Origin of the sequence: Planotetraspora silvatica (assembly GCF_016863315.1) — a bacterium.
In the GTDB taxonomy this organism is placed as follows: Bacteria; Actinomycetota; Actinomycetes; order Streptosporangiales; family Streptosporangiaceae; genus Planotetraspora; species Planotetraspora silvatica.
Genome location: NZ_BOOQ01000007.1, coordinates 1 through 115,343 on the forward strand (window position 1 = coordinate 1; position 115,343 = coordinate 115,343).

The 115,343-nt window shown below is 70.5% G+C and carries 95 protein-coding genes and 1 pseudogene (1 of these 96 running past the window's edge); 42 read left to right on the forward strand and 54 right to left on the reverse strand.

Going from position 1 to position 115,343, the window contains the following annotated elements; genetic code table 11:
• Both Psi02_RS06530 and Psi02_RS06535 read right to left on the reverse strand, forming a co-directional pair.
• On the reverse strand, positions 1–426 hold a 426-nt coding region (locus Psi02_RS06530), incomplete at its 3' end, for a biotin/lipoyl-containing protein (RefSeq protein WP_308442210.1).
• Between the two features lie 11 nt (positions 427–437).
• Positions 438–2,618 (reverse strand): alpha-ketoacid dehydrogenase subunit alpha/beta, encoded by a 2,181-nt coding sequence (locus tag Psi02_RS06535; RefSeq protein ID WP_203972543.1) that lies wholly within the window; start codon positions 2,616–2,618, stop codon positions 438–440.
• Positions 2,619–2,761: 143 nt separating this feature from the next.
• Here Psi02_RS06535 and Psi02_RS06540 point away from each other — a divergent pair, with 143 nt between their 5' ends.
• Genes Psi02_RS06540 through Psi02_RS06555 form a run of 4 tightly spaced genes read left to right on the forward strand, consistent with a single transcriptional unit; the run spans position 2,762 to position 6,636 of the window.
• Positions 2,762–3,289: a VOC family protein gene (locus Psi02_RS06540; RefSeq protein WP_203972544.1), complete on the forward strand. Its 528-nt coding sequence runs from the start codon at positions 2,762–2,764 to the stop codon at positions 3,287–3,289.
• 37 nt (positions 3,290–3,326) lie between these two features.
• Complete coding sequence (locus Psi02_RS06545) at positions 3,327–4,016, forward strand: GntR family transcriptional regulator (protein ID WP_203972545.1); 690 nt, start codon at positions 3,327–3,329, stop codon at positions 4,014–4,016.
• Positions 4,013–4,507 carry a (2Fe-2S)-binding protein gene (locus Psi02_RS06550; protein WP_203972546.1) on the forward strand — a complete coding sequence of 165 codons (495 nt, stop codon included), beginning with the start codon at positions 4,013–4,015 and terminating at the stop codon, positions 4,505–4,507. The genes Psi02_RS06545 and Psi02_RS06550 overlap by 4 nt, the downstream gene beginning before the upstream one ends.
• Positions 4,504–6,636, forward strand: a complete 2,133-nt coding sequence (locus tag Psi02_RS06555; RefSeq protein ID WP_203972547.1) for a xanthine dehydrogenase family protein molybdopterin-binding subunit — start codon at positions 4,504–4,506, stop codon at positions 6,634–6,636. Before Psi02_RS06550 ends, Psi02_RS06555 begins: the two co-directional genes overlap by 4 nt.
• Positions 6,637–6,819: 183 nt before the next feature.
• Here the strand turns inward: Psi02_RS06555 and Psi02_RS06560 are convergent, their stop codons facing one another.
• Positions 6,820–7,788 (reverse strand): LysR family transcriptional regulator, encoded by a 969-nt coding sequence (locus Psi02_RS06560; protein ID WP_203972548.1) that lies wholly within the window; start codon positions 7,786–7,788, stop codon positions 6,820–6,822.
• 122 nt (positions 7,789–7,910) lie between these two features.
• Here Psi02_RS06560 and Psi02_RS06565 point away from each other — a divergent pair, with 122 nt between their 5' ends.
• The gene (locus tag Psi02_RS06565; RefSeq protein ID WP_239094660.1) at positions 7,911–9,158 is read left to right on the forward strand and encodes an MFS transporter; all 1,248 of its coding nucleotides are present in this window, start codon (positions 7,911–7,913) and stop codon (positions 9,156–9,158) included.
• 56 nt (positions 9,159–9,214) lie between these two features.
• Here Psi02_RS06565 and Psi02_RS06570 read toward each other — a convergent pair whose 3' ends face one another.
• Complete coding sequence (locus Psi02_RS06570) at positions 9,215–10,441, reverse strand: MFS transporter (RefSeq protein ID WP_203972549.1); 1,227 nt, start codon at positions 10,439–10,441, stop codon at positions 9,215–9,217.
• Between the two features lie 44 nt (positions 10,442–10,485).
• Positions 10,486–11,049, reverse strand: coding sequence for a winged helix-turn-helix domain-containing protein (locus Psi02_RS06575; protein ID WP_203972550.1), 564 nt, complete (start codon positions 11,047–11,049; stop codon positions 10,486–10,488).
• 100 nt (positions 11,050–11,149) lie between these two features.
• Here Psi02_RS06575 and Psi02_RS06580 point away from each other — a divergent pair, with 100 nt between their 5' ends.
• Both Psi02_RS06580 and Psi02_RS06585 read left to right on the forward strand, forming a co-directional pair.
• Complete coding sequence (locus tag Psi02_RS06580; RefSeq protein ID WP_239094661.1) at positions 11,150–14,224, forward strand: AfsR/SARP family transcriptional regulator; 3,075 nt, start codon at positions 11,150–11,152, stop codon at positions 14,222–14,224.
• 52 nt (positions 14,225–14,276) lie between these two features.
• A complete protein-coding gene (locus Psi02_RS06585; RefSeq protein ID WP_203972551.1) occupies positions 14,277–15,440 on the forward strand; it encodes an FAD-dependent monooxygenase in 1,164 nt (387 codons plus the stop codon).
• 161 nt (positions 15,441–15,601) lie between these two features.
• Here Psi02_RS06585 and Psi02_RS06590 read toward each other — a convergent pair whose 3' ends face one another.
• From Psi02_RS06590 to Psi02_RS06620, 7 genes are all read right to left on the reverse strand, one after another.
• Positions 15,602–16,072 (reverse strand): fibronectin type III domain-containing protein, encoded by a 471-nt coding sequence (locus Psi02_RS06590; RefSeq protein WP_239094662.1) that lies wholly within the window; start codon positions 16,070–16,072, stop codon positions 15,602–15,604.
• A gap of 395 nt (positions 16,073–16,467) precedes the next feature.
• Positions 16,468–17,103, reverse strand: a complete 636-nt coding sequence (locus Psi02_RS06595; RefSeq protein WP_203972552.1) for a hypothetical protein — start codon at positions 17,101–17,103, stop codon at positions 16,468–16,470.
• Positions 17,103–17,654 (reverse strand): RNA polymerase sigma factor, encoded by a 552-nt coding sequence (locus tag Psi02_RS06600; protein ID WP_239094663.1) that lies wholly within the window; start codon positions 17,652–17,654, stop codon positions 17,103–17,105. Before Psi02_RS06600 ends, Psi02_RS06595 begins: the two co-directional genes overlap by 1 nt.
• Positions 17,655–17,920: 266 nt before the next feature.
• On the reverse strand, positions 17,921–19,381 hold the full coding sequence (locus tag Psi02_RS06605; RefSeq protein ID WP_203972553.1) for an NAD-dependent succinate-semialdehyde dehydrogenase: 1,461 nt from the start codon (positions 19,379–19,381) through the stop codon (positions 17,921–17,923).
• Positions 19,382–19,407: 26 nt separating this feature from the next.
• A complete protein-coding gene (locus tag Psi02_RS06610) occupies positions 19,408–20,652 on the reverse strand; it encodes a M24 family metallopeptidase (RefSeq protein WP_203972554.1) in 1,245 nt (414 codons plus the stop codon).
• The gene (locus tag Psi02_RS06615) at positions 20,649–21,614 is read right to left on the reverse strand and encodes an NAD(P)-dependent oxidoreductase (RefSeq protein ID WP_203972555.1); all 966 of its coding nucleotides are present in this window, start codon (positions 21,612–21,614) and stop codon (positions 20,649–20,651) included. The genes Psi02_RS06610 and Psi02_RS06615 overlap by 4 nt, the downstream gene beginning before the upstream one ends.
• A 121-nt stretch (positions 21,615–21,735) precedes the next feature.
• Positions 21,736–22,794 carry an alpha/beta hydrolase family protein gene (locus tag Psi02_RS06620; protein WP_203972556.1) on the reverse strand — a complete coding sequence of 353 codons (1,059 nt, stop codon included), beginning with the start codon at positions 22,792–22,794 and terminating at the stop codon, positions 21,736–21,738.
• A gap of 108 nt (positions 22,795–22,902) precedes the next feature.
• Here Psi02_RS06620 and Psi02_RS06625 point away from each other — a divergent pair, with 108 nt between their 5' ends.
• Positions 22,903–24,480: a phytoene desaturase family protein gene (locus Psi02_RS06625; protein ID WP_203972557.1), complete on the forward strand. Its 1,578-nt coding sequence runs from the start codon at positions 22,903–22,905 to the stop codon at positions 24,478–24,480.
• Positions 24,481–24,513: 33 nt separating this feature from the next.
• Here Psi02_RS06625 and Psi02_RS06630 read toward each other — a convergent pair whose 3' ends face one another.
• From Psi02_RS06630 to Psi02_RS06645, 4 genes are read right to left on the reverse strand one after another with little or no spacing between them, the layout of a single operon-like run.
• Entirely contained in the window at positions 24,514–25,284 is a 771-nt protein-coding gene (locus Psi02_RS06630; RefSeq protein WP_203972558.1) for an ABC transporter ATP-binding protein, read from the reverse strand.
• Between the two features lies 1 nt (position 25,285).
• Complete coding sequence (locus tag Psi02_RS06635; RefSeq protein ID WP_203972559.1) at positions 25,286–27,178, reverse strand: branched-chain amino acid ABC transporter ATP-binding protein/permease; 1,893 nt, start codon at positions 27,176–27,178, stop codon at positions 25,286–25,288.
• Positions 27,175–28,053 carry a branched-chain amino acid ABC transporter permease gene (locus Psi02_RS06640; RefSeq protein ID WP_203972560.1) on the reverse strand — a complete coding sequence of 293 codons (879 nt, stop codon included), beginning with the start codon at positions 28,051–28,053 and terminating at the stop codon, positions 27,175–27,177. Before Psi02_RS06640 ends, Psi02_RS06635 begins: the two co-directional genes overlap by 4 nt.
• Positions 28,054–28,075: 22 nt before the next feature.
• On the reverse strand, positions 28,076–29,278 hold the full coding sequence (locus Psi02_RS06645; protein WP_203972561.1) for an amino acid ABC transporter substrate-binding protein: 1,203 nt from the start codon (positions 29,276–29,278) through the stop codon (positions 28,076–28,078).
• Between the two features lie 276 nt (positions 29,279–29,554).
• Between Psi02_RS06645 and Psi02_RS06650 the strand changes: the two genes are divergently transcribed.
• From Psi02_RS06650 to Psi02_RS06700, 11 genes are all read left to right on the forward strand, one after another.
• Positions 29,555–30,478, forward strand: coding sequence for an ABC transporter substrate-binding protein (locus Psi02_RS06650; RefSeq protein ID WP_203972562.1), 924 nt, complete (start codon positions 29,555–29,557; stop codon positions 30,476–30,478).
• Entirely contained in the window at positions 30,475–31,653 is a 1,179-nt protein-coding gene (locus Psi02_RS06655; RefSeq protein ID WP_203972563.1) for an MFS transporter, read from the forward strand. The genes Psi02_RS06650 and Psi02_RS06655 overlap by 4 nt, the downstream gene beginning before the upstream one ends.
• Complete coding sequence (locus tag Psi02_RS06660) at positions 31,650–32,729, forward strand: LacI family DNA-binding transcriptional regulator (protein ID WP_203972564.1); 1,080 nt, start codon at positions 31,650–31,652, stop codon at positions 32,727–32,729. The genes Psi02_RS06655 and Psi02_RS06660 overlap by 4 nt, the downstream gene beginning before the upstream one ends.
• A 365-nt stretch (positions 32,730–33,094) precedes the next feature.
• Positions 33,095–33,865, forward strand: a complete 771-nt coding sequence (locus Psi02_RS06665) for a GNAT family N-acetyltransferase (RefSeq protein ID WP_203972565.1) — start codon at positions 33,095–33,097, stop codon at positions 33,863–33,865.
• A 422-nt stretch (positions 33,866–34,287) separates the two neighbouring features.
• Entirely contained in the window at positions 34,288–35,175 is an 888-nt protein-coding gene (locus tag Psi02_RS06670) for an NAD-dependent epimerase/dehydratase family protein (protein WP_203972566.1), read from the forward strand.
• Between the two features lie 48 nt (positions 35,176–35,223).
• Positions 35,224–36,996: a substrate-binding domain-containing protein gene (locus tag Psi02_RS06675; RefSeq protein WP_203972567.1), complete on the forward strand. Its 1,773-nt coding sequence runs from the start codon at positions 35,224–35,226 to the stop codon at positions 36,994–36,996.
• Positions 36,997–37,233: 237 nt separating this feature from the next.
• The gene (locus Psi02_RS06680) at positions 37,234–38,250 is read left to right on the forward strand and encodes a glycoside hydrolase family 99 protein (protein ID WP_203972568.1); all 1,017 of its coding nucleotides are present in this window, start codon (positions 37,234–37,236) and stop codon (positions 38,248–38,250) included.
• Between the two features lie 27 nt (positions 38,251–38,277).
• Complete coding sequence (locus Psi02_RS06685; protein WP_203972569.1) at positions 38,278–39,657, forward strand: extracellular solute-binding protein; 1,380 nt, start codon at positions 38,278–38,280, stop codon at positions 39,655–39,657.
• On the forward strand, positions 39,654–40,619 hold the full coding sequence (locus Psi02_RS06690) for a carbohydrate ABC transporter permease (RefSeq protein ID WP_203972570.1): 966 nt from the start codon (positions 39,654–39,656) through the stop codon (positions 40,617–40,619). The genes Psi02_RS06685 and Psi02_RS06690 overlap by 4 nt, the downstream gene beginning before the upstream one ends.
• Positions 40,616–41,437, forward strand: coding sequence for a carbohydrate ABC transporter permease (locus Psi02_RS06695; protein WP_203972571.1), 822 nt, complete (start codon positions 40,616–40,618; stop codon positions 41,435–41,437). The genes Psi02_RS06690 and Psi02_RS06695 overlap by 4 nt, the downstream gene beginning before the upstream one ends.
• Before the next feature lie 61 nt (positions 41,438–41,498).
• Positions 41,499–42,317, forward strand: coding sequence for an SDR family NAD(P)-dependent oxidoreductase (locus tag Psi02_RS06700; RefSeq protein WP_203972572.1), 819 nt, complete (start codon positions 41,499–41,501; stop codon positions 42,315–42,317).
• Here the strand turns inward: Psi02_RS06700 and hpnH are convergent.
• From hpnH to shc, 3 genes are read right to left on the reverse strand one after another with little or no spacing between them, the layout of a single operon-like run.
• Positions 42,283–43,287: an adenosyl-hopene transferase HpnH gene (gene hpnH / locus Psi02_RS06705; protein WP_203972573.1), complete on the reverse strand. Its 1,005-nt coding sequence runs from the start codon at positions 43,285–43,287 to the stop codon at positions 42,283–42,285. The genes Psi02_RS06700 and hpnH overlap by 35 nt on opposite strands.
• A complete protein-coding gene (locus tag Psi02_RS06710) occupies positions 43,287–44,321 on the reverse strand; it encodes a phosphorylase family protein (protein WP_203972574.1) in 1,035 nt (344 codons plus the stop codon). The genes hpnH and Psi02_RS06710 overlap by 1 nt, the downstream gene beginning before the upstream one ends.
• A complete protein-coding gene (shc, locus tag Psi02_RS06715; RefSeq protein ID WP_203972575.1) occupies positions 44,318–46,369 on the reverse strand; it encodes a squalene--hopene cyclase in 2,052 nt (683 codons plus the stop codon). Before shc ends, Psi02_RS06710 begins: the two co-directional genes overlap by 4 nt.
• Before the next feature lie 122 nt (positions 46,370–46,491).
• Between shc and Psi02_RS06720 the strand changes: the two are divergent.
• Positions 46,492–47,682: pseudogene (locus tag Psi02_RS06720) on the forward strand (RNA-guided endonuclease InsQ/TnpB family protein); the annotation flags it as partial.
• Positions 47,683–47,721: 39 nt separating this feature from the next.
• Here the strand turns inward: Psi02_RS06720 and Psi02_RS06725 are convergent.
• The 5 genes from Psi02_RS06725 to Psi02_RS06745 form a co-directional block, all read right to left on the reverse strand.
• Positions 47,722–48,735 (reverse strand): polyprenyl synthetase family protein, encoded by a 1,014-nt coding sequence (locus Psi02_RS06725; RefSeq protein WP_203972577.1) that lies wholly within the window; start codon positions 48,733–48,735, stop codon positions 47,722–47,724.
• Positions 48,732–50,057: a hydroxysqualene dehydroxylase HpnE gene (hpnE, locus tag Psi02_RS06730; RefSeq protein WP_203972578.1), complete on the reverse strand. Its 1,326-nt coding sequence runs from the start codon at positions 50,055–50,057 to the stop codon at positions 48,732–48,734. The genes Psi02_RS06725 and hpnE overlap by 4 nt, the downstream gene beginning before the upstream one ends.
• On the reverse strand, positions 50,054–50,902 hold the full coding sequence (hpnD, locus tag Psi02_RS06735; RefSeq protein ID WP_203972579.1) for a presqualene diphosphate synthase HpnD: 849 nt from the start codon (positions 50,900–50,902) through the stop codon (positions 50,054–50,056). The genes hpnE and hpnD overlap by 4 nt, the downstream gene beginning before the upstream one ends.
• Positions 50,903–50,906: 4 nt before the next feature.
• A complete protein-coding gene (gene hpnC, locus Psi02_RS06740; protein ID WP_239094664.1) occupies positions 50,907–51,752 on the reverse strand; it encodes a squalene synthase HpnC in 846 nt (281 codons plus the stop codon).
• 421 nt (positions 51,753–52,173) lie between these two features.
• On the reverse strand, positions 52,174–52,884 hold the full coding sequence (locus tag Psi02_RS06745; RefSeq protein WP_203972581.1) for a polysaccharide deacetylase family protein: 711 nt from the start codon (positions 52,882–52,884) through the stop codon (positions 52,174–52,176).
• A 32-nt stretch (positions 52,885–52,916) separates the two neighbouring features.
• On the opposite strand from Psi02_RS06745, the gene Psi02_RS06750 reads away from it, so the two are divergent.
• Positions 52,917–53,999, forward strand: a complete 1,083-nt coding sequence (locus Psi02_RS06750) for an MGDG synthase family glycosyltransferase (RefSeq protein ID WP_203972582.1) — start codon at positions 52,917–52,919, stop codon at positions 53,997–53,999.
• Here the strand turns inward: Psi02_RS06750 and Psi02_RS06755 are convergent.
• From Psi02_RS06755 to Psi02_RS06775, 5 genes are all read right to left on the reverse strand, one after another.
• A complete protein-coding gene (locus Psi02_RS06755) occupies positions 53,953–54,843 on the reverse strand; it encodes a DMT family transporter (protein ID WP_203972583.1) in 891 nt (296 codons plus the stop codon). The genes Psi02_RS06750 and Psi02_RS06755 overlap by 47 nt on opposite strands.
• Positions 54,844–55,337: 494 nt before the next feature.
• On the reverse strand, positions 55,338–56,168 hold the full coding sequence (locus Psi02_RS06760) for an ABC transporter permease (protein ID WP_203972584.1): 831 nt from the start codon (positions 56,166–56,168) through the stop codon (positions 55,338–55,340).
• Entirely contained in the window at positions 56,128–56,934 is an 807-nt protein-coding gene (locus Psi02_RS06765; RefSeq protein ID WP_203972585.1) for an ABC transporter ATP-binding protein, read from the reverse strand. The genes Psi02_RS06760 and Psi02_RS06765 overlap by 41 nt, the downstream gene beginning before the upstream one ends.
• Positions 56,931–57,389 (reverse strand): MarR family winged helix-turn-helix transcriptional regulator, encoded by a 459-nt coding sequence (locus tag Psi02_RS06770; protein ID WP_239094665.1) that lies wholly within the window; start codon positions 57,387–57,389, stop codon positions 56,931–56,933. Before Psi02_RS06770 ends, Psi02_RS06765 begins: the two co-directional genes overlap by 4 nt.
• Positions 57,390–57,442: 53 nt before the next feature.
• Positions 57,443–58,408, reverse strand: a complete 966-nt coding sequence (locus Psi02_RS06775; protein WP_203972586.1) for an NAD-dependent epimerase/dehydratase family protein — start codon at positions 58,406–58,408, stop codon at positions 57,443–57,445.
• Positions 58,409–58,756: 348 nt separating this feature from the next.
• On the opposite strand from Psi02_RS06775, the gene Psi02_RS06780 reads away from it, so the two are divergent.
• The 3 genes from Psi02_RS06780 to Psi02_RS06790 all read left to right on the forward strand — a co-directional run bounded on the left by Psi02_RS06780 (position 58,757) and on the right by Psi02_RS06790 (position 62,142).
• Positions 58,757–59,719, forward strand: a complete 963-nt coding sequence (locus Psi02_RS06780) for a glycosyltransferase (protein WP_203972587.1) — start codon at positions 58,757–58,759, stop codon at positions 59,717–59,719.
• A 298-nt stretch (positions 59,720–60,017) separates the two neighbouring features.
• Complete coding sequence (locus Psi02_RS06785) at positions 60,018–61,217, forward strand: sensor histidine kinase (protein ID WP_203972588.1); 1,200 nt, start codon at positions 60,018–60,020, stop codon at positions 61,215–61,217.
• A gap of 121 nt (positions 61,218–61,338) precedes the next feature.
• Positions 61,339–62,142: an SAM-dependent methyltransferase gene (locus Psi02_RS06790; protein ID WP_239094666.1), complete on the forward strand. Its 804-nt coding sequence runs from the start codon at positions 61,339–61,341 to the stop codon at positions 62,140–62,142.
• A gap of 138 nt (positions 62,143–62,280) precedes the next feature.
• On the opposite strand, the gene Psi02_RS06795 is transcribed toward Psi02_RS06790, so the two are convergent.
• Entirely contained in the window at positions 62,281–63,231 is a 951-nt protein-coding gene (locus Psi02_RS06795) for an MBL fold metallo-hydrolase (protein ID WP_239094667.1), read from the reverse strand.
• A gap of 237 nt (positions 63,232–63,468) precedes the next feature.
• On the opposite strand from Psi02_RS06795, the gene pgm reads away from it, so the two are divergent.
• Complete coding sequence (gene pgm / locus Psi02_RS06800; RefSeq protein WP_203972590.1) at positions 63,469–65,106, forward strand: phosphoglucomutase (alpha-D-glucose-1,6-bisphosphate-dependent); 1,638 nt, start codon at positions 63,469–63,471, stop codon at positions 65,104–65,106.
• A 141-nt stretch (positions 65,107–65,247) separates the two neighbouring features.
• On the opposite strand, the gene Psi02_RS06805 is transcribed toward pgm, so the two are convergent.
• Positions 65,248–67,095, reverse strand: coding sequence for an AMP-dependent synthetase/ligase (locus tag Psi02_RS06805; protein ID WP_203972591.1), 1,848 nt, complete (start codon positions 67,093–67,095; stop codon positions 65,248–65,250).
• A 764-nt stretch (positions 67,096–67,859) separates the two neighbouring features.
• On the opposite strand from Psi02_RS06805, the gene Psi02_RS06810 reads away from it, so the two are divergent.
• From Psi02_RS06810 to Psi02_RS06820, 3 genes are read left to right on the forward strand one after another with little or no spacing between them, the layout of a single operon-like run.
• Entirely contained in the window at positions 67,860–68,387 is a 528-nt protein-coding gene (locus Psi02_RS06810) for a PadR family transcriptional regulator (protein ID WP_203972592.1), read from the forward strand.
• Complete coding sequence (locus Psi02_RS06815) at positions 68,384–68,530, forward strand: hypothetical protein (RefSeq protein ID WP_203972593.1); 147 nt, start codon at positions 68,384–68,386, stop codon at positions 68,528–68,530. Before Psi02_RS06810 ends, Psi02_RS06815 begins: the two co-directional genes overlap by 4 nt.
• A 1-nt stretch (position 68,531) precedes the next feature.
• Entirely contained in the window at positions 68,532–70,364 is a 1,833-nt protein-coding gene (locus Psi02_RS06820; protein ID WP_239094668.1) for an FtsX-like permease family protein, read from the forward strand.
• A gap of 84 nt (positions 70,365–70,448) precedes the next feature.
• Here Psi02_RS06820 and Psi02_RS06825 read toward each other — a convergent pair whose 3' ends face one another.
• Positions 70,449–70,835 carry a nuclear transport factor 2 family protein gene (locus tag Psi02_RS06825; RefSeq protein ID WP_203972595.1) on the reverse strand — a complete coding sequence of 129 codons (387 nt, stop codon included), beginning with the start codon at positions 70,833–70,835 and terminating at the stop codon, positions 70,449–70,451.
• Between the two features lie 128 nt (positions 70,836–70,963).
• Between Psi02_RS06825 and Psi02_RS06830 the strand changes: the two genes are divergently transcribed.
• Positions 70,964–71,563, forward strand: a complete 600-nt coding sequence (locus Psi02_RS06830) for a TetR/AcrR family transcriptional regulator (protein WP_203972596.1) — start codon at positions 70,964–70,966, stop codon at positions 71,561–71,563.
• Positions 71,564–71,645: 82 nt separating this feature from the next.
• Here the strand turns inward: Psi02_RS06830 and Psi02_RS06835 are convergent, their stop codons facing one another.
• Entirely contained in the window at positions 71,646–73,058 is a 1,413-nt protein-coding gene (locus Psi02_RS06835; RefSeq protein WP_203972597.1) for a sensor histidine kinase, read from the reverse strand.
• A 685-nt stretch (positions 73,059–73,743) separates the two neighbouring features.
• On the opposite strand from Psi02_RS06835, the gene Psi02_RS06840 reads away from it, so the two are divergent.
• Positions 73,744–74,661: a hypothetical protein gene (locus Psi02_RS06840; protein ID WP_203972598.1), complete on the forward strand. Its 918-nt coding sequence runs from the start codon at positions 73,744–73,746 to the stop codon at positions 74,659–74,661.
• A 50-nt stretch (positions 74,662–74,711) separates the two neighbouring features.
• Positions 74,712–76,148, forward strand: coding sequence for an outer membrane protein assembly factor BamB family protein (locus tag Psi02_RS06845; protein ID WP_203972599.1), 1,437 nt, complete (start codon positions 74,712–74,714; stop codon positions 76,146–76,148).
• Positions 76,149–76,158: 10 nt separating this feature from the next.
• Here Psi02_RS06845 and Psi02_RS06850 read toward each other — a convergent pair whose 3' ends face one another.
• Positions 76,159–77,328: a F420-dependent hydroxymycolic acid dehydrogenase gene (locus tag Psi02_RS06850; RefSeq protein ID WP_203972600.1), complete on the reverse strand. Its 1,170-nt coding sequence runs from the start codon at positions 77,326–77,328 to the stop codon at positions 76,159–76,161.
• Positions 77,329–77,556: 228 nt separating this feature from the next.
• Between Psi02_RS06850 and Psi02_RS06855 the strand changes: the two genes are divergently transcribed.
• Positions 77,557–79,527 (forward strand): S41 family peptidase, encoded by a 1,971-nt coding sequence (locus tag Psi02_RS06855; RefSeq protein ID WP_203972601.1) that lies wholly within the window; start codon positions 77,557–77,559, stop codon positions 79,525–79,527.
• 155 nt (positions 79,528–79,682) lie between these two features.
• Here the strand turns inward: Psi02_RS06855 and Psi02_RS40645 are convergent, their stop codons facing one another.
• The gene (locus Psi02_RS40645) at positions 79,683–80,393 is read right to left on the reverse strand and encodes a phage tail protein (RefSeq protein WP_203972602.1); all 711 of its coding nucleotides are present in this window, start codon (positions 80,391–80,393) and stop codon (positions 79,683–79,685) included.
• A gap of 145 nt (positions 80,394–80,538) precedes the next feature.
• Positions 80,539–81,048 (reverse strand): pyridoxamine 5'-phosphate oxidase family protein, encoded by a 510-nt coding sequence (locus Psi02_RS06865; protein ID WP_239094669.1) that lies wholly within the window; start codon positions 81,046–81,048, stop codon positions 80,539–80,541.
• Between the two features lie 337 nt (positions 81,049–81,385).
• On the opposite strand from Psi02_RS06865, the gene Psi02_RS06870 reads away from it, so the two are divergent.
• Positions 81,386–83,347 (forward strand): LamG-like jellyroll fold domain-containing protein, encoded by a 1,962-nt coding sequence (locus Psi02_RS06870; protein ID WP_203972603.1) that lies wholly within the window; start codon positions 81,386–81,388, stop codon positions 83,345–83,347.
• A 55-nt stretch (positions 83,348–83,402) separates the two neighbouring features.
• Here Psi02_RS06870 and Psi02_RS40650 read toward each other — a convergent pair whose 3' ends face one another.
• From Psi02_RS40650 to egtA, 6 genes are all read right to left on the reverse strand, one after another.
• Positions 83,403–84,449, reverse strand: coding sequence for a serine hydrolase (locus Psi02_RS40650; protein ID WP_203972604.1), 1,047 nt, complete (start codon positions 84,447–84,449; stop codon positions 83,403–83,405).
• Between the two features lie 436 nt (positions 84,450–84,885).
• Positions 84,886–87,216 (reverse strand): peptidoglycan recognition protein family protein, encoded by a 2,331-nt coding sequence (locus tag Psi02_RS06880; protein ID WP_203972605.1) that lies wholly within the window; start codon positions 87,214–87,216, stop codon positions 84,886–84,888.
• A 362-nt stretch (positions 87,217–87,578) separates the two neighbouring features.
• Positions 87,579–88,550 carry an L-histidine N(alpha)-methyltransferase gene (egtD, locus tag Psi02_RS06885; RefSeq protein ID WP_203972606.1) on the reverse strand — a complete coding sequence of 324 codons (972 nt, stop codon included), beginning with the start codon at positions 88,548–88,550 and terminating at the stop codon, positions 87,579–87,581.
• Entirely contained in the window at positions 88,547–89,305 is a 759-nt protein-coding gene (egtC, locus tag Psi02_RS06890) for an ergothioneine biosynthesis protein EgtC (protein ID WP_203972607.1), read from the reverse strand. Before egtC ends, egtD begins: the two co-directional genes overlap by 4 nt.
• Positions 89,305–90,615, reverse strand: coding sequence for an ergothioneine biosynthesis protein EgtB (gene egtB / locus Psi02_RS06895; protein ID WP_203972608.1), 1,311 nt, complete (start codon positions 90,613–90,615; stop codon positions 89,305–89,307). Before egtB ends, egtC begins: the two co-directional genes overlap by 1 nt.
• On the reverse strand, positions 90,612–91,874 hold the full coding sequence (egtA, locus tag Psi02_RS06900; protein WP_239094670.1) for an ergothioneine biosynthesis glutamate--cysteine ligase EgtA: 1,263 nt from the start codon (positions 91,872–91,874) through the stop codon (positions 90,612–90,614). Before egtA ends, egtB begins: the two co-directional genes overlap by 4 nt.
• Positions 91,875–92,016: 142 nt before the next feature.
• On the opposite strand from egtA, the gene Psi02_RS06905 reads away from it, so the two are divergent.
• Positions 92,017–92,703: an RNA polymerase sigma factor gene (locus Psi02_RS06905; RefSeq protein WP_203972609.1), complete on the forward strand. Its 687-nt coding sequence runs from the start codon at positions 92,017–92,019 to the stop codon at positions 92,701–92,703.
• Positions 92,700–92,939, forward strand: a complete 240-nt coding sequence (locus tag Psi02_RS06910; protein WP_203972610.1) for an anti-sigma factor family protein — start codon at positions 92,700–92,702, stop codon at positions 92,937–92,939. The genes Psi02_RS06905 and Psi02_RS06910 overlap by 4 nt, the downstream gene beginning before the upstream one ends.
• An 18-nt stretch (positions 92,940–92,957) precedes the next feature.
• On the opposite strand, the gene Psi02_RS06915 is transcribed toward Psi02_RS06910, so the two are convergent.
• Positions 92,958–94,640, reverse strand: a complete 1,683-nt coding sequence (locus Psi02_RS06915) for an alkaline phosphatase D family protein (protein ID WP_203972611.1) — start codon at positions 94,638–94,640, stop codon at positions 92,958–92,960.
• A gap of 204 nt (positions 94,641–94,844) precedes the next feature.
• On the opposite strand from Psi02_RS06915, the gene Psi02_RS06920 reads away from it, so the two are divergent.
• Positions 94,845–96,272: an FAD-dependent oxidoreductase gene (locus Psi02_RS06920; protein WP_203972612.1), complete on the forward strand. Its 1,428-nt coding sequence runs from the start codon at positions 94,845–94,847 to the stop codon at positions 96,270–96,272.
• A gap of 193 nt (positions 96,273–96,465) precedes the next feature.
• Here Psi02_RS06920 and Psi02_RS06925 read toward each other — a convergent pair whose 3' ends face one another.
• The 3 genes from Psi02_RS06925 to Psi02_RS06935 form a co-directional block, all read right to left on the reverse strand.
• Positions 96,466–96,735: a hypothetical protein gene (locus Psi02_RS06925; RefSeq protein ID WP_203972613.1), complete on the reverse strand. Its 270-nt coding sequence runs from the start codon at positions 96,733–96,735 to the stop codon at positions 96,466–96,468.
• Positions 96,736–96,812: 77 nt separating this feature from the next.
• On the reverse strand, positions 96,813–97,982 hold the full coding sequence (locus Psi02_RS06930; RefSeq protein ID WP_203972614.1) for a M24 family metallopeptidase: 1,170 nt from the start codon (positions 97,980–97,982) through the stop codon (positions 96,813–96,815).
• A gap of 52 nt (positions 97,983–98,034) precedes the next feature.
• On the reverse strand, positions 98,035–98,982 hold the full coding sequence (locus tag Psi02_RS06935; protein ID WP_203972615.1) for a DNA polymerase domain-containing protein: 948 nt from the start codon (positions 98,980–98,982) through the stop codon (positions 98,035–98,037).
• Positions 98,983–99,270: 288 nt separating this feature from the next.
• Between Psi02_RS06935 and Psi02_RS06940 the strand changes: the two genes are divergently transcribed.
• Positions 99,271–99,429, forward strand: a complete 159-nt coding sequence (locus tag Psi02_RS06940) for a hypothetical protein (RefSeq protein WP_203972616.1) — start codon at positions 99,271–99,273, stop codon at positions 99,427–99,429.
• A gap of 22 nt (positions 99,430–99,451) precedes the next feature.
• On the opposite strand, the gene Psi02_RS06945 is transcribed toward Psi02_RS06940, so the two are convergent.
• Entirely contained in the window at positions 99,452–102,388 is a 2,937-nt protein-coding gene (locus Psi02_RS06945) for an AfsR/SARP family transcriptional regulator (protein WP_203972617.1), read from the reverse strand.
• A gap of 254 nt (positions 102,389–102,642) precedes the next feature.
• Here Psi02_RS06945 and Psi02_RS06950 point away from each other — a divergent pair, with 254 nt between their 5' ends.
• The gene (locus Psi02_RS06950) at positions 102,643–103,599 is read left to right on the forward strand and encodes a helix-turn-helix transcriptional regulator (protein ID WP_203972618.1); all 957 of its coding nucleotides are present in this window, start codon (positions 102,643–102,645) and stop codon (positions 103,597–103,599) included.
• A 19-nt stretch (positions 103,600–103,618) separates the two neighbouring features.
• Here the strand turns inward: Psi02_RS06950 and Psi02_RS06955 are convergent, their stop codons facing one another.
• The 6 genes from Psi02_RS06955 to Psi02_RS06975 form a co-directional block, all read right to left on the reverse strand.
• A complete protein-coding gene (locus Psi02_RS06955; RefSeq protein WP_203972619.1) occupies positions 103,619–104,488 on the reverse strand; it encodes an SDR family NAD(P)-dependent oxidoreductase in 870 nt (289 codons plus the stop codon).
• 68 nt (positions 104,489–104,556) lie between these two features.
• Entirely contained in the window at positions 104,557–105,618 is a 1,062-nt protein-coding gene (locus Psi02_RS06960) for a GNAT family N-acetyltransferase (RefSeq protein ID WP_203972620.1), read from the reverse strand.
• A gap of 43 nt (positions 105,619–105,661) precedes the next feature.
• Positions 105,662–105,859, reverse strand: coding sequence for a hypothetical protein (locus Psi02_RS06965; protein WP_203972621.1), 198 nt, complete (start codon positions 105,857–105,859; stop codon positions 105,662–105,664).
• Positions 105,860–105,975: 116 nt separating this feature from the next.
• Positions 105,976–106,713 carry an SDR family NAD(P)-dependent oxidoreductase gene (locus Psi02_RS06970; protein ID WP_203972622.1) on the reverse strand — a complete coding sequence of 246 codons (738 nt, stop codon included), beginning with the start codon at positions 106,711–106,713 and terminating at the stop codon, positions 105,976–105,978.
• 125 nt (positions 106,714–106,838) lie between these two features.
• Positions 106,839–106,967 carry an MFS transporter small subunit gene (locus tag Psi02_RS40655; protein ID WP_275409565.1) on the reverse strand — a complete coding sequence of 43 codons (129 nt, stop codon included), beginning with the start codon at positions 106,965–106,967 and terminating at the stop codon, positions 106,839–106,841.
• Positions 106,967–108,379, reverse strand: a complete 1,413-nt coding sequence (locus Psi02_RS06975) for an L-lactate MFS transporter (RefSeq protein ID WP_203972623.1) — start codon at positions 108,377–108,379, stop codon at positions 106,967–106,969. The genes Psi02_RS40655 and Psi02_RS06975 overlap by 1 nt, the downstream gene beginning before the upstream one ends.
• A gap of 195 nt (positions 108,380–108,574) precedes the next feature.
• Here Psi02_RS06975 and Psi02_RS06980 point away from each other — a divergent pair, with 195 nt between their 5' ends.
• The 4 genes from Psi02_RS06980 (at position 108,575) to Psi02_RS06995 (ending at position 114,683) form a co-directional block, all read left to right on the forward strand.
• The gene (locus Psi02_RS06980; protein ID WP_203972624.1) at positions 108,575–110,866 is read left to right on the forward strand and encodes an FdhF/YdeP family oxidoreductase; all 2,292 of its coding nucleotides are present in this window, start codon (positions 108,575–108,577) and stop codon (positions 110,864–110,866) included.
• 171 nt (positions 110,867–111,037) lie between these two features.
• Positions 111,038–111,907: a sulfotransferase family protein gene (locus Psi02_RS06985; RefSeq protein ID WP_203972625.1), complete on the forward strand. Its 870-nt coding sequence runs from the start codon at positions 111,038–111,040 to the stop codon at positions 111,905–111,907.
• A 19-nt stretch (positions 111,908–111,926) separates the two neighbouring features.
• A complete protein-coding gene (locus Psi02_RS06990) occupies positions 111,927–113,075 on the forward strand; it encodes a glycosyltransferase family 4 protein (RefSeq protein ID WP_203972626.1) in 1,149 nt (382 codons plus the stop codon).
• A gap of 120 nt (positions 113,076–113,195) precedes the next feature.
• On the forward strand, positions 113,196–114,683 hold the full coding sequence (locus tag Psi02_RS06995) for an FAD-dependent oxidoreductase (protein ID WP_203972627.1): 1,488 nt from the start codon (positions 113,196–113,198) through the stop codon (positions 114,681–114,683).
• Positions 114,684–114,716: 33 nt separating this feature from the next.
• Here Psi02_RS06995 and Psi02_RS07000 read toward each other — a convergent pair whose 3' ends face one another.
• A protein-coding gene (locus Psi02_RS07000) for a lysylphosphatidylglycerol synthase transmembrane domain-containing protein (protein ID WP_203972628.1) crosses the window boundary here: on the reverse strand, positions 114,717–115,343 show its 3' portion. The gene runs 354 nt beyond the window's last position; only the last 627 of its 981 coding nucleotides appear in the window; its start codon lies beyond the right edge, outside the window; the stop codon is at positions 114,717–114,719.

Below are 115,343 nucleotides of genomic sequence, written 5' to 3' on the forward strand. Positions count from 1 at the left end.
GGCGGGCAGGGCGGCGGGCACGGTGGTAGCGGGCACGGTGGCGGCGGGCAGGGCGGCGGGCACGGTGGTAGCGGGCACGGTGGCGGCGGGCGCGCTCGCGGCGGGGGAGCCCGATGCGGTGACGTTCGCCGCGGGTGAGGTCACGCCGAGTTCGGCGAGCAGGGCGTCGACGTCGGCCGCCTTCTCGCCGGGTCCGCCGATGACCGCGATGGGCGAGCCGACCTCGACCCCCGCCCCCTCGGGGACCAGGGTCTTCAGGATGACGCCGTCGGCGTCGGCCTCGACGTCCGCCACGGCCTTCTCGGTCTCGACGGTGGCGATCACATCGCCCTTGGCGTACGGAGTGCCCTCCGGGAGCGGCCATCCCTGGAGGACGGCCTCGACCGCGTTGGCGGCCAGTTCTGGCATGCGCAGGAGCTTGGCCATGTCGGGACCCCTCAGTACCGCGTGATCTCGGTGAGCTTGGCGGCCACTTCTTCGGTCCTCGCGATGGCCGCACGCTCGAGGACCTTGCTGATGCTGGGTGACGCCTCGCCGCCGGTCACCCGTTCGACCGGCTGGTCGAGCCAGTCGAAGAAGCGGCGCTGTATCTCGTCGGCGAGCCAGCCGCCGTACGACGTGCCGACCGCTCCCTGCTCCGCGATGAGCACGCGGTTCGTCTTCCGGATGCTCTCGCCGATGGTGCCCCAGTCGATGCTCGCGCGGTCGAGCCAGCGCAGGTCGATCACCTCGGCGTCGACGTCGCCGAGGGACTCGACGGCCTCCAGGACGTAGTTGGTCATCGCGAGATAGGAGATGACCGTGAGCTGCGATCCGGCCCGGCGGACCGCGGCCTTGCCGACGGGGATGCAGTAGTCGAGGTCGTCGACCGGGCCCTCGCCCGACGACGCGTAGAGGTCGACGTGCTCCAGGACGACCACGGGATCCTTGCACCGCAGCGCGCTGTTCATCAGGCCCACGTAGTCGAAGGGGGTCGAGGGGGCGACGATGCGCCAGCCCGCCGCGGTCGCGAAGATCCCGGCGGGGTCCATCGAGTGTTGCGAGCCGTAGCCGGTGCCCATCGCGACCTTGCTGCGGAGCACGAAGGGGACCTCGCCGTCGCCCCCGAACATGTGCCTGGCCTTGCCGATCTGGTTGAAGAGCTGGTCGGCGGCGACCCACATGAAGTCCGCGTACATGAACTCGACCACGGGCTTGTAACGACCGTCGAGCGCGACCCCGCCGCCGAGGCCGGCGAAGGCGTTCTCGCTGATCGGAGTGCCGAGGATCCGATCGGGATAGGCCTGCTTGAGCCCGCGCGTGGCGCCGTTGGTGCCGCCGCCCAGCCGGTGCACGTCCTCGCCCATGACGACGACGGTCTCGTCGGTCTCCATCCGGCGCCCCATCACCCGCGCGACGGCGTCGATGAACTTCTGCTCGGCGACCTCGCCCGTGAACGACTCGCGGTCGGCCATCCTGGCTCCGGCGAACTCGCCGAGGTCGCCGCGGACCCCCACGTCGACGAAGGCCGGGTCGGGCCACTCGTCCGGCCTGATCCGGCGCTGGCCGTCCTTCCCGCCCGGAAGGGGCTCCAGGAGCACGTCGCCGAGGTCGGCCATCAGCGCCTTGGCCCGCTCGGTCACGGCGTCGATCTCGGCGACGCCGAGGATGCCGCGCCGTACCAGGTGGCCGGAGAGCTGCCTGATCGGATCCCGGTCGCGCCAGGCCTTCTCCTCTTCCTTGGTCCGGTAGCCGAACGCGCTGCCGGGGAAGGGGCCGTTCTGGTGGAAGTAGCGGTAGACGTCGGCCTCGATCACCGTCGGGCCCCTGCCGTCCCGCATGTGGGCGAGCGCCTCCCGCATGGCGAGGTGGACCGCGAGTGGATCCATTCCGTCGACCTTCCAGCTGGGGATCCCGAAGCCGGGCCCGCGCGCCGACAGCCGGGGCTCACCGGTGGCCTCCTCGACATTGGTCGAGACGGCGTAGCGGTTGTTCTCGATGAAGAAGCACAGGGGCAGGTGCCACGCGGAGGCCAGGTTGAAGGTCTCGAGAGTGGAGCCGATGTTGGCGGCGCCGTCGCCGAAGTAGGTCACCGCCACCGCGTCGGTGCCCGCCTGCCGGTGCGCCCAGGCGGATCCGGCCGCGAGCGGGACGCCGCCCCCGACGATGGCGTTCGTGCCGATGGCGCCGGCTTCCTTCCACTGCAGGTGCATGGAGCCGCCGCGGCCGTGACTGAAGCCGCGGTCGAGGCCGCAGATCTCGGCGAGGCTCTTGAGCAGCACCGCGCGCACGTCGGCGGAGAACTCCTTGGTGGGGTCGATCCCCTTCGCCTCGACGTGGGCGAGCACCTTGGCGAGGAACTGGTGGTGACCCCGATGGGAGCCGTTGACGGTGTCGGCGCTGGTGAGGGGGAGGATCGAGCCGACGGCGCCGCCCTCCTGGCCGATGCTCGAGTGCGCGGGACCGTGGACCAGGCCCTCCCGGGCGAGGTCGAGGACGTACTCCTCGAAGGTCCTGATCAGCACGAGCTGGCTGAGCATCGACGTGAGCAGAGCCGGTTCGGCCGCGTCCCAGTCGGCTTCTGTGGCGACGATCTCGACCCACGGCGCGGCGGGTTCGAGCCGGTTGTGCTCGGTCATGACTCTCCCATGCAATCGTTCGCAGGGCGTCAAGCGTGACACAAAGTGGATCCAATATCCAGCCATCTGAGGGTTGTGGACGTCGGTTTGCCGGGCGGTCTATGCTAATTTGGATCCAATGTTCCCTCGTGGAGAGTTTCAGGATGAACGTGGGACTTCCGGGGCTGAGCGGCGTGGACCACATCGGTTTCACGGTGCCGGACCTCGAAGAGGCGAGCAGGTTCCTCGTCGATGTGCTCGGGTGCGAGTACATGTACACGCTGGGCCCTTACCGCCATGACGACAGCGACTGGATGGCCGAGCACCTCAACGTCCACCCGCGAGCGGTGATGCGGCAGCTGCACTTCTTCCGGTGCGGCGGGCAGGCGATCTTCGAGGTGTTCGAGTACTCCGCACCGGAGCAGAACGCGACGATGCCGAGGAACAGCGACATCGGCGGCCACCACGTGGCGCTCTACGTCGACGACCTGGATGTCGCCGTCGCGTACCTCAAGGACAAGGGGGTCACCATGCTCGGCGACCCGACGGCCAGCAAGGGGCCGAGCGAGGGCCAGCGCTGGGTGTACTTCCTCAGTCCCTGGGGGATGCAGTTCGAGCTCGTTTCATATCCCGGAGGCAAGGCCTTCGACCACCGGGCGAAGGACACCGCGACCCGGGGCGACTCGGCCTGAGAGGCCCACCGACCAGACGGAACCAAGAGGACGACCCTTGACGACAGAGGCCGAGCAGGCGGCGAACGGCAGCCGGAATCACGCGGCGAGTCACCGCGTGGCCGACTACCTGCGTGCCGCGATCCTCAGCGGGGAGATCGGGCCCGGCGAGCGCATCCGCCAGGAGGACGTGGCCGAGCGGTTCGGCGCCAGCAGGCTGCCGGTGCGGGAGGCGTTGCGGATCCTCGAAGCGGAAGGGCTCACGGAGCACGAGCAGCACAAGGGCGCCAGGGTGCCGTCGCTCTCGATGCGGGACCTGAGCGTCATCTACCAGATCCGCGAGCGGCTCGAACCTCTCGCGCTCACGGAGAGCATCCCGAACCTCACGCAGCACGATCTCCGTGAGCTCGACCGGCTGCAGCAGAGGATCGAGGCCGACACCGGCATCGACGAGTTCCTCGCGCTCGACCGCGAGTTCCATCTGATGACCTACACCGGCTGCCAGGTCGACCAGCTCTCGATGATGGTCGTCCGGCTCTGGAACTCCACCCAGCACTACCGCCGGGCGTTCATGAAGGTGAGCGGATCGGGACGGCGGTGGGTGATCAACGCGGAACACCGGCTGCTGCTCGACGCCATGGAACGGCGAGACTCCGTCGACGCCGAACGGCATCTCGCCGGCCACATCCGGCGCACGCGCACCGAGCTCTCCCGGCACCCCGAGGTTTTCGGCGGAGCGACCTCATGACGCGGGCATTCGAGCTGACCGTCAACGGCAGGCAGGTCCGGATCGAGACGCATCCGAACACGTCGCTGCTCCATGCCCTGCGCAACGAACTGGGGCTCAAGGGCCCCCGCTTCGGCTGCGGGCTCGGCCTGTGCGGCGCGTGCTTCGTGCGGATGGACGGCCAGGTCGTGGCATCCTGCGACACCCCCATGTGGTCGGCGGAGGGCCGGACCGTGGTGACGGTCGAAGGACTGGAGCCCGGAGAAGGCCTCCACCGCGTGCAGCAGGCGCTGCTCGACGAGCAGGCGGCCCAGTGCGGCTTCTGCATCACCGGGATCGCCGTGAACGCGGCGACCCTCCTCGAGACGAACCCCGACGCCGACGAGGAGGCCATCGTGGAGGCGCTCGACCGGAACCTGTGCCGCTGCGGCGTCCAGCGCCGTGTGGTGCGGGCCGTGCTGAAGGCGCGTTCCGGGAGCGCCTGCCACGTGACACCGGAGGACGCCGGATGACCGTCGAGCGTGAGATCGTCAGGACGCCCATCCTCCCGCAGGATCTGGCGGCCAACCCTGTGCTGTCGCGCTGGTTGACCGTCCACCCCGGCGGGACGATCGACGTGCGCGTCGGGAAGGTCGAGCTCGGCCAGGGCATCCTCACCGCGCTTGCTCAGATCGCCGCCGAAGAGCTCGGCGTGAACCTGGAGCAGGTCCGGATGCCGCCGGCGAACACCGTCCGCGGCCCCAACGAGGGCGGGACCTCCGGGAGCATGTCGATCATCCATTCCGGGCCGGCCGTACGGGCCGTGTGCGCGCAGGTGCGGGCGAAGTTCGTGGCCGAGGCGGCTCTGCGCTGGGGCGTCGACCCCGCCCAGGTGACCGTGCGGCAGGGCGTGATCCGGTGTGACGAGCGCACCATGTCGTACGGCGAACTGGCCGGCGTGGTCGACCTCGATGTGCCCGCCGACCCCTGCGGACCGCTCGGCGGCGGCGACCGCCCGGTGCTCGTCGGCATGAGCGCCGCCCGGCTGGACCTGCCCGACAAGATCGCCGGGCGTCCCCGTTACATCCACGACCTCGACCTGCCGGGCCAGCTGTCCGGGCGGGTTCTGCGGCCGCCGTCGCCGGGGGCGAGGCTGCTGCGCGTCGACGAGGGCCGGCTGGCGGATCTGGACGTCCGGCTCGTCAGGGACGGCTCGTTCGTCGGAGTCGTGGGAGCGGACGAGGCCGAGGCGATGCGGGCCGTGAAGGTCCTCCGGGACGCCACGACCTGGGAGGAGTCCGATTCGCTCCCCGATGAGGACGACCTGTCCACGTTCCTGCGATCCGGGCCGCACGAGACCATCGAGGTGCTGATCCCCGAGGGCCCGCCCCCCGGAGGACACACGATTCAGGCGACGTACAGCAGGCCGTTCCTCGCCCACGGGTCGATGGCGCCGAGCTGCGGGATCGCCCGGTGGAACGACGACGGGACCCTGTCCGTCTGGAGCCACAGCCAGGGCATCCATGGTCTCGGCGCCGCGATCGCGCGGGCGCTGGACATCGACGTGGAGCGGATCGAGGTCGAGCACGCGGAGAACGCCGGCTGCTACGGCCACAACGGCGCCGACGACGCGGCCTTCGACGCCGTGCTGCTGGCCCGCGACGTGCCCGGCCGGCCGGTGCAGGTGCAGTGGAGCAGGCAGGACGAGCTCGCGTGGTCGCCGCTGGCGTCCGCCATGTCGGCCGACGTCCGGGCGGTCGTCGCCGATTCGGGGTCGGTCGTGTCCTGGCGGTACGACGTCTGGAGCCAGGGGCACACCAGCAGGCCCGGCTATCTCGGCGTGCCGGGTCTGCTCGCGGGCGCCTACCTCGAACGGCCGTTGCGCTATCCCGCGCCGGCGGACCCTCCGGCGGCGAGCGGCGCGGGCACGGTGCGCAACGGCGTGCCGATCTACGACTTTCCCGACCGGGGCGTCACCGGTCACCGGCTGCTCGAGACGCCCATCCGCACGTCGGCGATGCGCGCCCTCGGCGCGTACATGAACGTGTTCGCGATCGAGTCGTTCATGGACGAGCTCGCCCTGTCCGCCGGGGCCGACCCGCTGGAGTACCGGCTCAGGCACCTCGGCGACGCCCGTGGACGGGCCGTCCTCGAAACCGCCGCCCGGGCGGCCGGCTGGGGGACGCCGGCTGAGGAGGGCGTCGGGCTCGGCATCGGGTTCGCCCGCTACAAGGACAAGGGCGCCTACTGCGCGGTGGTCGCGGAGGTGGAGGCCGAGAGCGACATCCGGCTCCGGCGGCTGACCATCGCCGTCGACGTCGGCATGGTCGTCAATCCGGACGGCGTGCGCAACCAGATCGAAGGCGGAGCCACGCAGGCGGCCAGCTGGACGCTGAAGGAGCGGGTGCGATTCGACCGGCGCAGAATCACCAGCGACGACTGGGAGAGTTACCCGATCCTGCGGTTCAGCGAGGCGCCGGAGGTCTCCGTGGAGATCGTGGAGGCGCCGGGCGTCCCGTCGGTGGGCGCCGGTGAGGCTGCCCAGGGGCCGACCGCGGCGGCCATCGCGAACGCGGTCGCCGCGGCCATCGGCGTGCGCGTCCGCGACCTCCCGCTCACGACCGACGCGGTCGTCGCCGCCATCGAGGCCTCCGGCGACTAGTGTCCTGCGGCTGAAGTCGCCCGCTCACTGCCCAGCCGACACGGTCGAGGACCGCGTCCAGGACTCCAATCCCGCGCGGTCCTCGTCACTGATCAGCGGCTCGATCACGGGTGCGCGGTGAAGACATGGGCGACGGCATACGCCGATCAGCCCACCACCAGATCGCGCCTGAGGTTGTGAGTGTTACCGGCGGTGCGAGGTGATGTCTCCGTCGCCGCGACGCGGGGTCGCCGCCCAGGACGGGAGCCAGGTCGTCTCGGGGAGGCAGGCCAGGCTCCCGAAGTGGTTGATGATCCCCCGTAGTCCTGGGTGCGGAGCCGTTCTGGGCAGGATGAGCGAGATCGGGTAGGCGATCGTCGGGTTCACGATCGGGATGCGGCGCAAGTCGTAGCTCGTCGGCCAGATGTACCGGTCGCGCGCGCCGACGAGCGTGCCCACGTCCGCGGAGTCCGCGAGGGTGTCGAGGAGTACCTCGTTGCCGAAGTTCGGGCCGGCGGCGTCGACGCGGAGGTCGAATTCGGTGGTGAGCTGATCGTAGAACTCGGCCCATTCGCTTCGCGGCGCGATGCCCGGCACCCAGATCCGGTGCCCGCGCAGTTGGGGCGGCGTCAGTGCTCGTGCGGAGGCGAGTGGATGGCGGGGGCCGACGACGAGTTCCAGCGGAGAGTCGAACGCGCGGATCATCCGCAGGTCGCGCGGCAGCGCGGCGGGGTCGGTGATCGTGCGGAACGTGGCGTCGACGTCGCCTGCTTGGACGGCGGCGACCGCCGTGCGCGGGTCGTCGACCCTGAGGGTCACCACGTCGAGCTCGGTTTCGGGATGCGACCGCCAGTAGTCGTGCAGGATCACGGCCTGCGCGGATCGCAGGCCGAGAACGTCGATCCGAAGGGCCCGCGAGCCCGGTCTGATCGCGGTGACGGCGCGATCGACACCCGCGATGATGCTCCGGGCGTGCGGGAGAAACGCCTGGCCGTCGAGCGTGAGCTCGACTCCTCGGGCGGTGCGGGTGAACAGGCGGACGCCGAGTTCGCGTTCGAGGGCGGCGATCCGCTTGGAGACGGCCTGCTGCGTCACGCCGAGCTCGTCCGCCGCCTGTTGCAGCTGTCCGAGCTCGGCGGCGCGGACGAATGATCGCACTGCCTCGGTATCCACTGATCCAGTCTACGGATGCCCAACTGATGGTTGTGGCTCACCGGCAGGTGGTTGTTTGATCGCGCTCCGGGCCGGCTGGTGTGATTCACGGGTCCGGCCATCGGTTGTCGCGAAGGAGTCGCATGCGCGTGCAGTTGGGACGCAGTTTCGGTCGGCTGTGGTCGGCCTACGCGGTGAGCACCTACGGCACGTGGATCGCCTTCGGAGCGTTCCCGCTGATCGCGGTGCGAGTGCTGCACTCGTCGGCATTCGCCGTCTCGCTCCTGGAGGCCGCCGGTCTCGCCGTCGCGGCGGTCGTCGCGGTCCCGCTCGGTCCGTGGATCGAGCACCGGGCCAAGCGCCCGGTGATGATCGGGACGGACCTGATCCGCTTCCTGGCCATGGCGAGCGTTCCGATCGCGTACCTCCTCGGGCTGCTGTCTTACGGACAACTGTTCGTTGTCTCGGTCATCTCGGGAACCGCGAGCATCGCGTTCACCGCCGCCTCGGGCGCGTACCTGAAGCACCTCGTCCGCGGCGATCATCTCCTCATCGCGAACGGGAGATTCGAGGGCACGACCTGGGTGGCCACCGCGGCGGGACCGCCGCTCGGCGGCGCGCTCATCGGGCTGCTCGGCCCGGTCGTCACCGTCGCGGCGGATGCCCTCAGCTACCTGCTCTCCGCGCTCGGGGTCCTCCAGATCCGCGGAGCCGACGTCGCGGTATCCCGCGACCCCGCGACCGGGTTGCGCGCCGCCGACTTCCTGGCCGGTTGGCGCTTCATCTTCCACGACCGGGTGATGCGGCGCCTGTTCCTCAACCAAATGACCGTCAACGGCCTGATCATGGCCACCGGCCCGCTTCTGGCCGTCCTCCTGCTCGGCCAGTACCACTTCCCGGCCTGGCAGTACGGTCTCGCCTTCGGCATCCCGGCACTCGGAGGCTTCGCCGGCGCCCGCCTGTCCGCGCGCTTCGTCGCCCGCTACGGGCGGCACCGCGTCATGATCGTCACCGGCCGGCTGCGCTCGATCTTCCCGCTCGGCCTCGCCTTCACCTCTCCCGGCATTCCCGGCCTTCTCACCGTGATCGTCGTGGAGGGCCTGCTGATCGTCTGCATGGGCGTTTTCAACCCCATCAGCGCGACGGAACGCCTGCGACGCGCTCCCGCCGATCACGCCGCCCAAGTCCTCAGCGCATGGAGCATCAGCAGCAAACTCGCTCAGGCCACCCTCATGGTGATCTGGGGCGTGATCGCGACACTCACCGGCCCGCTTGCCGCGATCACCGTCTCCGGCGTCCTCCTGCTCGGCACCCCCCTCCTGCTGCCCGGGCGGGAACACGTGCCCGACCCGGTGGCGGCACCGGCGTCCGAAGACGTCCGGTCCGCATGACTCGCCGCGACGTCTCGACCGCTCAGCATGATCGGGAACCGCCGGGACGACTCGCTCTACGCCGGGACGCCCGACCCGCGCGGAGGCGGGAAGTCGCGGAGGGGGCGGATCGGGCCGAACAGCAGGACGGCGACTGAGAGGACCTGGGCGGCCGCCATCAGCCACAGGGTCTCGCGGACGCCGATCGTCTCGCCCAGCACGCCGCCGAGCAGCCCGCCGAGGGGGATCGCGCCGTAGTTCAGCGCCGAGGTGCTCGCGGTGACCCGCCCGAACAGTCCGGCCGGGCAGTACTGCTGCCGGAAGGTGCCGGTCAGGACGTTCGAGGCGACGAAGCCCACGCCGGTGCCGAAACCCGCGGCGGTGAACAGGGCCAGGCCGGTGGCGCCACCGCCGATCGGCCCGAGCAGCGTCATCGGCGCGGCGAACATCTCGCAGAGCAGGAATCCCCGCGCCGTCCCGAATCGGGAGGCGACGCGGCCGGCGAGCGTCGCGCCGAACAGCCCGCCCGCCCCGGCCAGCGCCAGCACCACGCCGATCTGCCCCGGCCCGGCGCCGAGATGCCGGGCGAGGTACACGACCTGGATCGACTTGAAGCCCATCAGCGCGATGTTCGACATCGCACTGAACGTGGTGAGTGTGCGCAGGTACGGATCGTGCACCACGAACCGCAGCCCGTCGCGGATCTCCGCGAGCAGTCGCCGGTCGGCGGTGTCGACCCGCCGCGTCTCCCTGGCTCGTACGGCACGCAGGCACAGCACGGCGACCCCGAAGCTGACCACGTCCGCCAGTACGCCGCTGACCGCGCCGAATGCCTGCGCGAGCAGTCCGGCGAGCCCGGGACCGGCGATCTGCGCGGCCGATTCGCTGCCCTGGAGCCGGGTGTTGGCCTCCAGCAGGCGCTCGCCCCCGACCAGGGTCGGCAGGTACGCGCGGTAGGCGAGGGTGAAGAACACCCTGGCGACCCCGCCGACGGTGGCCGCCACGAGGAGATGGGTCATCGTGAGCGCGCCCAGCCAGGCCGCGATCGGCACACTCGCGAACACCGCCATCGAGACGGTGTTGCACACCTGCATCATCGGCCGTTTCCGCGACCGGTCCACCCACGCGCCGGCGGGCAACCCGGCCAGCAGCCAGGGAAGCCAGGCGGCCGCGGTGAGCAGGCCGACGGTGAACGTGCTCGCGTGCAGTGTCACCACCGCGACGAGCGGCAACGCCACACTCGCGACCGAACTGCCGAGCATGCTGGTGGTCTCGCCGGCCCACAGCAGCCGGAAGTCCCGCATCCGCAGCAGTTCACCTCGCAGGGCCGGCGCAGGCGGCGCCGCGGTCACGGCCGGCCCGGGACGGCCCGCACGGTCAGGAAGACGGTCTTGCGCTCCTGCCCGTCGTCGGGGATCTCCCGGTCGGTCAGCGAGGCCAGCAGGGCGAGAATCCGCTCCTCCAGTTCGGCGAGCTCGGCGACCGACAGCCGCGCCCAGTGGTCGGCGGTGAACGCCGCCCGCCGCCACGGCTCGGGGTAGCCGTCGCGTTCGGCGAACCACTGCCGCGCCATGGCGGTCTGCCGGTCCAGGACCAGCGACTCGGCGGCCTCGGCGACGGGATCGTCGGGGAAGTCCGACGGCGACCAGTTGAGACGGCCGGAGACCATGCGCCACCAGCGTTCCCGGCGGTCACGCGCGAGCTCGGGGGCCTCTTCGACGAGTTCACTCGCCGCGAGGACCTTCAGGTGATGGCTGATGTTGCCGACGGCCTGCCCGGTCTTGTCGGCGAGCACCGACGCCGTCGACGGGCCGTCCACCCGCAGGACGTCGAGCAGCCGCCGCCGCAGGGGATGCGACATCGCGGCGAGGACCTTCGAATCGTGGATTTCCCGCGTCGGACGATCAGACATGCGCTCACCCTAATTGCACAATGATTCTTGTGCAATAACTCTTGTGCATATGCGCTCGCCTGATCACCTCAACGCGCCGCGCATGGGTCAGAATCGGTTCGTGCAGTTCGGCATCCTGGGGCCGCTTGAGGTTCGGACGGCCGAGGGGGAATCGATCTCCGTCGGCGGCCCGCGGCCGCGCGCGCTCCTCGCGCTGCTCCTGCTCGACGCCGGTCGGCTCGTCGGCGTGGAGCGACTGGTCGACGGTCAATACGGCGACGATCCGCCGGCCGGAGCCGCCAACGCGATCCAGGCCCACGTGTCACGGCTCCGCCGCAACCTGCCCGCCGATCTGATCGAGTTCCACGGCGCCGGGTATCGGCTCGCGGTCGACCCCGACGACGTGGACGTTCACCGCTTCGAGCGGCTCGCGCGCGAGGGGCGCAGGCTCCTGGCCGCGGGACACCACGAGCGCGCCGCGAGATCGCTCAAGGACGCACTCGGGTTGTGGAGAGGCCCCGCGCTGGCGGACGTGGCCGACGCGCCCTTCGCGCCGTCACAGGTGACCCGCCTGGACGAGGTACGGCTGGCGGCGCGGGAAGACCTCATCGAGGCCGAGCTCGCGCTGCCCGAGGGCACGTCGGCGGCCGAGTTGCGGCAACTGGTGGCGGCCAACCCGCTGCGCGAACGGCTGCGCGGCCAGCTCATGCGGGCGTTGCACGCCGCCGGACAGCAGGCGGCCGCGCTGGCCGTGTTCGACGAGGGGAGGCGGCTGCTCGCGGACGAGCTCGGCGCCGATCCGTCACCCGAGCTCGCGGCGCTGCACGTGGCGATCCTGCGTGGCGACGAGGCGCGTGAGCGGGCCCCCGGCCCCCGCCTGCCCGCACGGCTCACCAGCTTCGTCGGCCGCGCGACGGAGCTGGATCGGATCGACTCGCTGCGAGAATCGCGACTGGTCACCGTGACGGGGCCCGGCGGCGCCGGCAAGACCAGGCTGGCGGTCGAGGCCGCCCGCCGCCGGAGGCTGGACGTCTGTTTCGTGGACCTGTCCCCGCTCGACGACGGCGGCCAGATCCCGCAGGCCGTGCTGAGCGCACTCGGCCTGCGGGAGATGGGATTGCGGTCACTGGACCCCGGTCAGAGCGACATCGCGGACCGGATCACCGCCGCCCTGGCGGATCGAGAACTCCTGCTCGTCCTGGACAACTGCGAACACGTGATCGCACCGGCCGCCGTCCTCGTCCGCCGGTTGCTCGACGCCTGTCCCGGACTGGCCGTCCTGGCGACCAGTCGCGAGCCGCTCGGGATCACCGGTGAGACGCTCGTCCCCCTGTCGCCGCTGGCCGTGCCGCCGCCGGGCACGCCGCTCGACGAGGCGGTCGAATACCCCGCCGTACGGCTGTTCGCGGATCGGGCCGCCGCCGCACGGCCGGGCTTCGCGATGCGGCCCGAAGTCGTCGAGATCTGCACGTCGCTGGAGGGATCGCCGCTGGCCATCGAGCTGGCCGCGGCGAGAGTGCGGTCGTTCACCGTGGAGGAGATCGTCTCACGTCTGAAGGAACACGGTAGGTTCGCGCTGTTGTCGCGCGGCGACCGCACCGCGGCGGTGCGCCACCAGACCCTGCACGCGGTGGTCGAGTGGAGCTGGAGCCTGCTCACCCCGGACGAGCAGAAGATGGCCAGGCGTTTCTCGGTCTTCTCCGGAGGCGCCTCGATCGAGGCGGTCGAACGGGTCTGCGGACCCGCCGACGTGCTGGCCGACCTGGTGGACAAGTCCCTCATCGAGGCGGGCGGCGGACGCTACCGGATGTTCGACACGATCCGCTTGTTCTGCGCCGAACGTCTGTCGGAGGCGGGGGAGGAGGAGCGGCTGCGTGACGCGCACGCCGCCTGCTTCCTCGACCTGGCGCGACGCGCCGACCCGTGGTTACGGCGGGCCGAGCAGCTCGACTGGCTGGCCCGGCTCTCCGCGGAACACGGCAACCTCGAGGCCGCGTTGCGGCATGCCGTACAGGCGGATCCGGAGACGGCCCTGCGGCTGATCGCCGCCCTGTCGTCGTACTGGTGGCTGAGCGGAAGACGCGGCCAGGCGGTCTCGTCGGCGCTCAGCCTGCTCGGGCGGCTCGGCGCCGACGCGCGGGAAACGCCCGCGGGGCTGGAGGAGGAGTACGTCCTGTGCGTGCTGCAGGCCGTACCGGATGTCCAGCCCGCGCAGTGGGCGCGGGCCGAGGAGATCATGCGATCGCTGGACCGGGAGTTGCGGCACCCGTTCGCGGCGGTCATGTGGGGAATGGTCGCGGGGCCGCCGGAGCCCGGCTCGGCCAGGACGCGCCAGTTCGGCTCCGACCCGTGGAGCCGGGCCATGGCGTTGCTGGGGCAGGGCACGATGAACCTGCTCGGCGGCAGGGTGGCCGAAGCCGAGCGGGATCTGGAGGCGAGTCTGGAGAGCTTCGGTTCGCTGGGCGAACGCTGGGGGACCGCGCAGGGGTTCGAGTGGCTGGGGACGATCTCCAGCTGGCGGGGCGACTGGGCGCGGGCCAGACGCCTCTGGGGGCAGGCCCTGGACCTGCACGAGCAGCTCGGCGCGCTGGACGAGATGGTGGACGTGCTCTGTCGCCGGGCGAGCGGGCTGCTGCGCGAGGGCGACTTCCACGCCGCGGACGCCGACCTGCGGCGCGCCGCCGAATTGGAGCGAAGGACGGGCCGATCGCACCGGCGGGCCGTGGTCGCGCTGGGCCGGGGCGACCTGGCCCGCCTCCGAGGCGATCACGCCGAAGCCCGCACCTGTTACATGGAGGCGCTGAACGACGCCCGCCCCGGCACCTACGTCGGCGACGACACCAGGGTGTCGACGCTGTCCGCTCTGGGACGGCTGGCTCAGGCGGAGGGCGACCGCACGGAGGCCAGGCTTCGTCACGGTCAGGCCCGCGCGCTGGCGCGCGGGATGCCGCCGATGGACCTCGCCGATGTCGCCGAAGGCCAGGCGGGGCTGTCCCTCCTCGATGGGCCTGCGGAGCGGGCGGCGTTCCTTCTCGGGGTGGCGGTGGCGCTGCGCGGCGTGGCCGTCACCGGTGACCGCGACGTCGCCGGGATCGCTGCGGGCGCCACGGAGGTCATCGGCGCCGAGGCGTTCGCGGCGGCCTTCGCCAAGGGAGCCGCGCTGGACCTGGACGAGGCGCTGACAGCCCTGTCCTGACCGTCAGCCGGTTGTCCGCGGACTGTCAGCGCTTCGCGCGAGCCTCTGGGACATGAAGAACATCACCATCCTGATCTCTGGCGCCAGCATCGGTGGCCCCGCACTGGCCTTCTGGCTCGACCGCTACGGCTACAAGGTGACCGTGGTCGAGAAGGCCCCCGCACTCCGCCTCGGGGGCCAGGCCGTCGACTTCAAGGGCGAGGTGCACCTCACGGTGCTGGAACGCATGGGCATCCTGGAGGACGTACGGCGCCTGAAGACCGGTGGGACCGACCAGGAGATCGTCGACGCCGAGGGCCGGACACTGGCGGTGATGCCCGGCGAGTTCACGGGCGGTGAGCTGGAGATCCCGCGCGGCGAGCTGTCCCGGCTGCTGTATGAGAGGACGCTCGCCACCGGATGCGAGTACGTCTTCGGTGACTCCATCACCTCGCTCACCGAGACCTCGGACGGCGTGCACGTCACGTTCGAGCGAGGCGCTCCGCGCACCTTCGACCTGGTGGTGGGTGCGGACGGCATCCATTCCAACGTCCGCCGTCTGGCCTTCGGCCCGGAAAGCGACTACGTCCGCTTCCTCGGCTACTACTACGCGCTGGCCGACGTCCGGCAGGACTTCGGGAAGGCCGCGCAGATGTACAACGAGCCCGGCAGGCTGGTCTCCACCGGGGGGCCCGCGGCCGCCGCGTTCTTCGCCTTCGCCTCGCCGCAGTTGGACTACGACCGTTATGACGTCGAAGAGATGAAGCGGATCGTGATCGACGCCTACGCCGGGATGGGCTGGCGGACTCCCGCCATCATCGAGGCGGTGCGCCACACGGACGACCTCTATCTCGACTCGATCAGCCAGGTCCGGATCGACCGCTACGCCAAGGGCCGCGTGGTGCTGCTCGGCGACTCCGCGTACGGCAACACCCTGGGGGGCTTCGGCACCGGGCTGGCCATGGTGGCCGCGTACGTGCTGGCCGGAGAGCTCGCGGCGGCCGACGGAGATCATCGGGTCGCCTTCCGGCGTTACGAGGAGGAGTTCCGCGACTATGCCAAGATCGCCAAGAACGGCAACGCGGGCAGCTTCCTCGCTCCGAGAACGCGCGGCAGGATCCGCATGCGCAACTGGATCTTCAAGGCCGGCCTCCTGTTCAAGATCATGATGAAGATGACCGACAAGTTCGCCACCGACATCACGCTCAAGGACTATTCGTCTCTGGTGCGCCGCTGACCGCCGGGCTCATTCCGGCGTCACGCCGTCCAGAGCCTCCCGTATGGTCGGATATCTGGCCTCACCTTCGGGTCCCGTCCGGGGCCGAGGTTCCTCATCGTCTGACAATTCCGCTTCGATCCAGGGGTATCTCGGGTCCTCGCCGTAGAGGACCCCGTAGATCACGTCATGGTCCGCCGGGTCCGTGGCGCGGCACCGTCGTGGGACACCATGTACACGTACTCGGTGCCCGGCTTGAGCCGGTTCAGCTGCGCGTGGTGGACGTAGACGGTGCGGCCCGACTTGCCGTCGACGTAGGTGAGCGTGGTCGCGTCGGCGTGGGAGCCGAACCCGTGCTCAAGCGTGCCGTACATCACCCGTGGCCTCTTCACGCGCCCATCGGTGATCCACGAGACGACCATCTGGGTGCTGGGGTCGGCACCGAAGGTCAGGTGAAGGCCCTGCACCGGCGACGCGCCGCCGGTGTCGGGGGTTGAGATGAAAGCAGGAGCGTCGAACCCGGTCTCCGCCGCCGCGGGGGTGGCGGAGAGCATTGGAATGGAGGCGGCACCGGCACCGAACGAGCCCAGAAGGCCCAGAGCGCTACGGCGGGAGAGCCCGTTGGGCTTCTCCTCATCGTGGGTAGTGTCCACAATTGCCCTTTCGTTACAGGCGAACCCGTGAACACTCGCGCGCCACGACGACCATGGGATGAACGACACCTTGCTGATCGCGGCGAAACAGTCCAACACCGCACATACTGGTGCAAATTGGTCTACTTGCCTCGTACGGCATGCCGAGGCGGCGGAGGACGGCGGGTCAGGTGTCCGCGGCCGCCTCCCATAGCGCCGACAGCGGGAGTGCGCGCATCCGGTCCCCGAAAGGGAGCGTTTCCTGGCCTGCGTAGAGGACGATGCCGTTCGCGCGCCGAGGCCAGGACTCAGGCGTGGCAGATCTGCCGCCACCCTCATGGCAGATCTGCCGCTGCCTCCGTGGCAGATCTGCCGAATAGATATGCCGAGCCGTCAAGGCCTGGTTCCGGTCCGGATCAGTCCTGCCGGCTGTAGCGCAGATTCATGGTGTCGGTGTGCCCCGACCACCTCAGGGTGAGATGCCAGCAGCCGCTGCCGGGAAGGTCGATGCCCGAAGGGCCGGGGCCACCGAGAACGGTGCGCTCGACTACCGTTCCCGAGCCGTCGAGCCGAGCTTCGATGCGGAGCGGGTCACCGGGGTGGAGAGGAACCCGCGAGACCCAGAGGATCTTGTTGCTGCGATCGGGCAGCGGCGGCGCCGTCAACGGGTAGCCGAAGATGATCGCGGCGATGTCGCCACGATCGCCCAGCACGTACGGCATGCGGGGCTCCGGATCGCTGAAGCCGGTCCGGGCCCACTGCGGGAGCACCCGGCTGGGCACGTCGGCGGCGCAGGCCGCGATGGGTGACGCGGTCACCGGAGCCGGACGGGGAGCCGCCGGCCGGGTCCGGTCGGAGCCGAGGTCGACGGTGATCAGGGCGACGCCTGCCACCACGACCAGGACGGCCGTCGCGGCCGTGAGCGGAGCGAAACGGCTCCACCTGGCCCGGCGCCCGGCGGCCGTCGCCCAGTCCGGCTGCGCAGGGTCCGGCACGCCTGCCGTACGAGCCTGAAACGCGTTCCGAACCCGCTCCTGGAGATCTTCTTTCATCACTGGACACCTTCCAGACGCGCACCGAGCGCGGCGAGGGCACGAGAGATCGTGGACGACACGGTGCTGCGGCTCACCCCGAGGGTGACGGCGATCTCCGGATCCTCGAGATCGAGGTAGAAGCGGAGCACCAAGACCTCCCGCTGCCGTCGCGACAGGTCCCTCATCGCGGTGAAGACCGCGGCGTGCTCCTCCTGGAGCAGGACCACGGCCTCCGCCGAGTTCTCCTGGATCCGGTGCTCGATCCCGGCCGCCGAGGCGAGCCTGCGACGGCGGAGCGCCGAGCGGCACCCGTTGACGACCGAGGTGCGCAGGTACGCCGGTGGGCTGTCCGGCGGTCCTTGGCGCTGCCAGCGGCGATGCAGTCCCATGAAGGCGTCCTGCACCACCTCCTCGGCCAGCCCCTCGTCTCCGGTCAGCAGCACCGCGACCCGTACGAGAGGTCCGGCATGGGCGGAGAACAACAGTGTGAGCTGCTCCGCAAGGACCGGTGGTGGTTCGGCGCTCGCCGGCCGGTCGCCGTACGGCGATGGAAGGTGGTCCGTCGTCACGCCTGAGCCGCCTTCCTGGAAATTCCCGAGTACTACCCAGTAAGACGTCCGAAGGCCCGATCTGCTGAATCGCGCCGAGGAATCGCGCCGAGTTTCTGGACGCGATGCTGAACAAGCACATGCGGTGGCAGCAGTTCCGCGTCCCCACGTGACCGGGCGACTCGGCGGCCCTGTGGCGACCCGCGAACTGCGTGCGCATGCCACGGCCCGGCCGGGTCTCGCCCGGCCGGGCCGTCACTGACGTCATCGGGTACGGCTGAGCCGGGTCACCACTCGACGGCGATGTACTTGGCCTCCACGTAGTCGAGCATGCCCTCGTGGCCGCCCTCCCTGCCGATGCCGCTCTGCTTCACGCCGCCGAACGGCGCCGCCGGGTCGCTGACCAGGCCGCGGTTGAGCCCGACCATGCCGGACTCGATCCGCTCCGTCACCCGCAGCCCCCGGGCCAGGTCGCCGGTGTAGACGTAGGCGACCAGCCCGAACTCGGTGTCGTTGGCCAGCCGGATCGCCTCGTCCTCGTCGTCGAAGGTGACGATCGGGGCCACCGGCCCGAAGATCTCCTCCTTCAGGATCGGCGCGTCCGGGTGCACGTTCACCAGCACGGTCGGGTCGTAGTAGAAGCCGGGCCGGTCGGGCCTGCCGCCGCCGACGACCGCCTTCGCGCCCCCGTCGACGGCGCCCCGGACGAGGCTGTCGACCTTGTCGACGGCGTCCTGGTTGACGAGCGGGCCGACCTGGGTGCCCTCGGCGGTGCCGGGGCCGACGGTGAGGGCGGACATCCGCTCCGCCAGTCGCCGCCCGAACTCTCCGGCGATCGGCGACTCGACGTAGAACCGGTTGGCCGCGGTGCACGCCTCACCGGCGTTGCGCATCTTGGCGATCATCGCGCCCTCGATCGCCGCGTCGAGGTCGGCGTCGGCGAAGACGACGAACGGCGCGTTGCCGCCGAGTTCCATCGACGTGTTGATCACCTGGTCGGCCGCTTCCTTGAGCAGGACGCGCCCCACCTCGGTCGAGCCCGTGAAGGAGAGCTTGCGGACCCGGGGGTCGTGCAGCATGGCCGACACGACGGCACCCGACCTGCGCGCGGGGAGCACGTTGACGACGCCGGCGGGCACGCCCGCCTCCGCCAGGATCCGCGCCATGGCCAGTGCGGTCAGGGGGGTGTCGCTGGCCGGCTTGAGGATCACCGTGCACCCGGCCGCCAAGGCCGGGCCGATCTTCCGCGTGGCCATCGCGGCGGGGAAGTTCCACGGTGTGACGAGCACGCAGATGCCGACCGGCTGGTGCACCACGAGGATGCGGTTCGCCCCCGAGGGCGCCGTGGTGACCGAGCCGATGTCCCTGACGGCCTCCTCGGCGTACCACCGGAAGAACTCCGCGGCGTAGGCGACCTCACCCCGCGCGTCCGGCAGCGCCTTGCCGTTCTCGAGAGAGATCAGCCGGGCGAGGTCCTCGCTCTGCGCCGTCATCAACTCGAAGGCCTTGCGCAGGATCTCGGCGCGGGCACGTGGAGGTGTCGCGGCCCACGCGGCCGCCGCCTTGTCCGCCGCGTCGACCGCGGCGATCGCGTCGTCCACGGTGCCGTCGGCCACCGAGGCGACGACGTCTCCCGTGGCGGGGTCGAGCACGTCGAAACGGCCGCCGTCGCCGGCGGGGACGGCCTCACCCCCGATGTAGAGCTCGGTGAGCAGATCGCCCACGAGTGCCTGGCTGTTGTCTCCCATCGGAAACGCCTTTCGCATGGCAGGATTCAGTACGGGTTGGCGACGACCAGGTCCTGGGCCGGGAACAGGGTGAGGATGCGCCCACCATCGGGTGTGACGACGACCTCCTCCTCGATCCTCGCAGCCGAGAAGCCGTCGCTTGCGGGGCAGTAGGTCTCCAGGGCGAACACCATTCCGACCTGGAGCTCGACCGGCTCCCGCATGCTGTTGAGCCGCGAGATGATCGGCCGCTCGTGCAGACCCAGCCCCAGGCCGTGGCCGAACTGGAGGCCGAAGGCGGCCATCTCGTTCTCGAAGCCGAACTCGGTCGCCGCGGGCCACACGGCGGCCACCTGGTCGGTGCCCACCCCCGGCTTGATCATGCGGATCGACGCGTCCATCCACTCACGCGCCTTGGTGTAGGCGTCCCGCTGGCTCGGAGTCGCGCTGCCGACGCTGAACGTCCGGTAGTAGCAGGTCCGGTAGCCGTTGAAGGAGTGGATGATGTCGAAGAACGCCTGGTCGCCCGGGCGGATCAGCCGGTCGGAGAAGTTGTGCGGGTGCGGGTTGCACCGCTCGCCGCTCACCGCGTTGACCGCCTCGACCTGGTCCGAGCCCATCTCGTAGAGGCGCTTGTTGGCCAGGGCCACGATCTCGTTCTCGCGGATGCCGGGCTTGAGGGCCTCGACGATGTCCTGGTAGACGCCGTCGACCATGGCGGCGGCCTGGGTGAGGAGCATGATCTCGTCCGAGGACTTGATCTGCCGGGCGTCGAGCATCAGTTGCTGTGCGTCGACCACCTTCAGGCCCTGGCGCTGCATCTCGAACAGGAATGCCGGCTCGACGATGTCCACCCCCACGGGGACGTCCGCGAGACCCGCGTCCTCGAGCAGGCCCTTGATCTGGCGGACCGCGTCCACCATCAGCCCCGCCGTCGGCGCGATGGCGCCGCGGAGCCCGAGCATGCCCGCGTGGCAGTTGGCCGGGTCGAGCCACGGGCTGTACAGCCGGTGGTGACGGGCCGCCGACCCGAAGTCCCACAACATGGGCTCGCCGCCCCGCGTGAGCAGCGCGTACCTGGTCATCTTGTCGCCGAGGGCGCCGCCGATCCAGGTCTGGGTGACGTAGCGGATGTTGTAGAAGTCGAAGAGCAGGAAGGCGCCGCACTCGCTGGCATCGAGCGACGCCCTGGCCCGGCTCAGCCGGTAGTCCCTGAGCCGGCCGAAGTCGACCCGCTGCTCGTAGTCGACCCCCATGTGCCCGGGCGCGGGCATCGGAATCGCCGATGTCATGACCGACCGTCCTCACGCGGGGTGCCGAGGCCGTCGTCGACGTGGACGCTCTCGGGCTTGAGTTCGATTCCGGAGGCGGCGGCCTGCAGGTCGAGCAGGATCGAGAAGTCCTCGTCCACCCGGCCGCTGCCGACGCTGGCCTGCACCATCTGCGCGGTGATCGCCGTGACGGGCATCGGCACGTCGAGACTCCGGGCCGCGGCGAGGCCGAGGTCGAAGTCCTTGCGCAACAGGATCGGCGTGAACGTCGGGGTGTAGTCGAGGTTCACAAAGGCGGGGGACTTGTAGCGGGTGAACGCCGAGCCCATGACGCTGTTGTTCAGGAACTCGAGGAAGGCGTGCCGCGAGACGCCGCCCTTCTCGACGAGGACGGTGATCTCGGCCAATGACTGGGTGACCACGCCGAGCATCAGGTTGTGCGCGATCTTCACCAGGCGGGCGAGGTCGCCCTCTCCCACATAGGTGACCGACTTGCCGATGTGCCTCAGCAGATGGGCCACCTTGTCGTAGGTCGCCTCCGGGCCGGACACGACCAGGCTCAGGGTTCCGGACCTGACGACCTTGCCGTTCCCGCTGACCGGGGCGGCGAGGAAGTCGACGCCCCGCTCCGCGCATATCGCGCGCACCGCGGCCGACGCCTCGGTGGAGATCGTGGAGCAGTCGACGACCGCGCCCGGCACCTGGTCGCCGGTGAGCAGGCCGCCCTCGCCGAGGAGCACCTTCTCGAGGTCGGCCGACGTGGAGACCATCGTGAACACGACGTCCCTGTCCCTGAGGTCGGCGACCGCCTCGCACACCGCGGCGCCGTGCTCCTTGAGCGGTTCCGCCTTGGCGAGGGTGCGGTTCCAGGCGGTGAGGTCTACGCCGGCCTTGGCGAGCCGCTCCGCCATCGCGACACCCATGCGGCCGGTGCCGATCCAGCCGACCCGGGGGCCGGAAGCGTCCGTAGTCGAATCAGTCATCTGGTCCGCCTCTGCAATCGTTTGCTGTTCAAAGTAGGAGCCGATCATATCCCTGTCAATATGACGCCGCTCACGGTCGGGGCCGATGGTCAGACGCCGATCGGCCCCCCGTGGACGGCGTTCAGCGAAGCCGGTCGGCCACCCAGTCGGCGGTGTACGGGCGGTGCCACGGGGCGACGTTGGCGCAGCCGTGGTTGCCGTCCTCGAGCATGAGCAGCTCGGTGTCGCTGCCCGAGGCGGCCCTGAGCCGCTCCGCGTGCTGCCAGGGGATGAGGCGGTCCTTGCGCCCGAAGACGATGAGCAGCGGCGCGGTGATGGCCTCCGCCGATCCGTCCAGGTTCAGGGTGGAGGCGATGGCGTGGGCCTCCTCCTGCGACTCGGCGCCCGACCTGACCTGGAACGTCTGCCGGGTGAGCAGCGGGAGCCCGTCCCAGCAGTCCCCGAAGTTGTACGGCCCCGCCAGGGCGACGCAGGCCTTGACCCGGTCGCCGGCCGCGGCGGCGACCCTGGGCGCGTAGTAGCCGCCCAGGCTGACGCCCCACACCGCGATCCGGTTCTCGTCGATGTCCGGCTCGGCGGCCAGGGCGTCCAGGATGGCCTTGCCGGGCAGGGACCAGTCACCCCTGATGGGCAGGTCGTACTCGGCCTCGCCCTGGCCGGGGCCGTCGACGCTGAAGGTGGCGAGCCCGCGCTCGAGGAAGGTCTCCTCGGTCGACCGCAGTTCCTCCTTGGTCGAGTCCAGGCCCGACAACATCAGCACCACGGAGTGCGGCCCGGGACCGGCGGGAAGCCGGAGCACGCCGGCCAGCGTGGTCCCCTCGAAGTCGATCTCGATCCGCCGGCCGGCGGGAGACAGGTGCGGCAGGGCGTCGGTGAGGCAGGCGACCGCGTGGCCGTGCGCCTCCCGCATCTGGTCCAGGTCCTCGACGAAGACGAACTTCGCGAAGTGGTAGTAGACGGCGGCGCGGGTGAGGTGCTGCCCCGCGGACAGGAACCGGTCGCGCGCGAGGGCGTCACGCCCGAGTTCCTCGTGCTCGGCGGCGACCTTCGACCAGGCGGAACACCAGTCGGCCCAGTTTTCGAGCCCCCGGGTGACGCGTTGGAAGTCGGAGACCGTCACACCGTTCGTGGTGAACCGCGGGCCCCAGTTGGCTATGGCTGAGGCGACTCGATCGTCCATGTCGACCTGCTTTCTGGCGTCTTGCAAACGAGTGCAATCTCGCTCATTGTGGGTGAACTGTCAAGGAATCAACCGTTTGATACCTGTGAGGGACCTGGTGAGGCATAGATGGGTGTGACCAACGGAGCAAGGGCCGCCGACCTGCCGGATTCGGTCGATGTGATCGTCGTCGGAGCCGGGCACAACGGCCTGGTGTGCGCCGGATATCTGGCGGCCGCCGGTCTGGAGGTGCTCGTCCTCGAGGCGAGGGACGTCCCCGGCGGCGACACCGTCACCGAGGAGCTGACGCTGCCGGGCTTCGCGCACGACTCGTGCTCGAGCGCGCACGTGCTGATCCAGTCGAACCCGCTGATCAGAGACGACGAGCTCGGTCTGCTCGGCGCGTACGGGCTCGAGTACACGATGACCGACCCCGCGGTCGTGCTGCCCCAGGCAGACGGCGACGCGCTGGTCATGCACCGTGATCTCGGCGCGACCGCCGATGAGATCGCCCGCTGGTCCCGCGCCGACGCGGAGGCCTTCAGGCGGCTGGTGGGGGAGTGGTCGGACGGCCTGGCCGCGGAGCACGCCAGATGGAGCTCTAACCTTCCTCCGGGTGACGGCGACGCGGCCGGGCGGTACCAGGCCCTGCGCCGCCGGTCCGCCTGGGACGTCGTCCACGAGCGGTTCGAGAACCCGGTCGTCCGCTCCTTCATGGTGTGGCTTGCGCTGGCGACCATCCAGGACCCGCGCAGGCCGGGCACCGGCGTCCTGCCGGCCTCCATCACGGCGGGCCGTCTCAATTTCGGCTGGACCACCCCGATCGGCGGGTCGAGCGCGCTTCCCGCCGCGCTGATCCGGCAGATCGAGGCCCATGGCGGCCGGGTCGCCTGCTCGGCACCCGTCTCCTCGATCGACGTCGAAGGCGGCCGGGCCGTCGCGGTCCGCACGGCCGACGGCCGCGAGGTGCGGGCCCGGCAGGCGGTGGTGTCGAGCGCGCACCTGGCCCGCCTCGCCGCCATGGTCTCCGGTGCGGACGTACCCGCCGACCTGGCGCAGGCCAGGGACACCTGGCGGCCGGGACTCAGCGTCTTCGCCGTGCACGCCGCGCTGCGCCACGACATCGCCGTGAACGCGCGGGGAGGTCCGGTCGCGAGCGCCGCGGCGGGGTTCGGCACCGCCGAGGGCATCGCCCGCCAGATGGCGGCCTTCCACGGCGGAGAGCCCGACGCTAGCGACCCCTGGCTGCTCGTGGTCGACCAGACCGTGGTCGATCCCGGCCGTGCGCCCGACGGCGGGGCCACCTTCAAGATCCTCACGATCGCGCCGTACGAACGCGCGGACGGACGCTCGTGGGAGGAGAGCAAGCACGAGCACGCCGAGGCCCTGATCGGCCTGGTCCGCTCGCGGACCACCGGGCTGGAGCCGGAGAACGTCCTCGCGATGCGGGCGGAGTCGCCGGTCGACGTGGCCGCCCACAACATGCACAACCTCGGTGGCTCCTGCCACGGTGGTGAGTTCCTGACGCCGTCCGGAGAGGTGATCCCCGGCTGGCTCTCGTACCGATCTTCCATTCCCCGCCTGTTCCTCACGGGCGCCACGACCCACCCCGGGGGATCGGTCTCCGGCAGGCCCGGGCGCAACGCCGCCCGGACCGTGCTGACCGACCTCGGGATCGATCCTGCGAAGGTGATGGGCCCGATCTGAGACCGACGGCGTCCGACCGGGCCCACCGCCCGGTCAGACGCCGGCCGCCTCCGCCTTCGGCCCTCCGGACGACGGGCCGCCCGGAGAGGACGCGCTCGCGCCGCCGAGGTACAGCGACGCGATCTCCGGGTCGTCCTTGACCGCGGACGCCGTGCCGGTGAGCCGCACCTTGCCGCCCTCCATGACCACGCCATGGGTGGCCAGGCCGAGCCCGAGCCGTACGTTCTGCTCGACCAGCAGGACCGTCGTGCCGGCCTGGTTGAGCTCGTTGATCAGACCGGCCACTCCCGACAGGCTGCGCGGGTCGAGACCCAGTGACGGCTCGTCGAGCAGGATCAGCTTCGGGTCGAGCATGAGGCACCGTGCGATCTCCACCATCCGCCGCTGGCCGCCGCTGAGGTTCCCCGCGTTGTCGCTCGCCCGGGTCGCCACGATGGGGACCCGCTCGAGCACCATGTCGAGCCGCTCCCGCAGGAGCGCGCGGTTCTTGCGGATCAGGTAGCCGCCCATCAGGACGTTCTCCCGCACCGACATGGCCGGGAACAGCGCGTGCGACTGCGGCACCTGGGTGATCCCCTTGCGGAGGATCTCGTCGGGCGACCGGTCGCCGATCGTCTCGCCGTTCATGGAGATCTCGCCGCTGCTCGGCTTGAGCAGCCCGCTGATGACGCGGAGCACGGTCGACTTCCCCGCGCCGTTGGGGCCGACGATGCACGTGATCGTCTGCGGGGCGCACTCCAGGTCGACGCCCTGCAGCACGCTCCCTCCGCCGTAGCCCGCGACGACTCCCTTCAGGGACAGCACGTCACTGCACCGCCTCTCGTGTCGCCGTCTCGGTCCGGTCGCTCTCGCCGGCGCCCTCGTCCGCCGCGCCGTCCTCGGCCGGCCGCCAGTCGTCGCCGAGGTAGGCGTCGAGGACCAGCGGGTCGGTCCGGATCCGCTCGGGCGGCCCCTCCGCGATCGGCGCGCCGTGAGAGAACACGACGACCGGGTCGCACAGGTCGAGGACGAGGGGGATGTTGTGCTCGACGATGAGGAACGTCACGCCGCTCCGGTTCAGCTCGCGGATGACCTCGGTGAGCTGCCCGAGCAGGCTGGGGTTCACGCCGCCGGCCGGCTCGTCGAGCAGGATCAGCTTGGGCTCGAGCATGAGAACCTGCGCGAGCTCGACGAGTTTCTGCTGGCCGTACGACAGCGCGCCCGCGGGCTGGTTCGCGAACCGGCCGAGGCCGACGATGTCGAGCAGTTCCCTGGCCCGCGCCGCCTCGTGACCGCCGACCGCGTCGGAGAACATCGTCCGCCAGCGCGAGTCCGGCAGCGGGGCGACCACGTTCTCCTGGACCGTCATCTCCTTGAACAACCGGGTGACCTGGTAGGTGCGTCCCAGTCCCAGGTGGCCGCGCCGCCAGGGCCGCATCCCGTCGATCCGCCTGCCGTCGAACCAGATCTCGCCCGAGTCCGCGGCCATGCCGCCGCTGATGAGGTTGAACAGTGTCGTCTTGCCCGACCCGTTCGGCCCGATCAGCGCCGTGATCGTTCCCTTGCGTACGGTCAGACCGGCGTTGTCGACCGCCGTCAGGCCGCCGAACCGCTTCGACACGCCGCGCACGTCGAGCAGGATCTCGCCTGGAGCGATCGCGTCCTCGGCGTTCACGGCGGCGAGTTCGGCGCGTACCCGCTCGGTCGTCGTGGCGGGGGCCCGGCTGAGGGCGCCGGTCTGGTCGGTGTACTCCACCTCTTCCGGATGCCGCCTGCGCCACCACGCCTCGATCGTCGGCAGCAGGCCCTTGGGCAGGAACAGCACCACGACCATGAGGGCCAGGCCGAACAGCAGCACACGCGACTGGCTGCCGCCGCCGTACACCGTGGCCGCCTCGCTGACGACCTGGACGATGAAGGCGCCGATGACCGGCCCGTAGAGGGTGCCCCTGCCGCCGGTGAGGGTGGCGAGCACGATGGTCACGCTGCCGAGGATCGCGAACGACCCGACCGGGTTGATGAAGCTGAGGTAGTAGGCGTAGACGCCGCCCGCCATGCCGATGAAGAACGAGCTCGCGGCGTAGGCCACGATCTTGAAGCGCGTGGTGTTGACGCCGATCGAGGCGGCCTTGCCCTCGTCCTCCCGGATCGCCACCAGGCCCGTGCCGAACTTCGTGCGCCTGATCCACGCGCTGAACAGGACCGTCAGCACCAGCAGGATCAGATACACGTAGTAGAACGGGATGTTCTGGAAGTCCCGATCCCAGAAGGGCAGCTCGAGGGTGATCCCGTCCGACCCCTGGGTGATGCTCTTCAGATTCACCGCGAAGATCTGTGCGGCGAGCAGCATCGCGATCGTGATGATGACGAACGCGTGGCCCCGGGTGCGCAGCACCACCGAGCCGATCAGCACCGCGATGATCACCGCGGTGACCCCGCCCAGCGGCGCGACCCACAGCGGGTTCACGCCGAACCGCACGGCGAGCACGCCGACGGTGTAGGAGCCGAGGCCGAGGAACATGCTGTGGCCGAGGGAGATGTATCCGGCGTAGCCGGAGATGATGTTCCAGCTCGACGCCTGGATGGCGAGCAGGAACGCCAGCAGCATGACCCCTTGGGGATAGGGCTGCCACGGGTTGACGACCGGGTAGAGCACGAGCACGACCAGACAGAGCCCGGCGATCAGGTGTGCGCGGGGAAGGGCTCGCAACCTGCTCATACCGTGTCCTCGCGCAGCTTGGCGCCGAACAGCCCCTGCGGGCGGATCAGCAGAACGACCATGATCACGATGTAGAAGACCAGAGTGGACCAGTTCAGCGACCCGTAGGTCGCGGTCAGCGTCTCGGCCAGCCCCAGGATGCCCGCGCCGACGAGGGCGCCCGGCAGGCTGCCCATCCCGCCGAGGACCACGATCCCGAGCAACCGGGAGATCCAGTCGTAGTGGGACGCGGGGAAGAAGGGATACAGCACGGACAGGATGGACCCGCCCACGCCCGTCGTGGCGCTGCCGATCGCGAACGCGAGGGCGGCCGTGCCGGTGGCGCCGACCCCGACGAGCGCGGCGCCCGACGGGTTCTGCGTCGCGGCGCGGATCGCCCGCCCGGTCCAGGTCCTGGTCAGCACGAAATACAGGGCGGCCAGCACGGCCATGGCCGCGAGGAAGCCGAAGACCTGCGCCTTGGGCAGCGAGATGGCCCCCACGCGGAAGGACTCCTCGAAGTACGACGGCGTGGCCGACTTGAACTTGTTGCCCGCGGTGATGTTCAGGACGCCCTCGATGACCAGCGCGAAGCCGAAGGTCAGCAGAACCGACATGGAGGCCGAGGAGCCCCGGATCCGCGACAGCAGGAGGCGGTAGGCCACCCAGCCGAAGCCGAACATGAGCGGAGTCGTGACCACCGACGCGAGGATCGGGTCGATCCCGGTCTCGTGCCACAGCCACCACGTGAGCATCGCCACCAGGATGAGGAAGGCGCCTTGTGCGATGTTGATGATCCGCATGACCCCGAAGATCAGGGTGAGTCCGGACGCCATGAGCGCGTAGACCCCCCCGATCAACAGGCCCAGTGCGATCGCCTGGACTAGATGTGTCATCTGGGGAACTCCTCGGCCGCCGTCACTTCCAGGCGGGCTTGGGGTTGACGACGGTGGTGGATGTCGCGACGTCGGACGGCGCGACGACCTCGACCTTTCCTGACTGCCACTGGGCGAGCAGGAACTGGCCCTTCGGCTCGCCGGTCGCCTCCCACGACAGGGGGCCCAGGATGGTGTCGACGGTGTTGCCGTGCAGCCAGTCGCGGATCTTGTTCTGGTCGATGGAGCCGACCTTCTCCGTCGCGGTCTGCAGGACCTGGGCGGCGGCGAACGCGTCGGCCGCGTCCTCGGCGGGGTCGGCGTTGTAGGCCTTCTTGTACGCGGCGACGAAGTCGGTGTTCAGCGGCGTCGTGGCCTTCTCGTTCCAGCTGACCGTGTAGAAGACGCCCTCGGTGTTGGCGAGGCCGACGCCGTCGCTGTACTGGCCGGCGTTGCTCGGAGCGGAGGTCTGGAAGAGCATCTTCGGCGAGAAGTTGAGCTGCTTGAGGCCGCGGACCAGCCCGACGCCGTCCTCGAACACCGCGCCCTGCGCGACCAGGTCGGGCTTCTTGCTGGCCAGGTTGCTGGCGATGGTCTGGAAGTTCGTCGTGTCCGCCGGGTAGACCTCGCTGTAGACCGTCTGCACGCCGAGGGCCTCGAGCTGCTTCTGCATCGACTCGATCACCGGCTTGGCGAAGGGGTCGTCCTGGCTGGGGTAGGCCGCCGTCTTGGGGCGGTCGGCCTCGGGGAGCGACTTGATCCAGTTCACGAACACGTCGGCCTGGTGGGGGGCGGTCGCGGGCTGGGCGAAGAAGAGGTACTTGAAGTTGCGCTCGAACATGTTGGGGGCGCCGCCGGCCGGCTCGACGAAGACCATGCCGTTCTTCTCGGCCACGGCCGAGGCGGCATAGTTGAGCAGGGAGGAGAACGTGCCCAGCAGCAGGTCGACCTTGTCCTGCGTGATCAGCTTGGTGTAGTCGGCGACGACGGTGTCCTGGTTGCTCGCGTCATCGGTGATCTTCAACTCGACCTGGCGCCCCATGATCCCGCCCTTGGCGTTGACCATGTCGCGCCACACCTCGTAGCCGCGCTTGGCCTCACCGCCGGGCTGGGCGAAGTCTCCGGTCAGGGGGAGGGAGATGCCGACGACGATCGGCTTGCCGGTGTCGCCGCCGGCGGCGGCCGATTCCGACGGCCGCGTTCCGCAGGCCGCGAGCGCCAAGGCCGCCACGACGCTCAGCGCCACCGTCCTCAAACCTCGACCGCGACGGCGGGAAAGGGGGAGGCCGGATTTACCATGGGTCTCTGTGCCGCTGGGGGATGAAGCGGTCATGAGCCCTCCTCTGTGAGCTTTTTGCCGCATAGATTTAACCGCAAACGATTGCGATGGCCAGCAGCATGCGGTTTCATCCTGTCAGTGTCAAGAGGTCGGGCAGGACTCGCCGCGCGGACTGCAAACGAGTGCGGGCTATCATGGGCGGGTCCGTCCAGCTGAATCGAGCCGAACGGGAGCTATCAAATCGTGACACGGCACCTCGTGGTCGGGGCCTTCAGCCCGTCCGTCCTGCTGCGCGTCGGCCGACGCGTCGGCCTGCTCGCCGAGCATGACCTCGACGTGACGGAGAAGCCCGTTCCCTCGTCGCCCGCGCAGTTCCGCGCGCTGATCGACGGCGAGCTCGACGCGGCCCTCACCAGTCCGGACAACGTGGTCGCCTATCGCTTCGACCCGGGCAACCCGCTCGGCGAGACGGCCGACGTCCACATCGTCTCGGCGATCGACCGCGGCCTCGGCCTCGGCGTCTACGCCCGCCCCGGGCTCGACTCCGCGGCGGACCTGAAGGGCGCGACCATCGGCGTCGACGTGCCCGGTTCCGGGTTCGCCCTCGGCCTGTACGCGCTGCTCGAGTCCCTCGGCCTCGACCGAGGCGACTACGAGATCGCGACCCTCGGCTCCACTCCTCGCCGCCTGGAGGCCCTGCTGGCGGGCGGCTGCGACGCGACCATGCTGAACGCGGGCAACGAGTTGCGGGCGGAGGCCGCCGGTTCGGTGCGGCTCGGCCGGCTCGTCGACGTCTGCCGGCCGTACCTGGGCACGGTTCTGAGCGCGGCGGGCGACCGTAAGAGGCCGCTCGTCGAGGCGCTGGCCGCCGCGCTCCTCGCGACCGCCCGCGAGATCGGCGCCGGACGCGCCGACCAGGTGACCGTGGAGGAGGCCGTCGAGGCCCTGCGATTGCCCGAGGACCTGGCCGTGCGGTATCTCGAACGGCTCAAGGACCCCGAAGAAGGCCTGGTCGCCGACGGCGTCGCCGACATCGCGTCGATGGAGACGATCGTCGGGTTGCGGCGCAGGTACGTGCCGGCGCTCGTGGACGGGGCCGACGTGCTGGCCACCGCCCTCGACCCCGCGCGCGGCCTCATCGATCCGCCTTCGGCGACGAGGCGATGACCGCGCTCGCCACCCGGGAACGGTCGCCGCGGCTGCTGCAGTACATCTCGTTCGTCAGCACCCTCGACCGGTTCTCGATGCCCCCGATGCTGATCGCGATGGCCCGCGACCTCGGGGCGCCGCTGTCGGCGGTGGTCAACGCGGCCGGCGTCTACTTCCTGCTGTACGGGCTCATGCAACCGCTGTGGGGGATGGTCTCCGACCGTCTGGGCCTGGTCAGGACCATGCGGATCGCGTTGCTGCTCGCGGCGGTCTGCTCGACGGCTGCCGCCTTCGCCGAGTCGGCGCTCAGCCTCGGCGTGGCCAGGGGACTGGCGGGGGCGTGCTTCAGCGCCGCGGTCCCCGCGAGCCTGATCTACATCGGCGACACGGTTCCCGCCCACCGGCGGCAGCGGGAGGTCACCGGCCTCATGACGGGCGTGGCGCTGGGCACGGCGATCGCCTCGACGGGCGCGGGTGCGCTGGCCCAGTTCGCGAGCTGGCGGATCGCGTTCGTCCTGACCGGGGTCATCTCGCTGCTGCTCGTGTTCGCGCTCGGACGACTTCCGCAACCGGCGCTCGTCCGGGCGCACGCCAGCCTCCTCGCCCCGCTGGTCGCCGTCGCCCGCTCCGGGCCCACGCGGCTCGTGCTGGTGCTGGCTTTCGTCGAGGGAGCCGTCCTGCTCGGTTCGCTGACGTTGCTCCCCCCGGCCGTCGAGGCCGCGGGTGTGAGTGCTTCCGTCGCCGGTGCCGTCACCGCCGTGTACGGTGTTGCCGTACTGGGGTTCGCCCGTGTGGTCGGTGTGTTGTCGCGCCGCACGCACGCGTCCCGGCTCATCGCACTCGGAGCGCTCGCCGCCGCGGCCGCATGCGGGCTGACCGCCCTGTCCCGCTCGCCGGGCATGGCACTGGTCGCCGCGGGTCTACTCGGCCTCGCCTGGGCCTCGATGCACTCGTCGTTGCAGACCTGGGCGACCGAGGTGTTGCCGGAGGCTCGTGCGACGGTCGTGTCGGCCTTCGCCGGGGCGCTGTTCCTCGGCAGTGCCGTCGCCGCGGTGCTCGTCGGGGGCCTCGCGGAGAGCCACAGGTACACGGAGATCTTCGGCCTTGCGGCGGCTCTCGCCGTACCGCTCGGCCTGTTCGCCACGCTGGGACGCAAGCGATGGATCCGACCTGAAGGAGAACCCGGTCGATGAGACCCAACCAGCCTTCGTTAACCCCTGCCGGGGAGGTCAAGCGGGCTCAGCCTCCCACCCTCCGGGACGTCGCCGAGGCGGCGGGGGTGCACGCCGCCACCGCTTCACGTGCCCTGAACCCGAGCACGCGACGGCTCGTCAGCGCGGAGACGGCCAGGCGGGTGATCAAGGCGGCCAAGACCCTCGGCTACCAGCCCAACCCCATCGCGCGGAGCCTGAAGACCGCCAAGTCGAGCACGGTCGGCCTGGTCATCCCCGACCTGACCAACCCGCTGTTCCCGCCGATCGTCCGGGGGATCGAGGACGTCCTCGAGGCCGAGGGCTTCAGCGCCTGGATCGTCAACACCGACAACGATCCGGAGCGTGAGCGCGCGCGCATCGACTCCCTTCGCTCCCGGCAGGTCGAGGGCCTCATCATCGCCACCGCACGGGTCGACCACCCGTTCCTCGAGGCGCTGCACGAGCAGGGCGTCAAGATGGTGCTCGTCAACCGGCGGGTGGAGAACCTCGAGGTCCCGTATGTGACGGCCGACGACGCCACCGGCATCGCGCTCGCCGTACGGCATCTGGCGGATCTCGGGCACAGGCGGATCGCCCATCTGGCCGGCCCGCAGGGGACCTCCACGGGCGTCGTGAGGTCGAGGGCGTTCCGGCACGCCATCCGTGACCACGGACTGGAGGACGATCCGTCCCTCATCGTGGAATGCGCCCGCTGGAACGAGGCCGACGGGGCCACCGCGATGCGCGAACTGCTCGATCGGGACGACCGGTTCACGGCCGTCGTCGCCGGCAACGACCTGATCGCGCTCGGCTGCTACGACGTGTTCGCCGAGCGGGGCATCTCCTGCCCGGACGAGATGAGCGTGGTCGGCTTCAACGACATGCCCTTCATCGACAAGCTGCGCCCGCCGCTGACGACGGTCGGGGTGCCGCACAACGACATCGGCGCCGAGGCCGCACGCATGTTGCTCGACTGCATCGAGGAGCCTGAGCGGCGTCCGAGGTCGCTCCTCCTCCCCGTGACGATGGTCGTCCGGGACTCCACCACCCACCCCCGCCCCCTCCCTTCGCCGTGATCATGCACACCTTCGTGAATGTGGGCTCTGACGTGCCTCCATCGCGGGCGTGATCATGCACACTTTCGGCCGCATCACCTCTGACCTGGGCCCATTTCGCGCGTGATCATGCACGGATTCGTGTGCGGCGGCGCTGACCTGGGCGTGCGCCGTGCGTGATCATGCACGGATTCGCGGGGGAGGCCGCTCGCCTGCGGGTCCTTCTTTCGTGATCATGCATTCGGGGGCCGCCCCTCGCCGCGCGAGGTAACCGTCCCTCCGGTAGCGCTGTCAATGGAATGAAATATGGCGTTTTTCCCGATCTGCTACTTTTGTCCGCCCAGCCGCCTTGTGCATCTGACTACGTGAAAGCGGTGTGGTCTCCCATGGGTGACATCGGTGTGGACGGCCTGGCCGATGGGGCGGCGAAGGCGCTCCTGCTGGCCTTCGAAAAGTTGCTCACGGCAGGCTGGGGGGTGGACAGCCCGCGAGGGGAGCACGGCACCCGTCTGATCACCTCCGGCATTCCGCTGCCCCACCTGAACGGCGTGTTCACCGAGAGCCGCGACCCCGATGTCGACGAGGTCGCCGAGTTCGCCCACCGGATGACGGCGAGTGCCGTCCCGTGGAGCATCCAGGTGCGCGGCGAGCCTGCTCCAGAGCTCGTCGAGGTGGCCGCGCGTTTCGGGCTCACCCACCGCATGCGCCTTCCGCTCATGGCGATGCCGGCGACACCGGTGGCGCTCACTTCGGGGGACCACTCGATCCGGACGGTCGACGGGAAGGATCACGACATCTATCGCGACGCTCTCGCCGCCGGTTTCGAGGCTCCCGTGGACATCATGGCGGCGCTGGCCCAGCCGGAGATCCTGGACATGCCAGGCGCGACCGCCTATCTCGTCGAAGCGGACGGAGAACCGGTCTCAACGGGATTCGGCATCCTCGTGGGGGACCATGTCGGGGTGTTCAACGTCTCGACCCCGCCGCGCCACCGGCGCCGCGGGTACGGCAGGGCCGCCACCGAGGTGGTCATGCGGGACGGGTTCGCCGCCGGCGCGCGTGTGGCGTTCCTTCAGGCCAGCTCCGACGGTCTGCCCCTCTACGAACTGCTCGGCTTCCGCGTCGTCGAGACCTGGACCTACTTCCAGCACGGCTGACTCGCCGGCCGGGCGTACAGGGCGTCAGCGCCTGATTCGGCCGGCCGGACGCGCCGGTCCGCTCGACGGAGCGGCGCCCCCTGCCTTGCCGTACGGTCACACGTGCATGATCGCGCATGCCGTACGGCCAGGTCGGCGTGGGTTTCCGCGAAGGTGTGCATGATCACGCGGGGGGTCCGGCCAGGTCGGAGTGGGTTTCTACGAATCTGTGCATGATCACGAACGGGGTGTGGCCAGGTCAGGGGGGATACACCCGAATCTGTGCATGATCACGAGCAAGAGGGGCGGCTGGCTCGGGCAGGGTGGGGGCGAGCATTGACAGGGCAATCCGTCGGGGTCATTCTGCTCGGGCTGGGCAAATCGTTTTGCGATAGACCAGGCGGAGACGGCCCGGTCTGACGAACAAGCTGAAAGGAGAACGCATGACCGACCAACCGCGTCGCGTTCTGGTGACCGGCGCGGCCGGCAGGCTGGGGCGGGCGGTGCTCGACCTGCTCGCCACGCGCGGCGTGCCCGCGACCGCGCTCGACCTGCGGGACCCGGGAGGGCTCCCCGCCGACCGCGTGGTGGCCGCCGACGCGGGCGATCCCGTGGCCGTGCGCGAGGCGCTCGACGGGGTGGACGCGGTGGTGCACCTGGGGGCGATCCCGGCGCCCAGCCTGGGCACACCGGAGGAGGTCTTCTGCGGGAACACGAGGGCGACGTTCGTCGTGCTCGAGGAGGCGGGCGCCCTGGGCGTGCGCAGGGCGGTCATCGCCAGCAGTTTCTCCGTGCTCGGCCTGCCGTGGGCCTCCACGCTCCTGCATCCGGCGTACGTGCCGATCGACGAGGCGCTTCCCCTCCAGGTGGAGGATCCGTACGGACTGTCGAAGCAGGTGGACGAGGCGACGGCGGCGATGGTGGCCAGGCGCCATGGCATGGCCGTCGTGGCCCTGCGCTTCCCGCTGCTCGGCGGTCCCGGAGACAAGTTCGGCAAGACCGTCGCCCGCTATGCCGAGGATCCGGGCTCGGGCGCCAAGGAGTTGTGGACCTACCTCGACACCCGTGACGCCGCCCTGGCCTGCTGGCTGGGACTGACCCGCCCCTTCGAGGGATACCACGCGGTCTTCGTCGCCGCCCCGACCACATTGGCGGCCCAGCCGACGGAGGAGCTCATCGGCCGGTTCCATCCCCAGTCCGAGCAGCGCGCGCCGATCCCGGGCCGGGCCGTGCCCATCGACCTCAGGGTGGCCGAGCGCCTGCTGGGCTTCGCCGCCCAGCACCCCTATCCCGTCGACACAGCGAAGGATCAGGAGGCCGCAGCCTCCTGAGGACTTTTTCAGTGAGCATAAGGAGTCATCGACTGTAAGATCCCGGACATGTCCCCCGAAGGCCGATCGGTCGCGCGGCGCGAACGGAAGAAGGCACAGACCCGCGAGGCGATCGTCGCGGCGGCCTTCAGGCTGTTCGCCGAGCGTGGATTCGACACGGTGACCGTGGCCGAGATCGCCGACGCGGCGGACGTCTCGGCGAAGACGGTCTTCAACCATTTCGCGGCCAAGGAGCAGTTGTTCTTCGAGGGTGAGCCGCTCCTTCACGGTGAGCCGGGCGCGCTGGTCGGGAGCCGCGCGTCCGGCACCACCGTCGGGCAGGCGATCGAGGGCGTGTTGCCCGGCTCGGCGGACCAGGCGTCCGACGCTCGTGACCAGGCGACATGGGCGCGTGTCTACGCGGGCAGCCCCGCTTTGCGCGCGTACGCCCGGGAGTCGTTCTCCAGGTGGGAGGGCGACCTGGCCGGCGTGATCGAGGCCGAGTTCGGCGCGCGTCCCGGCACGCCTTCGCCCGGGGTCGTGGCGGCGGTCGTGCTCGCCGCGGTCCGCGAGGTCTGGGAGTCGACCCTGGCCGCCATCGCCGGGGGAGCCCCGCCCGACGAGGCGGTCGCGGAGGGGAGGGGGCGCCTCGCCGCCACCTTCGTCACCCTCGCGCCCGTCATGCCCGAACGGGGGTCCCTCGCGCCCGTCATGCCCCTCGTGCCCCCGGAGTCCGCAGAAGGCGACGCGGCCGTCGTACCCCCGGCGTCCTCCCAAAGTGACACGGCCGTCGTGCCCCCGGTGCCCGGCCAGGGTGCGGCCGCCGCCATGCCCCGGGCCCCCCGGGGGGAACGGCCCAGCATCACCCGCGTGGCCGAACTGGCCGGAGTCAGCGCGACCACCGTGTCCCACACGCTGAACGGCCGCAGGCCCGTCGCCGAATCGACCAGGCGGCGTGTGCTCGACGCGATCGAACGGCTCGGCTACCGCCCCAACGTGCTCGCCCGTGGCCTGCGGACCAGCAGGAGCCAGACGATCGGGCTGGTCATCCCCGACATCACCAACCCGTTCTACCCGGCGCTCGCCCGCGGCCTGCAGGACGTCCTGGGCCCGGCGGGTTACGACGAGATCATCAGCAACACCGACGGCGACCGCGACCTGGAGCGGGCGGCGATCGAGCAGATGATCGCCAGGCAGGTCGACGGGCTGGCCTTCGCGGTGTTCCACACGCACGCCGAGGACCTGCTGCCCGCCATAGAGGCGGGCATCCCGGTGGTACGGCTCGGCGGCCGGCTCGTTCAAGAGGGCGTCGACGTGGTGCACAGCGACGACGAGGGCGGGGCCGCCGAGGCCACCCGCTACCTGCTGGCGCGCGGCTACCGCAGGATCGGGTTCGTCTGCGGCCCGCGGGCCGAGGGACCGGCGGCCGAACGTGTGGCGGGCTACCGCGCCGCGCTGGCCGAGGCCGGGGCGCCCGCCGACCCCCGCCTCGTCGTGCACACGCACTTCAGCAGGTCCGGCGGCCAGGAGGGCGCGGCCGTGCTGCTGGACCTGCCGGAGCCCCCCGACGCGGTGTTGTGCGCCAACGACATCATGGCGATCGGCGCCCTCGAGACGGCGGCCCTGCGCGGGCTGCGCGTTCCGGACGACCTGGCCGTGATGGGGTTCGACGACATCGAGGCCGCGGGTCTCATCTCGCCCGGCCTGACCACGATGGCGAACCCGGCACGCGAGATCGGCCAGGCATGCGCCCGCCTGCTCCTCGACCGGTTGTCCGGCCGGGCCGAGGGATATCGCGAAGTGGTCATCCCCGCCCGGTTCGTCCGGCGCCAGTCGGCCTGAGGCGCCGCCGCCCTTTACCGGAAGCGCACGCGCACTCTTGACACTCCCTGTGTTGCGTGTAGATTTCGGGATCAATCTTAACGATTTGCGCGAAGAAACTCGCCTGGTGCCAAGCGCCGGGCCGGTGCCTTCCGCGTCCCGCCGGCACGCGTGATCGACCCCCCAGCCAGTGACGAAAGGACGCCGATGTCAGCCGGTGCAAAACGTCGAAACCCCGTGTTCGTCACGATGCTCGTGATGATCCTCTGCGCTCTGTGGGCGCAACCCGTGCCCGCGGCCGAGGCCGCGAAGCTCTCGACGAACGTCCAGCTCTTCTACTACCCGTGGTACGGCAACCCCGAGGTCGGCGGGGAATGGCGGCACTGGCAGCAGGGCGGCCACACGCCACCGGAGGACATCGGAGCCGACCTGTACCCGAAGCTCGGCGCCTACGACTCCGGCGACGTCAAGGGCGTGGTCGCCAAGCACATGAAGTGGGTCCAGCGCAGCGGCGCGGGCGTCATCGTCTACAGCTGGTGGGGCCGCGGCAGCTACGAGGACCGGATGGCCAGGGGCGTGCTCGACGCCGCGGCCGAGCGCGGCGTCAAGGTGGCCTGGCACATCGAGCCGTACGAGGGCCGCACCGCCGAGTCCGTCGTCGCCGACATCGCCTACCTCAACGCTGCCTACGGCGGCCACCCGGCCTACTTCCGCGCCCCCGACCAGGGAAGGCGCCCCGTCTTCTACATCTTCTGGAGCCTGCAGATCGCCGACTGGACGGCTCTCGACCAGGTCAACCAGGACAACGTCATCCTGGCGCAGACGACGGACACCTCCAAGATCGCGCACTTCTCCGGGATGTACACCTACGACGGCATCGCGGGAGCCACGGCTCCCGGGTGGAAGGAAGCCGGCGCCTACGCCAGGGAGCACGGCCTGATCTGGGCGCCTTCGGTCGCTCCCGGCTACGTCGACGACCGCGCGGTGCCGGGCAACACCACCCCGACGCTCGGCCGGGACGACGGCGCCACCTACGACAAGGAGTGGTCCAACGCCCTCGACCCCGCGATCGGCGGATCGCCCACGTGGGTCTCGGTCACCTCGTTCAACGAGTGGCACGAGGGCAGCTCCATCGAGCCCGCCTCCAGCAAGCCGCCGGCGGGCTTCGGCTACCAGACCTTCGCCGGCGCGTACGGCAAGCGGGGCAAGGCGGCCGAGACGGCCTATCTCGATCGGACGAAGTACTGGGTCAAGGCGTTCGAGAAGCGGCGCTAGCCGTACGCGAGCAGAAGGAGAGACGAGATGGGTTCAGTGCGGAAGCGGGCGCTCGGCGCGGCCGTGGCGCTCGTCGTCGGAGTGGTCGTGGCGGGCTGCGGGGGCGGGGCGGAAGAACAGCAGGGCGGCGAGCAGACGCTGAAGATGTGGACGTTCAAGAAGTCGCACGCCGACGCGCTCAACAAGGTCGCCGCCCAGTTCAAGAGCGAGACCGGCATCACCGTGAGCGTGGAGGCGGTCACCCCGGACGACGTGTTCGTCAGCAAGGTGCAGAGCGCGGCGCAGACCGGCGGCCTGCCCGACGTGCTGGAGGTGCACGCGGGCGGCGAGGACCTCGAGATGGGCGCCTCGGGCCTGCTGCAGGACCTGCAGGGTGACGTCGACGCCACCTGGAAGCAGCGGCTGCTGCCCACCACTCAGGAGAGCGGGGTGATGACGCAGCAGCGGATCGACGACGCGGCGAGCGACTCGCCGTTCAAGAGCACCAAGGCGGGCCAGCGCTTCAGCGTCGGCTTCACCGCGGGCGCGTTCGGCATCGTCTACGCCAACAAGGACAAACTGCAGGCGGCGGGCCTCGACCCGAACACGCCCCCGAAGACCTGGGAGGAGTTCCTCGCCGCGCTGAAGGCCACCACCGGCAAGGACTCCCAGCAGGGCGGCCTGTCCCTCGGGCTGAAGGTGAGCCAGACCGGCTACAACTGGGTCTACCAGCCGCTCGCGCACGCCTATCTGGGCAAGGACCGGTTCCACGCGCTGTTCGCCAAGGGCGCCGCGCAGGGCTTCGCCTCCCCCGACGGGGTCAAGACGCTCGACGTCTTCAGCAGGCTGACGCCGTACTGGATGCCGGGGAGCACCACGCTCGGCATCGACGAGGCGGACATCGCGTTCGCCCAGGGCAAGTCGGCGTTCGACGTCGGCGGCACCTTCACCCTGGCGTTCCTCGCACAGAACGGCTTGACGCCCGACAAGGTGCTCACCTTCCCCATCCCGCCGTCGGCCGACGGGGTGAACAAGGAGATCTCGATGTCCCCGCTTGCCCTGACGGGGCTCGGGGTCACGGCCACTACTAAGAACCGGGCGGCCGCGGTCAAGTGGCTCGACTGGCTCACCTCGCCCAAGGGGGCCGGCGCCGTCGCCAAGGAGTCCCTCGACCTGCCGGCGACCGATCTCGGCGCCGACGCCGAGTCGCTGCTGGGCGCCGACCTCGCCGCGCTGCAGAAGTACTTCACCGGCCCGCCGGAGAGCGCCTACGACGCCGCGGACGTCAGCTTCTTCCCCTCGGACTACGACCAGGTCAAGCCGGGTGACCTGATGGTCAGGCTGTCACCGCTCCAGGAGGTGTCGCCGCAGCAGGCCGGAACCGAGCTCGACAAGATCATGGGCTCCATGTGGAAGGCCACCGAGTGAGCTCGCTCGCCGTGAAGGATCGCCCCGGCCGGCTCCGGAAGGAGCCGTCCGGGGGCAGGTCCCCCCGTCGCTGGCCCGGCTGGCTGACCGGATGGGCCTTCGTGTTCCCCGCGGTCGCGCTGTTCGCGGTCATGGGGGCCTACACGATCGGCAGCGGCCTGGCCCTGAGCTTCGCCAAATGGAACGGTTTCACGCCGACCTGGAACTGGGTCGGGGTGCAGAACTACCTCGACCTGCTCTACGCCGACCCCGTGCTGGCCCCCGAGCTTCGCCGGGCCGGGTGGAACACCCTGCAGGTCATGATCGCCGTGCCGCTGCTCACCGTGGTCATCTCGCTGCCACTCGCCGTCGCGCTCAACTCGGTCAGGCGGCTGCGCGGGGTGCTGCGCTCGGTCTACTTCCTGCCCTATGTCACCACCGGCGTCGCGATCTACTTCGCGTGGCGGTACGTGCTCGAGCCCGACGGCGCGATCAACACGCTCCTGCGCTCCCTCGGCCTCGGGACGCTCTCACAGCCGCAGGGGTTCCTCGGCAACCCGAGCACCGCGTTGCCCACGCTGATCCTCGTCCTGGTCTGGTCGAGCGTCCCGGTCGCGACACTGCTCTACCTGAGCGGTCTCCAGGCCATCGACCCCCACCTGTTCGAGGCCGCGCAGATCGACGGGGCCGCCCCCCGCCACGTCCTGCGCCGGGTGATCTGGCCCCTGCTCCGGCCCATCACCGCCGTCATCGTCCTGCTCGGCGTGCGTGACACGCTGCACGGCTTCCAGATCTTCCTGGTCATGACGAACGGCGGTCCCGGCGGGCACACCGACGCCCTCGCGCTCATGGCGTACCGGCTGTCGTTCTTCAAGGGGCTGGCCCAGACCCTCGGCCTGGCCAGCGCGCTCGGCTGGCTGCTGTTCGCCGGGGCCGTCCTGTTGACCCTGGTGAACGCGCGCATGTTGCGGAGAGTCCAGTGACCGCGCGGCGCGTGGTCAGGGCGGTCGTCTTCGTCGCCCTGTTCGTGTACGCGCTGATCAGCCTGTACCCCTTCCTGTGGATGATCTCGGGCGCCTTCAAGGGCAGGAGCGAGATCCTGGAGGGCGGCTTCCTGCCTCGCGCGTTCACCCTCGACACGCTCACGCAGACCTGGGGACGGCTGCACTTCTTCGACTACTTCCTCAACAGCCTCAAGGTCACCGGGCTGACCGTGCTCGGCGTGCTGGTGGTCTACAGCCTGGCGTCCTACGCGTTCGCGGTGCTCGACTTCCCCGGCCGGCGGATCCTCTTCTGGTTCTTCGTGGCGCTGCTGTTCGTGCCGGGCATCACGATGTTGCTGCCGGTGGTGATCCTGGAGAAGCAACTCGGGGTCCTCGGCACGCACATCGGTCTCGTGCTGCCCTTCGTGAACGGCACCGCCCCGCTGACGGTGCTCCTGCTCACCAACGCCTACGGATCGATCCCGAGGGAGTTGCGGGAGGCGGCCCGCTCCGACGGCGCGAGTGAGGTGCGGATCTTCTGGTCGGTCTACCTGCCGCTGGCCAGGCCCGCCCACGTGACGGTTGCCGTCCTCACGGCGGTGCCGACCTGGAACGAGTACGTCCTGACCCGGGTGTCGATCTCCGATCCTTCGCGCTACACGCTGCCGTTGGGCCTGGAGTCCCTGATCTCCAGTGAGGTCCCCCGGTACAACGAGGTGATGGCCGCCTCACTGATCATCGTGATTCCGGTCATCGTGCTGTTCTTGTTCCTCCAGCGCTACTTCGTCAACGGCCTGGTAGGGGCGATCAAGGGCTGACAGGCCGCGTGACCTGGGTAGACCCTGGACAGGGTCCGCCGAGGAAGCCGGGAGAGCGCACATGAGACTCGCGGGAGCACGCGTGCTCGTCACGGGCGCGTCGTCGGGCATCGGCGCGGCGACCGCGCTGGCGATGGCCGGACGGCACGCGCACCTCGTCCTGGCCGGCCGCGACAGGGGCAGGCTCGCCGCCGTCGCGGCGCGCACGGGCGGTGAGGTCCTCGCCGGCGACCTCCCGGCGGGCGCCGCCCGCCTCGTCGCGGACGCCGGCCCCGTCGACGTGCTGGTGAGCAACGCGGGGGAGGGGTGGTGCGGGCCGTTCACGGAGATGCCGGCAGAGGCGGTCGAGCGCCTCGTGGGCGTCAATCTGGCGGCCCCGATCCACCTGACCCGCCTGCTGCTGCCCGCCATGATCGAGCGGGGCCGCGGGCACCTCGTCTTCGTCGCCTCGATCGCCGGGGCCGTGGGCGTGGGGGAGGAAGCGGTGTACTCCGCGGCGAAGGCCGGGCTCATGGCCTTCGCCGAAGCGCTCAGGTACGAGTTGCGCGGACTGAGGGCGTCCCGCGCCGGCGGACGCGGCGGGGCACCGCGGATCGAGGTGACCGTCGTGGTGCCCGGGGTGGTGGACACGCCGTTCTTCGACCGGCGGGGCGTGCCGTACGGACGCCGCCGCCCCGCGCCGATCCCGCCGGAGCGGGTCGCGCGCGCGGTCGTCGCGGCGGTGGAGCACGGCCGGGCCGAGTGCTACGTCCCCGGCTGGCTCCGCCTGCCCGCCCGGATGCGGGGGGCGTTGCCCGGTCCCTTCCGGGCGCTCGCCGGGCGGACGGCGATGCGGGGACGGCCGGTCAGTCGCCGCGCAGCGCCCGGATCGACTCCTTGAGCGAGCCCAGCGTGGCGAAGACCGCCGTGGGCTCGTAGCCGCAGTGCGCCATGCAGTTGGCGCACCGGGGATCGTGGCCACGGCCGTAGGAATCCCAGTCGGTTTCCTCGACCAGCTCACGATAGGTCTCGGTGTAACCGTCCGACATGAGGTAGCAGGGCCGCTGCCAGCCGAACAGCGAGTAGGACGGGATGGCCCAGGCCGTGCACGGGAAGTCGGTCCTGCCCTCGAGGAAGTCGAGGAACAACGGCGTGTGGTTGAACCGCCACCTGCGGCGGTTGCCGTCGGCGAACGCCTTGTGGAACAGCTCCCTGGTCTCGCGCACGCCGAGGAAGCAGTCCTGGTCGGGAGCCTTCTCGTAGGCGTAGCCCGGAGAGATCATCATCTGGTCGACGTGCAGGTCGTCGTTGAGGTAGTCGAGCACGTCGACGACGGTCCGCGGGCTGTCGGTGTTGAAGAACGTCGTGTTCGTGGTGACGCGGAACCCGCGGCGCTGGCATTCGCGCACGGCCGCGACGGCCTCGTCGAACACGCCCTCCTTGCAGACGGACGCGTCGTGCCGCTCGCGCAGCCCGTCGATGTGCACCGTCCACGCGAAGTACTCCGACGGCGTGAACTGGTCGATCTTCTTGGGGATCAGCAGTGCGTTGGTGCAGAGGTACACGTACTTCTTCCGGTCGACCAACTCCTCCACGAGCTCCCCGATCTGGGGATGCATGAGCGGCTCGCCGCCCGCGATCGACACCATGGGCGCGCCGCATTCTTCGATGGCGGCGACCGCCTGCTCGACGGGCATGCGCTGCTTGAGCACGTCGGCGGGATGCTGGATCTTGCCGCAGCCCGCGCAGGAGAGGTTGCAGGCGAACAGCGGCTCGAGCTCGACCAGCAGCGGGAACCTCCGGCGCCCGCGCAGCTTCTGGCGCAGGATGTAGCCGCTGACGCGCAGGCTCTGACGGATTGGCATGGGCATCAGGGCCAGGCCTCCTTGGGTAGGGCGGTCGCTTCCGCGGTCGCCCGCTGCTTCTCGACCACGAGCGGGCCGAGTCCTTCAAGGGCCGTGAGGACGGCGCTCACGAGCGCGGGCGGGCCTCCTGCCAGCCGGATCGTCCGGGCGCCCGCCAGCCAGCCGAGCGCGACGTCCCCCGGCGCCCCGACGGCGTGCAGGCCACCGGGCTCGTGCGCGTCGGATCGCAGGGGGTGCGGAGGCCTGGCGTCCGGCCTGACCAGGAGCGTCAGGTCGGGCGTGGGACGTGTGCCGGGGTCGCCTTCCATGTCGCCCGTGGGAGCGCCGAGGAGCACCCGGCGCGTGCCGGTCGCGGCGGCCCAGCGCGCCAGGACGGGGCCGAGCCGCGTCAGGACGCGGCGGGCGGCCAGGCCGTGGGCGATGGTCGCGGGGCGGAGCAGGGGCCGGGAGGGGGTGTCGACGACCACCCGCACCACCGCGAACGGCAGCCCGGCGCGAGCGGCGGCGACCGGCCCGCTCTCCATGTCGGCCGCGCGCGCCGGCTCACCTTCCGCGTGATTCGTGTGTGCGCGCTCACCTTCCGCGTGATTTGCGTGGTCCGCGTGCTCTGTCTCCTGTGTGCCGGCCGGCCGGCCCTGCGTGCGTTCGGCGGCCGCCGCCGGCATGCCTTCGCGGGCCGCCCTCCGGCGTGCCCCGCCGGTGACGACACGGCGCGTCGTGACGACAGGCCCGGTCTGTACGGCCAGGCCCGCGCGGGCCAGATCACCGGCGATGAGCGGAGCGGAAGGACAGGGCCAGACCTGTCCGTCGTACCGGACCTCGCTGGCCACGAGCACCTCACCCGGGCTCAGCCCGTCGTCGAGGGCGCCCGCGAAGCCGGTGAGGGCCAGCGGGACGCCGGGCGGCAGCCCCGCTGCGGCGCGCGCCGCGCGCCGGGGTCCCATCCCGAGCCTGATCACCTCGTCGTGGCCGGGAGGGAGGCCGCGGCGGACCGCCCGGGCCTCGATCCCCAGCGCGACGCAGATGAGCGGTCCGGTCATGTGGACGTCACCCGGATCACCCGGAGGCGGTCGCCGTCCTGGTCGCCGTTCCCGTCGCCGTCCCGCTCCTGGTCCCGGTCGCCGTCCCGCTCGCCGTCCTCGCCGTTCCCCCCTGGGTCCCGCTCGTGGTCCTGGGCGCCGTCCCAGCCGTCGTACCGGTCGTCCCGGTCGTCCCGGAGACGCAGGTAGCGCCCGAGCGCGCTGATCGGGAAGACGAGCCGATAGAGGTGGTAGTTGATGTAGAAGTCGCCGGGGAAGCCGGTCCCGGTGAAGAAGTCCTCGTCCCAGGTGCCGTCGGGGCGCTGCTGCTCGACGAGCCAGCGGACGCCCCTCTCCACGGCTCCGTCCGGATCACCGGCCGGCCGGTCGGCGGCCAGCAGCCCGATCAGGGCCCAGGCCGTCTGGGAGGGCGTCGACGTGCCGCGCCCGATCCAGGCGGGGTCGTCGTAGGAGCGCAGGTCCTCACCCCATCCGCCGTCGCCGTTCTGGTGCCGTTCCAGCCAGGCCACGGCCCTCCGCACGCAGGCCGCGTCCCGCCGTACGCCGGCGGCGATGAGGGCGGGCAGCACGGCGCCGGTGCCGTACACATGGTTGGCGCCCCAGCGGCCGAACCACGATCCGTCCGGTTCCTGCGCCTTCAGCAACCACAGGACGGCACGGCGGGCGACGGCCGACCTCGCCTGGCCCTCCGCCGCCAGCGCCTCCACGACATGGGCCGTGACGTCGGCGGTCGGCGGATCGATGACGGCGCCGAAGTCGCAGAAGGGCAGCCTCTTGCACAGCTCCCGGGTGTTGTCAGCGTCGAAGGCGGCGAACCCGCCGTCCCTGGACGCCATGCCCGTCATCCAGCGCATGCCCCTGTCGACGGCCGGGCGCGTGTTCTGATGGGGCACCCGCCTGAGCGCGAGGATGACCTCGGCCGTGTCGTCGATGTCCGGGTAACCGTCGTTGTCGAACTCGAACGCCCAGCCGCCCGGCGCCAGCGACGGCCGCCGCACCGCCCAGTCGCCGGGGCCTTTGACCTCCTCGGCGAGCAGCCAGTCCGCGCCACGCGCCACGGCGGGATGGTCACCGGGCAGTCCCGCGTCGAGCAGGGCGTTCATCGCGAGCGCGGTGTCCCACACCGGAGACTGGCAGGCCTCAAGCCTGCGGCCGGTCTCGTCGCGGATCGTGAACCGGTCGAGCCCCGTGAGGCCCTTCGTCATCACCGGGTGGTCGAGCCGGTAGCCGCACAGGTCGAGCGCCATCAGCGAGTAGACCCAGGGTGGCTGGATGCCGCCCCATGACCCGTCGAGCTCCTGCCTCGCCACGATCCAGTCGGCGGCGCGGCGGATGGCCGCGTGGCGCAGGCCGGGGATCGGCCGCCGCTGGTAGCGGTGGAGGACCCCGTCGAGAGCGGTGAACGCGGCGTCCCAACCGCCACGGGGCCGCCGAGGCGCACGACGGCCGGTGCGCAACTCGGCGAGGTCGACGGGGAGCGGCCGCACCGGGCGACGCGCGCTCACGATCGTCAGCGGCACGATGGTCTGCCTGGCCCAGCACGCCCAGTCGTAGACGTTGAGGGGGAACCACGAGGGCAGGAAGATCATCTCTGGGGGCAGGACCGGCAGGTCGTCCCATGGCCACTGCCCGGCCGTCGCCAGCCAGATGCGGGTGAAGACCCTGCTGGCCTCGATCCCGCCCGCCTGCCGTACGAACTCGGCGGCGGCCTTCATGTGCCGCGCGTCGGCGGGGTCGCCCGCGAGGCGCAGGGCGGTGTACGCCTCGATGGTGGTGGACAGGTCGCCGGGTCCGCCGTGGAAGTTGGCCCACGTTCCGTCGTCCCGCTGCTGGGACCGGATCCAGCGGGCCGCCTCGGACGTCTCCTCCTCCGTGCGGATGCCCAGGAAGTGGCGCAGCAGCAGGTCCTCGGCGTCCATGGTCACGTTCGTCTGAAGCTCGCCCTTCCACCATCCTTCCGGTGCCTGGAGGCCGAGCAGGTGGTCGCAGGCCGCGTCGAGGGCGCGTTCGACGCCGGACGCGGGCGGTGCGGCGGGAGCCGTGGTCATCAAGTCTCCTTGAGTGTGGAGACCCCTGCCTTCAGGCTGGGGAGGAAACGCGGCGCGGTGCCGCACGGAATAATCTCGAACACGCGTTCAGTATTGCCTGGTCGTGGCTTAGGGTGTTGGGCATGTCGCAGATCGTGAAGCGGGCGTTCAAGTTCCGCTTCTACCCGACCCCGGAGCAGGCTGACGAGCTTGCCCGGACGTTCGGCTGCGTCCGCCTCGTCTACAACAAGGCACTTGAAGAGCGGACCCGCGCCTACAGGGTGGAGGGCCGCAGGGTCTCCTACGTGCAGTCGTCGGCCGCGCTGACCGAATGGAAGCGTTCGCGGGAGCTGGCGTTCCTCAACGAGGTGTCCAGCGTTCCGCTTCAGCAGGCGCTGCGTCATCTGCAGGCGGCGTTCGCGAACTTCTTCGCCAAGCGGGCCAGGTATCCGGCGTTCAAGTCGCGTAAGAAGTCCCGGCTGAGCGCCGAATACACCCGCAGCGCGTTCCGCTGGCGGGACGGGCGGTTGTGGTTGGCGAAGATGGACGGCCCGCTGAACATTGTGTGGTCGCGTCAGCTGCCTGAAGGTGCGGAGCCGTCCACGGTAACGGTGTCGAAGGATGCGGCCGGACGCTGGTTCGTGTCCATCCTGTGTGAGGACCGGATTCGGCCGCTCGACCCGACGGCGAACAGGGTCGGTGTGGACGCGGGGGTTACCGCATTGGTCACCTTGTCCACCGGGGAGAAGGTGGCCAACCCTCGGCATGAGCGGGCCGACCGGCGCACGCTGGCCAAGGCCCAGCGGGCACTCGCCCGTAAGGCCAAGGGATCGAACAACCGGGCCAAAGCCCGGCTCAAGGTCGCGAAGGTGTACGCGCGGATCGCCGACCGTCGCCGCGACTTCCTGCACAAGCGGACCACTCGGCTCGTCCGTGAGAACCAAACGGTCGTGATCGAGGACCTCACCGTGCGCAACATGGTGAAGAACCGCACGCTGGCCCGCGCCATCTCGGACGCCTCCTGGCGGGAACTGCGGTCCCTGCTGGAGTACAAAACCGCCTGGTACGGGCGGGAACTGGTCGTGATCGACCGGTGGTTCCCCAGCTCGAAACTGTGCTCGGCGTGCGGCACCCTGCAAGACAGGATGCCGTTGAACGTCCGGGAGTGGGTGTGCGCCTGTGGCGCGGTTCACGACCGGGACGTCAACGCAGCGATCAACATCCTCGCCGCCGGGCTGGTGGAGAGGTGAAACGCCTGTGGAGCTGGTGTAAGACCTCAACGGAAACCTCCCGGCGGGCGACTGGCGATGAAGCAGGAACTCCCACGGGCGACCGTGGGAATCCCCTCCCTTCAGGGAGGGGAGAAGGTCAAGTCAGTGATCCCTGGACGTGATGAAGTGGGCGATGTCGAGGAACTCCGCGCGGACGGCCGCGGGCATGTCCGCCTGCGCGAGGTGGCGCTCGGCGGCGTCGAGCCGGTGTTTGGCCTCGGTCTCCGCCCAGTCCCGGCCGCCCGCCTCGTCGACGAGCCGCGCGGCCTCGCCGAGGTCGGTCTCCGTGAGCGGTCCTGGCCTGGCGAGCAGGGCCGCGAGCGCGTCGCCCGCCGGGGTGCCGCTGGTCAAGGCGGCCACGACGGGCAGGGTTTTCTTGCGGCTGCGCAGATCGGACAGGACCGGCTTCCCCGTCGTCTCCGGGCTGCCCCAGATGCCGAGCAGGTCGTCGACGAGCTGGAACGCCAGTCCCGTCTCCGCCCCGAAGGACGCGAGGGCCGACACGAGCCGGTCCGGCGCGCCCGCCGCGATCGCGCCGATCGAGCAGGCGCACGCGAGCAGCGAGGCGGTCTTGTCCGTGGACATCCGCCGGCACTCCTCCAGGCTCACGTCGTCCCGCCGTTCGAAGTCCAGGTCGAGCGCCTGGCCGGCGATCAGCCGCCGGGTGGCCGCGAGCAGGCGGACGGCGGCTCGCGTCCGCGCCGGATCCGTCTCGCCGAGGATGAGCTCGTTGGCCAGCGCGAGCAGGGCGTCCCCCGCGAGGAGCGCCGCCGATTCGCCGAACACGGTCCACGCCGCGGGGCGGTGCCTCCGAGTCGGGTCGCGGTCCATGACGTCGTCGTGGAGCAGGGAGAACGCGTGCACGAGCTCGACCGCGGCGGCGACCGGCAGGCAGCGCTCCCCGCCGCCGCCCGCCGCGCGCGCGGACAGCACGGCCAGGGCCGGCCGCAGGGCCTTGCCGCCGCCCTCGGTGCGCCGCCCCGAGGCGTCCGTCCACCCCAGGTGGTAGGCGGCGACGCGGGCCGACAGCGGGTCGAGGCGGGCGACGGCGTCGCGCAGCACGGGCTCGACCAGCTCGCGTGCCTCCGACACCGACGGCGGGGTCACTCCTGTCATGGCCTCGCCTCTTTCAGGTGGCGTCTGGCGAGGCCGGCGGCGGTGAGTCCGCTCCGCACGGCGCCCTCCATCGTGTCGGGCCAGCCCGTGGCGGTCCACGCGCCGGCGAGATACAGCCCGGGCAGCAGGGTGGCCGCCCGCGGCCGGAGCGCGCCGCTGCCCGGGCTCTGGCGGAAGGTGGCACGCCGTTCCCTGGTGACGAAGAAATCCTTGATCCTGGCCTCGCGCGCCTGGGGGAGCAGCCGCTCGACCTCCGGGACGAACGCGGCGCGCACCTCGGCGGTCGAGGCGTCGATCCACCGGCGGGCGGCCGAGACGGAGATCGTCAGATACTGCCCCTCACGGACTCCTCCGGCTCGCGTCTTGTCGAAGAACCACTGCACCGGTGAGCCGGTCACCGCGGCGAACGGCAGGTCGGTGACGCGCCTGTCGTAGACGATGTGGACGTTGACGATCGGGCTGGAGTCCAGTGCGCTCCACCGGTCCCGGTCGGGTGCCGCCTCGACGGGGACGAGTTTCGCGGCCTGCTCGTGCGGCGTCGCGACGATGACGGCGGACACCTCGATCCTGGCGCCGTTCACGACGATGGTGGGCCCCGGTTCGATCGCCTCGACCTTCGCCGACAGCCGTACCTCGCCGCCACCGCGCTCGATCGCAGACCTCGCGGCCGTCCCGTGGAGCTCCCGGAGCGGGATGGCGGGGATGCCGATGTCGGCGGCGTCGGCCCGGCCGAGCAGCGCGGTCTGGAAGACCATCGCCGCGGGGCCCAGCGCGGCGTCCTCCGTGTGCATGTTGAGCGCGGCCACGGTGAACAGGTCCCAGAGGTCGCGCCTAGCGGCGTCGCCCTGCCCGTGCGCGGCCAGCCAACTCCCGAGGTCGGTCCGGTCGAGACGCGGATCGGCGGGGTCGAGCCTGCGCAGGGCGAGCGAGCCGCGCATCGCGCGCAGCCGGTCCGCCGGGGCGAGCAGCGAGTACGTCGCGAGAGCGGGCAGCAGGTGGAACGGCCCGGGCAGGGCCGAGCGGCGCAGCCGCCCCGCTCGCCCCTCGGGCGTCAGCACCCGCACGTCGAACCGGTCCTGGATGTGCACGCTCCCGCCATGTCCCAGCCGGTCGAGCAGCCCGCGGTAGGCCGTGCAACAGCGGAGGAAGACGTGCTGGCCGTTGTCGGCGAGCAGGCCGCCCCGCTCGAACGAATGCGTCGCCCCACCGAGCCGGGGGCGTGCCTCGAAGAGGGTCAGCGGGATCCCGGCCTTCGACAGGGCGACGGCCGCGGCGATGCCCGCGAGCCCGCCGCCGACGATCGCGACCCGTGCGCCGGTCACCGGCCGGCCCCGGCGACGGCGCGTGCCGCGACCATCGCCTTCATCCACGGAGCGAGGGACAGCCGCCGGGACAACGCGCCGGCCGGGTCCGCCGCGATGCGGCCGAGCAGCCGGCGGTAGATGCCCGCCATCGCCGCGGTGCAGGCCGCGCTGCGCCGGTCGAGAAGGGGCACCAGGCGCATCCCGTCGTCGTACCAGCCGAGCGCGCGATGGGCCTCGAAGCGCACCAGGTTCGCCAGCCGTTCCGGTGGATCGGTGAACCGGCCCGCGTGGTCGACGCCGAGCGTGCACCCGAACCGGTCGAGGTCCTCGGCGGGCAGGTAGACGCGCCCGGCGAGCCGGTCCTCCGACAGGTCGCGCAGGATGTTCGTCAGCTGGAGCGCCACCCCGAGCGCATCCGCCAGCTTGGGTGCGGCGGGCTCCTCGGATCCGAAGATGCCGAGTGACAGCCGGCCGATCGATCCGGCGACGTGCCTGCAGTACGTCAGCAGGTCGTCGAAGCGTTCGTAGGTCGCGCCCCGGACGTCGGCGGCGCAGCCGTCGATGAGCTCGTGGAACGCGGGGAGCGGGATGGGGTAGCGGCCTGCCGCGTCGTGCAGCGCCACGAGGACGGGGTCGTCGGACGCCGTCGCCCTGAGGGCGGCCCGCGCGGCGGTCAGAGCCGTCAGCCGCTGGTCCACGGGTCCCGTGCTGTCGCCGATGTCGTCGATCCGGCGCGCGAACGCGTACACGGCGCTGAGCGCGCGCCGTTTCTGCGGCGGCAGCAGCAGGATGCCGTAGGCGAAGTTCTGTGCCCTGGCCCGGACGATCTGCTCGCACTGCCGATAGGCGTCGGACGGGTCCACCGGCTCACCTCCCTCTCGCGAGGACGCGCAACCACTCGATCAGCAACCGGTCTCGGTGAGGCCGGATGGTGGTTCCGAGGACGTCGTGCCGGCCGTGCTCCAGCGCCGCGACGGTGGCGCGTCCGCCCGCCACGTAGCCGGCCACGGCCAGCCGGGCGAACCCGTCGAGCGTGCCGACGAGCGGCGCGCCCTCGTCGAGCAGCGCCGCCGCGCGCCGCGTCTCGAACGCGATGACCTGGCGCAGGCACGGCGAGGTCGAGGGCGCGGCCAGGTCGGCCTCGACGCAGCCGAAGCGCCGCAGGTCCTCGCCCGGCACGTAGACGTGACCCCGCGCGAAGTCCTCACCGACGTCCTGGCAGTGCTCGATGACCTGGAGCGCCGAGCAGATGCGGTCGGACAGGCCGAGCCGTTCCGGCACGGCCAGGCCGAAGACGTGCAGCACGATGTGCCCCACGGGGTTGGCTGACAGCTCGCAGGAGGCCAGCAGATCCTCGAAGGTGTCGTACCGCGTGACCGTCTGTTCTCGCCGGTTCGCCTCGACGAGCCGGTGGAAGGGACCTGCGGGGATGGCGCAGGCCTCGATCGTGGGAGCGAGCGCCCGGATGACGGGCAGTCGCGGCTCGCCGCCGTCGTACAGGCGGGTCAGGTCCGCGTCGACGGCGTCGAGAAGGCGGAGGCGGTCGCGTGGCTGACGTGGCTGACGTGGGTCGCCTTGGTCGCCTTGGTCGCCTTCCGAGCCGGCGTCGCCGATGTCGTCGACGCGGCGGGCGAACCCGTAGACCGCGATGAGGTGGCGTCGGTAGCGAGCGGGCAGCAGCCGGGAGGCGACCGGGAAGTTCTCCCGGCGCACCGGCGCCGCATCACAGGCATCGCTGACATCGCCCGCACTCCCAACGTTTCCAACATTGCCGATATTGCTGACATTGCGGACGTTGCGAATGTGGCGGAGAACGCCTCCCCCCGACAACATGACAAGAGGATCTCCCTCGCGATTCACCACAAAACATGGCATGAGCTCGGCAGACTTTACGCACGTGGCCGCTCGGGCAGACGAAATGTTTGATCACGACCGGTGAGGTCGAGGGAATTCAAAATCCTTATTGTCGGGAGAGGTCGGTTAATGGGTGCGCTTTCCCATGCTTTTGCCGTAATGGCGTGAGGTAAAAGCTTGGCGCGCCTGAACGGCCCCGGCTCGTACGGCCAGGCGCGGCCGGGTAGGAGCCCGGCGGAAGTCATCCGGCGCCGAGCCGGAGCCAGTCTCAGTCGCAGTCTCAGTCGACGCCGTGCTCGGCCAGTGGGCCGACGCGCAGTCCCGCGGAGCGGCAGTGATCGACCAGTTGCCCGAGGGCGCCCAGCGCCGAGCGCCACGCGCCCGGGGCCGAGGTGTGGTCGGAGTCGTGCAGCAGGAGCGTCGCCCCGCCGCGCAGGCCGGGGGCCATGCTCGCCAGCACGGAGGCCGGGGTCGCGCGCTCGGTCCAGTCCCGTCCCCACGCGGTCCACAACACGGGGCGCAACCTCCAATACCGGGCCGCGACCAGCGTCTCCGCGCTGAGCACCCCGTACGGTGGGCGATACCAGGCAGGGCGCACGCCCGTGACCGCGCTCACCAGACCGGTCGCCCGGCCCATCTCGGCGGCGACCCGGCCGGGCGGCGTCGTGAGGGCGTTCTGGTGGCGCCAGCCGTGCACGCCGATCTCGTGTCCGGCCTCCGCGATTCGGCGGCCGACATCGGGGTGGCGTTCGAGCATCTCGCCGAGCACGAAGAAGGTCGCGCGGCATCCCAGCCGGTCCAGTTCGCCGAGGAAATATGGCGTGGACCTCGGGTCGGGCCCGTCGTCGAAGGTCAGGGCGACGTGGTCGGGCGCCCCCGCCCCGGCCAGCCCGGGCAGCAGGCGGCGGACGGTGGGCAGCCAGGTCGCGCCGGGGGCGGCGTGCAGCAGGGCCGCACCACCGAGTCCGAGCGCGAGAGCAGCGCGAGTCACCCCCTCAAGTGTTCTCAAGGAAGGCGCTCGTGATGCCAAAGGGGCGAAAAATCCTCATCCTGAGCGCCGCCATGGGGGCCGGGCACGACGGCGTCGCCGCCGAACTCAGCCGACGGCTGGCCGCCGAGGGCGTGGAGGCCGAGGTGGTCGACATCCTGCGGCTGCTCCCGCTGGGCCTGGGATCGTCGTTGCGCCGTGGCTACGGCTGGATGATCCGTTCGGCGCCGTGGTTGTACGCCGCGATCTACAAGATCTTCTTCGTGTCGGAGAGGGCTCCGACGACCTCGCCGCTGACCCTTCTGGCCGCCGGGCCGCTCCGCGAGCTCGTCCGGCTCCGCGCCCCCGAGGCGGTCGTCTCGACGTTTCACCTGGCCGCGCAGGTCACGGGTCACCTGCGCGAACGGGACCGGCTCGCCGTACCGAGCGTGGTCATCGTCACGGACTTCGCCGCGCACCGGTTGTGGCTGCATCCCGGGAACGACAGGTACCTGTGCGGCGACGCCGTGACGGCCCTCGTCGTCGCGGAGGCGACGGGGCGGCCCGCGTTCTGTCACGCCCCGCTCGTCCGGCCCGAGTTCCTGAAGCCGGCTGCCGACATCGCGCGGGCGCGTGAGCGGCTCGGCATCCAGGAGGGCGACCGGCCGGTGCTCGTCTCCGCCGGGGCCTGGGGCGTGGGGCGGGTCGAGGAGACGGCCCGCGTCCTGGCGGCGTCCGGCCGCTATCTTCCCGTCGTCCTCTGCGGGCGGAGCGACCGTCTCCTGCGCCGCCTCCGGGACGCCGGAACGGGGCTGGCCCTCGGCTGGTGCGACGACATGGCCGACGTGTTCGCCGCCGCGTACGCGATGGTGGACAACGCGGCCGGCCTGACCTGCAGGGAGGCGTTCGCCGCCGGGGTGCCGGTCGTGTCCTACCGGCCCATCGCGGGGCACGGGCGCGACGGCGCGCTCGCCATGGCGCGGTCGGGCCTGAGCGTTTACGCGCGGAACGCGGCCGAGCTCATCGGGGCGCTCGACCGCCTCGACGGCACACCCGAGCGCGCCCGGATGATCGCCAGAGGGGCCGCGCTGTTCAGCGCTGCGTCCGCCGAATCTCTTCTGGGTCGTCCACCCGGATGACGTCGTGACCCAGGATGGCGGCCGAGCGCGAGAGCAGCACGCTGCCCAGGAGGATCACGCCGATTCCCACGAGTTCCGGCACCACCCAGGGGCCCGTCCTGATGTCCTCGCCGAATAGGGCCACGCCGTAACCGGTGCTCGCCACCGGATCAGTCACGGTGAGCGCCGGCTGGACGGCGACGAGCGACGAGCGCTGCAGGGCGTTCTGCAGGAGGAAGACGCTGCACAGACCCGTGGCGACCATGGTGTAAAGGGACCACGTGGTCAGCACGGCGGGCGGATTCCTCTCCAGCACGTCGATGGTCCGCTTCATCAGCACCGCGGTGTAGGCGAAGCTGAGCCCGGCCGCGATCCCGAGTGCCACGCCGCGAAGCCCGCTGCCGGCGACCATCCCGACCGCGACCGCCAGTGTCACGAGCCCTGCCGTGACCGCCGCGGAGATCACCCAGCCCAGGAGGCCGGGCAGCCGGTCGGCGTTGGCGGGGGCGGCCGCGATGAGGAAGATGGCGAGGCCCACGGTCAGGGCGCCGACGGCCAGCCACGACTGCCGCCCGAGCCGGATCTTGAACATCCACGCGGCGATGAGCATCGTGACGGGCAACTCCACGACGAGGAGGGGTTGCACGAGCGCGAGCCCGCCGAAGCCGAGCGCGGTCGCCTGGAAGAGGAAGCCGCCGATGAGGGCCAGGATGCCGAGGAGCCACGCCGGGCGCCGGATCAGGTCCCACATCAACGCCAGGCGGAACGCCTCACTCGCCGGGACGGATCGGGCGGCCTTGCGCTGCAGCACGGAGGCGATGGCGTTGCACACCGCCGCCAGAAGTGCGAGAGGAACAGCGATCATGACGTGGCCCCCGGATTCCGCGTCCGCTGAGGGAGCAATACCCCCCGAATGGCTCCCCCCACGAGCAGATACCCCATGACCTGCCCAAACCCCTCCGCCGTGATCATGCACAGGTTCGTGGATGTACGCACTGACCAGCACCGATGCCGAGCGTGATCATGCACGGGTTCGTGGATATGTGCGCCGACCAGCGCGGACGGCGTTCCTGATCATGCAATGTCTCGGGTCGGTTGTACGGCGGCCGTGGGGGATTGTGATCGAGTCGTGGAAGGCGACACCTCGGGATGGGGTGCCGCCCTCCGTGCATGATCACGACGCTCGTTCGAGCAGGTGAGAGGGTATGCCGCCGAATCTATGCATGATCACGATGCGCGTATGCGCAGGTGGGACGGTGTTCTCCCGAAAGTGTGCATGATCACGGCTGGGGTTTGGTCTGGTCGAGGGGCATGATCTCGAACCTGTGCATGATCACGCGGGAAAGGGGGGGTGGGGGGTTAGCCGCGGGCTAGGCGGGGGAGTAGGGCCGAGGCGATGACGATCATGACGATGGCCGACACGAGCAGTACGCCGAAGTCGAGCAGGAGCCTGGCGGAGGTGCCGACCAGCAGTCCCCGCAGGGCCTCGACCTCGTAGCTCAGCGGGTTGATGTGGTTGACCACCTGCAGCCAGCCCGGCATGAGCTGCACGGGGTAGAGCGCGTTCGACGCGAAGAACAGCGGCATCGTGATGGCCTGCCCGATGCCCATGAGCCGGTCCCTGGACAACACCAGGCCGGCGATGGTGATCGACAGGCAGCAGAAGAACGCCGACCCCAGCAGCAGCGCGGCGACCAAAGCGATGATCTTGAGCGGGTTGGTCGCGAGATGCACGCCGAGGATCAGCGCGAGGACGAGCACGACGACGGCCTGGGCCACGGCGCGAACTCCGGCCGCGAACGCCTTGGCCCCGACCAGCGCGATCCGCGGCGTGGGCGTCACCAGCAGCTTGGCGAGCACGCCCGCGTCGCGCTCCCAGATGATCTGGATGCCGTAGAAGATCGCGATGAACAGCGCGGACTGCGCGAGGATGCCGGGAGCCAGGAAGTCCAGGTACGGAGTCGAGCCGGTCGGGATCGCCCGGATCCGGGTGAACACCTGGCCGAACACGAGCAGCCACAGAGCGGGCTGGACGGCCCGGGTGACCAGTTCCGTCCGGTCGTGACGGAGTTTCTGCAACTCGACCAGGCAGGTCGTGGCGATCCGCGAGGCGACGGTGCGGGCCAGGGCGAGTGGTCCGGGTTCGGTCTCAGCCGACGCGGCGGGCGGTGCGACGGGCAGCGCGGACATCGCGCATTCCTCCGTTCTCGTTGTCGCCGATCAGGGCGTTGCCGGTGTGGTGGCGGAAGACGTCGTCGAGGGTGGTGCCGGGTCCGAGGGCGTCCTTCAGTTCGTCGGGGGAGCCCTGTGCGCGGATGCGGCCCCGGTGCATGAGGGCAACGCGCTCGCAGTGCTCGTCGGCCTCCTGCATGGCGTGCGTCGTGACGAGGACGGTCATCCCGGTGGCGGCGCGGATCGAGGCGATCTTGTCCCACACGCCGTCGCGGGCCACGGGGTCGAGCCCGACGGTCGGCTCGTCGAGGATCAGCAGCTGTGGGGCGCTGACCAGGGCCTGGGCCAGCTCCAGCCGGCGGACCATCCCGCCGGAGTAGGTCTTGCTCGGACGGTCGGCCACCTCGGTGAGGTCCATCGCGTCGAGGACGGCCGCGACCTGGTCGGCGCGGCCGACGCGCGGCACGTCGTACAGCCGGGCGAACAGGGCCACGTTCTCCCTGCCCGTCAGCGTCCCGTCAGCGGACAACTGCTGGGGGACGTAGCCGATCAACCGGCGTACGGCGGTCCGCTGCCGCGCGACGTCGCGGCCGAGCACCTGGATCGCGCCGGGCGGTGCGGGAAGGAGCGTGGTGATCATCCGGATCGTCGTGGTCTTGCCGGCTCCGTTCGGCCCGAGCAGGCCGAACACCTCGCCGCGTTCCACCTCCAGGTCGAGTCCGTCGACGGCGACGGTGTCGCCGAACTTCATCCGCAGCCCGACGCAGCGCAGAGCCGGTGTCATGGGAGTTCCTCCGCGAGTTCTGTGAGCAGGTGCCGCAGGGCGGGCAGGGCCGCCGCGACGGTGGCGGCCTCGTCGTCGCTCAGCCGGGCGAAGGCGTCGCCGACGAGCCGGCTGCGGGTGTTGCGCCAGCGGGCGAGCCGGGCGACCGCCGCGTCGGTGAGGAAGAGCCGGGCCGCACGGCGGTCCGCGGGGTCGATCTCCCGGCGCAGGAGCCCGGAGGCGCCGAGTTGGTTCACGAGCGTGCTCACCGAGTTGCCCGCGAGATGCAGGGCCCGCGCTGCCGCCGCGACGCCGATGCCGGGCTCGGTCTCGACCAGTTGCAGCAGCTCCACCTGACCGCCGCGCAGCAGTGGGCCGGGCAACTCGGCACGCAGGCGGCGGCGGACGACACGGCGCAGCGCCAGCGTGACGGCCATCACCTCGTCGGCCGTGGCAGGAGTCCCCATCGGAGTCATAAAGTGAACTATACCTCTTATTAAGAGGTAATTTCAGGACGAAAGCCACATGATCAAGAGACGGCCGCGGTGTCCGTCCTGCCGAGTTCCCGCTCGAACCAAGCGATGGTCCGGAGCAGCCCGGTCTCGGGATCGATCCGCGGCCGCCAGCCGAGCCTGCGGGCCGCCAGCGAGGTGTCCGGCCGGCGGACGTCCGGGTCGTCCACGGGCCGTTCCACGAACCGGATGGGCGAGGAGGATCCGGTCAGGCGGCGGATCGTCTCCGCCAGTTCGACCACGGACATCTCGACGGGGTTCCCGATGTTCACCGGGCCGGCGAAGTCGCTCGCGGCCAGCGCGAGCACGCCGCGCACCGTGTCGTCGACGTAGCAGATCGATCGCGTCTGGCCGCCGTCCCCCGCCACGGTGATGGCCTCGCCCGTGAGGGCCTGCCGGATGAACGTGGGAATCGCCCGGCCGTCGTGGGGTCGCATCCGCGGGCCGTAGGTGTTGAAGATGCGGACGATGCCCGTGTCCACTCGGTGGGACTCCCGGTACGCCGTGGTGAGCGACTCCGCGAAGCGCTTGGCCTCGTCGTACACGCTGCGCGGTCCGACCGGGTTGACGTTGCCCCAGTAGCTCTCCCGTTGCGGGTGCTCCAGCGGGTCGCCGTACACCTCGCTGGTCGAGGCGAGGACGAAGCGGGCGCCCTTCTCTCTGGCGAGCCCGAGCGCGTGCAGGGTGCCGAGACTGCCGGCCTTGAGCGTCTCGATCGGGTGCCGCAGGTAGTCGGCGGGGGACGCGGAGGAGGCGAAATGGAGCACCAGGCCCACCGGCCCCGGCACGTGGACGAAGCCGGTGAGGTCGCACTCCAGCACGCGGAAGGCCGGCCGGCCCATCAGATGCTCGACGTTGCGCGGCGATCCGCTGAGGAAGTTGTCCATGCAGGTCACCGAGGCGTCCAGGTCGAGGAGGCGCTCGCACAGATAGGAGCCGAGGAACCCGGCGCCGCCCGTGACCACCGCGTGGAGACCCGTCATCGTGCGTCCACCTCCAGCGGCACCTGGCCGCGTTCGCATCGGATCGTCTCCGTCGCGCGTGTGGTGGTTGGTTACCGCAACCGGCTCCGCTAAACGGACTTTTATTGATAATTCAACTTAAATGGGGACACATTCTCGCGAGGTTGTCACGTTGTGTAGTCGTCAGAGCTGTTTGTTCCGGTCGCTCCCGGGTAGCCGAGGGGCCCGTGAGGTGGCGCGCCCGTAGGGGCCGTGAAGACGCCGTGAAGATGCGGCGAAGACGTCGTGGAGACGCGGCGAAGACGCCGATGAACAGGTGATGACCGAACGGGCCGGGCGGGATGGCCGATCGACGGGGAGCGGGGATCGATGAGAATCCTGGTGTGGCACGTGCACGACTCGTGGACCACCTCGTTCGTTCAGGGAGGCCACGACTATCTGATGCCGCTCACGCCCGGCCGCGGGCCCGACGGCAGAGGCCGGTCACGCATGTTCCCCTGGCCGGACAACGTGCGTGAGGTGCCCTGCGACCTGCTCCGGGACGCCGAGGTGGACGTGGTCGTCTTCCAGCGGCCGCACGAGATCGCGCTGGCCCGCGAATGGCTCGGGCGCGACGTGCCGGGCGTGTACGTCGAGCACGACACCCCCGTGGGCGACGTGCCGGACGCCCTGCATCCCGTGGCGGGCCGGGACGACATCCCCCTCGTCCATGTCACGCACTTCAACGACCTGTTTTGGGACTCGGGCGACGCGCCCACCCGGGTGATCGAGTACGGCGTGATCGATCCCGGCCACCTCTACAGCGGCGAACTCACACGTGCGGGCGTGTTCGTCGACGATCCGATCAGGCGATGGCGCGTCGCGGGGACCGACCTGCTGCCCGCCTTCGCGGTGTCCGCCCCCCTCGACGTCTTCGGCACGCGGGTGGGCGGCCTGCCCGCCGCTCTCGGCCTCCACGGCAGGATGGCCGCCTTCGAGGATCTGGCGCGGAGGGAGGCGCTTGCCGAACTGGCCAGGCGGCGGGTCTACCTGCACCCGTATCGCTGGACGTCTCTCGGCGCGTCGCTCATCGAGGCCATGATGCTCGGCATGCCGGTCGTCGCCCTGGCCACCACCGAGGCGGTGGAGGCCGTCCCGCCGGAGGCGGGGGTCGTCTCCACGCGCGTCCCCGCGCTCATGGCCGCGCTGAAGGGATTCGCCGCCGAGCCGGAACTGGCCGCCCAGGCCGGCAAGGCGGCCCGGGCCGCGGCCCTCGCACGTTACGGCCTCGGCCGCTTCCTGGCCGACTGGGACCGGATGTTGCTCGACGTGGTCGCCGGCGGGGCCGGCTGATCTCGACGGTCGATCCACCCGCGCCGGGACGGTCCCCGAGGTCGATCTGTGCCGGGACGGCTCGCCCGAAATCGATCTGTGCCGGGACGGCTCACCCGAGGCCGATCTACCTGACGGCTCGCACGATGGGGCCTGCGTCTGACGGCCTGTCGCCCCGGGAGCCGGGGGTGTCGATTAAAGAGGTCTTTGTGCAGGTTAGACCTCCACACTCCCGGGTAGCGCTAATCGGACGAATCTATTCAAATGCCGCAAAATTCTCGATCGGGATTGAAGTCACGGAATCTCCCGGAGCGGCGCCATGGAGGCCGGAATCAGGTACGCGCAGGGTGGATGGCGGGGATTCACCGAACGTCACCGAGACGTTCTCGTCGACGTGTCGCTGGCGGTGGCGGTCCTGGTCTGCAGCCTTCCCCCGGCGCTCGCGGAACTGGCCGCTCCCGCGTCATGGGTGTCGGCCCCCCGCTGGTTCGCCATGCTGTCCGCCGTCGCCGCGTCGCTCGCCATGCTGGTACGGCGTCGCGGGGCCTGGCCGCCCCTCGTCGCCTCGGTGATCTGCCTCGCGGTCACCGGGGAGTTCCTGCCTCTGACCATCGCGGCGTACTCGATGACGGCGCATGCCACCGTACGCAGGTGGGAACGGGTGGCCGCGGTGGCGTCGGTCGCCTACCTGGCGATGAGCCTGCTGGCCCGGCCGCCGTCGCATCTGCTCTGGGCCGAGGCGATCCGCGCCGTGGCGCTGGTCTACCTCCCCGCGATGATCGGGGCCTGGGTCAGGGGATACCGCACGATGCGGTCGGAACAGTGGTTGCGGGAAGAGCGGGCCGCGTGCGACGAACGCCGTCGCCTGGCGGGGGAGTTGCACGACACCGTCACCCACGCGGTCACGGTGATGGTCCTCAACGCCGGCATCATCCGGGACACCGAGGACCGGACGGAGGTCGTTTCGCTGGCCAGGATCATCGAGGACAAGGGCGTGCGGGCGCTGTCCGAGCTGAGGGACCTGCTGACGGTGGTGCGCCGCGGAGACATCCCCGCGTCGGCCAAGGGGATCGACGCGATCCCGCAGCTGATCGACGAGTGCTCCGCGATGGGCCTGCGGATCGACCTCCGGCTCGACACGGGTGCACTCTCCAGGGAGACCGGCCACGCGTGCTACCGGATCGTCCAGGAGGGGCTCAACAACGTCCGCAAGCACGCGCCGGGATCCGAGGTGCGGGTGCTCTGCGAGACCACGGGCGAGGTGACCAGGGTGTCGGTGATCAACGGCGAGCCCGACGGCGAGCCGCGCCCGGCCAGGGTGATTCTCCAGCCCGCGGGGACCGGCTACGGGCTGGAGGGGCTCAAGGAGCGCGTCGTCCTCCTGGGGGGCCTGCTCGCCTGGGCTCCGACGGAGGAGGGGGGCTTCGTGCTGACCGCCCGCATCCCCCGGAACAAGGACATGGGGTATCCGCCGCCGGCCAGGTGGGGGGCCGTGGGCGCCGCCGCCGGCCCTCGGTGAAACTCGCCGGAACGTCACTCCAGCCGTACGGCGCGTGATCCGCTTCTGTTTCCGCATATATCCGGGTTTGTTGGCTACGTTGAGATCAACATCGGACGCGGGCGAGGGACGGATGAACAACATGGAACAGGCACCGTCGGGGATCGATCCGGCGATTCCGAGCGTCGCCCGGATCTACGACTACCTCCTCGGCGGCACGGACAACTTCGCCTCCGATCGGGCGGCGGCCGACAAGCTCGCCGAGTTGACCCCCAACATCAGGGAGGGCGTCCAGGCCAATCGGCGCTTCCTCAGCCGTGCGGTGCGCTTCCTCGCGGAAAGGGGGGTCCGCCAGTTCCTCGACATCGGCGCGGGCCTGCCCACCCAGGAGAACGTCCACCAGGTCGCGCTGAGGGTGGCGCCGGACTCCCGGATCGTCTACGTCGACAACGACCCGATCGTGCTCGCCCAGGGCGGCCGCCTGCTGGCGGACGACCGGCAGTCGATCGTCGTGGACGGCGACCTGCGCGAACCCGAGGCCATCCTGAGCGACCCGCGGATCCTCGCTCACATCGACTTCGACCAGCCGGTCGGGCTGCTCATGCTCGCCGTGCTCCACTTCGTCCCGGAGGACGACGTCGCCGAGAGGGCGGTCCGCACGCTGTGCGCCCGGCTCGCTCCCGGAAGCGGCCTGGTGATCAATCACCTCTCCTTCGGCGACATCGACGACGGGAAGCTCCAGGAGGGCCGCGAGGTCTACCGCCGCACCGCCACCGGCTCCGTGACGCCCAGGACCCGCATGGAGATCCTGCGGTTCTTCGACGGATTCGAGCTGGCCGAGCCGGGCCTGGTGTCCACAGGGGAGTGGCGTCCGGAGCCGGACGAGCCCACCATCCCCAAGCTGCCCGGCATCGACGGGTTCAGCGGGGTTGGCCTGCTCCGCTGAGAGCGACTGAAGGCTCGCGCGGGTCTGCCCGTCAGGTGGCGCTCGCGCGGGCCTGCTCCGCTGAAAGCAAGCGGCTGAAGGCTCGCGCCGGCCTGCCTCAGACTCGCGTGTGCCGTGCGCGTCAGACGGCGGTGCGCGTCAGACGGCGCTCGCCATCGGGCCGCCGTTGTACCGTACGGCGTCGCCGATGGCTTCCAGGAGGTCGAACGGCGTGCCCGTGGCGTCGGCGTACGCACGGTGCAGGTTGAGCGCCAGCCTCTCGGCGTCCGGCATGTCCGCGAACTCGCCGAGGTCGCAGCGCTGCGCCGCCTCGAGCGGCGTCAGGCCCTCGGCGAGCCCGGCCCGCGCGGTCCGCAGCACCAATTGGAGATAGCGCTCCATGCCGGCCAGCACCCCGGGCAACTCGGCCCCCGCGATGAGGGGACCGTGACCGGGGACGACGTGGTCGGCGCCGAAGTCGGCGAGCCAGCCCAGCGACGCGATCGCCCCCTCGACCGAGCCCATGAACACCAGCGGGGTGACGCCGTGGAAGATCAGGTCGCCGGTGAACAGGACCCGCTCCTCGGGAAGCCAGGCCACGACGTCGCCGGTCGTGTGCGCGGGATGGCCGGGGTGCAGCAGGTCGACGCGGCGCGAGCCGGTGAACAACGTCAGATCCGAGCGCAGGACGACCGAGGGGGCCCGTCGCGTGACGCGGCCCCAGTCCGGCACCGGCTGCCAGACGGGCGGGCAGCCGTCGATGATCGGATCGACCAGCAGTCCCTCGCGCATGGCCTCGTGGCCGATCAGCACCGTCGTGTTCGGAAGCAGGCTGTTGCCGTAGGTGTGGTCGCCGTGCAGGTGCGTGTTGACCGCCATGGTCAGCGGCGCGTCGCCGGTGGCCGCGCCCACGGCGGCCAGGAATCGGCGGGTGCGCTGCTCGGTGGCGCAGGTGTCGATGACGATGGTGCCGTCGGGGCCGTTCACCGCGCCGGCGTTGTTGATCCACCAGGTGCCGTCGGGCTGCACCCAGGCGAAGACGCCTTCGACGATCTCGTGCAGGGCCGCCGCCTCGGGCGCGGAGCCGGCTCCGTCGTGCGTCGATGTCACCGTTGTCATCCCTCTGTTCGTGCGCGGATCACGGATTCGCGGGCAGGTCGCGGGACCATTCGCCGCCCGCGTGCCCCGGTTACGATACGACCCCTTTGGGCGATTCTATGAAGCGGTCCTCTCGTACGGCACGGCCGCCGGTGACCAGCGGCGCCTCCCGGAGGGGAGAGCCGGAGGATATGGGGCAGACTGGCGGATGCCCCCGTCTGACGGCGAACCGCAGGAGCATGAGAGCCCATGGCCGACCCACGCGCCGGACAACCCGCCCGCCCCTCCGACCTCGTTGACGTGGCCCGTCTGGTCACGGCCTACTACGCCTTGCACCCCGATCCCGAGCAGGCCGGCCAGCGGGTCGCGTTCGGGACGTCGGGTCACCGGGGATCGGCGCTCAACGTCGCCTTCAACGAGGACCACATCCTCGCGACCAGCCAGGCCATCTGCGAGTTCCGGGCGAGCAGGGGCGTGGACGGGCCGCTCTTCCTCGGCGTCGACACCCATGCCCTCTCCGAGCCCGCCCGGGTCAGCGCGCTGGAGGTCTTCGCGGCCAACGGCGTCTCCGTGCTGATCGACAGCCGTGACGGGTACACGCCGACGCCCGCCGTCTCCCACGCGATCCTCACCTTCAACCGCGGTCGCGAGACGGGACTCGCCGACGGGGTCGTGGTCACGCCGTCGCACAACCCCCCGGCGGACGGCGGCTTCAAGTACAACCCGCCGAACGGCGGCCCGGCGGACACCGACGCCACGTCGTGGATCCAGGACCGGGCCAACGCGCTGATCGCCGATGGCCTGAAGGAGGTCCGGCGCATCCCCTACGCCCGCGCGTTGGCGGCGTCCACGACCGGGCGATACGACTTCCTCGGGGTGTACGTCGACGACCTCGGATCGGTGGTGGATCTCGAGGCGGTCCGGGACGCGGGCGTCCGCATCGGAGCCGATCCGCTGGGCGGTGCCAGTGTGGCCTACTGGGGGGAGATCGCGGATCGGTACGGGCTCGACCTGACCGTGGTGAATCCCCTGGTCGACCCGACCTGGCGCTTCATGACGCTCGACTGGGACGGCAAGATCAGAATGGACTGCTCGTCGCCGTACGCGATGGCGTCCCTGATCGGCAAGCGCGACGCCTTCGACGTCTCGACGGGCAACGACGCGGACGCCGACAGGCACGGCATCGTGACCCCCGACGCCGGGCTGATGAACCCCAACCACTTCCTCGCCGTCGCGATCTCCTACCTGTACGGCAACAGGCCCGGATGGCGGCCGGACACGGGGGTCGGCAAGACCCTGGTCAGCAGCAGCATGATCGACCGGGTCGCGGCCGATCTGGGCCGGCGCCTGGTCGAGGTTCCCGTGGGGTTCAAGTGGTTCGTGTCCGGGCTGCTCGACGGATCGCTGGGCTTCGGCGGCGAGGAGAGCGCGGGCGCCTCCTTCCTCCGCCGTGACGGCTCGGTGTGGACCACCGACAAGGACGGCATCGTCATGGCGCTGCTGGCGTCGGAGATCATCGCGGTCACGGGCCGCTCGCCGAGCGAGCACTACTCCGGTCTGGTCTCCCGGTTCGGGGACCCCGCCTACGCGCGGGTCGACGCGCCCGCGACCCGCGAGCAGAAGGCGGTTCTGAGCAGGTTGTCCCCCGAGCAGGTCACCGCCGGCACGCTCGCGGGGGAGCCGATCACCGAGGTGCTCACGTCCGCTCCCGGCAACGGCGCGGCCATCGGCGGGCTCAAGGTGTGCACGGAGAACGCCTGGTTCGCCGCACGCCCTTCCGGTACGGAGGACGTCTACAAGATCTACGCCGAGTCGTTCCGCGGCCGGGACCATCTCGGCGAGGTGCAGGAGGAGGCCCGGGCCCTGGTCGACACGGCCCTGGGATGAGTCGACACGGCCCTGGGTCAAGGGGAGCCGGCGCTTCGCGGAGAGACTCGAAGCGGTTCGGCGGAATCGGCGCCGCGCGTTCCGGAGAGCTCCGACGCGTGAGCCGGCGTCCGTGACGGGCCGGCTCACGCGCCGGGGTGATCAGTCTCCGTAGAGCAGGTCGATCGCGTCGGAGTACTTGCTGTGGATGATCCGGCGGCGCAGGGAGAACTTGGGCGTGAGCTCCTCGGTCTGGGTCGACCACTCCACGGGCAGCAGCTTCCACTTCTTGATCTGCTGAACCCGTGCCAGGCGCTCGTTGGCCCTGGTCACGATGGTCTCGACCGCGGCCAGCACCTGGGGGTGCTCGGCCAGGTCGGCGAGCCCGGTGAAGGTGAGGCCCTGAGTGCGGGCCCAGGCCGGGGCGGCCTCGCCGTCCAGCGTGATGAGCGCGACCGGGTAGGGGCGGCGGTCGCCGAACGCCAGGGCCTGGCCCACCAGGGGATGCTCCTTGAGAAGGTTCTCGATGTTGGCGGGGGAGATGTTCTCGCCGCCCGCCGTGATGATGAGCTCCTTCTTGCGGTCGATGATCCGGCAGAACCCGTCCTCGTCGAGGGTGCCGACGTCACCGGTGTGCAGCCAGCCGTCCTCGTCGAGGAGGTCGGCCGTGGCCTGCGGCAGGTTGAGATAGCCCGACGTCCCGATGGGGCCGCGCATCAGCACCTCGCCGTCGTCGGCGATCTTCAGTTCGACGCCGGGGAGCGCCGGGCCCACCGAGCCGAGCTTGTACCTGGTGGGGGTGTTGACCGTGCACGCACCGGTGGTCTCGGTCATGCCGTAGACCTCGAGGATGTTCAGGCCGAGGCCGGCGAAGAAGCGCTGCACCTCGATGGAGAGGGGTGCCGCGCCCGACGACAGCCAGCCCGCCCGGTCGAAGCCGATCAGCGACCGGACGAGTGACAGCAGGGCCGCGTCGGCCTGCTCGTAGGCCTGGACGATCTCAGGAGGGGGCGTCGCGCCGTTCTGGCCCGCCTCGATGTAGGCGACTCCCGCGGCCATCGCCGCCCTGGCCTGCGCCTGCTGCTCCTCGGGCTGGGTGTCCATGACCGCGAGCAGCCCCGCCATGATCTTCTCCCAGACCCGGGGGACGCCGAAGAACAGCACCGGCCGCACCTCGCGGAGCACCGTGCTGAGCTGCGTGAGGTCGGGGCAGAAGTGGACGTGCGAGCCCTTGAACAGGGGCAGGTAGAGGCTCAGCACCCGCTCGGCGATGTGGGCGTAGGTGAGGTAGGAGATCTGGGTGCCCAGGTCGGGGAGCGAGGAGGTCCTCTCGATCGCGCTGACCTCGTAGCTGATGTTGCGGTGGCTCAGCGGCACGCCCTTGGGGTTGCCGGTCGTGCCCGAGGTGTAGAGCACCGTGGCGGTGTCGCCGGGCCGTACGGCACGCAGGCGGCCCTCGACGAGCGCCGGGTCGGCCGCGTGCCGTTCCCTGCCGAGGGCGACGAAGGCGTCCCAGGTCATGAAGCGGTCGCCCGAAGGACACGCCTCCGGGTCGAGCACGATCACCTTGGTCAGGTGCGGGAGTTGATCCAGGGCGTGCTGCCAGCGCGCCAGTTCGTCGGCTCCGCCGATCACCGCGATCTTCGCGTTCGAGTCTCCCGCGATGTACGTCACCTGCTCGGGGGCGAGCGTGGCGTAGACGGAGATCGGGGTGGCCCCCGCGTGGACGGCCCCGAGGTCGGCCAGCACGTGCTCGGTGCGGTTGACCATCATGAGCGTCACGGCGTCGCCCGCCTCCAGGCCCAGCGCGGCGAAGGCGGCCGCGAGTGCCAGCACCTCCGACCTGGCCTGGGCGAAGGTCAGCGTCTCCCAGCCGTCGCCGGCGCGCATCGAGTACGCGGGGGCGTCGGGGTGAGCCTCGGTGATGTCCTGAAGCCGGCTGCAGAGGGTGTATTCACGAATCTGGTCCTCTATCAGGGAACGCTCGTACAGAATGTCGGCTTTAGTCATAGATGAGCCTTTTTGTGTGGGGGATGGCATCTGACTTGGGACGTATCGCATCACGCGGCCAAATGGGTTACAAGAGGTTCACCTGAATGCCTTCTTCGAGGTGAGCTCAGGAGTGCGTTCTTCGAGACCGGACGCCATTTCCCGCTCGCGCGAGAAGGCGGGAATCCCATTGGCCTAGACCATTCACGGCGCGGTCGGGAAATCCGACGCGGGCCGTTGATATCGCCCGCGGTTCGCAGGGAAGGGAAGCGGCCGCCACAAGGATTTCATCCGGCTCCGGGCGTCGGGCGGGGCCGTACCGTCAGGTGACGACGTGCTCTCCGGCCGCAAGAGCAGGGCGTCGGGCGGGGCCGCGCCGTCGGGTGACGACGTGCTCTCCGGCCGCGAGAACGGGTTTCCTCCGTGATCCGAGGGCGAACTGGGGTCCGAGGGTGAACCCCGGCCTGGCGGGCGCCGCCACCCCGCTAATGGCGCGATTTTCATTTCTCACGGAAGTCGCTCACGATTCCGTGAGAAATGAAAAGGAATCACCGGCAACGCCTGGGCCTGTCTCCGCCACCCCGACTTCCGCGCAGTCGTCACGCACCGGGGAAAGCCGCCAAAGGTTCATCCAGCCCCACTGCCCCCTGCCGGAACGGCAGGGTCGAACGGTTCGCGGAAACCTCGCCCGGGAAGTCGCGGGCGGTCTCGCCATCGCGTCGTGAGGGCTTGACAGCGATGGGGATAACCGTTAGCCATGGTGACCAACGATCATAGGAGGGCCCATGCAGCAGGAAGTGGTGCTGGCGATGCTGGCCAAGGAGCCCTCGCACGGCTACCAGCTGCGCGCACGGCTGCGCGACGCGCTCGGCCCCCTCGGCGACGCGATGAACGCCGGGCAGATCTACGTCACCCTGACCCGGCTGGAAAAGGCCGGCCTGCTGTCGGTCGAGAAATCCGCCGATGACGCCGACCGGTCGGATCGCAAGGTGTACGCCCTCACCCCCGACGGCCAACAGCGAGTCGCCGAGTGGATCGCCGAGGTGAGCTGGCCACGGCCCGACCTCGCGGAGTTCCATCTCAAGCTGATCGCGGCCGCGTCGGCCGGCCTGGCCGACCCGCTCACCATCGTCGACACCCAGCGACGCGAGCTGCTGCGCCGGCTGCGTGACGCCCAGCGCGCCGCCATGGCCGAGCCGGACCGCTCGGACGCGGGGCTGTTGCTGGAGGGCATCGTGCTCCGGCTTCAGGCGGACCTGCGCTGGCTCGAGGCATGCGAGCAGAACTGGACCTGCCGAAGGAGTGGATCGTGAACACCGCCGCCGACACGTCCGTGCTGCTCGCCCGCGGGTCGCGAAAGGAGAAGGGAGAGGGATCGCTGCGCGCCGTCGACGGGGTCGATCTCGACATCGGCCCGGGAGATGCGGTCGGCGCCCTCGCCGGACTGGAGGACTGAGGTGACGGGTCGCATCCTTCTCGTGGGCCGCCTCGCCGTGCGTGATCTCCGGCGGCGCCGCACCGAGGCCGCGCTTTTGCTGCTTGCCATCATGGCGGCCACCACGACGTTGACTCTCGGGCTCGTCCTGAGCGACGCGGCCGGCGACCCGTACCAGAGCACCCGTGAGGCGACCAACGGACCCGACGTGGTCGCCGGCGTCAGCCGGCCCGCCAAGCTTTCCGGTCTCGAGAACCTGGCCGGCGCTCCCGGCGTCATCGGCCACGGCGGACCGTACCCGGTCATCCCGGCGAAACTTCAGGCATCCGATCGAACGTCAGATGTGCAGGCCGTGGGCCGCGACGCCGCATCCGTGTCGGTCGACCAGCCTGAGCTGACACAGGGCAGCTGGGTCGGCGACGGCGGCGTGGTGGTCGAGGCCGCCTTCGCCGACGCGCTCGATGTGCGCGTCGGTGATCCGGTCACCCTGGACGGCCGTTCGTTCGAGGTCGTCGGCGTCGCGGTCACCGCCGCCATGCCGCCCTACCCGGGGTCGTCCTGCATCGTCTCCGTCGGTTGCGCGAGCGGTGCGACTCCCGAGGAGCTGTCCGAGCTTCCTCCGGGCCTGTTACAGAATCCAGGTCTGGTCTGGCTCACCGAGGCGGATGTGCGGAGCCTCGCCACCGATTCGGACTCCCTGTCCTACGTGATGAACCTGAAGCTGGCCGACCCGGATGAGGCGCAGGCGTTCGTCGACGCGAACCTCCGGGAGAGCCGGGACGCCCCCCGCCTGGAGTCCTGGGAGAACATCCTCGAAGACGCCACCGAGCTGGCCAGAGACTCCCAGATCCTGCTGCTGATCGGAGCCTGGCTGCTCGGTCTGCTCGCCGTGGCCAGTCTTTCGGTGCTGGCCGGCGGCCGGATGGCCGATCAGACCAGACGCGTCGGACTCCTCAAAGCAGTCGGCGGCACACCGAGCCTGGTCGCCGCCGTGCTGCTCGCGGAGTATGTCCTCGTGGCCGTCGTCGCGGCCGCGGCCGGGTTGGCGGTCGGATCGCTGACCGCTCCGTTGCTCACCGAGTCCAGCGCTGGCCTCGTCGGCAGCGCGGGCACGCCGTCGATGACCATGTCCACGGCCGTTTCGGTGACCGCCGTGGCACTCGGCGTCGCGGTGGTCGCGACCCTTGTTCCGGCCGTGCACGCCGCCCGCTCCAGCACCGTCGACGCGCTGGCCGACTCGGCACGCCCACCTCGCCGCGTCGGTTGGCTGATCGCGATCTCGGCGCGACTGCCCGTCCCGCTGCTTCTCGCCTTGCGGGTCGCCGCCCGACGGCCGCGACGGGTCGTCCTGGCCGCGGTCAGCATCGCGATCACAGTCAGCGGGATCTACGTCCTCCTGGTGCTCAACGCCTTCCTCACCACCCAGCCGCTCACCGGCGGATATGACGATGCCCAGGTGGAGGTGCTGCGCCATGTGCTTCTCGTCTGGACGGTCATCCTGCTCTGCCTGGCGGCGGTCAACGCCATCGTCATCACCTGGGCGACGGTGCTCGACAACCGGCATTCGTCGGCGCTGGCGCGCGCCCTCGGCGCAACCCCTCGTGAGGTGAGTGCGGCACTGGCGGCCGCACAGGTTCTGCCCGCGCTCGTCGGTGCTGTCTTGGGCGTCTTCCCGGGCGGCTTCGCACTGTTCGCCGCGATAAACGCGATCACCGGCGGCGACGGCGACAGGGCCGCGCTTCCCTCGCTCTGGCAGCTGCTCGCCACGGTGCTGGCAACCGTGCTCGTGGTGGCGGCGCTCACCGCTGTTCCCGCCCGCCTCGGTGGCCGCCGCCCCGTGACCGAGACTCTCTGAGCACCACGTGCGATCCGGGGATCACGGCCTGCCGGCGCGGGGTGTGCACGGCCGCGCCGGCGTGACCGCCTGGTCGGTCCTGAGTCAGCTCAGCGCCTTGAGCATGAGCGGGACGTCGACGTAGGACTCCATGCGGACGATCCTGCCGTCGCGCACCTGCCACACGTGAACCTCGGGGACGTCGAAGGGGACGGAGCCGTTCGTGGTCGTGCCGACGGTACGGCCGACCTCCACGACGCGATCGTCGGCTTCGATGATCTGCTCGACGGTCACCTTGGAGTCGATGTGCTGGAGAAGCCCGGTGAAGAAGGTGACTGCTCCGTCGTGCCCCTTGTAGTTCCCGCCCCAGGGCAGCAGCTCCGACTGGTAGATCTCGACCTCGGGGTCGAAGAGCTCGGCGATCACATTGAAGTCGTGCGTCTCGAAGGCGTCGTAGAGCCGCCTGATAATCTCGACGTTGTTTTCGGTCATGGCTGTCCCCCAGAGAAACGGGCTGAAGAGGCGACGGTGGGTGGGCCCGGCGAACCGTCATGAGAAGTCTTCAGATCGTCATCAGGGCGCACAAGTGGGCTCGGGATTGTCGGAAGGAAGCTGCCGCCATGTTCGGAAAACCTGGGCGACCGGCCGAGGATCGGGTCGGGCGTCAGCAGGAGATCTTCCTGGCGGTGGCCCCGCTGATCAGCGCGTACGGTGTCAAGGAGATCACCATGGCGCGAGCGGCGCGGGCTGCGCGGATGTCGGTCGGGGGCCTGTACCACTACTTCCCGAACAAGCGGGAGCTCTTGCTCTTCGGCCTTTCGCCCGCCAACCTCGAACGCCTCTGCGCGAGGTTCCGTGACCGGCACGGCCACCTGGCTTTGACCGATCCGCAGGCCTACCTCGCGGCCAGCCTGGACTCGCTGACCGCCGCCGCCGGCGCCTTCGTCGCCCCCTCGGTGCTCGCCGCGACCCATCTCGGCATCGACACGTTCCGCGCCCTCCTCGACGAGGCGCTCGAGACCGAGGTCATCGGTCTGGTCGACACCATCCGGATCGCCCATCCGGGCATCGGCGACGAGTCCGCGATCGCCCTCAACCGCGCCCTGCGCCGCCAGTGCGTCAGTGCGCTGCTCGATCCCCAGATCACCGCGGCGGACCTGCGTGCCCAGATCGAGGGCCTGGTCGTCGGATTCACCGGCATGGCCGGATCAGCCGCGTGACGCCCGCGTCGGCGGAAGAGCACATCTAGCCGTACGGGACGCGGTGGGCTTCTCCCCGCCCGCGCCGGGTCGTGGGGCGCCCTCAGGCGGCCGTCAGCGGATCGCTTCTCTGGTCGAGGAGCCGCAACCGGAGGACCAGGCGGGCGCCCAGGGGCGCGTCCTCGCAGCACAGCGTCCCGCCGTGGGCTTCGGCGATCTCGCGGGAGATGGCCAGCCCGAGGCCGCTGCCACCGGGATCGCGGCGCCTGCCGGAGTCCAGCCGCGTGAAGCGTTCGAAGACGCGCTCACGGTCCCGGGGCGCTATGCCGTCGCCGTCGTCCGACACGGTGACGACGACCTCGCCGCCCACCGTCTCGATGGCGACGTCCACCCGGGTCTCCGCATGACGCTGTGCGTTGTTGAGAAGGTTCTCGATGACCCGCATGAGCTGGACGCACGTGCCGTTGACGCGGGCGCCGCCTGATGGATGGACGTGCACGGGCACGCCGCCGTCCCGCCGCTCCACGGCATCGCGGACCAGGTCGTCGATGTCGACGGCGTCGGGTGGGGCCGGTTCCTCGCCGGTGATGCGGGCCAGGACGAGCAGATCGTCGACGATCGCCTGAAGGCGGTCGACGCCCATGAGCGCCGATCTGATGGCATCGTGCGCGTTAACATTTTCCGGATCGAGAAGGGCGCTCTCCAGTTGGAGGCGCATTCCGGCCATCGGTGTCCGCAACTCGTGGGAGGCGTCGGAGGCGAACCGGCGGTGGTGCTGCACCGCCGTCTCCATCCGGTCGAGGACCTCGTTGGCGGTGCCGACGAGCTGGGAGATCTCGTTGCGACCGGGCGGCTGAGGCAGCCGCAGGCTCAGGTCGTTCGGGGTGATCTCCGACATCTTGGCGCGGCTCAGTGTCACCGGGCACAGGGACCTGCCGAGGAGAGCCCAGGTCAGCCGGGCGATCGCCGCGAGCAACGGCAGGGCCGCGGCCGCGATCAGCAACTCCAGGCGGTGCTTCGTCAGGATGGACGGCGCGGGAAGCGCGGCGTAGACGAAGGTGGAGTCCGCTTCCCGGGAGGTCCTGATGGCCGCGAGAAGAGAGCATCCGCCCGGGCCGCACTCGGTCAGCTTCTGGATCGGATTGTCGGGCGGCGGCCGCACCGCGGAAAGCGGCGGCAGACCGGCGGCCGGCTTGCTGGACTCGATGACGCGGTCCCTGGAATCCACGACCTGGACGAGTTTGACCTGATTGAAGACCGGGATCGTGTGCGGCACGTCGCCGTTGCGCAACGCCGTGCTCCACCGCCCGGCGACACGTCTGGTCTCGGCGCACGCGTCGGTTTCGAGCTTGTGCCGGATGACCATGTCCAGACTCGCGCCCGCCCCGGTCAGGACCAGGAACGACAACGCGGTCGCGGCCATCGTGTAGCGCGCCCGGAGCGACTGCGGCCGGTACATGGTCCAGCGGAATCTCCTGCCGCCGGTCGTGCGGTGGGAGATGGCGCGGGTCACCATGTCGCCCTCCGATGGGCCGGTGCGAGCGGGTCGGTGGCCCTGGGAGTGTGCGCCCGGTTCGGGAGAGGGGGCCGTGATGGGCTATGAGTCACCTGCGCCCTCCGCTGAACAGTCGGTACTGCCGGGGCTGGGGACGGGCCCGGACCTGGAGATGACCGGGGTCTTCCGCGTCGAGGCGATGCCGTTCGGCGCGGGATCGCCCTTGCGCGCCGAGCTCAGAGCCTGCTGCACGGAGCGGCGGATATCTCCATGGGATCCGTTGAAGTCCATTTCGTAACTGTATGAACAAAATGTGGCATTTGGGTGGCTGCGTTACACCTAGCCTAGGTGTCGGGTTATGTGAACATTGTGTAGGACCGCACCTGTTGGGAAGGTTGCGCTGTCAGCATGCCCTGTTCCTGCGGGGGTTCGGGAGCTCACACCCGTCGCGATCAGGTGGAACACCGCTCTCGGCATTCGAGGTCGGCGAACTCCCAGGCCACTTCGGATAAGTAGAAAATTGAACGACCGCCGGCTCAGGCCGACCTCGCGGGGGGCAATGCCGGGCAGGGGCGTCGGACCGGATCAGGTCGGCCGTTGAGGTCGAATTCCTAACCCTATTTTGCGGATCTTTGGTGCTAATCTCGCCTTTGGTTGGCATATCGCGGTTGTCCATGTGGTCATCGGTTTCTTGGAGGCCATGGCGATGTCGTCCGGGAAGCCGGAGCCGGAGAAGGTCTCCGAGCAGTCCGATGAGAAGCCCCGACCGGTCCCGAAGACGCGGCCGCCGAAGCGTTTCCAGCTCTCCTGGGAGGCCGTCGGGGGCATCACGGCGATCGCCGGTGTCGTGGCCGCCGTCGTCTTCGGCGTGTTGCAGATGGTGGCCCCGGCGGATGAGACGGAGCCCACCCGTGGCACTCCCAGTGTTTCCGCCGTTCCCGCCGACGAGAGGCTGGAACTGGTCGATCTGTCGCCGTCGCGCGAACCGGTCGACGTTCCGGTGTCCCAGTACGAGTCCGACGGCCGGACCACCGCCCCCTCGGCGGGCTCAACGGTGCCCGGCGGCGACTCCAGGGAGCGCCGCGCGCTCGTGGTCACCCTTCGCAACTCCACCGAGGACACGGCGTTGCTGACCGGGGTGAAGCTTGTCGTCCACTCGACCTTCGTGCCGTCGACGTGTGAAGGCGGCGGGGGTGAAGGCGTGAAGGCGACTCTCAACTACGACTTCCGGTTCCCCGAGAAACTCCAGGGGTCCTGGGCGCACACCGAACCTCAGGTCTTCGCGGTGCAGCCGCACGACGCCGACGCCCTGTCGATCACCATGGGCCCCGAGGAGGAGGCGGGCCTGACGCTGATGTGGCGCTTCTCCGTATACGGGGTGTCCAAGGGGGGCAAGGAGGCGTACTGGGGAGACGGCGTCTGGACCGACTACTACGAGCTGTCTGACGCCGATTACGCCAGTTATGTTCTGGGCGACTCTCCCAAGCCCGTCGACGACGAGGTACGGGCCTGCGCGGCCCAGGTCCTGAGCGGCCTCAGGAACTTCACGGCCGGCTCCTCCCTGGTCGTCCATCCCGGCGTGACCGCGATGATCGACTACTACCGGCGGCTGGCCGAGTCGTGACGGAGGACGGGGCGGGCGACCGGCGGTCTCTCTCGCGCCGGGAGATCATCGTGTCCGGCCTCACCCTGGGCCTGGGGGCGGCCGGTCTCGCCTGGTACGTCGCGGGGATGCGGTCGTCGCGGTCCGAACCGTCACCGAAAAGCGAGTTCCGGCCGCCGTCGCCGGCGCCGGCGCCGACCTCAGCCGGGTGGCAGCGTCCGATCGTGGTCGGCCCCATGTGCACGATGGCGCGGTCGGGCGACGACCTCTATCTGTACGACGCGCGCGGAACCGTGCACGCGCTGGACGCGGGGACAGGCGCCACCCGGTGGAAAGCCGAGCCGGGCGTGCCGGTCGACACCGGTATCCTCCTGTCGGGTGACATGGTGGTGGTCGGTGGCACCCCCCACCCGGCGGACGGCGCGATCCCCGCGCCGAACTCGCCGGAGGGCGCGGTGGTCGCCCTCGATCGCCGTACGGGCGAGCCCGTCTGGCGCCACGGCACCGTGGGGTCCTTCCGTTTCATCGGCGGCCCTCTGCCGGGATCGGTTCTGGTGCACGATTCCGACGGTGTGCTCCGGCTTCTGAACGCGGCCACCGGCGAGGTCGTCTGGCGGAGCGAGGTCGCGTCTGACACGTTCCACCTCTTCAGCGTCGCTCGGCTGGCGGTCAGTGGCCCGGTCGTCCTGGAGACCTTCGTCGGCACACTGCGGGCCGATATGGGCGACCCGGTCACGCACCCGAACACCGACTGGTTCCGTGCCCTCGACGGCGTCGACGGCACGGTGAGGTGGACGGCCGACGTCGCCGCGGCGAAGTGGACCGTCGTACCTCACGCTGGAGGCGGACGGCCCGGAACCTCGGGCAGTATTAATTGGCTCAGCACCGAGGTCGCCGGTTTCGTCCATGTCGTACGGGCGATCCTTTCGCCTACCGGCGATCCGAATTTCGCGCTTTCCACCACGTCGGAACTGGTCGGCGTCGACGTCGGCTCCGGCCGGAGCATGTGGACGTTCCCCGCCGGGCTGATGTCGCAACCCGTCGTCGAAGCGGACGCGATCTACGTCGCGAGCGCCGAGACGCCTGACGACGCTGTGCGGATCCACGGGTGGGACGCCCGCACTGGACGGGAGCTGTGGACGTTCAGACCTGACGGCGACGACGCGAAGATCCTGATTCCCGGCGCGACGTCGCTCGCGATCGACGGCGAAGTCCTGTGCGCCGGGTCGCTGGACGGGATCGTCGCCGTCGATGTCCGCACCGGCAGGAAGAACTGGTCGGTCCATCACAGAGCGCATGGTCTGCGAGGGGCTCCCGTGATATCGGGAGGCGTCGTCTACATGGTGGACGACTCCGGCCCGGCCGACATCCGCGCCTGGCGATTGAGCGACGGGCGGGAGCGTCCGTTCGACGGCCCGCGCGGGGGAGGTCGGACGCTGGTGCCCGCAGGCGACATGCTCTACGTGACCTCCGACACCGCGCTGTACGGGATCCCACTCGGCGAGTGATCGCGCTGGGTCATCGGTGGACGTGGGGGAGCACCTCCCGGGCGTAGAAGTCGATCACTTTCTCCTGGTCGTCCTGGCCGGAGTGGATGAACGGCGTGGCGCCGAGGTCGAGCAGGCGCTGGACGGCCTTGATGTGCACCTGGGGATCCGTGCCGCGCGGCCACGAGGCGTACACCTTCGACAACGGCCAGCGTTGCTCGGCGATGCGCTGGATGGTCACCGGATCGGGCTGGTAGAGCAGATCGCCGAAGCCGTGGACGGTGAACCGCCACCTCCGCGCCGCCTGATCGGCCTCCGCCTGGCCGCCCACCACGACCCAGGTCTCGACGAGCTTGGGCATGGCGTCCGGGTTCTTCCCGGCGGCGCGCGCGCCCTCGTTGAACGCGTCGACCATGCGCTTGTCGGTGACGTCGTGTGTCTGCACCACCCAGCCGTCGCCGTACCGCCCGGCCAGGTAGGCGCTCTTCGGCCCACTGGCCGCGACGTGGATCGGCACGGGAGTGGTCGGCACGTCGTAGAGCTTGAACTGGTCGGTCCGGTAGTAGCGGCCCTTGTGGGTGACCCGCTCGCCGGTCCAGAGCTTGCGGATGAGCCCGATGGCCTCGATCAGCCGGTCGTGACGCTCGGGATAGCGGTCGAAGCGGCCCGTCGAAGCCAGCTCGTTGAGCGCCTCTCCCGTGCCGACGCCGAGGAACACCCTCCCGGGCGTCAGGATGCCGAGGGAGGCGAACGCCTGCGCGACCTGGGAGGGATGGTGGCGGTACAGCGGGCAGGTGACGCCCGTGCCGTACGTCAGCCGGGGTGTGCGCTCGCCGATCAGAGCCAGCGTCAGCCACGGGAACATGCTGTGGCCCTCATTGTCCTGCCACGGTTGAGAGTGGTCGCTCGTCCACACGTACCCGAACCCGGCGCGATCGGCCATCTCGGCGAAACGGACGAGGTCCGGTGTCCGGAACTGCTCGTGCCCGAGGACGAACCCGACCGGCGACGCCGGCGGTCTCGCTCCGCCGGCCGGCGACGGGCTCGGGGTGGTGCCCGAACCCGGTCCGCGCAGGACGCCCGTGCCCAGTGCCGCGCCGCCCACCGCCGCGATTCCCAGCATGGAGAACCGCCGCCGGGAAATCGTCTCTGATCCGCTCGGCTCCGTTCCGGGACGCCGTTCGCGCTCGTGTCCGCTCATCGTCGTTCTCCCCCCGAGATCGACACGAGATCGTCGCCCCATACCCCCACTTATTCCGCATAAACAGCACAAATGGCGATATATCGCACCGCTGGAATTAAAGGGCGCGACGCGGAAGGTGAGTAGGGGCGTACTCAGGACGGTCATGGCGACATCGGCTTAGCCTCCCTCCATGAGGTGGTGATCCCACCGGGATGACTCCTCGTGAGAGACCTCAAAGGGGGGCCCATGCCAGAGATTCCCGTCCTCGGCCTGGCGGACGACCACGCACTCGGCGACGTTCACGAGATGCCGCGGATGCGCGAGATCGTCCAGTCCAGCCCGCTCACCCCGGCCGACCGGGCGGTGCTGGTCGACCAGGCGGCCGTCGTTATCGACGGGCTCTACGCGCACCTGCTGCACAAGCGCGCGATGTACGCGATCGATCCCAGCCAGCGGCTGCGCCTGCTGCGTGCCAAGCTGCCCACGCTGTCCGACGCCGAGTTCCACGTCGAGCTCGTCAAGATCTTCAATCAGCTCCGCGACGGGCACACCGAGTACGTCCTGCCGGAGGCGTACCAGGGCCCGGTCGCCTTCCTCGGCATCCGGGTCGAGCGGTGCTGGGACGGGGACACGTCCCGCTATCTCGTCACGAGCCGGTACGACAAGCTGACGGGCGACCCGCAACTCGTTCCCGGCGTGGAGGTCACCCACTGGAACGGCATGCCCGTCGAACTGGCCGTGGCCAGGAACGCCGAGCGCGAGTTCGGCGGCAACCCCGCGGCCCGGCTCGCCCGGGGGCTGCAGGCCATGGCGATCCGCCCGTTCGTCACCTCGGCGCTGCTCGAGGAGGACTGGGCTGACATCAGGTACCGGACGCAGGCCGGCGTGACGCGTGACGTCCGCATCCCCTGGCGGGTCTTCGACTCGATCGAGGACCTCCGCGAGTTCCTCGGTCTCCGCCCGACCGTGGCGGGAGCGGTGCCGACCGCGGTGGGCTACGACCTGCGCACGAGCCTCGCGCAGCGGCTGCGCAAGCGGCTGTTCACCGCGTCAGGCGAGGAGCCCGGCGCCGGCGGGGCGGCGGTGGGCGGCGAGATCGCCACCACCCGGCCCGAGCTGAAGGCCAGGATCATCCGTACCGGGGACGGCCGCGAGTACGGCCATCTGCGGATCTTCTCCTTCCACCTCGAGGACCTGAACGCCGACGGAGACTTCGTCGACGACATCATCGGCTTCCTCAACGAGGTGGCGAGGGTCCTGACCCTGCTGCCGGAGAACGGGCTCATCGTCGACGTCCGCGACAACGGCGGCGGCTTCGTCGTCGCGGCCGAATACCTGCTGCAGATGCTCACCCCCAACCGGATCGCCCCCGGGCTGGCCCAGTTCGTCTGCACTCCGACCACCGCCGCCTTCACCCAGGCTCGCGACGAGATGGCCGCCTGGCGCGCGTCGATCGCCGATTCGGTGCAGACCGGCGCGCAGTACTCCAGCGGTGTACCGCTGGACGCGGCCGACTTCATCAACGCGGCGGGGCAGCTATACCACGGGCCGGTCGTGCTCGTCACGGACGCGCTCTGCTACAGCGCCACCGACACGTTCGCGGCAGGCTTCCAGGACAACCGTGTCGGCCCGGTGCTCGGGGTGGACGAGGCGACCGGCGCGGGCGGCGCGGAGGTCCGCACCCACTCCGCCATCTTGCAGGACTGGCCGGAAGGCCCGCTCCGGCCGCTTCCCGGCGGAGCCGACTTCCGGCTCTCCATCCGCCGTACGCTCCGGGTCGGGGCGCACGAGGGCCAGATCATCGAGGACTTCGGCGTCGTTCCCGACCACCTGTACCGGCTGACCAGGCGTGACGTCCTCGAAGGCAACCTGGACCTGATGGACAGGGCCGTCGCGCTCCTGCGTGAGGGCAGGCCGCGCACTCTGGAGGTCGAGGACGTCGCCGTCGACGGCGCCCAGATCACGCTCACCCTGTCCACCCGCGCGCTCACCGGCGTCGACGCCTACGCCAACGACCGGCCGGTCGCGGTCGTCGCCGTCGCGGACGGGACGAACTCGATCTCCTTCGCCGTGCCCGAGGCGGAGTCGGTGACCGTCCGGCTGCTCGGTTTCGACGGGACCGTGCTGTCCGCCGCGAGGAACCTGCTCTTCCGCGCGGCGGACGGCGCGGACGAGGGAGGCAAGACCTCGTTCGTGCGCGAGCGGATCGCTCTCTAGTGGCCCGTCACGCGACCTTCGCCGGGCAACTGGTCGAGCTTCTGATGGGTGAGCTCGCGGCGGTCGGCGAGTCAGGACCACCTCCAACGAGGCAGCCGGCCTGACGAGTCCACCGCCGGAGATCGATCAGCCGTCCGAGGTTCGGTCGCGGGCCACTAGCTGTCGCGTCCGGGGAAGACGCCTTGCGTGCAGATCACGTAGGTCAGCCCGTTGGGGGCGGCACTGCGCAGGTCGGGCAGCTTGAACGTGGTCCGTCCGTCGCCTCCGTAGGAGGTGCCGAGCAACGCGAACAGGGCCTGGTTCTGGTTGATCGCCAACGTCTGTCCGGCGGCCGGGGTGCCTCCGGCGACGCCGCCGGCCACCAGCCACACGGACCCCATGGTGCATTCCGTCCCCCTGCCGGCCGTGGCGAGGCTGGTTCCGGTACCGAAACGCGGATCCGGAACGGAGTCGCCCTTGGGGCCCGCCGGGCCCGCCGGGCCCGCCGAGCCCGTCGGACCGGTCGTTCCCCGCGGACCTGTGGCACCCTTGGGGCCTTGAGGACCGGTCGCGCCGGTCTTACCCGCCGGGCCCTGGGCACCCGTTTTGCCTGTCGCGCCGGTCTTCCCCGTGGGGCCCTGGGGTCCCTTCACATTCCAGGAGAGCCGCGACTCGGTTGTCTTGCACTTGGTCGTCGAGGGAACGATCCGGGCGGCTCGGGTGGTCTTGCCGACGCAGGCGTAGATCGTGCTCGGTGCAGAAGATGCGCTCACCAGAGCGATTCCGCCCGACGTGGCGAGACCGCCCGCCGCGGCGGCCACGGCCAGGATGGCCGCCAATCTCAGCCCGCGTCCCGCCGGACGGCGCCACCGTTCGTTATGTGCCATATGAGACCTCCTAGGTCCACGACCGTCATCTGCCGACGGTCGACGGTCGGGAGGGTCCCTGGGTTGGCGCATCCGACATCACGCTTCGGCACCGAAATACGGTGAGCGCCGGCAATACGGTGAGCGCCGGCGCGGTGACGGGCCACTAGCTCTGGTCCTCCGACAGCCACACCTCCGGGCGCATGCGAATCCTGATCATCCGGTCCGTCGCCTCCACTGAGGAGGCGACGTACCGGCCGCCGCCTTCCTCACCGAGATAGCGGCCGGCGAAGGCGCGCCGCTCGTCGGACGTCACCGACTCGTCGATCCCGGTCACCGGGCCCTCCACCGACACGTACCGATACGGCACCTCGGTGGACTGGACGCAGAGGCTGAACCGCCCCGCCTGCCTGATCAGCCGTGCCTTGCGGCTGTCGCGCGCGGTGATCAGGACGATGTCGCCCCCGGGCGCGTACTCGTACCAGATCGGCACGGTCAGCGGACCGTGGGCGTCCCCGTCCACAACGCTCACCACCGCGACCCTCACCTCCGCGAGGAACGCCTCGCGCTCCTGGCCGCTCATCGTTCGCGACATCGTCAGCCCTCTTCCGTCGAAGACCGTCCGGTACGGCTCGCCGGACAGCAGTCTCCGCCGGGACCTGCCGGGGGAGCCCACGTCTCGGAACCTGTGTGACAAGCATCACAATCACCGTCGGCGCGCTCGCCCGGCATGTCCACCGGTGTGTCTCAGGCCATGAGATGAGCGAGGCGTCCGCACAGGTGGCTTTCGTTCGTCGGAGGTCGTCCCGGGATTGCGGTCATCCCTATCGGATCTCGCAGCCGGGACGTTACAAGGTGTCCGGCGGTTTACTCACTGTCAGCTTTCGCGGTTTCGGTCATTTTCTTACGATCAGAGCGCTTTGGACCGATCTTTGTGTGAGGTTGACATGAGACTCTCGTGGCCGGGGAAATCCGGCCGAAACGGCGGCCGTGAGCGCTATCGACTGCTGAGCGTGTCGGCTGCGTTCGCTCTGGCGGCGTCGTTGCTGGCGATTCCGCTTCCCGCGGCCGCCGCGGACGTGCCCCTGGCGCCGACCAACCTGATGTCGCACGGCAAGCCGTGCGCCACCGGCGCGGAGCGACCGTCCGTGCTGACGGCCACGCCGGTTCTGGCGGCGAGGCAGCAGCACCCGACCCCCGGCAAGCAGTCACTGACCACCTCGTTCTACTGGTGGCCCCTCGGCGGAACCCGTAACGAGACCGACGTGTTGTCCCAGGCGTCCGGCAACCCGTCGAACGTCTCGCAGGCCATCCCCGCGGGCAGGCTCACCGACGGCTCGTCGTACGTGTGGCAGGCGCGCACCTTCGACGGCACCGCCTTCGGGCCGTGGTCGGTCAAGTGCCAGTTCACGGTCGACCTGACCCCGCCGCCCGCACCGGGTGGCGTCACGTCGAGCGACTACCCGTCCGGCGGCCCGCACGGCGGAGTGGGTGTCCCCGGAGTCTTCGAGGTCACCGCGCCGGCGGAGGGTGCGGACGACATCGCGGGTTACGAATACAGCTTCGACTCCGGAACCGTCGGTGGCACATTCGTCGCCGCTCGCGCGCACGACCACGGCGCCACCTTCACGGTCGCCCCGCCGCACGACGGTTCCAACAGGTTGACCGTGTGGTCCACGGACCGGGCCGGTCGGCGCTCCACGCCGTTCACCTACTCCTTCAGCGTGCGGGCGCCGGCGGGTCCCGCGGCCGAGTGGACGTTCGACGAGACCGGCGACGCCGGCGACCTCACCGGGCACGGCAACACGGCCGTCCTCTCCGGCGGAGCCACGCGCACCGACGGCAGGGGCGGCGTGGGCGCCGCCCTCTCACTGGACGGCGTCTCCGCGTTCGCCGCCACGAACGGCCCGGTTCGAGCCCCGAACCCGGACACCGGCACGATGACCAAGGTGCGCACCGACCACACCTTCACGGTCACGGCGCGCGTGAAGCCTTCCGCGACCGGAGACGGCGAGGTGGCCGCGGTGTCCGCCGACGGCGCTCTCACGTCCGCGTACGTGCTGGGCCGGTCCGGCGACCGCTGGACGTTCCGGATGGCGGGCTCCGACGCGGAGGCCCCCGTCTCGGCCGTCGTGTCCTCCGACGCCGCCGCGACGGCGGGGAAGTGGACGCACCTCGCGGGCGTCTACGACTCGTTCACCCATGAGCTGCGGCTCTACGTGAACGGCGTCAGGCAGTCGACCACCGCCACCCTTGAGGGCGGTTTCCGCGCCACCGGGCCGGTCGCCGTGGGCCGCGCCAAGGCCGCCGGAGTCGCGACCGGCTTCTTCGGCGGGGCCGTGGACGACGTGCGCGTGTACGACTACGCCGAGTCCGACCCCCACCTGGCGGCCTTCGCCGTGCCTGTCCAGCCGGTCATCTCGTTCCCCGACGGCGACACGGTGTCGCAGGGCGAGAAACTGACCGTCCGGTTCGACGTGCCCGGCGACGAGAACGTGGTCAGGTTCGAATACGACGACAACGGCTCTAACCGGAGTGTCGAGGCGATCGGCGGCTCCGCCACGGTCACGATCGACGCCCGCTCGACGGGCACGAATGTGGTCTCCGCCGTCGCCGTGGACGCAGCAGGCCATCGGTCCCCGGAGGTCCTGGCCTCGTTCACGGTGGTGGGCGTGGCGAGCGTCTCCGGCACGGTGGTGGACCTCGACACGTTCATGCCCGTGGAAGGCGCCACGGTGACCATGGAGCCGGGCGGCCTGTCCATGGTCACCGGTCCGGACGGCATGTACAGATTCGACGGCTTCCCCGCCGGTTTCTACACGTTGTCGGCGAGCAAGGACGGCGCCTGCCCTCTGTCGTCGGGCAACACCCGGTTGCACATTGATGATTCGGCGGTGAGGCGCGACCTGCCGGTGTTCCCGCCGTTCGATGACTCCGGGATGCCCACCTGCACCCCCGGGCAGGGGTCCGAGTAGAAGACCGTGAGATCGGCGCGGCGGCACACGGTGTGCGCCGCGCCGGTCACGCGTTCTACGGCGCGGCGGACGTGGAGGACGTGGGAGACGCGCGGGGTGTGGAGATCGCCTTGGACAGTGCCTTGCGGACCATCTCCGCGACGTGCTCGACGGTGGCGATGCCGTCTCCCATGGAGCGGGTGCGGCTCGACAGGACGGCGATCAGGTAGTCGTGGTCGTCGCCCCGGACCCGGCCGATGCTGTTGATGGTCCACAGGTCCCCGTCGATCTTGCGGGGCAGCCAGCCGTTCTTGAGCGCCGTCGTGTCCTTCCGGCCTGCGGCGGCGCTGACCCCCCAGTCCTGCGAAGAGACGACGTTGCCCATCAGGTCCAGGACGTATCGGCGGTTCTTGTCGGTGAGCGGGCTCTTCTTGGACGTCAGTGTCTTCAGGAGGCGGATCTGGTCGGCCACGTCGGTCATGGTGGCGCCCCAGTAGCCTGCCGGACCCACCGTCGTGTGGCGCAGCTTGAGCTTCTTGTTGGCGGCCGCCACGCCATATGAGCCGCCGACCCGGTTCCACAACGCGTCGGCGGCGTTGTTGTCGCTTTCGGTGATCATGCGGGTGGCCAGGGCGCGCTCGTCGCGGCTGAGCCCGCGCTTTTCCCGCTGGGCGCGCAGGAGGAGCGTCACGAGGATGTCGACCTTGACGATGCTCGCGGTGGCGTGCTTCATGCCGGCGTTGTAGCCGTACGACAGTCCTGTGGACAGGTCCTGGATCTGCACCGAGAGCTGGCCGGACCGGCCTTTCAGGTACGACCCGACGCGGCGGGTGAGGTCCTTGCGCGCCGACTTCGAGAAGACCGGCTTGGGAGCGGGGGTGGGTGTCGGGCTCGGCGTGGGGCTCGGTGCCGGCGTCGGCGTGGGCGCGGGGACGACGGCCTCGATCGTCGTGGAGGGGGAGGCCATGTGCACCGCTTCGGGGCGCGAAGCGGTGAACTGCGAGCCGCCTCCGATGAGGGCCGCGACCGTCACGAGCGCGACCGCGGCACGGAGGACCGGCTGGTGCCGGGGCGCAGGCCGCAGAGCGGCTCCGGGGGAGTCACGGGGCCGCCTGAACGTCATGCCAGACAGGTTTATGCACGCATATTGGCCCAACCTTGGGCAAAGCTACAAATTTCCTGGACCAAATCACTCTGGTCCATGAAGAAACCCAGGCAACACCCGCCCCCACCCCACGCCCCCCTCCGCGTGATCATGCACAAGTTCGGCGACACGCCGTCCGACCTGGACCTCCGCGGTGCGTGATCATGCACGGATTCGGGCGCGCACCATTTCACCTGCGCGAACCGCGAGCGTGATCATGCACGGATTCGATTATGTGCGGTCTCACCAGCGTGAACCCTGGGCGTGATCATGCACGGTCTCGTGCATCGAGCGAGGCTCCGTACAGACGACAGGGTCTGCGCAGACGACGGAGGCTCCGTACAGACATCTGTACGGAGCCTCCGCATGGCCTGAGCCAGCTGGCGAGCAGGGCGATCCGCCCTGCCGGGCCCGCCTACTTCACGTAGGCGATGCCCTCGGTGACGACGGTGGGCCGCCCGGAGGTGCCCGCCACCACGATCTTGATGGTGTGCTTGGCGCTGGTGGTCCAGGTCTTCGTCCAGAAGATGTTGCGGTAGTTCGTCGTCGACGTCTTGGTGTCGAAGACCGTCGTTTTGACGCCGTCCACGTAGATGGTCAGAGCGCCGGTGTTCGGGGCCCGCTTGCCGATCAGCCCGACCGAGCGGCCGGTGAAGGTGTACGTGGCGCTCGCGTTCTTGGCCGTGCTGAACAGGGTCGAGCCGCCGAGGTAGGACGAGGAGGTGGTCTTCTTCCACGTCCCGGTCCGCTTGGCGTACGACTCGTAGAGCAGGGCGGCGGTCCGGGTCGCCGACGAGGTCTTGGAGTTGCCCGCCGCGTCGGTGGCGGTGACCGACCAGACCTTCGAGGCCTGCGACTTCGACGAGGACGACCAGGAGGTCGCCGTGGTCGACAGCGTGGCCTTGGACGGCGAGACGATCCCCAGTGTCCGCAGCAGCGTGTTGTCCGTCGCCTTCCAGTGGAGGCCGACCGGGATGACGCCCGTCGTGCTGACCGCGCCGGTCCGGATGCCGAGGTAGGCCGCGGTGCCGAAGGCCGGAGCCGTCTTGTCCACCACCACCGTGTAGGTCGACGACGTCGCCGTCGTGCCGTTGATGTTGACGGCACGCAGCTGCACCTTGTGAGAGCCGCTCGCGAGGGTCAGGCTCGCCGAGGCCGCCGTGGCGGACGGCGTGGAGACGACCTTTCCGTCCACCACGACCTCATACTTCGACAGCGCGGCCTTCCTGGAGGTCCAGCTGAGCGAGACCGTCCCCTTGGTGTAGTAGGTCGAGCCCGACTTCGTGGCGCCGGTGATCCCGCTGAGGGAGAGCGACGTGACCGGGGTCGTCCACTGCTTGGCCGTCGTCCTGATGCCGGGGAGCGCGGCGTAGAGCTTCGTGCCGGGGCACGCCGTGGCGAAGCCGTCCCGGTGACCGGAGATCGTGTTGAAGCTGTACGTGCCCGGCTTGAACTTCCCGTTGTCGGCGGTGATCGTCATCGGGGTCTTACCCGTCGGGTCTCCGCCGGCCAGGCCGAGCTTCCATGCGGCGAGCTTGGCGATCGCGTCGAGGGCGACCTTCGGCGGGGTGGGGTCGCTGGGGTCGTTGAAGCTGCCGAGCAGAGCGATCCCGGACGAGGACGTGTTGAAACCCAGCGTGTGCGCGCCGATCACGGGTTGGTCGACGCCGCCCGCCCGGCCCTCGAAGATCGTGCCGCACTTGTCGACGAGGAAGTTGTAGCCGATGTCGTTCCACCCGTTCGTCTTGACGTGGTAGAGCATGATCCCCCGGATGATCGCGGGAGAGTCGGCGCAGGAGTAGTCGTTGACGCCGTCCGTGTGATGCACGAAGACCGCCTTGACCGTGGTCGCGTACTCGGGCGGATCCGTGACCAGCTTCTCGTCGGCGCTCCACGACGCGCGGGTCTTGATGGTCGGGCGGGGCGCGGTGCTCGTCGGTGTGACCGCGAGCGCCTTCGGCGTGGCCTTCGCCGTCGGGGTCGGCGTCGCCTTGGGAGTGGCGCTCGGGGTCGTCTTCGGCGTGGCGCTGGGGGACGGCGTGGCGGAGGGCGTGGGCGTCGGGGTCGAGGCCGGTGTCGTGACCGGCCCGGCCGGCGGGGCGTCCACGGTCGACGGACTCGGCTCGGACCCGGGTTCGGAGGACGGGGCACCGTCCGGCTCCGTGGTGCTGACGGCGCCCGCGAGGGTCACGTCGCCCAACTGCTCGCCCGCGGCCCGGACTCCGGTCTTCCGCGTGCCGTTTCCCGGATCGACGAGTTCGACGCGGAGTCCGCGGGGCAGGGCGTGGCCCTTGCCCGTCACACGGACCTCGACGCCGTTGGAGGGTCCCACCCACAAAGGCGCGGTGGCGCCGCGGGCCTGCCGGTCGGTCGCGCTGCCCACGTCGGGCAGGTCGTCGCTCTCGGCCTCGACCGGACGCCACGACGACCAGGCGCCGGATGCCGCGGCGCGTGTGCGCACCTCGACCGCGCCGTCGATGGCCTCGTGAGCGTCGTTCCAGCTGACACCCAGCAGGCTGAACGGCTTGGTGGTCGCGGCCGGCAGGCCCTGGACCGACTGCTTGCCGGATCCTCCCGACTGGCCGGAGGGCAGGTCGCGTAGCGCGAGCGTGTTCACCTGCCCCGGGGTGGGGGGCTGCGCCGCAGGCGACGCGGTCGACGATGGCCCGCCGACCACCACGAAGGCCACGGCCGCGGCCGCCACAGGTGCGATCGTGCTCAGCGCGACGATCATGCGCCTCTTCATGAATCTCCGATCATTCGGGGGACCGATCCCGTTCACCGCGCCATGTCGTCGCCGGGGAAGGTCGGGGAAGTATGCGGCCGGGGGCCAGGCAGTACCGCGCCTGGTTTATCACAGATAGACCGATCCTTCGTTGGGAACACGACACCACGACTCACCGCTCGGCGTGGGAGGCGACGCGTCCGGGGGACGGCGGACGGGCCGCGGCCGCATGCCTGGGCTGGTGAGGGACTAATTCGGATGAACTCCGCATGTTTCCTGTGTGACGTAGCACACAGTCGCGCGGCGGCCTTGCCCCGCGCCCCGGGTCCGAGGAGTCCTGATCGGACCCGGGAGACGGCGCTGGCCGCCGGGCGCGGGCCCGATCAGCGCCGGAAGGAGAGCGACAGCCCGAACCTGCCCGCCCGGTCCGTCCACCAGTGGCGCAGGTCGAACCCGCTCGCGGCCAGTTCGTCCCGCACTCGCTCCGGGCGGAACTTCGCCGATATCTCGGTACGGATCTCCTCGCCCTCGGCGAAGTGGGCGACCAGGTCCACTGCGGGAAGCCGTACCGACTGGCCGCGCAGCGAGCGAAGCCGCATCTCCATCCACTCGTTCCCGGCGTCCCACAACGCGTGATGGGCGAAGGCCGCCGGGTCGAAGTCGGCGCCCAGTTCCCGGTTGAGCACCCGGAGGACGTTGACGTTGAACTCCGCCGTGACACCGGCCGCGTCGTCGTAGGCCGCCACGAGGACGGCCGGATCCTTGACCAGGTCGGTGCCGAGCAGGAGGGCGTCGCCGGGCGACAGCGTGCCGTACAGGTCGAGCAGGAACGCCGCCCGCTCATCCGGGACGAGGTTGCCGATCGTGCTGCCGAGGAACGCCACCATCCGGCGTCCCATCCGGGGAAGCTCACTGAGGTGGGCGCCGAAATCGGCGATGACCGCGTGCACGGCGAGCTCGGGATAGTCCGCCCGTAGCGCGTGCGCGGCGCTCATCAGCGCGCTCTCGCTCACATCCACCGGCACGTACCGGCTCAGTGTGCCCTCGGAACGCATCGCCCCGAGCAGCAGCCTGGTCTTCTCCGACGACCCCGACCCGAGTTCGACGAGCGTCTGCGCTCCGGCCGCCGCGGCGATGTCGCCGGCGTGGGCCACGAGGATCTCCCGTTCCGCCCGCGTCGGGTAGTACTCGGGCAGCCGGGTGATCTCCTCGAAAAGCTCGCTGCCGCGGGCGTCGTAGAACCACGCGGGCCGCAGCCGCTTGGGCACGGAGGTCAGGCCGCCGAGCGCGTCGGCGCGCAGCGCGGCGTCGAGGTAGCCGGCGGAAAGGTGGTTCTCGATGGTCAGCGTGGTCATGGTTCCTCCGTGGCCGCGGTTTCAATGGGGGTCACCGACACCTCGCCGCGGCGGGCGACGAGCAGGCTTCGGTCCGGGACGTCGAACCATCCCGCGGTGTCGTCGGACGGCTCGGAGGCCACCACGACCCCGCGGTCGTCGACCCGATAGGTGAGGGTGTCGCCGTAGGCCGTCGCGGCGATCGACTCCCCGTCGGTGATGAGCAGGTTCAGCCGGCCGCCCGCGTGCGTGGCCACCTCACCGACCGTACGAGCGAGGGCGGCCGCCATGGTCGCCCCTCCGGCGAGCCGGTGCCTGACCAGCGCCCACACGAGCGCGGAGTCCGTGCGGGCCGGCAGGTCGAGGAGCATCGCGGCGGGCAGCAGGCCGGCCAGCCCGGCCGCCGAGCCCGGCCAGCCCGTGACGACGCCGTTATGGCTGAACAGGTGACGCCCGTCCCGGAAGGGGCAGGCCGCGGACGCGCCGGGGGCGGTGCCCTCCGTCGCCGAACGGACGGCGGCGAGCAGCGCCCGGGTGCGGGTCACCCGCGCCACGTCGGCGAAGGACTCGTCGGCCCACATCGGGACCGCCTGTCGGTACCGGGCGGGCACCGGGTCGCCTTCGGCGTACCAGCCGGCGCCGAACCCGTCGGCGTTGACCGTGCCGTACCGCTGCCGCCGCGGGGCCCAGGCCTGGCGGTGCAGCCCGAACGGCGGGTCCATCAACACCTCGCGGAGGGAGACGGGTTCGCCCAGGTAGGCCACATGACGGCACATCAGGCGCCCTCGCCGGGCGCCGCGTCCCGCGCCGTGCGGAATCCCGAGAAGATCTGCCGCCGGATCGGGTAGTCCCAGTTGCGGAACGTGCCCCGGCAGGCGACGGGGTCGGTGGCGAACGAGCCGCCGCGCAGCACCTTGTACTCGTCGCCGAAGAACACCTCGGAGTACTCCCGGTAGGGGAACGCGGCGAAGCCGGGATATCCGCGGAAATCGCTGGAGGTCCACTCCCAGACGTCGCCGATCAGCTGTCGCACGCCGTAGGCGGAGGCCCCGGCGGGGTAGGCGCCCACCGGGGCGGCCTGCAGGTGGCGCTGGCCGAGGTTGGCGTGCTCGACGCCCGGCTCCTCGTCACCCCACGGATAGCGACGGGAGCGGCCGGTCGCGGGGTCGTGCCGGGCGGCCTTCTCCCACTCGGCCTCGGTGGGCAGCCGCCTGCCGGCCCACGAGGCGTAGGCCTCGGCCTCGTACCAGCACACGTGCAGGACGGGCTCGTCTCGCGGCACCGGCTCGACGTGCCCGAACCGGCGCCTCAGCCACACGCCGTCCGCACGCCACCAGAACCTGGGAGCGGTCAGCCCGGCCTCCTGACGGTGGGCCCACCCGCGGGCCGACCAGAGCTCCGGACGGTCGTACCCGCCGGCCTCGATGAACGCCAGGTAGTCGGCGTTGGCGACCGGCACGGTGTCGATCCAGTAGCCGGGCAGGTCCACCTGGTGCGCCGGCCGCTCGTTGTCCAGTGCCCAGGGCTCGGCCGACGTGCCCATGGTGAACGGCCCCGCGGGGACGAGCACCTCCGTCGGCCACCGTCCCGAGCTCGCCTCCGGAGGAGGGGCCGACAACACCGGGGTCCCGTCGCGCAACTGGTGGGTGGCCAGCATGGTCTCGTCGTGCTGCTGCTCGTGCTGCACGATCATCCCGAACGCGAAGCCGTTCTCGACCAGCGGGCTTCCCTCGACGGGCGACCGCTCCAGCAGCCCGACCACCCGCTGCCTGACCGTCGCGATGTACCGGCGCGCCTCCTCGGGTGAGAGCAGGGGCAGCCTCGGCCGCTCGGCCCGTGGATGCTCGAACGCGTCGTACAGAGAGTCGATCTCGGGGCGCATGGGCTCCTGGCCGCCCACCGCGCGCAGCAGCCACAACTCCTCCTGGCTGCCCACGTGCGCCAGGTCCCAGACGAGGGGGGACATCAGCGCGGAGTGCTGTTTGATCAGGTCGTCCTCGTCGACGCAGCCGGTGAGCGCCAGACTGCGCTCGCGGGCGGCGGTCAGCAGGTCGTAGGCGCGGCTGCGGATGTCTTCGCCGGTCATGTCCCGGCCTCCGTTCGGATCGGGTCGCGGATCTCGGAGCGGGGGGTGTCGTCGGCCGGGCAACGGCCACGGCTGACGTAGGTGTCGGTGAAGCGCTCGACCGCCGTGCGGACGGCGCCGGGAGCGTCCATCCGGTCCAGCGCGTCCAGGGCGGCGGTGAAACAGGCGGCCGCGGCCCCGGCCATCTCGCGGTCGGCGAGTCCCTGTGCGGCGGCCCGCCGCCAGGGCCCGGGCTCGAAGGGGTCCCAGCTCTCCGTCGCGGCCAGGGCCCGGTCGGCGGCCACGGGGTCCTCGACGAGCGCGGTGGCCACGGCCAGCGGGACGAGCCAGCCGTCGTCGCCGTGCTGGGCGTCGATCATCCGCAGCTCGAGCCAGCCGTGCGGCCGTACCGGCGGGAACAAGGTGGTGAGGTGGTAGTCGACGTCCTCGCGGGTGACCGGACGGGGTCCCGCGCCCGCGAGCCAGTCCCGCAGCGTCAGGCCCAGCGGCACCTGCCACGGAGCCGGGCCGCGGACGCACATCACGGGCGCGTCCAGTGCGTACCTCGCCCACGACTCCGCCGGATTGGAACCCGCGGGAGGCGACGTCCTGCGCGGGTCGATCCGGGCCCACACGGCCTGCCGCGTCGACTTCCAGCCGGTCGGCCTGCCGGCGTGACGGGGCGAGTTCGCGAAGGCCCCGACCAGGACGGGCCCGATGGCGTGCGCCACCCGCCATCGGCGTTCCACTCCCGAGGGCCCGCCTCCGGGGAGCCCCGCGTCGAGGCACACCTGCACGGACGCCGTGCCGCACATCATGGTCCTGCCGTGCGGGCCCGCGCGGTCGAAGTAGCTCTCCATCGCCACGTACCGGGGAGCGTCCCGCACTCGCACCGGCGGGCGGTACGGATCGGCGCCGCCTCCGGACAGGCGCAGCCCGGCGGCGTCCATACCGGCGCGCATCCGCGTCATGTCGGCCGCCGCGGTCGCCACGGCGTCGCCCAGCGACGGCGCGGCGGCGGAGCTGAGCTCGACCTGGCCGCCGGGCTCGCGCGAGATGCTGCCGGCCAGGTCACGCGCGTCCGGCAGCGCCGCCGTGACCCGGTCCGGGTCGACCTGCGCGTACGGATCACGCTCGTCGTGGACGAACCATTCCAGCTCCACCCCGACCGTCCCGGGCGTGCCGGGCGTCAGACAGGTCGTCGCGATGTATTCGATGGCGTCGTCGGCGCTCCACCTCGCCGCGCGCGGCGGCGCCTTTTCCCCTGATCCCCGATGCACGCCCCCTTGGTCTCAGGAGGACGGCCAAGCGTTACGGACGTTGTCGACTATTTCGTTGCGGGATGTCGGTTGTTCAGATCGGCCTCCGCGGCCGCCGCCGCCTCTCGCCGAAATGTCAGGAGGGCCGGTTAGAGTGCGGGGCATGCCCGAGGCCGACACGCAGTCACCTGGCCCCGCCCTTCCGGCAGACGACGTCGTCGTGGAGGCCCTGCGCTGCGGCGACGAGGACATGTTCGCGGCGCTCCTCACGGCCTGGTCGCCGGGGATGTTGCAGGTCGCCCGCGCGTACGTCGCGGACGAGCACGCGGCGGAGGACGTCGTCCAGGACGCGTGGGTGGGCGTGCTGCGCGGCATCGACAAGTTCGAGGCCCGGTCCGCCCTGCGCACCTGGGTCTACCGCATCGTCATCAACAGGGCCAAGACCCGGGGCGTCAACGACGCCCGCACGGTTCCCATGACGAGCCTCACCGCGGCCAAGGAGGATTTCGGCCCCGCCGTCGATCCCGGCGGTCCCCGGGCCGGCTCGCGCGGCGCCGACGATCCCCTCGCGCCGCCGCGGACACCGGTGGCGTGGCCGTCCCCCGAGGGCGAGATCCTCGCCCTCGAGGTCCATCAGCACATCGAGCGCGCGCTCGGCTCACTGCCCGCCCGGCAGCGGATCGTGATAACACTGCGTGACATGCAGGGGTACAGCAGCGACGAGGTCTGCGCGCTTCTTGAGATCACCGCGGCGAACCAGCGGGTGCTGCTGCACCGTGCAAGGACGTCGCTGCGCGGCACGCTGGACCGTTACCTGACGGCCCAGTCCGGCAAGGAGCCGACGCGATGACCACGATGAACTGCGACGAGTTCGTCCGCCTGGTCACCGCCTACCTCGACGAGGATCTCGACGCGGGGACGGAACGACGCTTCACCGGGCACATCTCCGAGTGCGGCGGCTGCGACGTCTACCTCCGGCAGATCCGCGTCACCGTCACCGAGTTGGGTCACCTGCCCGCCCACGGCCTGACCGACCAGGCACGCGAAACCCTGCTCAACGCGTTCCGCGACTGGTCGGCCAGGTAAAACGCCTCCGTCCGTGTGTCAGGGGCGCTCGGTCTCCAGCCGCGCGGTCAGGTCGGCGGTGATCTCGGTCGTCGCCCTCAGCGTGGGGTCGAGCGGGCGCAGGTAGGTCTGCTGGACGCCCGGCACCCGGTCCTCCACGACGAACGTGGCCCTGGTGTACGCCTCGGATCCGGGTGTCTGCACGTGCGGCAGCACCTTGAAGTCGGCGGTCATGGCGTCGCGCTCGATCCTCGTCAGCACGTAGCCACGCTGGTTGTTGTAGAACTTCAGATGCGGATTGATCGCCAGGTAGGGATGCGTGGCCGGATCGGAGTCCGCGCCGTCGCCGCCGGTGCTGATCGAGGTGGCGACCAGTTCGGAACCCACCGACCGGCCCGTCGGGTCGTCGTAGTCGAGCTTGAGGTCGCTGGCCCAGTGGGCGTGCACGTCCCCGGTGAGGACGACGGCGTTGCGGACCTTGGCGTCCACCCACCCCTGGGTGATGCGCTGCCGGGAGGCGACGTATCCGTCCCAGGCGTCCTGACTGGTCACCTTGGCGGGACCCGCGTTGTTGTCGCGCTGGGCGAAGAAGACCTGCTGCCCGATGACGTCCCACTGGGCCTGGGACCTGCGGAAGCCGTCCAGCAGCCATGCCTCCTGCTCGGCGCCCGTGATGGAACGAGCCGGGTCGGAGGCCTCCGGGCAGTCGTCGTAGCCGTCGCCGCAGCCCTGGTCGCTGCGGAACTGCCGGGTGTCGAGCATGTGGAAGGTGGCCAGGCGCCCCCAGCGGATCCGCCGGTAGAGCTGCATGTCGATGCCGTGCGGGATCGAGGCGCGGCGCAGCGGCATGTTCTCGTAGTAGGCGCGGAAGGCGGCCTCGCGCCGGGCCAGGAAGTTCGGCTGCGGAATAGCGGGGTTCTCCGGGACCTCGTCGGCCCAGTTGTTGTCGAGTTCGTGGTCGTCCCAGACCACGAGCCACGGCGCGGCGGCGTGGGCGGCCTGCAGGTCCAGGTCGGCCTTGTACTGGGCGTGCCGCTGCCGGTACCCGGCGAGGGTCTCGGTCTCGGGGCCCTCGTGGTCGCGGACGTTGCCGCCGGGGATGGTGTAGGTGTCCCTGGTGTACTCGTACTGGTAGTCGCCCAGGTGCAGGACGAGGTCGGGGCAGTCCTCGGCCAGCCGCCGGTACGACGTGAAGTAACCGTGCTCGTACTGGGCGCACGAGACGAACGCCATGGTGAGGGACCCGCCGAGCGACGACGGGCGCGGCGCGGTCCTGGCCCGGCCGGTGGGGGACAGGTAGGGGCCGGTCCTGAAGCGGTACCAGTAGTCGCGGTCGGGTGAGAGGCCGTCCACCTCCACGTGCACGCTGTGCCCCCACTGCGGGGTGGCCTCCGCGATGCCGGCGCGCACCATGTGACGACAGCGCTCGTCGGCGTAGACCTGCCACATCACCGCGAACGGGCGCAGGGGCATGCCGCCCAGGCCGTCTTCGGCGAGTGGGGTCTGGGCCAGGCGCGTCCAGATGACGAAGCCGGCGTGGTCGGGGTCGCCCGAGGCGACGCCGAGGGTGAACGGGTCGGTGAGCAGGCCACGGGAGGCGAGGCTCTTCGCGGTCTCCACGGCCGGGTCGGGTGCGGCGAGGGCGGGGGCGGACGGCAGGGCCGTGACCGCTCCCGCGGCCAGACCGGTGACAAGGAAGGATCGTCGATCGAGGTGCGGCACAAGTGCTCCTAGGGGCGATCCGGGAGAGGGACCACCGTAGCCTGACCGCCCGGCGTGACTCTCGGGTTAACTCCACTTGTCACGTATAAGGCGGTATGTGCCCCAGGAACCGCGTCCCGCGCGCCGATGGCCGGTCACCGAGAAAACCGTTCGTGGCCGTACGGCCCGCCGTGTCACTGTGGCAGCCGGAGGAGGGAGCGTGCGGTGGCATCGATCGTCGTTTGCGGCGGAAGCGTGGTGGGATCGGCGGCGGCACTCATGCTGGCGCGCGACGGGCACTCCGTGACCATGCTCGAGGCGGACCCAGGCGGGCCGCCGTCCGGTCCCGGCCGTGTGTGGACCTCCTGGGATAGAAGAGGCGTGCCGCAGTTCCGCCAGGCGCACAACCTGCTGCCGCGGTTCTGGCGCGTCCTGGAAGCCGAACTGCCGGAGCTGATCGACCGCCTGCGGGAGTCGGGCTGCGTGTGGATGGACGCGCTGACACCCATGCCACCGGGGATCACGGACAGGGCGCCGCGTCCCGGGGACGACCGCTTCCGATACATGGCCGGGCGACGCCCGATCGTCGAGGCCGCGTTCTCCGCCGCCGCGCAGGAGGAGCCCGGCGTGACCGTCCGCCGCGGCGTCCGGGTCGCGGGCCTTCTGGCGGGCACCGGCCCGTCGCAGGGCACGCCCCACGTCGCCGGCGTGCGGACGGCGGACGGGGAGGAGATCCCGGCCGACCTCGTGGTGGACGCCATGGGCCGGCGCACGCCGTCCTCGGACTGGCTGGAGGGCATCGGCGCCCGCAGGCCGTGGACGGAGGCCGAGGAAGGCGGTTTCGTGTACCACACCCGCTACTTCAGCGGGCCCGCCCTGCCGATCCGCAGGGCCGCTCCGTTCACCCCGATGGGGACGTTCTCGCTGCTGACCATTCCCGGCGACAACGGCACGTGGTCGGTGACGGTCGTCGCCTCGCGAAAGGACGCGCCGCTCAGGGCGCTGCGCGACCCCGACACCTTCACACGTCTCGTGCGTGCCTGTCCCGCACACGTCCAGTGGCTCGCGGGAAAGCCCATCACCGAGGTCCTGACCATGGCGGGGATCCTCGATCGCCGCCGCCGGTTCGTCGTCGACGGGCGCCCCGTGACCACCGGGTTCGCCGCCGTCGGTGACGCGGTGATCTGCACCAACCCCACGGCAGGCAGGGGGCTGAGCCTGGGGCTCGTCGACGCGCGACTCCTGCGGGACGTCGTCCGCAAGCACGTGGACGACCCGGCGACGTTCCCCGAGGCTCTGGACCAGGCGACCGAGCAGTCGGTCACGCCGTACTACCGGGACCAGGTCGCCACCGACCACGCGCGGCTCGCCGAGATGGACGCGCTCCGCCAAGGCGAGGAGCCACGGTCCACGGCCACGGCCACGGCCACGGCCACGGCCACGGCCACGGCCATGGCCCGGTTCGAGGCGGCCGCCTACTCCGACCCCGACGTCTTCCGCGCCCTCCTGGAGACGGCCACGTGCCTGGCCTCGCCCGCGGACGTCCGCGCGCGGCCGGAGCTTCGGGCCAGGCTGGACCAGGTGGGCCCGGTGGAGGCTCCCCGGATCCCCGGCCCCGATCGCGAGCGGTTGCTCAGGCTGCTCGCGGAATGACCGCGGACTCCTGGCTGACGTCGCCTCGGGCTGCCTAGGGTGTGGGCATGGCGACATGGGATGACGTACGCCGGATCGCACTGGACCCGCCCGAGACGGCCGAGCGGTCGTCGCGAGAAGACGCTCAGGAATGGCGGGTCAAGGACAAGCTGTTCGCTGAGGCTCGCTCACGCTGCGGGGAGCCGGCGGGCGGTCATTTCAGGCAATGCCCGCAGGGCTGGAGATCGCCGCCCACTTCAGTCAGCGCCCACGACTGCAGTTCACTGAGGCCGCCGCAGTACTTGACGTAGTCCCCGGTCCAGCGAGTGCCCCGGGTCGGGCTGCCCGTGATGAACGTGCAGGTGGCGCGATGCAGGACGAGGTAACTCGGGTGAGGTTTACGCGCAGTGTTCACGACGAACTCGTCGGGATGCTCTGCCAGCCACTTCAGATAGCCGGCGTCATCATCGATGAAGGGCGACATAAGGCCATGGTGACCACGAAAAGATGAATCCGCCTGATATTCCAGCGGAATTCTTCCGGAGTGGTGAGCGGCGCTGTTCAGAAGGTGTCGGCGCGGAGCAGGCCGGTGGGGAAGTGGTGGAGTGAGCGCGCGCCGTCGGCCGTGATCTCGAACATCTCACCGGTCTGAACGCCGGCCCGCAGGTCGGTGGTGCAGACGTTCGGCTGCACGACCACGGTCATCCCCTCTTCCAGCGGAAGCAGGTCCCGTCCGGACGGCTCGGACCGGTGGCTGAGCACCGGGGGCAGGTAGCCGCCGCCGAGCCCGTGCACGAGGTCGTCGACGGTGGTGAATCCCGCGTCGAGCACCAGGTCCGCCGCCTTCCGCAGTTCGAGCGGCAGAGCGCCCGGGCGGAGCAGTCCCGACATGGCCGCGAGCGCGGCGTCGGCGACATCGTGCAGTTCGCGGTACAGAGGCGTCGGCTCCGCGTCGACGGTGACGGTCCGCAACACCTGGCCCGGATAGTCCGGGCCCCACGTGGTGCTCAGTTCGAAGACCACGACCGAGCCGGACTCCAACAGACGGGAGGTCGGCCACTGGCCGGGCGCGCACCGGTCCGGCGACTCCATCGACGTCGCCGCGACGTAGTGGATGTGGTTCACGCCGCCGATCGCGGCGTAGGCCGACTCGACCGCCGCCACCAGGTCCAGTTCGGTCGCGCCCGGAACCGCCGCCGACACCAGGGCGGCGGCCGACAGGTCGGTGAGCGCCGCGGCGTGGCGCAGCCAGGCCATCTCCTCGTCGCTCTTGCGCGCGCGCAGCCTGCCGTACTCTCCGTCGAGCTCCACCACGGCGGCCACGCCGTCGAGGGCGGTGCGGAGGCTCACCGGCACCGGGCCGATCGTGCCGACCCGCCGAACCGTCCCGAGCGTCGACAGCACCGTGTCCGGCGTCCGCTCAACTATCGGGGCGACCTCGCAGCCTGTCGCCAGGCGCCGTGCGTTCGGCACGTGGTTGGGGAAGCTCACCAGGAGAGCGGGTGGGGCGCCCGGCCGCAGTACCGCGACCGCCTCGCGGGTCACCGGCCAACCGGTCAGCCAGGGCACCGCGTTCCCGAACTTGTTCGCCCCGTAGGCGATCACCGCGTCGAGTTCGTGCCGCGCCGCGAGCTCCTCGATGGTGGCCCGTCTCCGGGCCATCTCTGCGTCGGAGAAATCGGGTGGTGGCGTCCCCACACCCCGGGACAGAAGGCTCGGTCGCGTCGACATGGGGTGCACTGTAACGGCTATGCACTCGTTTGCACTAGGGCGCGGGCGCCCGTCAGGTGCGGCGGGCGCGGGCGCGGCGTTTGCCTTCGTGCATGGCCTGGACGCGGGCTACTGGGATCGTGTGGCCCTCCTCCACCAGATCGGCCGGCAACTCCTGTGGCTCGGGCATGAGCTCGGTCCACGGGTCGCGGTCGCCGAGCAGCCGTGCCGCGGTGTGCACGGTGAAGTCCGACGGCGTGACGCTGTCCAGGTCCTCCCAGGCGACGGGGAACGACACGGGCACGCCCGGCCGTACGCGCGGGCTGTAGGCCGCCACGACCGTGGCCCCGCCCGCGCGGGTGGAGTCGAGGAACACCTTGCCTCCCCGGTCCTCCCGGATGAACGCGGTCGTCGCCAGGGCCGGGTCGAGGCGTTCCGCGCGTGCGGCGACCGCGCGGGTGGCCGCCGCCACGTCCCATATGTCCGCCGCCGTGAGGGGGACGAACACGTGCACGCCCTTGGCGCCGCTGGTCTTGACCGCGCCCGCCAGTCCGGCGTCGGCGAGGGCCTGCCGTACGAGATGGGCGGCGCGTACGGCCATGCCGAACGCGTCACCTTCCGGCGGGTCGAGGTCGAGCACGAGATGGGTCTGGTGTCCCGGTTCGCCGGCGCGTATCAGGGCCGGGTGGTATTCGACGGCTCGCTGGTTGGCGAACCACAACAAGGTGGGGCGGTCGTCGCAGAGGGCGTAGGACACCTCCCGCTTCGAACTCTCCGCCCACACCGTGACCGTCCGCACGAACGGCGGGGCGTACTTCGGGACGTTCTTCTGCATGAACGGGTCCTGGCCCGCACGCACCCGCATCACCGACAGCGGCCGGTCCCGCAGGGCCGCCACCGCTCGATCGCTCACGGCGTCCAGGTAGTCCACCAGATCACGCTTGCTCGCACCGGCCCCGTCGAACAGCGGCTGGTCGAGATTCGTGAGCGACACTCCGTCCCGCACCTCATCGCTGGTCACCAGCCCACCATGCCGATGCCGGGGCGAGAGGTCAACCACAGGCCACACGTGATACCGGGCGACGGCCGAGATGAAACCCTCGTGAAACCGGTGACGGATACCTTTACCCCGACCAGCGCGACGTCCGTCCGATGGGGGCCACGGGGGCCCATGGCCGGACTTGCGCTGAAAGTCACCGGATACGGGGGCGCCGGTGATGTCACGGTGATACACCGCTCTCCTGGCGGTGGCGGCGCCGCCGGGAGAGCGGTCGACGACGTGCTGGACGAGGACCCTGGGAGAGCACCCATGAAGAAGAAGACGGCGGCGGCGATTGTCGCGCTCGTCGTGGCGGCGGTCCTCGGCGGGAGTGTCGCGCCGGCGGCGGCGGTCTCCTCCCCGTGCGGTGACAAGGTCTTCACCTGCGACAGCACCTGGATGGATCCCGGTCCCGCCAACGGCTCGTGACGGTGGGGGTCGGGTGACCGGGTCAGGACGGCAGGAACGGCCTGACCTTCTCGACGGCGCGCAACTCCTCGACGGCGCGCAGCTCCTCACGTGCGCGTTCGTGCCAGACGGGCAGGCCGATCTCGGCGAACGCCTCCGCGGCCGTGTCCAGCAGCGTCCTGGCCAGATCGGGGTCTCCGCGCGCGGCCGCGAGGCGGCCGCCGGCCAGTTGGGCGCGGGCCGTGAGGAACGGCTCGCCCAGCTCGGTGGCCGTGGCGAGGGCGTGCTCCAGGCGTTCGGCCGCGTCGTCGAGGTCGCGCGCCAGGAGAAGAGCCTCGCCGATCCCCAGCAGGCCGTACACCTCGCCGATCCGGTCCCCGACGGCCTGGGAGGCGCCCAGAACCTGCTGGAAGGCGTCCTCCGCCTGACCGGCCGCGCCCTGGCTCAGGTGAAGTGCGCCGAGGCGGTTGAGGATCTGCGCACCTCCCCGCGTGTTGCCGAGGTCGCGGTAGACGGCCAGAGCCGTCTCCAGCAGGCGGGCCGCGGCGTCGGGACGGCTCTGCTCGATGTGGATCTGGGCGATGCTCCCGAGCACGTGAGCCTCGGCATGCCGGTCGCCCGCCTCGCGGAGCATCCGGAGCGCGTGGCGGTAGCCGCGCAGTGCCGTTCCCGCCCGTCCCTCGACCCGCTCGATGAGGGCGGCGTTGCGCAGGGTCAGGGCCCGCCCATGATGATCGTCCACGGCCTCGAAGAGCGTGAGCGCGGCGTCGAGATGCGGGCGCGCGGCGGTGTAGTGCTGCCGGAACAGCTCGAGTGTCCCGAGCGAGTACCGCATCGCCGCCTCGCCGCGTGTGTCGCCGGCCCGGCGCGCCGCGTCGAGGGCGACCTGCGAGGTGTGCCGCCAGTCGTCGAACAGGCCCTGCGCCTCGAACAGTGTGATCGCCGTCATCGCCAGGTCCCAGCAGGTCTCGCTCGAACCGAGCCCGGCCGCCTGCTCGACGGCCGCCACCAGGCCGAGCCGTTCGCTGCGCAGCCAGCCTCCCGGGTCCTCCAGGAGCCGCGCGGTCGTGGGCTCGCCGCAGTCCCACCGGGGAGCGCCCCCGTGGAGGACCGTGTAGTCGCCGCCGTACTGCCGGCGGTGCGCCTGCTCGGCGAGGGCGAGATACGCCCCGGTCAGCCGGGTCAGAGCGGCCGCCGTCGCTCCGGAGGGCTCGTCGGCCTCCCCGCGTTCTCTGGCGTGCAGCCGTACGAGGTCGTGGACCCGGTAGCGGGCCTCGCCGAGGTCGTCCATGCCCGCGTACTCGACGAGCCGTGCCTCCACCAGGCCCTCGAGGACGTCCTCGGCGTCACGTGGTTCCTCGTCGAGAAGCGCCGCCGCGACCCATCCGGCGAAGTCGGGGATCTCCAGCAGCCCCAGGCGGCGGAAGAGGACCTGGCTGCGCTCCGCGAGTCCCGAATAGCCGAGGGCGAGGCTGGCCCGGACCGACAGGGTTCCGTGCGTGAGCTCGTCGAGCCGGTCGCGTTCTGCCTCAAGCCGGGAGATGAGCCGCTCGACGGTCCAGTGCGGCCGCGCTGCCAGGCGGGCACCGGCGATCCGGAGAGCGAGGGGCAGCCGCCCGCACAGCTCGGCCAGCCGCGCGGCGGTCGCGGCGTCGGTGGTCAGCTCGGCCCGGCCGGTGATCGCATCCAGCAGTTCGACGGAGGCGGCGGCGTCCAGGACGTGGAGGACGAGCCGGCGGGCGCCGGGCAGAGCGGTGAGCGCGGCGCGACTCGTGATCAGCACCGCGCAGCCGTCTCCGGGCGGAATCAGCGGTTCGACCTGCGCCTCGTCCGCGGCGTCGTCCAGCAGCACCAGGACGCGCCTACCGGAGAGCCGGGCGCGGAACGCCTCGGCGCGCTCGTCGAGACCGTCGGGGACCGCCGTGCCCGGCGTCCCCAGCGCGCGCAGGAACCGGCCGAGCGCCTGCGAGGCGTCGACCGGCTCCGACCCCGCACCGCGCAGATTCACATACAGCTGACCGTCGGGGAAGTCGTCCCGCACGTCGTGCGCCGCCTGTACGGCCAGTGCGGTCTTGCCCACCCCGGGCATGCCGGACACGGGACAGATCACCGGCGCCCCGGGAGGGCCGGTCCGCAGGATGTCGACGATCCTGCCGATCTCGCCGTCGCGCCCGGTGAGATCGCCCACTCGCGGCGGCAGCATGCACGGCGGGGCGGCCTGGTCCCTGTCCTCCGCCGGTCGGGCGCGGGTTCCCGAATCCAGCCCCGCGTGGGGGTCTCCGCGCAGGATGGCCTGTTCCAGCGAGCGCAGCTGCGGCCCCGGCTCCAGACCCAGTTCTTCCGCCAGAGCGGTGCGGATGCGCCGGTAGGCGTCCAGGGCCTCGGTACGGCGCCCCGCCCGGTGCATCGCCAGCATCAGGCGCGCCCCCATCGACTCCGCCAGCGGATCCGCCGCCACCAGGGAGATCAGCTCGGGGATGATCTCGGCATGGCAGCCCAGGGCCAGGTCGGCGTCGATACGCTCGGCCAGCACCCGCTTACGATCCTGTTCGAGCCGCTCCGCGGCCTCGGCGAGGGCGGCCACGTCGTCCAGACCCGCGAAGGCGCGTCCGTGCCACAACGCGAGGGCCTCTCGCTGGAGCGCCACCGCCGTCTCCAGATCCTCGGCGTCCAGCGCGTTCCTGGCCCGTACGGCGAGATCGGCGAACATCCAGGCGTCCACCTCTTCGGGCGCCGCGGACAGGGCGTAGCCGGAACGGTCGTGCCGGATCCGCCCGGGGTCGTCCAGAGTTCTGCGGAGACGGTGCACGAGCACCTGAAGGTTCTTGCCGGCGCGCGGTCCGAGTCGCTCGCCCCACATCGCGTCGATCAACGTCTCGGCGGAGACCACCTGTCCCCGGGCGCAGACGAGCAGTGCCAGCAGTTGTTCCTGCCTCCGGGATGACAGATGAGCGGGACTCCCGTCGACGATCAGTGTCACATCGCCAAGTACTCGGAACCTCATCGGTGCTTCCCCGAACGATGGCGTACTTCAGGACCGGTGTGATCCGTTCCATGGTGAACGGATTCGGCGAGAATAGCCCGAATGATCCCTTCCGGGGTAGCGATCCCGGACATCCGCTGAACCGCCCCATGTGGGTGCCGTCGCATACGCGAAGCATGATCAGGACCGTCGGCCGACTGTGGGTGCAGCAGGACCACCTTCCCGGCCTGACCCGGTCTTAGCGTGGGGGAATGGAAGGCGAGAGCCCCCTTGGTGAGTTCCTGCGCGCGCGGCGCCAGGTCACGACGATCGAACAGGCGGGACTGACAGGGGTCGGGCCCCGCCGCAGGACTCCCGGCCTGCGCCGCGATGAAGTGGCCATGCTCGCGGGCATCAGCATCGACTACTACAGCCGTCTCGAGCAGGGCAGAGAACGCCGCCCCTCTGATCAGGTCATCGACGCCCTCGCACGGGTCCTCCAGCTCGACGAGGAGGCCACCGAACATCTGCACGAGCTCGCGCGTGGACGGCCGCACAAGCTGACGCCTGAAGGGCACGTCGATCGGGTCGAGCCCGGCCTGATCCGGCTGATCGACGGCTGGGAGATAGTGCCCGCGTACGTGGTGAACAGCCGCCTGGACGTGCTGGTCAGGAATGCCGTGGCGGACGCTCTCTACGAGGGGCTCGAGCACAGCGACAACCTGCTCAGGCTCGCCCTGCTCAACCCGGCCGCCCGCGGGTTCTACCTCGACTGGGACCTGGACACCACCTCCAAGGTGGCCCACCTGCGCGCCACGGCCGGCCTGAGCTCCGACGACCCCGACCTGATCGAGCTGGTCGAGGAGCTCACGGCCGGGAGCGAGGACTTCCAGCGGATGTGGGCCCGGCACGACGTGCGGGGCAGAACGCGCGCGCCCGTCCGCTTCCATCGCGACGACGTCGGGGACGTGATCACGACGATGGAGGTCCTCAGCGTCGACGGCTCGCCGGGTCAGAAACTGATCGTCTTCCAGGCCGAGCCCGGCAGCCCGTCCGAGAACGCGCTGATCGTGCTCCGCGACCGCATGCGGCCAGGCGGCGGCCGCCGCAGGGGACCGCGGGCGAGGCCGCCGGAGCAGGGGGAGGACCCTGAGGGCGGCCACTCCGACGGCGCCGATCTCCTGGACCCGGCCGCGGCGGAACTGCTGCGGCGCGCCGAGCCGCGGTGATCCTCCCCTTGCCGAGCTCTCAGCCGGCTCTCTTCACGGCCTTCTTCGCGGCCGTCACCCTGTAGAGCAGCGGGTAGGGCAGGAAACGGGCGAGCAGTGCGGCGATCTTGGCGTCGCGGCCCACGAGTTGACGTGGCCGCGGTTTGGCGGCGGTCAGCGCCTTGACGATGACCAGGGAGACGTGATAGGGGGAGATCCCGGTCTCCCCGCTCTTGACGGCGTTCGCCCTCGTCTTGCGGATCTGCTCGGCGTAGCGGTCGGCCTCGGCGGGCAGTTGCTTGACCAACTCGTCGGCGGCGGCCCTGCCCGTCTCCCAGATGGGTGTCGCGATCGTGCCGGGCTCGACGAGGATCACCGCGATCCCGAACGGGGCGAGTTCCGCGCGCAGGCTGTCGCTGAGCCCCGCCAGGCCGAACTTCGCGGCGTGGTACGGGCCGAGCATCGGCCCGGCGATCCGCCCGCCGATCGATCCCACCATCACGATCCGGGGATCGTCGCCCGATTCCGCCGCCTGCCGGAGCGCGGGCGACACCGACTGCGTGACGATCAACTGGCCCGTCAGGTTGATCTCGATCTGGCGCCGGAACACCTCGATGGGCAGATACTCCAACGGCCCGGCCAGCGCCACGCCCGCGTTGTTCACCAGCCCGTGCAGCGGCCCGGCCGCGCACACGACCTTTCCCGCCGCCCGTACGGAGGCCTCGTCGGTGAGATCCATCCGGACCACGCTCACCCCGTCCGGATGCTCGCGAAGCAGCGACTCCTCATCCTCGGTCCTGCGCACCGCCGCCCAGACGTGGAAGCCCGCGCGCACCAGGTCGGCGACGCAGGCGCGGCCGATGCCGGTGGAGGCGCCGGTGACCATGACAGATCGCCGTTCAGATGCCATGAGATTCAGCCTCGCTCAATTCGCGATTCCGGTATGTCCCGGAAGACTACGCGGGAGCAGGCCCCTCGTCAGGAATGGGCGGGGTGATCTTCCCTGACGTACAGGCGCTCCCCGTCGTCGAACCGGTCCGTCGGCCGCAGGCCGGTCCTGACCGCCACCTTGATCGACCCGTGATGGTCGGGGTGCACGTGCGCCTCGATGCGGTGGGCGCCGCGGGCGCCGAGCCACCCGGCGAGCGCTTCGGCCGCCTCCGACGCGTAGCCCCGGCCCTGCCACGCCGTCCCGATCACCCAGGCGATCTCGGCCCGGTGCCCGCCGTCCACAACCGTCGCCTGGACGGTGCCGACGGCATGGCCGTCACTGTCGCGGACGACCCAGTTCAACCATTCCTGGGCGCCGTCGGGGGAGCGGCCCACGGCCAGCCGGGCATAGCGGGCCCGCAGCGCGTCCCGGGTGGGCGGCTCGCCGCCGATGAAGACGTACAGCGCCGGATCGGCGAGTACCTCGGTCATCTCGTCGGCGTCGTCGACGGTGAGCGGTGACAACGCGAGTCTGGGCGTCGTGATCCGGCCCTCCGGCCGGGCGACGTCGGCGGCCGAGACGGTGTAGTACCAGCCGTCCCGCCAGTCGAACGGCGCGTCCACGGAATGATCCAGCGCCACTCCGCCGGCCAGGAGGTCCAGCGCCCACCTGTTGGCCGAGTGCGCGATCACCAGGACCCGGGAGCCGTCCCACGCGGCGGTGAGATCCCGGAGGAAGTCACGGGTCTGATCGACGACCTGGCGGTAGCTCTGCCCGCCCGGCCAGGGCACTTCGATGTGCCGGGACCGCTCCGCCGCGAGCCGCGCCACCGGCATGCCGTTCCGGTCGCCGTAGTCGCACTCGCGGAGCCGTGCGTCCTGGAAGACCGGGATCTCGGAACCGGTGAAGGCGATCTCCGCGGTCTGTACGGCACGGCGCAGGTCGGAGGTGAACACCGCGGCGATCCCGTCGTCACGGCGGCGGACGCCGAGGTCGGCGGCCAGCGCGCGACCACGCGGCGACAACTCGCCGGGCAGCCACCCGGTCGCGATCCCCGCCTCGTTGTCCGTCGTGATCGAGTGTGTCTCGTACACGATTGTCACTGCCACGGCCGAAACCTATCCGAGCCGGGCGTGGGCGGCGGACGACCGGTCAGCCGTTGCCGCGGCGGCCCCGGATCCGCCACGCCCACCACAGGAGTGCCAGGCCGATCAGCACCACGATGGCGCCCAGCACGGCGTACTGGCCGTGGCCCGACATCATGGAACCGCCGAGCACTCCCGTGCCCTGGGCGATCCAGACGCATCCGATGAGGCAGAACAGCACCCCGACGACACCGCGAACCCACATGTTCCGCTCCGATCTGCGATCTGCCGGTGGCATGCCGCGCCACCACACAGTAAGGCCCGCCGGGACCGTAACCCTTACAAGGTGCTTACCGGGTGGAACCGGCCTCGATCGGATCCTCAGCGGGGGTGGCTGCCGCCGTCCACGCTCACGACCTGGTTGGTGAGGTAGCCGTTGCGGAGCACGGCCATGGCGAGGTCGGCGACCTCCTCGGGCCGGCCGAACCGGCCGACGGGGATCGCGTGGGGGCCCACGCCCAGTGCCGGCGACATCGCGGTGTCCTCGATCAACGCGGGCGCGAGGGCGTTCACCGTCACTCCGCGGCTCGCGACCCGGGCCGCGAGGAAATGCAGGACCCCGTGCAGGCCCGCCTTGGACGCGGCGTAGTGCGGGCCCACGACGCCGCCGGTGAAGGCGGCGATCGACGAGATGAACAGCACCCGGCCGAACCCGCGCTCCACCATCGCGGGCACCACCTGCTGGGCCAGCATGAACGGCGCACGCAGGTTGACGTCGATGGTCAGGTTCCAGGTCTCCAGGTCCACGTCGGTGTACGCCTGCCGTACGGCGTAACCGGCGTTCGGGATCAGCAGGTCGACGGGGCCGAGGGCGTCGACGGTCTCGGCGACGAGGCGCGCGGGCACCTCGGGGTCGGCGAGGTCACCGGAGAGGGCGATCGCGTCCAGCCCCGACTCCCCGGCTTCGGTCACGAGGAGTTCGGCCTCGTGCGCGCGGGTGCCGTACGCGAAGGCCGTCCGCACGCCGGCGGCGATCAGGCGCCGGCCCAGCGCGCCGCCGATGCCGCCCGAGGCCCCGGTGAGCAGGGCCACCCGGCCCGCGAGGTCCATTCCGGTCATTGCGCGCCTCCTCCGCCGATCACACATGACCTTCGCCGGGGACCGGCCCACCAGGAGGGGCCGGTCCCCGGCGAAGGGGCGACTGACGTGTTAGTACCCGGCCGACGGGGTGCGCGCCGGTCAGATCAACCGGAGAAGAGCTGGCTGAGCTTGAGCAACAGCTCGTAGACGCCGTAGGCGAAGGGCAGGCCCACCCACAGCCAGGCCAGGATCATCAACGGGGTGCGGGAGGCCGTCTCGGTCTGTTCGGTCATCAGGAGCCTCCCTGCGGAGTGGCCAGCGTGCCCGGTTCGTCGACCGTCACGAGCGGCGGTTCGTGGTACTTGTCCTTGACGGGCCGGATCATCTCGTTGGACAGGAAGCCGACCACCAGCAGGCCGATCATGATGTACAGCGAGGTCGTGTAGAGCGCGGGCCCCGTCTTGCCCGCCGCCTTCTGCGAGTCGGCGATGGCGTTGACGATCAGCGGGCCGAGGACGCCGGCGATCGACCAGGCGGTGAGCAGGCGGCCGTGGATGGCGCCGACCTGGTAGGTGCCGAACAGATCCTTGAGGTACGCCGGCACGGTGGCGAAGCCGCCGCCGTAGAAGGACAGGATGCCGAGCGCGCACAGGATGAACACGACCGTGTGGGAGTCCCCGGCCAGCGAGATGATCAGGTACAGCACGGCGCCCACGCCGAGATAGACGCGGTACATGTTCTTGCGCCCGATGAGGTCCGAGGTCGAGGACCACACGATGCGCCCGGTCATGTTGGCGAGCGAGAGCAGCGCGACGAAGCCGGCGGCGGCGCTCACGGAGATCGGGGTCGCCGTGTTCGCGAAGAAGTCCTGGATCATGGGCGCGGCCTTCTCCAGGATGCCGATGCCCGCGGTGACGTTGAAGCACAGGACGACCCACAGGAACCAGAACTGCGGCGTGCGGATGGCGTTGCGCGCCGAGACGTTCGCGGTGGTGACCAGCGCCCGGGCGGCGGCCTTCGCCGGATCCCAGCCCTTGGGCAGCCAGCCGTCCGCCGGGACCCGAACCAGGAGCACGCCCAGGGACATGAAGACCGCGTAGACCACACCGTGCACGAGGAACGTCTTCGCGATGCCGCCCGTACCGGCGCCGAAGGAGCCGAGCATCTGGGTGGACCACGGCGAGGCGATGAGCGCTCCGCCGCCGAAGCCCATGATGGCGATGCCCGTGGCCATTCCCGGCCGGTCGGGGAACCACTTCATCAGCGTGGACACCGGCGAGATGTAGCCGATCCCGAGGCCGATCCCGCCCACGAAGCCGTACCCGAGGACCACCAGCCAGTACTGACTCGTCGCCACACCGAGGGCCGAGATCAGGAATCCGGACGCGAAGCAGACCATCGAGACGAACATCGCCCAACGGGGGCCGTTGCGCTCGACCAGCGGCCCGCCGAAGGCGGCGGACAGGCCGAGCATGACGATGCCGAGCTGGAAGGGCAGCGCGCTTTGCGTACCGGACAGGTCGAGCGCCTTCTCGAGCGGCGGCTTGAAGACGCTCCACGAGTAGGCCTGGCCGATGGACAGGTGTACGGAGAGGGCTGCTGGGGGGACGAGCCACCGGCTCCAGGTGGGCGGTGCGATCGTGCGCGAACGACTGAGAAACCCACCTGAAGTGGGAAGTATCAGCTTTTGGCCATCTTCGAGCATGAACAGGCAGTATGTCGCAGTCGATACTTCTTGTCTACGCTAACAATGCAAAGTCAAGTCACGGCCTTTGTGAGCTCCGCGTACAACCCGGGCATCGTCTGACCGGCCGGTGGTCCGTCGCGACCCTCGCCATTACGCGTACCTTCACGAGGCGTACTTTGTAGGTGGGCGGACGGCCGGAAGTGAGGTACTGGGGTGGCGAGAAAGGCTCCGCGGCAGGACGCCGGCGACGAGGGGCTCGAGGTAGGACCTCCGAAGGAGTGGGCGGCGGGTGTTCCCGGGGTGGCCCACTCGCTGGCGATGTCTTATGCCCAGATGGGTGTCAAGCGCACACTTCTGACATTGGTGCGGGTGAATCAGAAGCACGGCTTCGACTGCCCGGGGTGCGCCTGGCCGGAAGGGCGACACCGCAGCCCCGCGGAATTCTGTGAGAACGGCGCGAAGGCGGTGGCGGAGGAGGCGACCCTTCGCCGGGTGACCCGCGATTTCTTCGCCGAGCACCCCGTGACGGAATTGGCCGGGCGCAGCGACTACTGGCTGGGTCAGCAGGGCAGGCTCACCGAGCCGATGTACAAGCCGGCCGGATCCGACCATTACGAGCCGGTGGCGTGGGACGAGGCGTTCTCGATCATCGCCAGGGAGCTCAGGGCGCTCGAGAGCCCCGATGAGGCGCTCTTCTACACCTCCGGGCGGACGTCGAACGAGGCGGCGTTCCTCTACCAGCTCATGGTCCGCCGTTTCGGCACCAACAACTTGCCCGACTGTTCCAACATGTGCCACGAGTCCAGCGGCTCGGCCCTCACCCAGACGCTGGGCATCGGCAAGGGAACGGTGTCGCTGGACGACCTCCACAAGGCCGACCTCATCTTCGTGGTGGGGCAGAACCCCGGCACCAACCACCCGCGCATGTTGTCGGCGCTGGAGAAGGCCAAGGGGAACGGCGCCCGCATCGTCGCGGTCAACCCGCTGCCCGAGGCCGGGCTGATGCGGTTCAAGAACCCCCAGAAGGCGAGCGGGGTCGCCGGGCGCGGCACGAAACTGGCCGACCGGTTCCTCCAGATCCGCCTCAACGGCGACATGGCGCTGTTCCAGGCCCTGTCGAAGCTCATGCTCGAGGCCGACGACGCGGCCCCGGGGTCGGCGGTCGACCACGAGTTCGTCGAGACCCACACCCACGGGTTCCGCGATTTCGAGAAGAACGTCCGCGAGCTCGAATGGGAGGACGTGGAGGAGGCGACGGGCCTGCCCCGGACCGCCATCGAGGAAACGGTCCAGGACGTGCTCGGCGCGAAGTCGGTGATCGTGTGCTGGGCCATGGGCCTGACCCAGCACAAGAACTCCGTCGCCACCATCCGGGAGGTCGTCAACTTCCTGCTGCTGCGCGGCAACGTCGGGCGGCCGGGGGCCGGGGTGTGTCCCGTGCGAGGGCACTCCAACGTCCAGGGCGACCGCACGATGGGCATCTACGAGAAGCCCTCGGCGGCCTTCCTCGACGCGCTGCGTGACGAGTTCGGCTTCGAGCCGCCCCGCCGCCACGGCGCCGACGCGGTGGAGTCGATCAGGGCCCTGCGCGACGGGCACGCCAAGGTGTTCATCGCGATGGGGGGCAACTTCGTCTCCGCGACGCCGGACACGGCGGTGACCGAGGCGGCGATGCGGCGGGCCAGGCTCACCGTGCAGGTGTCGACCAAGCTGAACCGGTCCCACGCCGTGGCAGGTGAGCAGGCGCTCATCCTCCCCACGATGGGCCGCACGGAGAAGGACGGCGACCGGTTCGTGACGGTCGAGGACTCAATGGGCATGGTGCACGCCTCCCGGGGACGGCTGGCTCCCGCCTCACCCGATCTGCTCTCCGAAGTGGCCATCGTCAGCCGGCTGGCCATGAGGCTCTTCGAGCAGGACGGCGTCGCCGGCATCCCCTGGGAGCGTTTCGAGACCGACCATGACGCCATCCGGGACCGCATCGAGCGCGTGGTGCCCGGATTCGACGACTTCAACGCCAGGGTGCGCGAGCCCGGGGGCTTCACCCTCCCCAACGCCCCCCGCGACGAACGGCGCTTCCCGACCGACACGGGCAAGGCGAACTTCACCGCCAACGCCCTCGAGGTCCTCCGTCTCGCGCCGGGGCGCCTCCTGCTGCAGACGGTGCGCAGCCACGACCAGTACAACACCACGATCTACGGCATGGACGACCGCTACCGCGGCGTGCACAACGGCCGCCGGGTCGTCTTCGTCAACCCCGACGACCTCGCCGAGCGCGGCATCGCGGACGGCGAACTCGTCGATCTGATCAGCGAGTGGCCCGACGGGGAGCGCACGGCCGAGGCGTTCCGTGTGATCGCCTACTCCACCGCGCGCGGGTGCTGCGCGGCCTACTTCCCCGAGACCAATGTGCTCGTGCCGCTCGACTCGACCGCGGACACCTCCAACACCCCCACGTCCAAGAGCGTCGTCGTACGGCTCAAGCGGCACGTCGCCGCCGAATGACCGGCCGAACCCGGCGGGCGTCCAGTCCGCCGGGTTCGGTATCCCCATCGTCGTCGGCCTAATTCAATGTATAAGAAGTAGGTTTATAGAGTTATTTCAGTGAATGCGCGGGTGAACATTCACAAGGAACTCTCAGTGAATTATTAGAAAAATCGAGTAGTCTCTCCCGCTATGACCTGGCAGCGGAAGGTCAATAACGCCTTCATCAAGTACGCAGGATTCCAGTTCAATCGAGTAGGGAATGGGGGGCCGGCGGAGGCCGCGCCGGAGGAGCTGGTCCGGCCGCCGGAGGATCCGCGGATCGATCGGCTGCTGGCCGCGCCGATCTTCATCCTGTCTCCCGTCCGCTCGGGTTCCACTCTGCTGAGGGCGATGCTCAACGCCCACTCGATGTTGCACGCCCCCCACGAACTCCACGTGCGGCGGCTCTTCGTGAACTTCGGGACCCCGCTGGCCGAGTCGGCGATGAGCGCCCTCGGCCACAACAGGGCCGACCTGGAGCATCTGCTCTGGGACCGGGTGCTCCACCGGGAGCTCGTCAAGAGCGGCAAGCGGTTCATGGTGGACAAGACCCCGGCCAACGCCTTCGCCTACCAGCGGATCACGGCCTGCTGGCCCGACGCGCGGTTCATCTTCCTGCTGCGTCACCCCGCGTCCATCGCGGCCTCATGGCACGAGGCGGACCCGGAAAAGCGCACTCCCGAGGAGGCGGCGCTGGACGCCCTGCGGTACATGAAGGCGGTCGAACGGGCGCGTAAGGCGCTTTCCGGCCTGACCGTGAGATATGAGGACCTGACCGCGGAGCCGGAGAAGGAGACCCGCCGGATCTGCGAATTCCTCGACGTCCCCTGGGAATCAGGAATGCTGACATATGGCGACCTGAGCGTCGCGGAGAAGGGGCTCGGCGACTGGAAGGACAAGATCCGTTCCGGCCGTGTCCAGGCCGGCCGTGACCTGCCCTCCGAAGGGGAGATCCCCGACGCGCTGAAGCCGATGAGCGTGCGCTGGGACTACCTTCCCCGTACGGCGGAGCGGACATGAGCCGTCGCGGGACGGTGCTATGAAGATCCGCTACATGCTCCTCCACGCCTACGGCATGGGGGGCACCATCCGCACGGTCCTCAACCAGGCCAACGCCATGGCCGCCGCCGGGCACGACGTAGAGGTGATCAGCACGGTCCGGCGGCGCGACGAGCCGCAGTTCGAGATCGATCCCCGCGTGCGCCTCACGGCCCTGGCCGACCAGAGGGGCGGGGTGCGGCGCGACTCCGTGGGCCGCCGGGCCTGGCGCATGATGCGCGGCAGGCTCGTTCCGGTCGGGGAGTTCAAGGCCGAGTACTTCACCGAGCGGGTGGAGCGGGCGGTCATCGACTACGTCTCCTCGCTGAGGGACGGGATCCTGGTGACCACCCGGCCGGCTCTCAACCTCATCTCGGCCCGCCGTACCCCCGGGAGCGTGGTCCGCATCGCCCAGGAGCACATGAACCTGGGCACCTACCCGGAGACCGTGCGCGCCGACATCGCCCGCCACTACTCCCGGTTCGACGCGGTCGTGACGCTGACGGCGAGCGACCGCGACGACTACCGCGAACTGCTGCCCGGCACCCGCGTCGAGTGGGTGCCGAACGCCGTCGCCACGCTCGGCCGGACGCCCTCGCGGCAGGAGAACCCGCTCGTGGTCGCCGCCGGCAGGCTCGTCGGGCAGAAGGGCTTCGACCTGCTCATCCCGGCGTTCAAGCAGGTCGTGGCGTGCAATCCGGAATGGAGCCTGCGCATCTTCGGCACCGGCCCGAAGAAGGCCGACCTCAACGCGCTGATCGAGAAACACGGGTTGGCCGGCAACGTCACGCTCATGGGCCGCAGCGACCGGCTCGACCAGGAGCTGGCCAAGGCGTCGATCTACGTGCTCAGCTCCCGCTTCGAGGGGCTGCCGATGGTGATGATCGAGTCGATGGCCCACGCGCTGCCGATCGTCGCCTTCGACTGCCCGACCGGTCCCGGCGACGTCCTCACCCACGAGGTGGACGGCCTGCTCGTGCCGGGCGGTGACGTCGACGCGCTGGCCTCCGGCGTGAACCGGGTCATCGCCGACCGCGATCTCCGCGTCCGGATGGGTGCGGCCGCCGCCGCGACGGCTCTGGAGTACTCGCCGCAGAAGGTCATGCCGAGGTGGGAGAACCTGTTCGCCGACCTCTCCGCCGCCCGCTGAGGAGATCGCACGGCCTCAGTCCTGGGGTTCATCCCGACAAATAAGTGTCATTTGTCGGGTTTAGGGTATTTCGTCCACCTGTGGTGGGTCTCTCAGCGAGATCCAGCGGAAAGGGACGTCATGGCTGCCGTAACGGACGTGGTGGTCGTGGGGGCGGGCCCCACGGGGTTGCTCGTCGCGGCCGATCTCGCCACGGCAGGCCTGTCCTGTGTCGTGCTCGAACGCCGTCACGGCGAGTCGAACCTGAGCCGCGCCGCCGGCGTCCACGCGCGGACGCTCGAGGAACTCGACGCGCGCGGTCTGGCGGACGACTTCGTGGCGGCCGGCCTCCCCATCGACACGCTGAAGGTGTTCGGGCGTGGAGTGCTCGACCTGTCCCGCCTGGACACCCGCTTCCCGTACATGCTGGCCATGCCGCAGTTCATGACCGAACGGCTGCTCACGGAGCGGGCCAGGAAGATGGGCGTCGAGTTCGTGCCGGGCGCGGAGGTGACGGGACTGCGCCAGGACGCCGACGGGGTGGACCTCGACATCCGGGCCCACGACGGCCAGGAGTCCACCTGGCGGGCCCGCTACGTGGTGGGCGCCGACGGGGTGCGCAGCGCGGTTCGGCGCTCGCTGGGCCTGCCCTTTCCCGGCCTCTCCGTGGCGCGCTCGCTCCTGTTGTGCGACGTGCGGATGACCGATCCGCCGCCGAACGTCCTGACGGCGGACGCGGTCAGGGACGGGTTCGCCTTCGTGCTGCCCTTCGGCGACGGCTGGTACCGCGTGATCGTGTGGAGTCGGCGAAGACGGCGGCCCGACACCGCCCCGGTGGAACTCGGCGAGATCCGCGAGATCACCCGGCGGGTGCTCGGGACCGACTTCGGCATGCACGACCCCCGATGGATATCGCAGTTCCACTGTGACGAGCGGCAGGTGCCCACCTATCGCGTGGGGCGGGTCTTCCTCGCGGGCGACGCCGCGCACGTGCACTCCCCGGCGGGTGGTCTCGGGATGAACACGGGCCTGCAGGACGCGGCCAACCTCGCGTGGAAGCTCGCCGCCGTGATGCGGGACGGGGCGCCGGCCTGGCTGCTCGACACCTACGGCAGCGAACGGCACCAGGCCGGCGAGCTCGCGCTCCGCACCAGCGGCAGGCTCCTGCGCAGTGCGATGGCGCGCCCCCGGACGTTGCGCGCGGCCTGGCGGGTGCTTCTCCGGGCCGGCATGCGCTACCCGCCGCTGGCCCGGCGCATGGCGGAGACGGTCTCGGGGATCGGCCTCGCCTATCCCGCGGCGCCCGGCGCCCATCCGCTCGTGGGCCGCCGAGCGCCGGACGTCCCGCTGGACGGTCCCGGCCCGAAAAGCGTGTACCAGGCGTTGCGTTGCAGACGCTGGCTACTGGTCGCGCCCGAGGGCTCACGGATCCCGGCCCAGGCGGCCGCCGGGTGGGACGGCCGCGTGCGGGTCGTCACGGCGGGCGGCGCCACCAGCACGCTCGTGCTCGTCCGCCCTGACGGATACATCGCCTGGGCGGCCGGTGCGGGCTCCGAGTCGTCCGCCGACCGGATCCGTACGGCTCTGGCCGAATGGTGCGGCCCGCCGCCGACCCCGGTCACCCACTGACCGGTTCTCCGGGAGCCGGAGACCGCCGGGCGTTCACCGGACGGCGGGGTGGACCGTCCCGCCCGGCCGCGGCCTGTCCTGGCCGCGCCGCCGGCCGTCACGGCGCAGGAACAGCACCACGGCGCCGGGCAACGTGGAGACGAACGTGAGGACGCCGTAGACCACCGCGGCGGTGAGCCCCTGGGCGGCTCCCAGACCCGTGACGCCGAACGCCAGGGTGGAGACGGCCTCTCTCGGCCCCCAGCCTCCGATGTTCACCGGCAGGCCCATCACGAGGAGCGTCAGAACCAGCGGCGGCAGCAACTGCGAGACCGTCGCGTGTGATCCCGCGGTGCGGGCGGCGACGAGGAAGAGGACGAGGTGCCCCGCCACCGCGCCGGCGGACAGCAGCGCCACCCGCGGCCAGACGTCGCGGGCGAGCAGGGCGGTGCGCCCCTCCGTCCATGCCGTCGCGAGGGCGCGGTGCCACGGTGCCCCGCCCCGCCGCGACAGGGTCCATCCGCCGATCACGAGGAGGACGGCGAGCAGGACCAGCGCCCCGATCGTCAGCGCGCTGCCCGGCGCGAGGTCGTGGGCCACGGCCGAGATCAGCGCGGGCTGGGTGAGCAGCACCGTCACACCCACGGCGATGAGCACCACCTGGCCGGCGAACCGTTCGAG

Bases quoted from the DNA above. Each gene is read 5' to 3' on its own strand.
- Psi02_RS06535 (WP_203972543.1), bottom strand. From the start codon at position 2,618: ATGACCGAGCACAACCGGCTCGAACCCGCCGCGCCGTGGGTCGAGATC.
- Psi02_RS06540 (WP_203972544.1), top strand. From the start codon at position 2,762: ATGAACGTGGGACTTCCGGGGCTGAGCGGCGTGGACCACATCGGTTTC.
- Psi02_RS06550 (WP_203972546.1), top strand. From the start codon at position 4,013: ATGACGCGGGCATTCGAGCTGACCGTCAACGGCAGGCAGGTCCGGATC.
- Psi02_RS06555 (WP_203972547.1), top strand. From the start codon at position 4,504: ATGACCGTCGAGCGTGAGATCGTCAGGACGCCCATCCTCCCGCAGGAT.
- Psi02_RS06565 (WP_239094660.1), top strand. From the start codon at position 7,911: ATGCGCGTGCAGTTGGGACGCAGTTTCGGTCGGCTGTGGTCGGCCTAC.
- Psi02_RS06570 (WP_203972549.1), bottom strand. From the start codon at position 10,441: ATGCGGGACTTCCGGCTGCTGTGGGCCGGCGAGACCACCAGCATGCTC.
- Psi02_RS06575 (WP_203972550.1), bottom strand. From the start codon at position 11,049: ATGTCTGATCGTCCGACGCGGGAAATCCACGATTCGAAGGTCCTCGCC.
- Psi02_RS06585 (WP_203972551.1), top strand. From the start codon at position 14,277: ATGAAGAACATCACCATCCTGATCTCTGGCGCCAGCATCGGTGGCCCC.
- Psi02_RS06595 (WP_203972552.1), bottom strand. From the start codon at position 17,103: ATGAAAGAAGATCTCCAGGAGCGGGTTCGGAACGCGTTTCAGGCTCGT.
- Psi02_RS06605 (WP_203972553.1), bottom strand. From the start codon at position 19,381: ATGGGAGACAACAGCCAGGCACTCGTGGGCGATCTGCTCACCGAGCTC.
- Psi02_RS06610 (WP_203972554.1), bottom strand. From the start codon at position 20,652: ATGACATCGGCGATTCCGATGCCCGCGCCCGGGCACATGGGGGTCGAC.
- Psi02_RS06615 (WP_203972555.1), bottom strand. From the start codon at position 21,614: ATGACTGATTCGACTACGGACGCTTCCGGCCCCCGGGTCGGCTGGATC.
- Psi02_RS06620 (WP_203972556.1), bottom strand. From the start codon at position 22,794: ATGGACGATCGAGTCGCCTCAGCCATAGCCAACTGGGGCCCGCGGTTC.
- Psi02_RS06625 (WP_203972557.1), top strand. From the start codon at position 22,903: ATGGGTGTGACCAACGGAGCAAGGGCCGCCGACCTGCCGGATTCGGTC.
- Psi02_RS06635 (WP_203972559.1), bottom strand. From the start codon at position 27,178: ATGAGCAGGTTGCGAGCCCTTCCCCGCGCACACCTGATCGCCGGGCTC.
- Psi02_RS06640 (WP_203972560.1), bottom strand. From the start codon at position 28,053: ATGACACATCTAGTCCAGGCGATCGCACTGGGCCTGTTGATCGGGGGG.
- Psi02_RS06655 (WP_203972563.1), top strand. From the start codon at position 30,475: ATGACCGCGCTCGCCACCCGGGAACGGTCGCCGCGGCTGCTGCAGTAC.
- Psi02_RS06660 (WP_203972564.1), top strand. From the start codon at position 31,650: ATGAGACCCAACCAGCCTTCGTTAACCCCTGCCGGGGAGGTCAAGCGG.
- Psi02_RS06665 (WP_203972565.1), top strand. From the start codon at position 33,095: ATGGGTGACATCGGTGTGGACGGCCTGGCCGATGGGGCGGCGAAGGCG.
- Psi02_RS06670 (WP_203972566.1), top strand. From the start codon at position 34,288: ATGACCGACCAACCGCGTCGCGTTCTGGTGACCGGCGCGGCCGGCAGG.
- Psi02_RS06675 (WP_203972567.1), top strand. From the start codon at position 35,224: ATGTCCCCCGAAGGCCGATCGGTCGCGCGGCGCGAACGGAAGAAGGCA.
- Psi02_RS06680 (WP_203972568.1), top strand. From the start codon at position 37,234: ATGATCCTCTGCGCTCTGTGGGCGCAACCCGTGCCCGCGGCCGAGGCC.
- Psi02_RS06685 (WP_203972569.1), top strand. From the start codon at position 38,278: ATGGGTTCAGTGCGGAAGCGGGCGCTCGGCGCGGCCGTGGCGCTCGTC.
- Psi02_RS06700 (WP_203972572.1), top strand. From the start codon at position 41,499: ATGAGACTCGCGGGAGCACGCGTGCTCGTCACGGGCGCGTCGTCGGGC.
- hpnH (WP_203972573.1), bottom strand. From the start codon at position 43,287: ATGCCCATGCCAATCCGTCAGAGCCTGCGCGTCAGCGGCTACATCCTG.
- Psi02_RS06710 (WP_203972574.1), bottom strand. From the start codon at position 44,321: ATGACCGGACCGCTCATCTGCGTCGCGCTGGGGATCGAGGCCCGGGCG.
- shc (WP_203972575.1), bottom strand. From the start codon at position 46,369: ATGACCACGGCTCCCGCCGCACCGCCCGCGTCCGGCGTCGAACGCGCC.
- Psi02_RS06725 (WP_203972577.1), bottom strand. From the start codon at position 48,735: ATGACAGGAGTGACCCCGCCGTCGGTGTCGGAGGCACGCGAGCTGGTC.
- Psi02_RS06750 (WP_203972582.1), top strand. From the start codon at position 52,917: ATGCCAAAGGGGCGAAAAATCCTCATCCTGAGCGCCGCCATGGGGGCC.
- Psi02_RS06755 (WP_203972583.1), bottom strand. From the start codon at position 54,843: ATGATCGCTGTTCCTCTCGCACTTCTGGCGGCGGTGTGCAACGCCATC.
- Psi02_RS06760 (WP_203972584.1), bottom strand. From the start codon at position 56,168: ATGTCCGCGCTGCCCGTCGCACCGCCCGCCGCGTCGGCTGAGACCGAA.
- Psi02_RS06765 (WP_203972585.1), bottom strand. From the start codon at position 56,934: ATGACACCGGCTCTGCGCTGCGTCGGGCTGCGGATGAAGTTCGGCGAC.
- Psi02_RS06770 (WP_239094665.1), bottom strand. From the start codon at position 57,389: ATGACTCCGATGGGGACTCCTGCCACGGCCGACGAGGTGATGGCCGTC.
- Psi02_RS06775 (WP_203972586.1), bottom strand. From the start codon at position 58,408: ATGACGGGTCTCCACGCGGTGGTCACGGGCGGCGCCGGGTTCCTCGGC.
- Psi02_RS06780 (WP_203972587.1), top strand. From the start codon at position 58,757: ATGAGAATCCTGGTGTGGCACGTGCACGACTCGTGGACCACCTCGTTC.
- Psi02_RS06785 (WP_203972588.1), top strand. From the start codon at position 60,018: ATGGAGGCCGGAATCAGGTACGCGCAGGGTGGATGGCGGGGATTCACC.
- Psi02_RS06790 (WP_239094666.1), top strand. From the start codon at position 61,339: ATGGAACAGGCACCGTCGGGGATCGATCCGGCGATTCCGAGCGTCGCC.
- pgm (WP_203972590.1), top strand. From the start codon at position 63,469: ATGGCCGACCCACGCGCCGGACAACCCGCCCGCCCCTCCGACCTCGTT.
- Psi02_RS06805 (WP_203972591.1), bottom strand. From the start codon at position 67,095: ATGACTAAAGCCGACATTCTGTACGAGCGTTCCCTGATAGAGGACCAG.
- Psi02_RS06810 (WP_203972592.1), top strand. From the start codon at position 67,860: ATGCAGCAGGAAGTGGTGCTGGCGATGCTGGCCAAGGAGCCCTCGCAC.
- Psi02_RS06825 (WP_203972595.1), bottom strand. From the start codon at position 70,835: ATGACCGAAAACAACGTCGAGATTATCAGGCGGCTCTACGACGCCTTC.
- Psi02_RS06830 (WP_203972596.1), top strand. From the start codon at position 70,964: ATGTTCGGAAAACCTGGGCGACCGGCCGAGGATCGGGTCGGGCGTCAG.
- Psi02_RS06835 (WP_203972597.1), bottom strand. From the start codon at position 73,058: ATGGTGACCCGCGCCATCTCCCACCGCACGACCGGCGGCAGGAGATTC.
- Psi02_RS06840 (WP_203972598.1), top strand. From the start codon at position 73,744: ATGTCGTCCGGGAAGCCGGAGCCGGAGAAGGTCTCCGAGCAGTCCGAT.
- Psi02_RS06850 (WP_203972600.1), bottom strand. From the start codon at position 77,328: ATGAGCGGACACGAGCGCGAACGGCGTCCCGGAACGGAGCCGAGCGGA.
- Psi02_RS06855 (WP_203972601.1), top strand. From the start codon at position 77,557: ATGCCAGAGATTCCCGTCCTCGGCCTGGCGGACGACCACGCACTCGGC.
- Psi02_RS40645 (WP_203972602.1), bottom strand. From the start codon at position 80,393: ATGGCACATAACGAACGGTGGCGCCGTCCGGCGGGACGCGGGCTGAGA.
- Psi02_RS40650 (WP_203972604.1), bottom strand. From the start codon at position 84,449: ATGACGTTCAGGCGGCCCCGTGACTCCCCCGGAGCCGCTCTGCGGCCT.
- Psi02_RS06880 (WP_203972605.1), bottom strand. From the start codon at position 87,216: ATGAAGAGGCGCATGATCGTCGCGCTGAGCACGATCGCACCTGTGGCG.
- egtD (WP_203972606.1), bottom strand. From the start codon at position 88,550: ATGACCACGCTGACCATCGAGAACCACCTTTCCGCCGGCTACCTCGAC.
- egtC (WP_203972607.1), bottom strand. From the start codon at position 89,305: ATGTGCCGTCATGTGGCCTACCTGGGCGAACCCGTCTCCCTCCGCGAG.
- egtB (WP_203972608.1), bottom strand. From the start codon at position 90,615: ATGACCGGCGAAGACATCCGCAGCCGCGCCTACGACCTGCTGACCGCC.
- Psi02_RS06905 (WP_203972609.1), top strand. From the start codon at position 92,017: ATGCCCGAGGCCGACACGCAGTCACCTGGCCCCGCCCTTCCGGCAGAC.
- Psi02_RS06910 (WP_203972610.1), top strand. From the start codon at position 92,700: ATGACCACGATGAACTGCGACGAGTTCGTCCGCCTGGTCACCGCCTAC.
- Psi02_RS06925 (WP_203972613.1), bottom strand. From the start codon at position 96,735: ATGTCGCCCTTCATCGATGATGACGCCGGCTATCTGAAGTGGCTGGCA.
- Psi02_RS06930 (WP_203972614.1), bottom strand. From the start codon at position 97,982: ATGTCGACGCGACCGAGCCTTCTGTCCCGGGGTGTGGGGACGCCACCA.
- Psi02_RS06940 (WP_203972616.1), top strand. From the start codon at position 99,271: ATGAAGAAGAAGACGGCGGCGGCGATTGTCGCGCTCGTCGTGGCGGCG.
- Psi02_RS06950 (WP_203972618.1), top strand. From the start codon at position 102,643: ATGGAAGGCGAGAGCCCCCTTGGTGAGTTCCTGCGCGCGCGGCGCCAG.
- Psi02_RS06955 (WP_203972619.1), bottom strand. From the start codon at position 104,488: ATGGCATCTGAACGGCGATCTGTCATGGTCACCGGCGCCTCCACCGGC.
- Psi02_RS06965 (WP_203972621.1), bottom strand. From the start codon at position 105,859: ATGTGGGTTCGCGGTGTCGTCGGGGTGCTGTTCTGCCTCATCGGATGC.
- Psi02_RS06970 (WP_203972622.1), bottom strand. From the start codon at position 106,713: ATGACCGGAATGGACCTCGCGGGCCGGGTGGCCCTGCTCACCGGGGCC.
- Psi02_RS40655 (WP_275409565.1), bottom strand. From the start codon at position 106,967: ATGACCGAACAGACCGAGACGGCCTCCCGCACCCCGTTGATGATCCTG.
- Psi02_RS06975 (WP_203972623.1), bottom strand. From the start codon at position 108,379: ATGCTCGAAGATGGCCAAAAGCTGATACTTCCCACTTCAGGTGGGTTT.
- Psi02_RS06985 (WP_203972625.1), top strand. From the start codon at position 111,038: ATGACCTGGCAGCGGAAGGTCAATAACGCCTTCATCAAGTACGCAGGA.
- Psi02_RS06990 (WP_203972626.1), top strand. From the start codon at position 111,927: ATGAAGATCCGCTACATGCTCCTCCACGCCTACGGCATGGGGGGCACC.
- Psi02_RS06995 (WP_203972627.1), top strand. From the start codon at position 113,196: ATGGCTGCCGTAACGGACGTGGTGGTCGTGGGGGCGGGCCCCACGGGG.